Below are 115343 nucleotides of genomic sequence, written 5' to 3' on the forward strand. Positions count from 1 at the left end.
CTTTATAAGCAAAGTGAAAACACATCTTACCAATAAAAAATAGTCTTTTAAGATTAGCCTTACAATTCCGTATTTTATATAACCTGATTATAATGTAATCAGGTTATTTTTTCGATCAGTCACAAAATTGTGATTAAATAAAAAAAGTTACTTGATATCACGAAAATGTCATATAGTAAGCTATTGGTTTTTATTTTACTAAAGAGTTTATAACATGACAAATATATGGATGCACATTGGTGCTGGATCATTTCATCGCGCTCATCAAGCTTGGTATTTACACCGTTTATTAAAAGAAGTTACTGCTGATCAATGGAAAATTGCCATTGGTGGCATTCGTGATGACGTTGTGCCTCTGTTAACTGCTCTTGCTCAACAAGATAATGAGTATATTTTAGAAACCGTTACCCCTCAAGGTGTTCGTAGTTACGAAAAAATCACTTCGATTGCCAAAGTTCTGCATTGGGATGAAAAAATGACCAATCTTATTGAACAAGGGGCAAAAACAGAAACAAAGATTATCGGATTTACAGTAACCGAAGGGGGGTATTATCTTGATACCAGCCACAATTTAGATCCAAATAGCCCCGATATTCAAAACGAATTAAAAGGAAAAATCTGCACGATTTATGGTGCATTACGTGCAATTTTAAAAGAACGTATTAAACAAAATGGTAATCCTGTTACCTTATTAAGCTGTGACAATTTACGTCATAACGGGGATCGTTTCCGTCACGGGTTCCTTCAATTCCTCGAACTTTGTAAAGATCAAGAGTTGGCGGAATGGGTAAAGAAAAACACAACTTCTCCTAATGATATGGTGGATCGCATTGTTCCTCGTCCTGCTGCAGATTTAGCCCCGCGCGTTAAAAAAGAAACAGGCGTTGATGACAAAGCCCCAGTGATGGGCGAAGCATTCATCCAATGGGTTATTGAAGACAATTTTATCGATGGTCGCCCTGCTCTTGAAAAAGTTGGTGCAGAAATGGTCAAAGATGTTCAACCTTATGAAGAAGCCAAAATTCGTATTTTAAATGCCAGCCACAGCTGTATTGCTTGGGCAGGTACATTGGTTGGCTTATCTTATATTCACGAAGGCACCCAAACCCCTGAAATTAAGCAGCTGGCATGGAATTATGTCACTGAAGATGTTATTCCTTGTTTAACCCCATGCCCATTGGATCTAGAAGACTATAGAGATGTTGTTTTAGATCGCTTCAGCAACCCTAATATTCAAGATACTAACCAACGCGTTGCAGCAGATGGATTATCCAAACTTCCAGGCTTCATTACCCCAACCCTGGTTGAATGTTATGAACGTGGTGTTGAACCAAAAGCAACCGCGGTACTTCCTGCTTTATTCTATGTGTTCCTAGAAGAATGGCATAAAGGAACCATCCCATACGAATATCAAGATGGCATTTTGGATGCAAAAGCAATGCATGCAATGCTTGATGGCGCAGATCCAATTGCTCAATTTACCAGTGACAAAGCATTATTTGGCAGCCTTGCTGGAAAAGCCGAATTTGTTTCTTTGATGCGTAAAACAGTTGAAGAAATCAGAAATTGGAAAAACAACTTTAAAAAGTAAGCTTTCATAATGCTCGAAAGGCAACACTAAAGCTTGTGTTGCCTTTTTTTTGGGTCTTTTGATCGTATATTATCAACATTTGTAACTTGTAAGAGCATCTTATGAATTCTCAAAAACTCTTATTCGGCTTTATGCCTTTACCCTTAATTTGGGGTTATATTGCTATCGCTATTTTCATGGCTGGCGATGGCTTTGAAATGGCTTTCTTATCCAAATATATTACCAATATGGGCTTTTCCCAAGAACAAGCAACCTTTGTCTTTACTGTTTACGCCTTTGTTGCTGCGATCGCTGCGTGGAGCTCTGGGGTAATTGCAGAAGTCATCACGCCACAAAAAGCAATGTTAGCAGGCTTTGCCATTTGGGTTGTTTTCCATGTGTTATTCATGACTTTGGGAATAGGCATGCATAATTATCCATTAATGGTTATTTTTTACGGACTACGTGGGTTTGGGTATCCTCTCTTTATCTACTCCTTCATTATTTTGTTAATTCATAACCTGCCTCAAAATAAAATTTCTACTGCAATGGGATGGTTTTGGGCTGCTTACTCTGTGGGCTTAGGCACTATTGGCGGACTATTACCTGGATATACTAATTCCAAAATTGGCGAACATGGTACTTTGTGGTTAGCATTAATTTGGGTCGCAGTTGGTGGATTACTTGCTTTATTTGCACTTAGAAAAGTTAAAATTTCTGAAGAAAAAGCCAATTTATCTAGTTCTGAAAAAATTCATGAGCTTACGCGTGCCATAACAATTTTATTTACCAATAAATATATTTTTATGTCTGCCTTAATCCGTATCATTAATACTATTCCTTTGTTTGGTGTAGCAATCATTATGCCTTGGTTCCTAGAAGGAGACCCAAAACATAATCTTGCTGGACTAGGATTTAAAAACGAAGAATGGCAACAAATTTGGGCTCTATTCTTAACTATTACGATCTTTACCAATGTATTATGGGGAATTATGGGCGATCATATTGGTTGGTTAAGACAAGTACGCTGGATTGGATGTGTTTGCGGTGTATTTTCCTGCCTAGCATTCTATTACGTCCCCCTTTATTTTGGTCATAATTATTATGCCGCCATGATCCCCGCGGTTATGTTAGGAATTACTGTTGCTGCCTTTGTTCCAATGACCGCGGTCTTTACAGCGCTTGAACCAAATCACCAAGGGGCGGCTGTATCGATTTATAACCTCTCTGCTTCTCTTAGCCAAAGCGTTGCTGCCATTATTGCTGGTGCAGTAATTGGAATTTGGGGTATTTCTGGTGTTTTATGGACATATGCAGGCCTATATGTCTTTGCTGCGATTTTAACCTATTTCATTAAAGTCGATCAGCCTAAAATGGTAAAAACTGTTAGAAATTAGTAAAAAAAGCCTCCTTTACTGGAGGTTTTTTTATAATTAATTCATAGACCCATAACAAACGCTCACAACGTATGTCTTCACAACCAAAATATTTTTGTTCCTTACCTCTATACCAAGTAGCTGTTGCGCCACCATTAATATAAAAATCCCACTTTTCTCCATTATATATTAATTTTCCAGTAATATCACACTGGGTCTGAGAATAATGATGATAAGGGCTCATTGAATAATTAATATTTAACCTAAAAAAGCGAATAATTTGTGCTTTAGTTAATTTCCATTTTTTACATGCTTTTTCCTCACCTTTATCAGAAAAATCTTTTGTATCCATCCGAACAGGATTAATAGTAAGAATCTTTATTTGATCTGATGCAGGTAGCTTTCTTTCAAAATATACCTCATCAGATTTTGCCTTAGCATTCAATACACCCGACAGTAATGATGAAACAATTAAAATTGATTGAAATTTTTTCATTTATTACACTATTCATAATTATAAACATTTTGATATCAAAAAAATTGTCTTACCATTAAACATAGTCCTTAAATAAAATAATTATTTCAGTCATTCGTTATAAAATCTCTTGTCTTTTTAATTTTTTCCACGATAAACAAGAAGTAATGATATCAAGGAGACTATTCATGAATAAATGTGCGTTATATTTAGCTTCAATAATAACAATGTCCTGTATTTCTTTTGCCCAAGCAAAAGAGAACGATCCTCTTTTTATTAAACAAGATAAATATGACTCTTGGCTTTTATCAGAATATTATAATTCCGTATCTTTGAACACCGTAGCCCAATCATCACCAATTACAGTAGAAATCAAACCTTATGGATATTCGATTTCTATTAATGTTGCTTTGGATCCAAAAGAAAAAGACTTTCCTGCCACAATAGAATTCGATGTCGGTGATTTTACAACAGAATTAAAAAGAGTAGATCAAACCAATACATATAGTGCAACCTTAGACCCCATGCCCAGCTTAACAGTCATTAATAGTTTAAAAGAAAATAAAAATATTATTCTTTATTTGAATAATGATAAAACCGTTAATATTTCTTTAAATGGTATGAATAAAGCACTGGATACAATGGAAAATTTTGCAAAAGATCATTATATTCCATTGCCTCCACCATTCTCTTCAAAAATAGACGTGTATTCAACAATGTCTATTCCAAATATTATTCCTTTTGATTTATATCCTGTTTTCCGTCAACAAAGCTATTTCAATGATATTTGTAAAGAAAAAGATGACAAGAAGAACAAAGATCAAAATAAGCAAGATGCTTGTAAAAAAGATGAAATATTAACTAATATTTTAAAAGAAAAAGGGTTTTGTTCAAAAGAAAATATTCAACTTCCACAAAGCTTTATGCAAAACTCCAAAATATCCTATGAATGGATGGAATGTTCTAAAAAATAGAATATTTTAAGAGTGTAAAAAGTATTTTACACTCTTTTTATTAAGACCTTAGACTAACCAACCCACTTGGCAAACTGTTTTAAGTCTACGTTCCCACCGCTAAGGATAACTCCAATTTTTTTACCTTCAATTGGGACGTTGTTCTTCATTGCTGCGGCAGCCGCTAAACATCCAGTAGGTTCAACAATCATTTTCATACGTTCAGCAAAAAATGGCATCATTGACACTAATTCTTGATCTGAAACAGTCAGAATATCATCAACCAAGTTCTGAATAATTGGAAAAGTATGTTGTCCTAAATGAGTTGTTGCAGCACCATCAGCAATGGTTTTTGGCGCTGTGATGTGAATAATCTCGCCTTTACGTAAAGATTGTTGTCCATCATTTCCTGCTTCTGGCTCAACACCAAAAACTTTGATATTAGGTAATAAATATTTAGCGGCCAATAGAGACCCAGATAATAATCCACCACCACCCAAAGGCACAAACAAATAATCCAAAGCACCCACTTCTTCTATCAATTCTTTAGCTGCTGTTCCTTGCCCTGCGATAACATCAGGATGATCGTAAGGTGGTATTAATGTTAATCCATGTTCTTTGGATAATTGTTGTGCAATGATTTCTCGATCTTCAGTATAACGATCATATAAATAAATCTCTGCACCATATCCTTTGGTCGCTGCCATTTTGATTTCTGGCGCATCTTTAGGCATGATAATCAATGCTCTACTATTATGTAGTTTACTGGCGTAGGCAATGGCTTGAGCATGATTGCCAGAAGAATAGGTAATTACCCCTGCCCGACGTTGTTCTGCTGTTAAACAGGCAATTGCATTAAAAGCTCCTCTAAATTTGAAAGCTCCAACATGCTGATAATTTTCACATTTGAAATAAAATTGCGCTTTTGTTAATTCATTTGCAGTTCTTGATGTAAAAACAGGCGTTTTAATTGCTTTATCTTTTAATCGAACAGCCGCAGCTTCAACATCTTTGTAAGTTACTGAATAATTCACTGTAGCCCCTTAAAAAGGTTTAACGACAACCATAATCACGATAATAATCATTAAAATTGTTGGGATCTCGTTCATATAGCGATAAAATTTCTCAGAATGTTTATTTTGATCTTTGAAAAACTGTTTACGCCAACGTGAACAAGCACCGTGAAAGCCCAGTAAAAGCAATACAGAAATAAATTTAACAGGCCACCAAATAGAATGAAAATCAACTATTCCTGGTATACATACTAATAGAATACCAAAAAGAAGCGTAAATATCATTGCTGGATTAATGATGACACGCTGTAACTTATGCTCCATCGTTTTGAATCGTTCGCTTTCTTCTGAACCAACTTTGGCTTGACAATGATAAACAAATAATCTGGGCAGATAAAATTGCCCAGCCATCCATGCAATCATTGCAATAATATGAAACGCTTTTAACCATAAATAATAAGGAACAATTACAGCAAACATCATAAACCTTTATTTCTTTTGACTTTGAACAACTTCTTTAATGAACTCAGACGCTTCATTTAATGTTTCAACACGAATTAACCCACGATAATCTGGGGCTGGTTTCTTTAAATCTCTAAGTAAAATACAAACCATTCCAGCATCGTAAGCTGCCTTTAATCCTGTATCAGAATCCTCAACAACAATACAATCTTCTGGATTTACTTTTTCTTGCTCTGCAGCGTATAAATATAAATCGGGAAAAGGTTTAGGGCGTTCCACATCACAACCAGAATGAGTACGGTGATCTTCGAACCAATGTGTTAATTTAGATGTTTTGAATTTAATAACCATCTCTTCTTGTGAAGAATTAGAACCAATTCGATATGGAATGTCAAAATCTTTCAAAGTTTGTAGAATGGTTTCAACACCATCCATAGGATGAATATCATTATACATTGCTTCTACAATTTGATTATGTGCATGTTGCCGCCAATGTAGAGGTAAAGGCGTTGTTACATGTTTTTCAATTTCTTTTTCTATATCGACTAATTGAACACCACTAAATAATTCTCTTGCTTCTGGACCGGTGATATTCCAACCATATTTTCTGGCTTCTTTACCTAGAACTTCACCAACAACATGTTCACTTTCAACTAAAACGCCATCACAATCAAAAATAACAAGCTTTAACTTTCCATCCTTATGAACAGCTTTCGGGGCTTGTAAAATAGCTTTTTTGATATCTTCTCTCATTTTTAATCCTTTATTTCAAATTACGAACTGTGTTTACCAATTCATAAACATGCTCAACAGGTGTAGTTGGAAGAACGCCATGTCCAAGATTAAGGATATGAGGTCTGTTTTTTAATTCAACACATAAATTATGAATTTCTTGTTTCAAAATATTTTGATTATGCAATAAACACAAAGGATCGATATTCCCTTGAAAACCAATTTTCTGATCAATTGTTTTATTTAATACAGAAATATCTGCTGTTTGATCAATACCAATTGTTTGTAAACCTGTTCCATCAATATAAGATTGTAGTTTTGTTCCTGCCAATCTTGGAAAGCCAATAATAGGTATATGAGGATATTTACTTTTAACAATATTAACAATTTGACGCGTGGGTTGTACAACATACTGATCAAATAAAGTTACAGAAAGTAATCCGCCCCAACTATCAAACAATTTAACAGCTTCAGCACCAGCTTCAATTTGTCTACATAAATAATCAGCGGTTGTTTGCGTAAGCAAATCAATAATTTTTCCAAATAAAGACGGATTTTCGTACATCATTTTAAATACAGTTGAAAAATCTTTAGAACTTCCCCCTTCAACCATATAACATGCTACTGTAAAAGGTGATCCTGTGAATCCAATCAGCGTTACTGATTGTGCTGCTGCTGTTCCAATAGTGTCTGGACTATTTACAATTTTATTTAATCGTCGAATAGCCTCTAAAACAGGTTCTGTTTTTTCAATAGCATGTTGAGCATTTAACTTGTGGAAATCTTGCTCGGATTGAATAGGAGGTAAAACAGGACCTTTTCCTTCAACGAATTTTAAATCTTGTCCCAAAGCCCAAGGTAAAATTAAAATATCTGAAAATAAAATAGCAGCATCAAAAGCAAAACGTCGAATAGGTTGTAATGTAATTTCTACGGCAATATCAGGGGTTAAACATCGTGTAAGAAAGTCAGCTTGTTGTCGTAACAATCTAAATTCTGGTAAATATCTTCCTGCTTGTCGCATTAACCAAACCGGTGGAGGCCAAACAGATTGGCCATTTAAGACTGTTAATAATTTTTTGTTTGTTGACAACATTAAAAAAAACTTTCTGTTAATTTCTTTCTATTTTCAGAGTGTATCAAAAGTTTTCCATTTTTACATTCCCTTTAAAATAAAAAGAAAATTTAAAATTTATAGTGTTTGTTTATTGTTCCCTGTTAGTACTGTGGTACCCAGCTTTCAAAAAATGTACCCCATTTTTATCACAGAGTGTACAGTTTTTAATCAATTGTTTTTATTGGGTAAAATAGAGTTATCCAGATATTATCACCCTACCCCTGTGTACAACTCACTGAATTTAAAAAAGAGAGTACAATCCCCAGTACTAGGTACCCTTATGATTATAGGGTCGTACAATCCCCATGTACCTCAGTGTACCACAGGGTAAAAACAAGTTATACTTTTGAATAAAAATGCAAGAATCGATTTTATGATTTAAAATGAAAAGCCAGACTGAATCTTAAAATCAAAGGATGAAAAGATGAATATTAAAAGAATTAACTATTACAAAGCAGCCCCTCAGATGATGAAAGCAATGATGGATCTTGAAAATGCAACACATGAATCTGTTTTGCCTATTTTATTGAGAGAGTTGGTTAAGATAAGAGCGTCACAGCTAAATCATTGTGCATTTTGTTTAAATATGCATACCAAAGATGCTTTAAAAGCAGGTGAAGATATTCATCGATTAATGGCTATCAGTGTATGGAAAGAAAGCCGTTTATTTACCGATCGTGAACGTGCTGCATTATTATGGACGGAAACATTAACCTTATTATCAGAAAAAGAAGCATCAGATGAAATTTATCAGCAAGTTTCTACGCACTTTAATGACCAAGAATTAGCAGAATTAAGCGTAGTCATTGCAGTCATTAATGCTTGGAACAGGTTTGGCGTTGGTTTTGCGATGCAGCCTGAATAATGGATAATGTTTAAAATCTTATTTGGATTAAATTTCAGATAAGATTTTAAAATTGCATCACGATTAATAGTTGATTTTTTAAGTCGAACTGTTTATATGTTAATCTTATTGGGGTCATAGCTCAGTTGGGAGAGCGTCTGGATGGCATTCAGAAGGCCAGGGGTTCGATTCCCCTTGACTCCACCAAATAAACTGAAATAAATGTTTATTTATTTAAAAAGAAAAATTATTTTTTATTTTCTTCATCTAAATCCTTAATAACATCTTGTAGAGTATAAGTAGATTTTTTTTCCGATTAGGAATTCTTTTTCTCTGTCTGCAAATATTTTTTGTAATTCTCCAGGATAAAGTTCTTTTAATTTTTTTCTTGTTTCTGTCAGAGATAATATTTCTAAAACACGAGTATTTTTAATAAAACTAGTTAAATGTTCTTCTTTATATTTTTTATAAGGATACCATTTACTTATTACATCTTTGATTAATATTTTCCAAAATATTTCGCAAAAATATATTTTCATACAGTTTAACAAGATTGTTTTCTATATCTTGATTATTTATTTTTTCCTCTGGGCCAAAAGCCGCATAGACTGAGCAAGCTATAGGTAGGCCTTTTTCTTCTGTTTTTATTATTTCTTTTAAATTGGATATATGTGACGTTGCGTAACATGTGTTGCTTAGTAAAACAGTATTATTTTCAGAAGCTATATTGATTTTTAGAATTTTTTCATAAAATATTTCTGCTGCAACAATCTCACCATTTGCCATTTGAATAGCTTCTTTTGATCCATGGGCTTCTATATGAATAAAAGGGAGAACTGTTTGCATTATATTGTTAGCTCTTATAGCCTGATGTAATCTATATAAATTAACTTCTTCAAAAATTTTATCGAGTGCATTTAAAAATTTTGCGGCTGAATCACAATCAATACGTTCATAGCGGTCTTTATAAATTTTTTTATTGAGAATAATTGCGTTTATATCTTCATAACAGCGATTAAATACGCCAACATCCTCATCAGGCAAACAATTTATAAAGAAAATTTTAGTAATAATAAGATCATCTGATTTTAGAGGATACTGAAGAGTTGTTTGCATGATAATTATTGCTTTTATTTTATAAGTATATTTGAAATAAATTTATTGAACTTACAAAATATTATATATTAAAGATTATATCTTTTAATAGATTATATAGATTCTACTGAATCGAATCTACTGTAATATTTATACTCTCACTTTGCCCCTGATCGTCAGTAACGGATAGATGATACTTACCAACCAATTCTGGTTGCCAAAAGATCGGCATATTGGGTGTTGTTTGTCCGATAAATACATTATTTGCAAACCAATATAAACGTGAAGCATTTCCATCGGCATTGGCGGTTAATAGGATTGAATTCTGAGTATTTTCCTCTGATTTTGAACGCAATATATAGGTTTGATATGCATGAGGAGACTTGATATGGGGAGGACGAGTATTTTTAAATTCTTTCTTGCATGTTGGATCAGAAGGAGGATGTCGATAAGATAATCCAGCTTTGTTAAAAAGCAATTGAATTTCAGAGGGCCAAAATTCATAGATTTCTGTATGGATTTGTTTCCCTTCATAAGGGGGGCATGCAACTTTTCCTGTAAGCGTATCAATTTTAACAGGTTGGTGTAACGTGCTGACTTTGATGGGTGATACGCTTGGGATAAACCATGTATATCCTGTTTGTGGACACCAACGATTGGGCAAATCACCACTGGCAAGGCAGATTTGCACTTTCTTTAAATCTTTTGGTGGGTTCCAAGCAGCCAAATCGTGCGTTGTTGTCACAGGTCGTAATGCATCAATAATATTGAAAAATAAAGGGGCTGCTGTTTTAATACCTGTTGCGTTACTGTTGCTGGAATTATCAAAATTTCCAACCCAAACAATTAATACATAATGGCTAAATAATCCTGCTGTCCAAGCATCACGAAAGCCTGATGAGGTTCCTGTTTTCCATGCAATTGGAAAAGGCGACATAATCGCAGAAGTGGTTTCATCTGGACGTTTATTTTGGGACAATATATCCAAAACCATAAAGCGAGCTGCATCACTTAATAAAGGCTTTCCTTCTTGTATAGGATCAATAGAGAGAAACCGTAAAGGACGTAATTTTCCTCGGTGGCTTAACAAAGCATATAAAGTTGCCTCTTGTTGCATACTAATTTCTTCCCCGCCCAGTGCCAAGGATAACCCATAATATTGTTGGCTTTTAAGATGGCTAATATTGGCTGATGATAAAAAATGATAGAAATCAGGATTTTTTAGTTGTGCGTTAACCCAAACAGCGGGAATGTTTCGGCTTAAATTTAACGCAATTGTTGCCGTTAAGGGCCCTTTAAAATGTCCATCGAAATTTTCAGGCATATATCCTGAAAAACTCATAGGGATATCGTACAAAATCGTTTGAGGATGCAGAAACCCTTGATCGAACCCTAATCCATAAATAAAGGGTTTTAATGATGATCCTGGTGACCTTCTGATATTGGTGCCGTTGATTTGACCAGAAATGGCAGGATTGAAATAATTGGCTGATCCAACCAAAGCTTTGACGCTCATATCATTCGTATCAACTAATAAAGCAGCACTATTGCGAATGACAAATTGATGATTTGCGTTGATAAAATTAGAAATTTGCTGCTCTAAAACATGTTGTAGATTCAAATCTAATGTTGAATTTATCCGATGTTGTGTAGGATAAGTATGTAAAATTTGTTCTACAAAGTGCGGGGCTTCAAAAGGCAATTTTGTAGTGGGTCGAATTGGTAAAGGTAATTGCATTAAAGCAGAAAGATTTTGATCGATTGAATATGTTTCTTTCCATGCTTCATAGAGGCGAGATCTTGTATCCAATAAATGCTGGTTGGTAATAAAACAATTATCTTTTTGTTTGCATTTGATTTTTAAATTAGGCTCTTGAGGAATAATGGCTAATAAAAGTGCTTCAGGTATTGTTAATTCAGATGCGTTTTTATTAAAATATATCAGGCTTGCGGTTTGGATCCCTTCTACATTCCCACCGTAAGGCGCAAGGTTTAAATAAGCTTCTAAAATTGCATCTTTTGAATAAAAGAGTTCCAATTGTGTGGCATAGTAAATCTGTTTTGCTTTGCCCCAAGGAGTTTTGGTATTGAGGTGATATAATAACCGTGCAAGCTGCATCGTAATGGTTGATCCACCTTGCCGATGACCATGTAAAAGATAAGTAACGACAGCACCTCTGGCAATACCATAGGGGTTCGTGCCAAAATGGTGATAAAACCATTGATCTTCATGCAGCAAAACCGCATTGATTAAAGAGGGCGATATTTGGGCTAGCGGCACCCATAATCGATAACGATCATCTCTGGCTAGGGTCAGTCGTAATAATTTGCCTTGTTGGTCATACACGATCTGAGATACAGGTAATATGTCTTGTAAAGGGGGATGGGGATATAGGCGACAGCCAATAATCACCAGGATTATTAAGCTGCCTGCACAAATCCAATTTTGCCACTTTTTTATATAATGAGTGGCAGAATGTATCAGTAGACGGATCATTTAGGCGAGGTAACAGAAAGATATCCACCTGAAAGCGATCTTGCTTGAATGGTTGGGTTATACATTCCTTCACCATAAGCAGGCGGGATGATATATTTCCCAGCATTGGTTGCTTTGATCCGATAGACATATTCCTGAATATCTTTGGTTACCGATGTGTAAATTAGCACTTTATCTTCTTGCTTATTGACAAAGTCAGGGTAAAAGCCGTTACTTTCCGCAGGTTCATTTTCTGTCATCAGATCAAACCCACCAGGAAGCAAATCCGTAATGGCGATATTTGCATGTGTTTTATTATCCGTTGAACGGAATTTAAGATGAACCAAGATTTCCTGACCAATCTTAACGCTGGATACAGGATTGTTTTTTTGATCCGTATAGTCGCGAATAATTTCCATTTGATGCTGAATAGCTGTTTTCGGTGGGTTTTGATCAAAACCTCTTTGAATAACGCTATACCATGCTTTGTTGCCTGTTTTATTATCAAAAGATAAAGAATTTGTCGGTCCTTGTTGCCAGTTTAGAATTTGTATCCCATTCTTGAGTTGACTGGTTTTCAAGACAGAAGGTACTTTTTGCCCCTGTTCTGTTGAGTCCTGCAGTGCTTGGATCAAAAGGTTTTGAGTATTATCTTTCATATTGGCTGAATAAGTATCAAACGCCATCACCGTTAAGGAAGAAGACAACGTATTATAGTAACCTTGTTCAATAGTGTTCAAAATATTGGTAAAAGTATTTTTAGAGAGCGTTGGTATGATTTCTTGGAAATGTTGAGACAAAAGATAAAGGGTCGTTGCATCCTGTGCTAGATCGCCACCGTCATACCCATCAAACTCCCAACCCAGAGTGGATTGTTTAGGATCACGTTGCAGCCTTTTTAAAGGGCCAGCCATCATTTGTTGTGCAGCTTCATCTTGCTTCATCAGCTTCATTGCAGAGGCTAACCATGCAGCCGTTGAATCTTGTTTCCATTCATCTTTATAGTGATTGTTCAAATCTTTTACCAGACCAGCAATCGGGCTGGTCATGATAACGCCATGCTTGGTTAATATATAAATGGCAAACGCTTTATTACGCATCTCTGATAAAGTGCTGGTATTCCCATTAATGGCATAATCTTTTAAATAGACATATGCTTTGTCTAAAGCAGTGCTGGAAACTTGTTTGCCCTGATCTGCTGCGTTTTGTAAAAAGAATGTAACATAAGCGGTTACAAAATTATCAGCATTCGGTGTTGACCTCCATAAACCAAAAGCCCCTGCATTATTTTGCCGTTCTTGCAATACAGAAATCGTTTGATCCAACGAGCTGTTCAATGCGCTGATTTGCTTTGGATCCGTTTGAGCAAAAATAGTTTTCAAAGCTGAATTATTCTGGATGGTAAGCAATGCAAAAGCACGGCTGACTAACTGTTCAGAACAACTATGCTCATAATTAATCAGATAGGTTCCTAAACCTTGGATAACGACCATTGGCAGATTAGAAAACGAAGCGTAATGCAACGCATTATGAGGATAGACATGGCGCAAATCTGTAAAGCGTTTGGTTTGTCCTGCCCCGACGCTGTTCATATCGACTTGAGTGCGATAGGTAGATGCAGGTCGTAATAAAACATGGGCGGTGGCATTGGTTAAGGATTGATTATAGTTAAGCGAGAAATGTAAGTCCCCTGACCCAAGATTTTGGTTCAAAGCTTTGATACGGAATCTAACCGTTACAGTTTGTTTTTCGCCCAAAGATAATGTTTGGCTATTATCACCAATAACTTGAAACTGAGGGGTTGTTTTCAAACGAACCGTAACAGGAACTTTTTGATTATTAAGATTTTCTAAATTATTTGCAACTAAAACGCTGACTTCACTCTCATCGCCTGGGGTTAACGTTGTGGGTGCATTGGGTTTTAATACAAAATCATCTCTGACAATGCTTTCTTGGCTGGTGACACCAATTTGTTCATCGGAAACAGATAATGCCATAACTTTTAACGTGCCGTTAAAATAGTCTGGGGCATCATAGGTGAATTCTCTGGTGCCATCAATATCAACAATGCCTGACCAAAACACCACAGGTTTATCTTGTTTGCGCTTAAACGGGTTAACATGTTGTGCAAATGGAGATTCGTCATCCCCACCAGAAGCAGAAACAGATTTTAGTAATTGACTAAATTCAGGAAGAATTTGGTCTAGGATCTGTAAGGTTTGCACATCAAGCATTTTCTTGCTGAAGAAATAACCCAAGGGGTTAGGTAGTTGATATTTTGAAACTTGTAAAATGCCTTTATCAACCGCCCACAAAACCACACGTGTTGGTCGTTCTGACGTCACGCTGAACGTTATCTTACGATCCTTTGTGATTTTAGGAGCTGTGATGGTCAATGGATTTTGATGTTGTTCAAGATCAACAGAGAAAGGCATAACGCCATAGCTGAGTGGACTCATAAAGATTTCATCAGAAGCAGGATCACGAATAAATTGGACATTGATATATCCATTGCCATCCAGATTTTCTGGCACGGTAATATGCTGTACAGAACTGGTGGTATCCGTATGGAACCATGTATGCGCATAGACTTTATCTTTTTCAATTGTGATTAATCCGCTGCCCGCATAAGGGGCGCGAATAGCAACTTCAATTTGCTCGCCTGGCTTATAAGATTTTTTATCAAGATGAATATTAAGCTCGGCATTTCGTTCCAAAGATCGAGATAGATTACCAGCCCCAATAATAGAATAGTTAATGCTATTGAGTTCATGATTATCTTTGTCGATAATAACAAGCTTATAGTCCCCAGAGATTTTGGTATTGATGGGATAATCACTGCCATTCTTAGCAATCGTGAATGGTGTTTCACTTAAAGTCTTTTCTCTGAGTTTAGATTCATATTTATAAAGTCCAGAGGATTGTTTGACCAAAACAGATACATAGCGTTTTTCAATAAGCCTAAGTTTCAAATCAGATAATGGAATTAAGTCTGCTTGTTGATTAATGGCAATCAAATGAACGGGTTTAACAGCGCTATTGATCTTGATATTGTTGATATCGTCCGTAGAGTGATATCCAACCATATAGTCATTCGGTGAAACTATGGTTTTAGCCGTTGCCGCAACGCTGCGCCCTGAATCTGGTTCATAGACTTGCCCTAGGAATGACAAAGAATAGCTGCCATTGGCATATTTTTTCAGATTAAGATCAAACACAGCTTTGCCTTGATCGTTCGTGGTTCCTTCTTGTAGGGTATCTTCGAAACTCTCTTGCAAATGATCAGCAACGCTAAATTGATAGTCTTTCCATTGTTCGAATTGAGGAATAAAAGGCGAAACTTTAATGCTGGCTTCTACACGTCTGTTGCTGGCAGGGGTGCCAAACAGATTTTGTGCGTCGATGATTGCTTTTAATTGTTCAGGTTTTACCCATCCTTTGGAATTATTTTCTGAAAATTGAGCTGAAACACGCGTTTGTTCAGGCAGGAAATCTTTAACTTTGATGGTTGTTGATCCAATTTCTTGAGACCAGTCTTTATCTTTTGGGTCTATGGTTTGCAGGCTGATTTGCCACGTTCCATTGGGATCATTATCGCCAATGGTTTCGGTAAACTCATTAAACCCATCTGCGTCAACCCTTACAGGTCGTTCATAGCTCTTTCCTGTGGGATCTGTAATAACGATTTTTAATGGTAAGCCCGTTATCGAATTATTCCAGTCAGCAGCTTTGATGATCATACCAATATGAAAATCTTCACCTGTTCGGTAAATCCCGCGATCAGAAAATAAATAGGCAGAAATCTCTTTTTTGTGAATAGTGTTAATATCCCCACCGATATTGAACCGAGAGAAGTCAAGTTGTCTATTAGACGCATCAATTGGTAAAAAAGATAGATCATCTTCTTTGGTGACAACGTAAAGAATAGGTCGTTTATCTTTTGAATAGCCTTGTAAATTAGGAAAATGCACAATACCAGAATCATCAGTGGTTTTTGTGATTAGTTTTTCTCCATTTAATCCCATTACGGAAACATCAGCATTCGCAACAGGGTTTCCATCACTGATTGATTGGATAAAGACGTCTTGACTACCATCAAGAGATTTTTTGACGATCATTCCTAAATCAGTAATGACAATCAGGCGACTATCATTCACAGAGGAACGGTCTTCATCTTCATCAGGTCTGTCATCGTTATTATTTGCATCAGAGTTAGCGGTAGGCGTAGACCCCAGCGCAAATGTTTTTTCGTTATTAAGCCGGTTTCGTTTAAGAGTTTCTCGTTTTGCTTTTAATTCTGCTTGTTTATCATATTCAGATAAATGCAGAATAAAGACACCATGTAGTCCTTTGTGAAGATAAGAAGAAAGATCAAAGCCATCATAACGAATGTCATGAGAGGGTTTGCTGCCAAAGCTGACTTTTTGCTCATAACGATTAATAATGTGATCTTCTGTAAAGGGATAGGTAAAGTTTACTTGGTTATAATTGTCCTCATTATTGCGGAAACTGACCAAATGTTGAAGTTGATTTGGACGAAGTTGTCCGATAACCATCCGCACGCCCGTCAGATTTTGGGAAACAATAGAAACTTTATTGCTGCCATGCAGGGATAACAAAGCCCCATCAGACATAAAGTTCAATCGTCTTGGATAGTCTGGTGCACTCAGGATCATCGTTGATGGGGTGCTGAGAACATATCCCCCCGTAGATTGTATGCCTGTATTGATTTTCACCAAAATTTGTTGATTAGGATCGGTCTTAAATTTAAAACTTTGTACAGCTTGGGCACTATTTTCAGCAGGAATCAATGATAATGAAAGGGGTGTGAAATGGCTGATAGTCTGAGGCGTCAATGTTTTTGGATTCCACGCAGAATCTTCATCTTTTAACGGCGGTAAGATCCACGCGGAGATATTTCGAGCAACTTGTTCATCATTGACTGGAGAGTTGAATTCTACCTCTAAAATTTGATCCGAATTATTTTTTTCATCGGTGACAATATGTGAGCTTAAACCATCTACACGCAGAGTATATTTACTGGGAACATTAACCGACGTAACGATTTTGCTCGTAAGGGTACCATGTCCCAATTGTGATGTTGTTCCTGGATCAATTGTTAATTCCAACTGGCTGTCGTCATTTGGGATAGGAAGAGTTTCAGAAGAGATGGTCGCTGTTAAGGTTTGCTTATCATAAACAACAGTAAAAGGAATATTCTTGCTGATTTTTCTAGTTTTGTTTTTATTACCACCAAACAGAGATGAGCTTTCGATTTTAACATATGAATTTAATGATAAATGAATGTTTTTTTCAAAGCTGATCGGATCGACAAGCATATTAAAATGGATGGTGAAAACACCCTTTTTAATCATTGGATTTTGATCGTCTTGTTGAAACGCTTTGGATTGAACTGTTGCGTCAAATGCTACGGTTGTAAAGGGAACAGTGGGAATTTTATTATTGATATCTCTGGCATTTCGGACAATAACATTTGGATTAAATTCTTGAGGTTTGGTAAAATCAATTTGATAGGTTTGTCCAGCGCTCCAATCCGTTTGGGGTTGAAAGGTTAAAGAATGGTCATTAACCCAATGCCATACCCCTTTTATTTCAGGAGAAATTGGAAAGAGGTTTGGGAAATTTTTACCAACTTTGTCCAAAGGAGCCGCAGAACCTGAAAAATTAACTCTTAAAGGATAAATGGTCGGTGGTGACTTTTTATAATCTGTCAGAGATGGAGCCACCGCATAAATCTTAACCAGATTGGGGATAGGAGGAATTGGACGATTTTTATACCAATATACTCCATAAGTAAAACACCCAAACAGTGCGAGACATATGGGTACGCCATATGAAATTTTTTTCTTTCTTTGACATATGAATTGCCAACAAGAAACTGCCCATTTTGGAGGTGACCATGTAAAGTGAATTTGACCAATAATCGGTCTTAAGATAAATAAAATAAGCCTTTGTAAAATAAGGAGAATTTTAAGAGGGAATAAGCAAATAAATCGTAAAAACGGCATAAAATTCACCTTTATTTATTTTTAAATATATAATGATCACTTATTCATTAAATTGATACTATTTGCAATGATATAATATAAAACATACTTCTTTTTGAAATAACATTTGTGAATATAAATCATTTGGAAATACAGAGGCTTGATGGTTTTTGTTTAAAGCAGTTAAGTGTCTATGAGCCTGTTTTTTTACGGGCTGTTTTTTTGGTATTGCATGGATGTAATAGACTGAAGATTCTATACCTATTAGTGTAACGAGACTTCACGAAAGAAAATAATTTTTAAGGTTTCTGCTTGTTGTTATATTAGTGGTAATATGCCATTTTAATATTATTGAATAGAACTATGATAGTATTTGTGAAGTTCCTCTTTCCATGTTTTTTTAATACCAACATTTTTTTCATCAGTAACATCATCAATGAACCAGTGATTGTCTAAGTTAATTAAATTAAAATAAGTATGTTGTTGACCAGGGCGATCGGTTGTAAAGACATCATCTTTTTGAAAAGTGTCACTACCGTTTATAACAAAATCAAATGAAACTTTTACTCTTGCGGTATGTTCAGTTTCCTGAAGAATTCCGATATTTCTAACAATTAGACCATCCATTGGATCTTGGCAGTTACAGATAAAATCATAATCCATAATGCTGCCATCGCCTTGTTCAGAGGTCAATTTATCATCTTCTTTGATGACTTTGAAAAAATCAGGTGAAAAGAATTGTTCACTTTTTGAATCTGTTCGATCCAGCCCAATATCATTTGATTTGTTATCTTGTTGAGGTTGGTAAAAGGAATAAACTTGCTCGATTGTTTCAGTTGGGCTTGATTGTCCATAGGCCGTTTGCGTTTGTAAAAGAAACAGCACTCCTATTAAGGCAGTAATCCCACAATAATTTTTGGTAAGATTAAAGTAATTTATCAGCATGTTCAACAATACCTAGGATGGATGAGGTAACAAAAAAGAAGAATATATTTTGTATAATATACTCTTCCTTTATAATACTGAATTTATATACTTAATCTATATTTATTTGGTGGGTAATGTATTCATTGCATGTATTGTATCATCAAAAGATACTAATTTTCCATCCGATCCAAGTCCCATCGCAACCTTTGCGGCAACCGCAGAAGCAAAACGAGCAGATTGAGGTAAATCCCATCCTTTAATCAATCCTACAATCATGCCTGCACTAAAGCTATCCCCACATCCTGTCGTATCAACCACTTGGATATCGTAAGCAGGAAGCGTAAAGTCCTCTCCTGAATGTGGGGATACATAAACACCGTCCCCGCCCATGGTTAATACGATATTTTTGGCACCAAGTTTTTTATAAAACTGGGCGATTTTTTTTGGATCAGTTAGATGAGACATTTCGCCAGCTTCTTCAATGCTGGGAATAAAATAGTCAATATAAGGCAAGCAAGGTTCGACCAATGCAAATGTTTTTGCGCTGGCTCCAATAAGATCATAAGTCGTCGTGCGCCCTAGTTCCTTGGCTTTTTTTAATAGATTGACTGTTGGTTGCCCATCAAATGACTTTAATAGACCTGTGCCCCCAACATGAATAATGCGAGCATCCAAAACTTTGTCATATTCAGATTCATCAATATTAAAAATAGCGGATGCCCCCATTACGTGTAAAGCAGGTCTGCCACCACTCTCAGGAATAGGTAAAATGGAAGCAGAGGTTTGCGCTTTATCGGTACGTTTTATTAAAGAGCAATCGACCCCAAATCCTGTTAATTTAGAGCAAATATAATCCCCCATATCATCTTTACCAACCGTAAACACACCTTGTACAGACACGCCTAGAATTCCACAATCCATTGCTGTTGCGCCAGCAGTGCCAGCAACTGTCATGCGAATTTGATCGATAAGTTCCAACTTACCTTCGGGGGGGATTGCTTTAATAGGTCGCCCCAATATATCAACATCACATAGTCCAATAGAGCTTACATCAAAGCGTGGCATCGTGATATTCCTTTCATTATATTACTATTTGACTAATCCGCATGACCATAATTGCTGATTTTTTCAACAATAGCATCGATTTGATCGTGCGATAAAACTCTGGGCTTGCCTAATTGCAGAACCCCATGAAATTGCTTTGCAAGCGTTTCTACTTCTACCGCCAACCACAAAGCTTTGGATAAATTGGCTCCGACAGCGATGATGCCATGATGTTCTAATAAACAGGCCTTGCGCCCTTCTAAAGCTTTTAACGCCTGATGAGACAAGGCTTCTGTACCAAAAGTTTCATAAGGTGCACAGCGAATATTATCCCCTCCCGCAACGGCGATCATATAATGAATGGCTGGAATATCCAGTCCCATAATTGAGATAATAGTTGAATAAGTTGGATGAGCATGAACAACTGCATTAACCTCGGGACGTGCGTTTAGAATATCTAAGTGAAAACGCCATTCGCTGGATGGTTTCAAAGTTCCTTTGACAGAACCATCCATTTCCATACGGACAATGCTTTCAGGCTTTAACTGCTTATAGGGAACACTGGTGGGGGTAATTAATAAGTAATCTTCGTGACGGACACTGATATTTCCAGAAGTACCCTGATTAATTCCAAGACGGTTCATTTCAAGGCATGCTTCGATTATTGCACATCGCTTTTCGAGTTCAATAGGAGAAATATTTTGAGGCATTAAACAACTCTTCACTTTGATTTTTAATATCAGCAGCCCCATTAAAACAACATATACGTTATTTAAAATAGTGCATGCTTTACAGAAGAGTATCTTGAATTTTCTTAGATTAAAAATAACGTTTTTTTTACTAATATTATTTTAGAATAAATTATATCTAATAAAAATTATTATAAATGCGTATTTTAAGAAATTTATAAAACATTCCCAGAATGAAATATAGAGCAGTTTTTATCAACCACTCTATATCTATTCGTATTTATCTTGATATCGAACGAAGAATATCTGCAAAGATTGCACTTATTCCTTTGAAAGGGCCTAATATATTAATTTGATGACTGCGGTATAAAAATGTATGCGCTAAATAGGCCAGCATCCCTTTAACATGGGTGCTGTGTCCAAAAGTTCCAAAAGATCCATAACGACCAACGCTGATTAAAGATCCATAATCTTTATAAACAAATGCTGGAATATTAGAATCTTTGTTAATTAATTTTACAAAATTAGCACTTAAGTAAATAGCTTGTTGGCGTGCCACTTGTGCTGTCGGAGCCAATGGATTCTTTTGTCTGGAAGAACAATCACCAATTACAAAAATATCGTCGTGATTTAATAAGCGAAATTGTTCATCTGTCACGAATTGTGCGTTTTTGGAGCGCTCTGTATTTGCAATATCACCTTCCACGTCTATTGCTTTGATTCCTGTTGTCCAGACAACTTGATCTGCGGGTAAGGTGTCCCCAGAATCCAAAACAACATGATCTTTTGTGACTTCTGTTACACGCGTTGAAAGTAACGTTTTTACCCCAATATTATCCATTGTTTTTTGAACAGATTTACTGATATTTTTTTGGAACCCTGGTAAAACTCTGTCTCCAGATTGGATAACCGTTAAATCAATATGCTTATTAAAGTCGTGGTCTGTATATTGTGAAGCTTGTTGTAGCATTTCAGCAATTTCACCAGCAAGCTCAATCCCCGTTGCCCCAGCCCCAACAATGATGACATGATGTTTTGTATGCAAAATGGTCGATTGCATAATGTACTTTTTTAAATCATGATGGAATTCAAGCGCATAACCAACGTCATCAATCGTATAAGCGTGTTCGTTAACACCTTTGGTATTAAAATCATTGGCTTTACTGCCTAATGCAATAACAAGATAATCGTAAGAGACGCATCGTTGTGGTAAAATTTCATCATCATATTGATCAATATATGGTGCCAGAGTAATTTCTTTTGCCTCTGTATCGATTGATGATACTTCACCAGGTTGAAAGGTAAAATTATGTCGTTTGGCTTGGATCAGAAACGACATTCCTTGCTCTTGCAAAGAGGCGCTGCCTGCAGCAAACGTATGTAACATAGGTTTCCATGTATGAAATTCATTTTTGTCAATTAAACATAATTCATATCGGGAATGATCAATTTTTTTATTGATTCTGACCAGGAATTCAATTCCGGCAATTCCGCCTCCTAAAACAACAATTTTTTTCTTACTCATTGTATAAAATGCTCCATTTTTTTATAATTGTAATCGCTTTTGTAATTCTGGGTAATTAATTTTGCCTGTTGCAAATAGAGGGATTTCTTTGACAATTTTCAAATTTTTAGGAATCATGATTTTTGCAATATCATGTTCTTTACTATAGGATAATAACAGATCAAGGGCAGCATCTTGTTGTGTTGTAATTAACAATAATTGTTCGCCTTTTTTATCGTCTGTTAAATTGATCACAGCATTTGTGGCTTCTGGCCATATTTTACTGGCAATAAGTTCTACCGTCGTCATAGAAATCATTTCTCCACCAATTTTTGCAAAGCGTTTCACCCGACCAGTAATTGTCACAAATCCATCTGTATCAATATCTACAATATCCCCAGTGTCATACCATTCATCTTGCATAGGTTGAATGACACCAGGATTAGTATGTGTCATATAGCCTATCATAATATTTTGACCTTTGACTAACAATTTTCCACCTGTATGAATCCCTGAGACAGGAACAAGTTGATGGGCGATGCCTGGTAAAAATTGACCAACCGTTCCTTTACGATGGTTTATAGGGGTATTTAATGCAATAACAGGCGAACTTTCCGTAGCACCATATCCTTCAAAAATACGAACACCAAATTTGTCAGCATATAATTGATGTGTTTCGTCTTTAACTTTTTCTCCACCAGTAATGATATATCGCATGGCATAAAAATCGTAAGGATGTGCATATTTGGCCCAACCATTCAAAAAAGTATCTGTCCCAAAACAAATCGTTGCATCTGTATCATAAATTACGGATGGGATCGTTTTATAATGTAAAGGATTAGGATAATGAAAAGTTCTGACGCCAAAAAATAAAGGGAGTAATGTTGCACCAGTCAATCCAAGAGAATGGAAAATAGGCATTGCATTAAAAACATGATCTGCGCAGCTGAAGTCAATAACAGAGGCAACTTGTTGACAGTTGGTTAGGATATTATGATGGCTTAAAACAACTGCTTTTGGGTGTCCTTCTGATCCAGATGTGGATAAAATGACTGCAGGAGATTGGTGAGAAACATTCATACCAGGAAGACGCTCTGGACGAAGCAAATCTACTTGTGCTTTGACCTTGTCAGTTAATGTAAAGCTTTGGATAATATCTTCTAGATAAAGAATTTGGATATCGTGTTTAAGTTTGGCCTCTAAATCACCTAGGTTGGCTTTTTCGATAAAAAGATGACTTGAAATAATCGTTTTAATCTTTGTTGTTTGACAAATATTTAAAATATTTTCAGTCCCTGTGGATACATTGATTGGGTGTGGAACACGCGCAATCGCAGAGACCGCCATGAAGGAAATAATCGCCCCACAAGATGTAGGTAATAATAAACCAACGCACTCGCCTTCCTCTGTTTGTTTCTCAATTTTTCTGCCAAATAAAACGGCACCTAGACATATACGTTCGTAAGTAAAAGGCTCTCTTTTAATATCCTCAATAATTTCCGTTTTTTTGCCATAGATATCTTTTGCATCGATTAATGCTTGAAAAATGGTTTTTTCAGTGCTTTTCGCAGCAAAGGAAGTGTTGATCATAATTCGTTCTATTGTTTTTGCAATTTGATGTCTATTTTCTTGATGAGACATTGTTGGGTCAAGATAGTCATTGATGTTAATCGGGGGTTTAATAGTAATCGATATTCGGGGAAATAAAGATAATGGTAATTTTCCTTTCATACGTCCAAAATATCCAAATTGTAATCCATTTATGTAAATTGGCAATATCTTTGCATTGGCGTTATAAGCAACAATGCCAGCACCTTCGTAAATTTTCATCAAATTTCCTGTTTTTGTCAGGCGTCCTTCTGGAAAAATAACTAATTTTTGTTTTTTATCACGCACGGCATGAACCATATCTTTGATGGCATAAGGGGATTGTATGTCTATTTGGAATGTTTTGACGAACGCAAGAAATGGACGAGCCCACCATTTTTGTGCTGTTTTGGTATAGATTGCAAAAGCTGGCTGTTCTGGGAGGTAACAAGATAATAAGCTGGCATCTGCAAAAGAGGTATGATTGGATATAATCACGACTTTATCGCCAGCTTTTGCAAAGTTTTCCATTCCTTCAATAGTAACTTTATGAAAGATTTGAAAATATAATTTAAAGATTAATTGAAGAATTTTTGAAGTAAAAAAACGCATAATATAAACCGTTACAAATAAGTTAATGATGGAAAGAGAGATAAAGAGAGATGCAGAGGAAAAACCATAAGCACTGGCTCTGGCCCAGATAAAAGAACCAGTGACCATCATGATCGCATTGACAATATTGTTGCCTGCAATAATTCTAGCTTTGCTGTTTTTTGGAGATTTTTCTTGAATAATTGCATAAAGCGGAACGGAAAAAATCCCACAACAAATTGCCATTAAGGTTAAATCAATAAGAAGGCGATATCCTGTAAAAGAGGTAACCAAGCTAGATAAAGAATCCATTCTATGGATTGAAAAAAGTGCAAATCCAAAATCTAAACAAAAGAATGAAATCCCAAGTGCTGCGATTGGAATAAAGCGAGCAGATATCGTTCCTTTTAGTAATCGAGAACATAAAATAGATCCACCCGCAACCCCCAAAGAAAAGCAAGCAATGAATAAATTGGTTAGATAATGACCATTATGTAGGATAATTTGAGAGGATATATCGAAGATACCCGCACCCACAACAGAGCCAATTGTCCAAAACCAAGAGATACCTAGAATACATAACCAGATACTACGATTTTTGTGAGAAAGTACAATGGTTCTGTAGGTTTCTTGGATGATATTGAGGTTTAGTTTTATGTCTTTATCAGCAGGTTCAATTTTTTTAATTTTAAAGACAGAAATTAAACTTAGAATTGAGAGAATAAAGGCAGTCCCACAAACCCAATATAGTCCTCCAGGAAAAAGAATAAGGGAGCCACCAAGTAACATGCCAATCAATACAGCAATAAACGTAGAGGTTTCAATGAGGCTGTTACCAAAAAGGATTTTCTTTTTCACAACAATCTCAGGGATAATACTATATTTTAATGGACAATAGAATGCCTCTGCCGTTCCAAGTAAAAACAAGCAACCAAGTAATATTGGAACATGCTGATTTATAAATCCTATGAATGATACAGGGACTAAAATGATTTGGATAATTTTTACAGCAATCATAACGCGTTGTTTTGAAAATTTATCTGCAATCTGTCCAGCGGTAGCTGAAAAACAAGCATAGGGCAGAATAAACAATCCACCAGCAATCGCTGCAATCCCTGTGTTTTGGTAGTTCATAACGAATAAAGCCATAACGAGCATTGCATTTTTAATCATGTTTTCGTTCAACACACCACAAGATTGTGCCAAACATAAAAACCATAAAGAACGTTGAGAGGTATTGGATGTTTTTGGCATGATTGGTTGCCTTATTTCTATTTATTCAGTTGGTTCTGATTGATATTCGGCTTGGTCACGTAGAGTTTTTGATAAAGAAATAGAGGATTGAACCAAAAATAAACTAGCAAGGCCAAGGTAAGCTCTGAGCCAATTATCCATAGGCATGTAAATTACTGCGAAAGCCATGGCGACGATGGAGATGATGAAACTGACCCATGTGAATAATACCCAGCTGCTGGTTGTTGTATTTGATTGTTTTGACAATTTCGAATCCTTATTTATATATTGAACATTGTTCATTAAACACGATTCGAGATAAAACACAAGAATTATTTGAACATGGTTCAAAAATATTTATATCTTTTAATTTTTAATGTTAGAGTGCATAAAGATATAAATGAAAAGGAGGAAAGCAAATGGGCCGTAAAGGTAAAGATCCAGACGAGTTGCGCAAAAAGATTATTGATATTGCCTATACAATTATTGTTACCGAGGGTTTGCGTAAGTGTACAGTACGCGCCGTTACGAAAAGGGCGGGTTGCGCATTGGGGTCATTGGGATATTTATTTACAGGGCTAGATGATGTTATTCTTGCGGTCAATACGCGCACATTAACTGAAATGGGTCAATATATGTTTGAAAAAGCTCAAGCTGAAAAAGAAGAGCAAGTTGTTGATCGATTAACTGCTTTAGCATTGGCTTATTTTACTTATGCAAAGGATTATTTTAATCAATGGGAAGCGCTTTTTGTATTACGCTTTTCTCAAAGTGAATTACCCTCTGAATATTTACAAGTGCGTAGTCAATTGATTTTAAAAATCACTACGTTATTTTCCAAAGATATGACGGATCAAGAGAAAAATATTATGTTGGCCAGAACCATGTATGAAGCGGTGCATGGAATTGTTGTATTGGGATTAGATCACAGATTAGGTGGAACATCTCAAGATGTTGAAAATAGAATTCGCTTGTTAGTTTCCACCATGATCAAAAATTAAAAAGAGAATGATTATTGGTTGGCTTTCACTTTATTCTTAAAAGCCTCTAAAGCTGCTTGTGCAGCTTTAAACTCAGCTTGCTTCTTTTCCAATTTTGCTTGTTTTTTAGCAATTTTCTGAGTGTCACCACTTTGTTGAGCTTGTTTCAATTCATTAATAGCTTCAAAGACATCTTCTTGTTCATCATCAACGTCTTCTTGGTATTTTTCTTGAAGATAGGAGTTCGTACATTTGTTATTTATTCTATTTAGCTTATGTTCAAACTTGTCTATTTTGTTCTGATTACTGGATTGCTTGGCATAAGATATTTTTTCTTGAATATCTGCAGCTTTTTCTTTGCAGGTTTTAAAATCATAATGATCCACTGCAAGTGCAGGAATAGAAAACAGTAATAAAGTTGAAAAACAACCGACTTTAACCATTGATTTAATCATCATTCTTGCTCTCCTTGGTGATGTATTGTTTAATTAAAATAAGCGGAGAGTATGGTGTATCTATGGCGGGATTTAATTATAAATTCTCGATCAATTTTTGAATAGAATGTGCTAATTTGACCTGTTCATCCAAATCATAGTGAATGCCATCAATTTCGCTGACCGTGACGACCGAACCGATATCAAGGTAGGTTAGATCATGTTTTTGAGCGATTTTTTGATAAAAATGGTGCAGTGATTTTGACTTTTCTTCACCACCTGCAAAAATATTGCTTAAATCACTTCTATTTTCTTTGATGGGTGGAGGGCAAAGTAAAATAATTTTAGGGCAATTTCGATTTGATTTCAGATGGTACGTTTTAATCTCTGAAATTAATTGGTTAATAGAATAAGAAATATCAGCGGCAGTGACGGAAAACCGTGTTTTAAGATCATTCGTTCCCAGCATTAGAACAAAAATATCAATGGGCGTATGGCTTTCTAAACAAGGGCGTAAATATGTTAACCCATTCTTGTGTTTTCCTTCGATAGGATCATCATGAACGGTTGTGCGTCCTGGTAGACCTTCTTCAATGATATGATATTGCTTTAAGTTATTTTGTAATATACCTATCCAGCGTTCTCCTGAGGTAAAACGCTCACTTTTGTCAAAACTAGACATGGGTTTTGTGCCGTGGGTATTACTGTCCCCATAAAATAAAATTGTTTTTTTTTGCATTAGAACTTCAATAAATTAAAAATGTAAGGGTTAGTGGAAATCTTTATATTTTGTAGCAATTCGTTTTGTTTGTAGCATAAAAAGTTGGCTAGTAAACTGAACAAGATTTATTCTGTAAACCAGCCTACTGAAATCGATTATCACCAGGATTTATGTTGTATCTTAGCTGAGTTGTAATTGATTAACGGTAAACAATACCACCGTCTGTAATAATAGATTGACCAGTAATATAGTCTGAATCATCGCTACATAAAAATGAAACCAAAGCAGCTACATCATCAGGTGTTTGCGCACGCCCAAGGGCGATTGAATCAATCATTTTTTGATAAGTTTCACCTTTTGGTGCACCTGTAATTTCAGAGAAACGATTATCGATTTCGACCCACATATCTGTTCCAACAATTCCAGGACAATAGGAGTTGACAGTTATACCGGCCGAAGCATATTCTTTTGCTGCTGTTTGTGTTATTGCACGAACTGCAAATTTAGTTGCTGAATAAATTCCAAGGATCGCCATTCCATCATGCCCAGCAATAGAGGAAGCATTAATAATTTTTCCTTTTTGCTTGCGCTCTTTAAATTTTTCAGAAGCCGCTTGAATTCCCCATAAAACACCATTCACATTAATTTTAAAGATGCGATCGATATCTTCAGGCGTGACATCTGCCAATGGTTTAACAGCAGCAATTCCAGCGTTATTAATCATTACATCAAAACCACCAAGTGTTTTTTCAGTATGTGCAACGGCAGCAAAAACAGCATTTCGATCACTGATGTCGGTGACACAAATTGCGGCTTTACGTCCCAGTTGTTCGATTTCTTGGGCGACATTTTCTAATTGTTCTTTTTTAAGATCTGCAAGTCCTACATTGGCACCTTCTTTGGCTAGGCGCAAAGCAACACTGCGCCCAATACCTTGTGCAGCACCTGTGACTAAAATGACCTTATTTTGAAGTTTCATGAAATTTCTCCCTAATATATAAAATAGAATGAGCGGTTCATATCATGTCATGATATATAAAATATCGGAACTATTAACTATCTTTAACATCTTAAGTTATCTTATCAAATAAAATAACTTTTACTATAAATGATATTTAAAATTTATATCTTGTAATTTCTTAGACTAACCTATTGAAGTTAAGGTAAAAAATGCAAAATAAAGAGCTTTCAAAATATATTCATCTGATTGGATGGATCGGAACATTTACGGCTTGTTGTATGTATTTTTTTTATATTCCACAGATTTGGGATAATTTACATGGACATGTTGCGCAACCTTGGCAGCCTGCTGCTGCAATGGTGAATTGCACAATTTGGGTATGGTATGGGGCCAAGGTCAAAGATTGGCCCGTTGCAGTAGCCAATGCACCAGGAATTGTGTTTGGGTTTGTTGCTTTTGTTACCGCTTTATAATAAATTAAGGGTAATATCATTACCCTTAATTTATTATACTCTATGCAAAATCTCCTGAAAGACCCTCTAAGTTTGTATGTTGGTTTTTCATTTTCTCAAGCGAGACGTTGCATTGCTTCATTAGCATCATGGTAACAATATCTGTAAATAAAAATAAAGATTGTTCCAGTAAAGTCGACATCGGTTGAATGGAATGAGTTTCTGTCTCAGTTCCAAAAATCTGTCCTGGCACACGAACACATAAATCAGCATATTGTCCATGTTCATTTTCTGGATGTGCGGTTAACAGAACGACACGTGCACCTGCTTTTTTAGCCAGTTGAATAACGTTCAACTCAACATTAGTAACTGCGCAATGCACGATTAAAAGATCATCTTTGCCAATACAAGGGGTTGTCGTATCATAAACGACGTAACTGTCAAATCCCATATGTTTTAATCGCATTGCAAAACCACGAACGGATAATTGCATTCTGCCCATACCATAGAGTTGAATGGTTTTAGCTTGTTGGATTTCTGTAATAAGCTGCTGTATTTGTTCGGAGTTAACGGCCATTAATGTTTCAAGATTTTCTTGAATGACCGTGTGAACAAGGTCTTTGTAAGTGTTCATGATGATTCTCCGTGATATATTCAATTGGATGAGCAAGAATATGAGTTGTTTTATTTGTTTTTACTTAATTCCAACGCACGTTGGTAAACGATTTTCTTTGGCAAATGAATGGCCGTAGCAACCAATGAGGCTGCATCTTTGACAGACAGGGTTTGTAAAGCCGTTTGTAGTTGTTGATCTAAATCATCTTCGGTAATTTCATCTCGATCGGGCGGAGGTCCCAGCAAAACGGTGATTTCACCCCGAGGAGGTGTGTTGGTGAAATGTTCTATTAATTCATGCAATGTATTGCGTTGCACTTCTTCAAATTTTTTGGTCAGTTCCCGAGCGACGGCGGCAGAACGATCATTACCAAAAATAAGGGCTAAGTCTTTCAGCATGTCGACTAAACGATGGGGGGCTTCATGCCATATGAGGGTTGCTTTCAGGCCGGCCCGTTCTGCGGCTTTTAAAGTGGTAAATCCATTTTGTCTGGCTTGTGATTTAGGTGGTGGGAACCCTACAAACATATAAGGATGGGGTGGAAGACCAGAAAGGGTTAATGCCGTCAATGCTGCGTTAGCACCTGGAATAGCGGTTAATGGAATATTTGCTTCAATAATGGCTTTGGTTAATCGATAGCCAGGATCGGATAATAAAGGCGTTCCTGCGTCTGAAACAAGGGCGATTATTTTTCCTTGTTGCAACATTGAAATAATTTGTGTTGTTCGTTGTAATTCATTATGTTCATGAACACTTTCCATACGAATAGATATCCCATATGCTGCAAGAAGCTTAGCAGTAACGCGGGTATCTTCACAGAGTAAAATATCAGCCTCTTCTAACGTTTGTTTAGCTCTGAGACTGAAGTCGCTAAGATTACCAATAGGAGTAGAAATAAGAATGAATTCGCCTGACCCTTTGACTGATTCTTTAGAATTTTGTTGATCTGTTAAAGGTAAGGAAGTATCTGATAGCATAGATTTTTCTTGTTTCATAATAAAAGCAATCTCAAAAAGTATAAAAGTTCGGTTATATAAAGGAGCACAAATATTGAGTAAGAACATAAATCCTTTACAGAAAAAAGGGATTTCTAGGCAAGCAAGTATAGTGACTAAATTATTAAAAGCGAGTGTTTGTGTTCCGGTTTTAATAATAGCAGCTTGTTCTTCTGATGGGAATGGCAGTCCAAATCCTGTAATTTCTGCAAATAATAATCCTAAAAAGCAAGTTGGATTATTATTACCGCTCAGCGGTCGTAATGGTGCTTTGGGGAATAATATGATGCAAGCAGCCAAATTGGCGCTTAGCGATCCTTCTGCACCTAAACTGGATGTTTTTGATACAGAGCAAGCAGGGGGAGCTGCTGAGGCAGCACGTAAAGCTGTTGCTGCGGGTGATGGAATTATTTTAGGACCGTTAACAGCCACGAACACAACCGAAGTAGCATCTGTTACCACGGCCAGCAATGTCCCAGTCGTTGCGTATACCAGTGATGTTTCAGTTGCAGGTCCTAATGTTTGGGCGTTTGGTGTAACTCCAGAACAACAAGTATTAACGATGGTTCGTGCAGCAAAGAATGAAGGCAAAACAAAATTTGCAGCTTTGTTGCCTGAAAATCCTATGGGCAAAGCAATGGGTAATGCATTGACCAAAGCCTGTGCTGATCTAGGATTATCGCAGCCTGTTATCGTTTATCATACAGCGTCTAAAGAGGACATTACCCAACAATTAAAAACATTATCTAATTTTGATGCACGGGTTCAAGATGCTAAAATGAATCCAACGTCATCTGCTGCTGTAAAACCATCCTCAACAGGTGATAATAATGATGGTAATTTGTTGGATGAGCTAGCACCAACAGAATCAACTTCTTCAACGCCTAAAAACGATGCTAAAAATTTAGCGCTTGGAAATCCTCCATTTGATGCGTTATTGCTAGCAGATACTGGGTTACAATTACAATCTGTCATTGATGCTTTGGATGAAACCCAAGTTTCCTCTACCAAAGTCAGAATAATGGGCCCTGGATTATGGGGGGCGTTTGCGTCTAAATTAGGCAAGCTGCAAGGTGCATGGTATGCATCTCCTGATCCTCAAAAAAGAGCAACATTTGCACAGCAATACAGAGCTAAATACGGCGTTGCACCAAAGCCATTGGCTGATCTAACGTATGATACTGCTGCTTTGACCAATTCTTTGAGCAAAATTGGTGGGTATACATCGCAAAACTTAATGCGTGCAGATGGTTTTGATGGCGTGGATGGATTGTTTGTTTTACAAGCTGACGGTCATGTAAAGCGTGATTTACAAATCTTCCAAATTCAACGTTCTGGTGGTGCTAAAGTGATTTCTACACCTTCAGTCGTAAAACCTGCTATCAATTCAACAAATACGACACATAGCTAGTTATTGTAATATATAAAGTGCATAAGAAAGGGTGATTTTCTTTCTTATGCCTTATTAAATTTCCATATAACCTATTGTTAATCATAATTAATTCCTTTTAATTATATATTTTCATAGTAGATATGATAATTTTTCATCTATTTAATGGTTAATGATTTGATATATTCTTTATTAATAAATTAATTTTATTGTTAGTGAAGGTATATTATGGCACTTCAAAATTTTGAATTTTGTAATCCTACGCGGATTGTTTTTGGTCAAGAAACTATTAAAAAATTAGATGATTTAATCCCTGCAACAGCCAAAGTTTTAATTATTATCGGTGGTGGCAGCGTTCGAAAAAACAGAACGTTATCCGAAGTTGAAGCAGCATTAGGAAACCGTCAATTTGCGGTGTTTGAAGGAATAGAACCCAACCCAACATTTGAAACTTCAATGAAAGCTGTCGAGAAAATTCGTCAGGAGAATTTTGATTTTCTTCTTGGTGTTGGTGGTGGATCTGTGATGGATGCAACCAAATTTATTGCTGGGGCAGTGCATTACAAAGGAGATGCTTGGGAAATTGTAACCAATGGAGGCAGTAATATTACCAGTGTAGTGCCTTTTGGATTTGTTCCTACATTGCCAGCAACAGGATCAGAAATGAATTGTGGTGGCGTTATTTCACGTAAATCTACGAATGATAAATTACCTATTCATAATGATCTTTTATATCCTTTATTTTCTATTTTAGATCCAACTAAAACATACAGCTTACCTAAAAATCAAGTTGCAAATGGCGTTGCTGATGCGTTTGTCCATATTATGGAACAATATTTAACCTATCCTATTCATGCAGCAGTGCCTGATCGTTTTGCCGAAGGACTGTTATTGACTTTGATTGAAGAGGGGCCAAGAACCCTTAATAATCCTGAAGATTATGAAGCACGTGCAAATTTCATTTGGGCAGCAACCATGGCACTGAATGGATTGATCGGTGCTGGCGTTCCTCAAGATTGGGCGACTCACATGATCGGTCATGAATTGACGATTTTATATGGTATCGATCACGGTCGAACATTATCAATTTTGTTACCCTCTTTGATGAACGAAATGCGCAAAGATAAGCACGGCAAATTGGTTCAATATGGTCGTAGAGTTTGGGGATTGCAGGGCAATGATGAAGAAAAAATCATTGATGAAGCGATTGCGAAAACCCGTGCATTCTTTGAAAGCCTAGGCATTCAAACCTATTTGAAAGATTATGATGTGGATAGCAGTGCGGTTAATAAAGTCGTTGAACAATTAAATCGTCATCAATTAACAGCCCTTGGGGAAAAAGGTAATATATCCCCTGAAGTGGCTCGTCGTATTGTAGAGGCTAGCCTTTAATTAAAAAAACCTCTATATAAGAAATTATTATAGAGGAAAAGGAACCTGTTTATGAAGTCTATACGTCTTATTACTGGCTGTATTGGGATATTAGGAATGGCTTGCCTTGGAATAACAGGTTCCAGTAATCAAGCAGCTGCACAAGTTGTTGTATCAACTTCGTCTAATAATGGTGGTATGCAGCTTTCAGCTCAAGACCAAGCTTTGTCCAATCAAGCGCAAACATGGATTAATAAGTTAACCACGCTTGAAGCAAAGTTCCAACAAATTGCTCCAGACGGTCAGCGTAGTACAGGAACGGTATGGATAAAAAAGCCAGGTCGTATTCGGTTTGAATATAATAAGCCCAGCCAGCTTCTGTTAGTCGCGAATGATGGCAAAATGGTTTTCCACGATAGCGAAGTTGGGCAGACAACGACTATACCTTTGGATCAAAGTCCATTAGGATTATTGTTAAAACCTCAACTGAGTTTTTCTGGCGATGTGACCATAACAAATTTCACGCCACCGAATATTAATGGTTTGTTTCAAATTACCGTTGTGCGTACAGCCTCGCCATCGGATGGCAGCTTAACATTAATTTTCAATCAAAATCCGATGATGTTAAAAGCTTGGCGTGTTTTAGATGCTCAAGGGCGCACAACCATGGTTGATTTATATGATTTGCAACCAGGTGTTTCTGTTAAAAATAAGCTCTTTAAAATGGATTTTGAAGATTAATTAACTTGTTTGCGTCTAGTAAACAAAAGATATTCAAAAACTGATTCTATGATAAAGTTTAGGCTTATAGTTAACATATAGGCCTATTTTTATGAAAAATTCTCAAGCTACTATACAGGGTTTTGATCAAATATCATTACGGATAGGAGATGTTGTTTTTATTCGTATTGATAATTTTATATTTAATAGAGTAGCAAAAGCCACCTTATCATGGACAAATCATGTAGGGATTATTATTGGCTTTAAACATAATGAATATTGGGTAGCAGAAAGTACAATTCCATTCTCAAAAATCATTCCTTTATCTAAATTTATAGCCCGATCCAAAAAAGACTCTTTTGCGATTGCACGATTAAAACAGCCCTTAAGTAACACGCAAAAAATAAACATTATGCACGCTGCAAAAAAGAGAATGGGGATATTATATGACACAGGGTTTAATTTATGGTCTGGTCGTCAATTTTGCTCTCGATTTGTATATGAGGTTATTAAAGAAGCCACAAATATTGAATTGGGGGAAATTGAAAGTTTTAGAAAGTTGTTACATAAAAATCCTGAATATGGATTAGGCTTTTGGAAAATATGGTTTTTAGGATTTATTCCTTGGCAACGCTTAACAGTAACCCCAGCCAGCCAATTTAATAGCAAGGTCATTGAATTGGTTTATGATTATCGTTATCAAGAGTGAATACTGAACATTAAGATTTATGTGTTCTAATATATGTTAAAGTTTATAACGTATTGAAACAGCAAAAAGATAGTTACGAGCAAACGATTTTGGAGACATGAATAATGTATAATATAGATGATCAAGTTCAAATTCTAAATTCTTTAAAAGATGATTTGGAAAAACAACAAAAATTACCAAATGATACATTATTAAATGAATATGAAACCATATTAGAAATTAAATTTTCTGATGAGTATCGAGATTTTATTAAAAATATTGAGCATGTTTTGTATAATGGATTAGATAATTCATCCATGGATGGTATTGTTATAGATGTTAGAAATCTATTAGAGTGTACAAAAGAAGCAAGAACAATTGAGTTGCCCAGAAATTGGTTACCTATTGTTGAAGATAACGGTGATTATTATTGTGTAAGACCCGATGGTAAGGTTGCTTTTTGGTCACATAATGGCTCAACAGATGAAACTTGGGATAATATTGCCACTTGGATTCAAGATGTTTGGATCGGCGGCAATTAAATAAATAATCTGATAGCAATAAATCGACAGCTTTTATGGCAATGGATTTGTTTTTGATGAATCATGGGTATGAGCTGTAAAGATGCGATGATTTATAACATATAAAGATGATGGTATCCCTTGCCCAAGGGAAAATATCCCAAGAGCAAGCCATAGAATATTTAAAAGAATATTCTAAATTCTTATAAAAAATCCTAAATATGATTGAAAAGATTTACCATTCTTATTAAATTATATAGTTGTTTTTTGCTGAAGAATAGAGGCCTTTGCTATTCCTTTTTGTTCTAGCATAGCACCCACTTCAAATAATAAATGCTCTTGAAATGGTTTTGCCATAATTTGTAAACCAAAAGGCAAATTTCCGTCCCTAGTAATTGGAACAGATAAAATTGGGCATCCAGTAAGGCTGAGGGATTGTGTGTATATTCCAATGTTTGTGTATGCAGAAACAGATTTTCCTTCGACTGTAACAACAGGATCATCAATCTTGGGTGCGATATCTCCTGTAGTCGGTGCAATCAATAAATCATATTCTTTAAAAAGTGTATTTATATATATTTTAAACCACTGTTCTATTTTTTTTGCTTGTAGGTAGGAGGACGTTGGTAACATAGCACCTGCTATTAAACGATCTCTAGTGTCTGGGTCATATTTTAAAGGATATTTTCTCAATATTGGTAAATGTAAAGCGCCTCCTTCAGAAGCCGTCATTAGATATGAAGCGATGCGTGCTTGCTCAACATATTGTAATTCAATTTTTTTGTCGGATTGAAATAAAACCATAATATCTTGTATGACTTTTAAAATCTCAGGGTTTACATCTCTTTCAAACCATCCACCCAACTGTGCAACTTTTAAATTTGATGATAAAGCATTAACAGAAGAGTTAAATGTTCCAGCCATTACATCACAAACAATCTTTAAGTCTGTGATATTTTGGCAGAATGGACCAACAGTATCACAACTTTCTGATAATGGATAAACGCCTTGCATTGGCATCGAATTATAAGTAGGCCTAATGCCCCATACTCCGCATAAAGCTGCAGGAATACGTATAGATCCATTGGTATCAGAACCTAAGGAAAAAGGTAAAATTCCGGCCGCTACAGAAGCAGCAGATCCTCCCGAAGATCCACCTGCAAATCTTGAAGTATCGTGAGGGTTTCGTGTAATCCCATAGTAAGAATTATCTGTGATAAATCCATAAGCAAATTCATCCATATTCAATGTTGCAATAGGAATAGCCCCTGCTTCACATAGGCGCTGGATAACAGCAGCATCTTTAGATGCGGGCTTCTTATTTTTAAATACTTGCGAGCCTGAAGTTGTAATTTCTCCTTCAAGATCAAATAAGTCTTTGACGCCAAAGGGAACCCCTGCTAATGGACCAGGATCTTTACCACTAGCAATTAAACTATCAATATGATGAGCAGCTTTTAAGGCGCGTTCCTCTAAAATACGAGTGACGCTTTTAATAGAAGAGTTTGTTTTCTGAATAAGATTTAAATAATGTGTGACTATATCGTGAGCAGAATAGTGACCAGAACGAATATTCGTTGAAATTTCTTTTATTAAGCTCATATATTTGGTTCCTCTGTTTTAGGCTGGTTCAAATCACATTCTTGAATAATTTTGCTATAATCTTCTAAAAACTGCAAATTATGTTGCACGCCTTTAAATGCTTCTTGAGGAATTTTCAAATCAATCATTTTTGATAACTTATCAATGAATTCAGCGGAAAAATTATTCATTTTGAGACTCCTTTAATATTTATGACACAACATTCTTTAAAACAGAAACGACTGGTAGGTTAACTCTTTCACATTATAAACTAATAAAATTTATAAATAATATGATCAATCTTGTAACAATAGACCGCTCTTTAAACGGTTGACAAGACAATCAATCAATAACTTGTTTTCCTTAAATAGGATTATATCAAGATGATGGTATCCTTTGCTTAATGGTAAATATTCTAAGAGTAAGCTATAGAATATTTAAAAAACATTCTAAATCCTTATGAAAGACGATATATAATACCTATCTTATAAAATAAGACTTGTAATTTTGTTTATTTTCTTGGAAACCCTATCCCATGAGTTATGCAATAAAAGAAATTTTTTTAACCCTTCAAGGTGAGGGCGGACAAATTGGGCGCACCGCCGTTTTTTGTCGTTTCACAGGGTGTAATTTATGGTCAGGACAAGAAGCAGACAGAGCCAGTGCCGTTTGTCAATTTTGTGATACTGATTTTGTTGGAATGGATGGTGTGGGTGGCGGACGTTTTGCCGATGTACAAATGCTCGCTAATGCCATAGAACAATGCTGGGGACAGCGTGACCAGAAGCAACGGTTTGTCGTGTTTACTGGCGGAGAGCCTTTGTTACAATTAGATGAACAACTTATTCAGGCTTTAAAACAAAAAGATTTTTATATAGCCGTTGAAACCAATGGTACCTTACCAGTGCCAAAAGGGGTTGATTGGATTTGTGTCAGCCCAAAGGCAGGGGCAGAGTTAGTACAAACATATGGCGATGAGTTGAAATTAATTTATCCTCAGGAGGGATTAGACCCTCAAGATTTTATCGAGTTTGCTTTTACGACCTTTCGTTTACAACCCAAAGACGACCACAATAAAAAAGAGCATTTGCAAAAAGCGATTGAATTTTGTCAAAATAATCCTGTATGGCACCTTTCGCTACAAACCCATAAACTTATAGGAATTCCATAATGACGGACGATCACACTGTTTCTTTTTCCGAAAGTGCTTTGGTTTTATTTTCTGGTGGACAAGATTCTACCACTTGTTTGGCATGGGCGTTACAGAGGTTTCAAAAGGTTGAAACATTAGGGTTTCATTACGGACAACGCCATGATGTGGAAATGCAATGCCGTCATGGAATTCGTCAGAAAATTAAGGATATTAATCCTTTATGGTCTGATCGTTTAGGTGAAGATCATGTATTAAATCTATCTGGTTTTGGAGCCATTTCTGAAACCGCTTTAACGCGTGAAACTGCAATCGAATGGGATAAACAAGGGTTACCGTCGACTTTCGTTCCAGGCCGTAATTTACTCTTTTTAACTTATGCTGCGATTATCGCAGATCGTCGTCATTTACGTCATATTATTGGTGGGATGTGTGAAACGGATTATTCTGGTTATCCAGATTGCCGAGATGACACAATTAAAGCATTGCAAGTTGCTATTAATCTTGGAATGAGCAATCGTTTTGTTTTGCATACGCCATTGATGTGGGTTGATAAAGCCGAGGAATGGCGTATGGCCGAACAATTAGGTGGTCAGCCATTGATAGAGCTCATTAATAAAGATACCCATAGCTGTTATTTAGGAGATCGCTCTCACGCTCATGAATGGGGGTATGGATGTGGTGAATGCCCAGCATGTGAATTACGTCGTTCTGGATGGAAAAATTACGTGCAGCAAAAGGACAAGTAAGTGTTAGAGTTTGTTTTTACACGCCGTTTTGCAATGGCCCATCGTTTGATTCATGGATCAAGCGAGATTTGTGCGACGCCTCATGGGCATAATGAAGAGGTGCGAGTTTATTTAAAGCCAGTGGAGATCAAGCCTTTAGATGGAAAACAAAATGTTGTCGTTCCTTTTCAACAAGCGAAAACAACATGGCATCGTTTTATTGACGGTTCGGTCGATCATGCCTTTCAACTCGCTGAAAATGATCCGTTGGTTGAGTGGTTTAAACAACATGAGCCACAACGTCTTTCAAGATTACTCATTACACCAGGTGATCCTACGACAGAGTTATTGGCGTGTTTGTTGATGAGTAAACTCAATTGTTTTTTGACCGTTGAACAATCAGGTTTACATTGTGAACAAATTGAGATTATGGAAACACCAACGAATACTGTGCGTTTTACAGGAAATCCGCTGGAGTTTATTCCAAATACCCGCCCACCAGAGCAATGCTGGTGGCGACGCGCGGATATGAGTATGTCAGAATTAGAAGGTTAATATTTAACTTTAAGCAAATGTAAAACCTTTCTGATAATCTCTTTATTTATGTTAATTTCAAGTTCTCTTAATTTAAAAGATACATGTTTTTGAGATACTTTAATAGAAGCTTTTGATACACTCCAAACAAGTAACTCATGAAGAGAAAATTTTTTATAGTGTCCCTTTAATCTATATTTCCAATATAAAGATCTGAATGGGTGGTTACAACTATATCTCCAAGGTTTCTTTTGGTCTGTGTAGTGAATAATGCCTATATTTTGTAAAGCATCCTCAGCGTCTTTCATAGAATATTTATATTCAAGATCATTATATTCCAGCATTCTACTATTAATATTCCAACGTAAAGGAATAATTTTTGTTTTTTGAGAGTAAGTTATATTTAGTATATCTTGATCTTGAAGAGTGATTATTTCTTTATATTTATAATAATTTTCAAAGTAATTTATAAAGATATTGCTAAATTCTTTTCTTATTTGTGCTAGATTAAATATCATAATCCCTGCATTAAAATAATTTGTGTCTGGCAGAGATAGTCGTCTTGCTTGGAGAATGCCACCTTCGTCTAACACAGCGCCAACGCACATATTATCTAATGGTTCTTCCCACAGTTCAGCGATATTGCCATAGACAATGATATCTGAATCTAGATAAATAATTTTTTTAATGTCATCAGGCAGTAAATCTTGAATAGTTAATCGATAGTAAGTGTTTAAAGAAATATACTCTCTATTTAACGGAAGAGCATTAAATTGCTTCTTATTAATTTTAACGTAGTAAATACGAATATTTTGATTTTCAGCTTGTTTAATTATTTTTTTATTTTTATTAGAGAGCTTTTCGTCATGTAAGATATAAATGTGTATAGATTGTTGGGGATGTGTATTTTGTATCATAGAGGTAATCACAGCATCGCCATGTGCTGCATAATTATCATCGAAAGACATGCAAATATTAATCGGCTCTCTGACCAGTTTCTTGGTTGTTGGCGCCTTATGAGCTAATATTGCTCTTGAATCATATTTAGGTTTATCAAAAACACCAAAAGTAATTCCTAGAGTAGTCAATTTTAGTTTTGGGTATTGATTAGTGGCATAAATCACATAGCAATTAATTAATCTCTCCGCAATAAATCCCCATATTCTATACTGATATGCGTTATAGGATGAAATATCAATTCTTTTTTCTGCTTCAAATAATACACCGAAAAGGAAATCACAATATTCATAAAAATATTCCTTTTTCATAATAGCAATATTACCAAAAAAACAATGCTTATTACTTAAAGTATCAAGTAAAGAAAAGTAAAATTGTGGGTATTTTGCTTTAACAATGTCAATAATAATATCTAGATCTTTACTATAATGTTCTTTTGCATAAAAATCATAACCAGTCATTAAATGATGGTTGGCTCCTACAGGGTGAATACCCCATATAGGGGCAGTCACAATGTCATATTGAGAACAAAAAGATTTTATGTTTTCAGAATCCCATCCACCATTCTCTATTTCTGCTTCTGAGATTTGGTTAATGATATAAAAGTTATTGTCATCTTTTTTAAAATGTAAATATCGACGATAATGCATTAATCCATAATAGTCAGCATCTAAATTTTTCCATGCCCAGTATAAAGCTGTTAATTCACACCAGGATTTATTTTTGGCAGAGATATTATCTCCTGTATTGTCCCCAATACAATAATCCAAAGTTACTTTACTAATTTCTTTACCAACTTGAATAGGAACAAAACACTCATTTTTAACATAAGGTGCTTCTTTATGATGGCACAGTAGGATTTTAACAGAGGGTTGTTTTTGTGGTAAATTAGGAAAATTATTATGCATACGGAGTAATACCTTGGGTTAATTTTTAATTAAATATAGGTTGTATAAAACAGATTTATTAAGACAGCAATCCATTGTTATATTGTTATTTTTAAATATACATAATCATTTCCAAAAAATTGATGTTTTTTTTTCATCTATTATATTGTGGCTCACAAATTTCCGACCATTTTAGATATTGTGTGTAAATAGCTTCATACTCTTTGGCTCTTTGCAGATCAGGTGTCATTGTTTGAGCAATGGGGCTGGCCATATGTTGTTGAGCTTCTGTTACATTTTTATATAGTCCCGCGGCGACAGCGCCAAAAATAGCACCTCCAAGCGCACAGCATTGATCGGATTCAGAAATTTCGATGGGACGGTTCATTACGTCAGCACAAACTTGCATAATCACGGGTGATTTTTTGGCGATTCCACCAATGGCCATTACGGTATGAATAGGAATATCTTGTTCAATGAAACATTCCATAATGGCACGCGCCCCACAAGCTGTGGCAACGACAAGGCTTCCGAAAAGAGTAGGGGCATCACTGGCCAAAGTCATACCTGTGATTGTGCCTTTCATTCGTTGATTAGCATAAGGGGTTCTGCGTCCGTTAAACCAATCCAGAGCAATCGGCAAGTGATTTAAATCAATGTGCGTAAACCATTCTTGTGCAAGATCATTTAAAAGGGTTTTTTCTGCTTGTTCTAATTCTTGAGGATCGGAAATATGTTTTTTTAATTGTTGTAATGGCCAAGAAAGTAACCGTTGGTACCATGCAAAGATATCGCCGAAAGCGGATTGCCCCGCTTCAAAACCGATATAACCTGGAACGACACTGCCATTGACTTGACCGCAAATGCCTTTGATAAAGCGATCAGTGACCAGCTCTTTTTCTGCTGTTAGCATATCACAAGTCGATGTCCCAATCACCTTGACCAAAGAATAAGGTTTAGCAGCAGCGCCCACCGCACCAATATGGGAATCAATACCGCCACCAGCAATAACCACTTTTTCTGAGAGTCCTAATTTTTCAGCCCATTCAGCGGTTAAGGTGCCAACAGGAACCTCCGCAGTATATGTATCTGTAAATAAAGGATAGGGTAACTCCTCAACCAATGAAGGGTCAAGGTCTTTGAAAAACTCATAGGAAGGTAATCCATTCCAATGTTCATTCCATAAACATTTATGTCCTGCAGCACAACGGCTACGTTTAATATCTTGAGGTGCGGTTGTTCCAGAAAGTAACGCTGGCACCCAATCCGAACACTCGATCCATGAAGCAGCAGCTTTTTTTACAGCTTCATCTTGTTTAAAAATATGTAAGATTTTTGACCAAAACCATTCCGAAGAGTAAACACCACCACATCCTTTTAAGTATTCTGAATGCTGTGGTTGCTCGCATAGCTTATTAATCGCCTCTGCTTCTTCAATGGCGGTATGATCTTTCCATAAAATAAACATGGCATTGGGATTATCGGCAAATTCAGGTAGCAGTGCCAAGACTTGCCCTTTTTCATTGATCGGGGCTGGGGATGAACCTGTTGCATCGACACCAATTGAAATCACATGATCGGCAGCAGAACCCAGTTGTTGAACCACAGATTGAATGGCTTTAGTAAACGATTCAATAAAATCCAGAGGATGTTGTCGAAATTGATTTTTTAATGGAACACAATATTGTCCTTGTTTCCATCGGGGATAATAAACGACTTCTGTGGCAAGCTCTGTCCCTGATGAACAATCGACGGCTAGCGCACGCACAGAGTCACTACCGAAATCTAGACCAATTGAAATTGCATTTGTCATTTTATATAGGTTCCAACGTATAATGATTTAAAGTGCAGTGTATCGTTATTCATTCAAAAAAATAAGACAATGCAGCTTAATCACAAAAATGTTATCATATTGGTCGTGTAACCATCAGCCAAAAAATTAATAAAAAACACAGAAAGGTTGGCCATCCCAAAGCAAACCACCATTTAAAGTAACTCCACCCTTTTTGGGGAAATGGAATTTGTTGTTCATATGCAATTTGTGCCAACTCGGCGATATGGATTTGGAGTTGCACAACAATAATCCATAAAATAATGGACAGACTATATAAGATAATGCTCCAAACAACCCATAACGTCGAAAATGGGATATGCATTATATGGACTAAGATGATCCCAGTGACGGCTTGTATGATGGCACTGGGTAATGTCATAAACCAATCTGCTTTGACAACCCGTTGAGAGGCTAGCGCCATGTCTTTGGGATGCCTTCGGATAAAGGCATCAACCATTACAATTGCTGTGATGATTCCCGATGCAAATAGAACTGTGGCACTTAATACATGGATAAAGACAAAGAGTGAAAAGATGCTCATAGGTTCATCCAATAATAGGCTGTTTAAAAATCATTGCTGCCATTGCCAAGGCAAATCCAATCCAGCCTATACCGCTTAGTAAGCAGCCTATTTTTAAAAAAATTGGTTTTTCTTGAAAAGGCAGTGATAAACATAAATAGGCTAACAATAAACATAGCCCTCCTAAAAGGACACCTGTAATAATTGCAAAAATAATCCAAGGTTCAGTCATGGAAATAGTGCTGAAATGGCTTAGAAAGAAACCTGAAATTATCAGGATCACTAGGGCGGGCATAAATAAAATAAAACTGGCAATTACAGAAGTGATTTGAAGTTGCAAACTTTGTGTTTGTTGGCCTTGTTTTAATAATAAAATCGTATGAATAAAGATTCCAAATCCCATGCCTGTCACCATAACAGCGCATAAAACATGCAGTGTTTTTAATAGTCCGATCATTTATCGATCATTCGCTATGGATAACATAATCCCAATTAATCCAATAACAGCAATATTTTTCAGCAATGACCCGAATAGATCAAACCATAAAGCAGGTGAAACAACAGTTAATCCGACCGTATAGAGAATGACTAATGCGAGTTGGGACAACCATAATTTATTTGACCATTTTCCAAGTAAAATTTTAACTGCAAAATAAACATCTATGATTGAAAATAGATAAACCAGATAGAGTGAAAAAGGGCTGGCAGCAATAAATTGTGGCAGGATGGTGCGTAAATGTTCTGGGGTTGTCATAAAGCCTGCAATTGCCGATCCTAGCCAAATCAAGGCAAGAAATAAAGCAAGTAAAGGTCGAGCTAAAAATAATTTGCTGTGCCAACGATCCTGTACAAAAGAGGGATGCGTCTGATACACTTTATCCATAGAACGCATATTGATTCCCAAACTATTCTTTTGCTCTTCTGGAATAATAAAATCGGTATTTAGTTGGCTGACAACCGCTGTAGAAAATCCCCATAGTGGGAAATAATCGCCAATTTTCCCCATTATTTTTGCACCGATCAATGGCATAGATATGATCTTACAAGGATTGATCCCTAACCACCGTCGTGTTTTTTGTAAAATATTTGCAAAATTTAATGTTTCAGGACCAGCAATTGAAAGGGTTTGAAAATTTTGCTCAGCAGGTAAAGATGATGTGCATGCTTTTAAAGCAATTTTAGCCAAATCAAACGCCCAAAGCGGTTGGAATTTTTGCTTGCCTCCATTGGGTAACAAAGCAGCAAATGGCATAGCGCATAACCCTCTTAACGCACTACTGCCGCCATAACTGCCTGTGGAATATACAAAAGAAGCGCGCAGAATGATGCTCTCTATGTTTGATTGGCATAAAAGCTGCTCGCCCTTTAATTTTGTATCTGCATATTCACTGGTAATATTTTCTTCTAAGGATAGCGCAGAAATATGGACAATTCTGTTGATATTGGTTTGTTTACAAGCAGCGATTAATGTTTCTATTAATTGAATATGTGCATCATTTGCCAATGTTGTGCCTGGTTTGCCAAGAACACCAATGGTATTAATCACAGCATCGCAACTTTGTAATGCTTCAACAAATTGCTGAGAAGAGGAGATGCCTGCAATAATTTTAAAACATTGTGCATCAGGAAAGATCATTTTGGCACGCTCTGCATCGCGGCACCCAATAACGACTTGATGATTTTCTGCAATCAAAGTGCTGACAATATGAGATCCAATAAATCCGGTGCCGCCTAATACACAAATTTTCATCATTTTTTCCTTAGGATTACAAGTCATTGCTTGAAAGTTATAAGTATAGAGGGAAATGAGATATTTGTATATTTAGAAAATATGGGGTTAATACAGAACAAAATACTCATCAGTAAAATCTATCTTTATATGGGTAATATAGGAATAATATCCAATAGGAATCTGTTGTTGAATGAACTGAATTTTAAATTCAGATGCCGAGAGTTTTCATTTGTTGAATAGTATACTTACTTAATGATGATTGTTTAAATCGTAAGAGATCGTGATATGATACGACCATCTATTATGAAAAACTATTTATAGCATTTACTTTATAAAAATAAATGAAGCATCTCGGAATAAAGAAAGTGATTTTTAATGACTGAACCTGTAATTAGTTGCCCGCATTGTCATACAGATATTTTATTAACTGAATCACTGGCAGCTCCTTTAGTCATGGCAACTAAACAAGAATACGAACACAAGACCTCAGAATTTATGAAAAAGATCTCGGAACGAGAGCAGGTTTTACGGTCTAGAGAAAATGAGTTACAACAAACCAAACAAAATATTGCCAAAGAAATTGAGGAAAAAGTTGCTTGCTCCTTGGAGAATGAGAAAGCAAAATTAATCGAAGAGGCGAGACTCAAGTTACAAAAACAAAATGCAGACGAGTTAAATCGAAGAGCATCCGAGATTAAAGAGTTAGAAAATTTATTAAAAACAAATAATGAGAAGTTACAAGAAGCTCAACAATCACAAGCCGAATTTCTGAAAAAGCAGCGTGAGTTAGAAGACCAAAAAAGAGAATTAGAACTGACCGTTGAAAAACGTGTGCAACAAAATGTCCAAGCAATTCACGAGAAAGCTCGTAAGGAAATAGAAGATAATTTTCAGTTAAAATTTTCTGAAAAAGAACAGCAAATTGCCTCCATGCAACGCAAAATTGAAGAGCTGAAACAAAAGGCAGAACAAGGTTCTCAACAATTACAAGGCGAAGTCCAAGAGCTGCTTTTGGAACAAGCACTTCAATCTCAGTTTTATATGGATCAAATTGCGCCCGTTCCCAAAGGAGAATTCGGTGGGGATGTTTTGCAGCATGTGCTCAATCCTCATGGGGTCGATTGTGGATTAATGATTTGGGAGGCTAAACGAACCAAGCATTGGAATAATGAATGGTTAATGAAATTAAAAGACGACCAACGTGCAGCCAAAGCCGATATTGCCATTATTATCAGTCATGCGCTGCCTCAGAATGTTGAAACTTTTGAGTGTATCGAGGGCGTATGGGTTATTCATCCCAAAGTTATTCTTCCTGTAGCAACATTACTCAGAGAATCCTTGATACAAATTCATTTCGCACGTCAAAGCGCAAAAGGACAGGAGACCAAAGCGGGAATGATTTATGATTATTTGACTGGTACTCGTTTTCGCCAACGTGTTGAGGCAATTGTTGAAGCATTCATATCCATGCAAGAAGATTTAAACAAAGAAAAGAAAGTCATCACAAAACAATGGGCCAAACGAGAAGAGCAAATTAATCGTGTGATGCAATCAACGATTGGCATGTATGGTGATTTACAAGGGATCGTTGGGCAGTCCTTACAAGAGATCGAAGGGCTAGAGTTAGATTCTTTGTTATTGGAATAATATTGTGGGATAGGGGGCATTCTTCAAAAACCAAGTAATCGATTATTTTGAATGCTCTATTGCTAAGCTTGATTTGTGGTGTTTCGATAGGTCACACGACTTGTAGTAAACGGGCCTGGGTTTTGTTGAATAATTTCGATGTTATGGTCTGTAACCTTAGAAATAATCGCCACACGCCCATAAGGATTCAAAAGATACCCTTTGAAAATCAATAAATCACCAATTTGAGGCTGGACAGTGCCATTATCAAATTGCAATAACCCTCTGGCACAATTTATTTGACCAGAAGGAGTCTTCATATCAAGGAAATCTTTGGCGTTTACTTGAGCTTCTAGTATTTTATGATGATAGAATTCGTAATAATAGCGTTTAACAAATTCTACACATTGATATTTTAATCCTAGATTATATCCATCAGGAGCCAGATTGCGCCCTGTAACATTGTTCATGCCACCGTTATAATAGACTTTAACGCTATTTAATTCGTCAATCACCTCACCTACATGGTGAGAAGGATTGAAATTAACATGTGTAAATGCCCAATAGGATGAAAAACATAAGAAGCCAATTATTAAAATAATTGTAACTATGTATTTTTTCATTATAAGGCATCACAACAAGGGACTAAGACTATATCTTCGCTTCGTCTAGAATATGCTTTACATCGCCTTGCCAAACAGTTGCATAACGTTGTAACCAATATTCTGCTTGTGTAGGACCACCGTTACTGATTTCATGTAGGGGATTTAAATAAATTTGCTCATCTTGTCCCGCAGGATTTTGAATATTGCGTTTTTTTAATCCTTGCATGGATAAAGCAAGCACGCGTTTCGCAAAATGACGAAGATTTTCTTTTCCCAATAAGACAGATAATCCACTTTTAGTAACTTGAGAACGAAGCTCGATATAATCTTGCCACCTATATTCTTTAACTAAGTCCTCTGCGGCTATTAAGGTTTCTGGGTCATATAGTAATCCAGTCCAAAACGCAGACATTGCCAACATCATTTCGGGTGATCCTGCATCAGCACCACGCATTTCGATATATTGTTTTAAGCGAACATCAGGAAAAGCGGTGGTGATATGATTTTTAAAATCACCCATAGTGACTTGTTCGTTTTCAAATCCTTTGGGGGCTTTGCCGTTTAACCAATCTCGAAAAGATTCCCCTGCAACATCGATCATTTTTTCATCACGAATGACGAAATACATCGGTACGTCCAGTAGCCATTCTACATATTGTTCAAAACCGAAATTTGTTTCAAAAAAAGAGGCTGGCATTCCAGAACGATGATTGTCGGTATCTGTCCAAATATGCGCACGAGTAGATTGATATCCGCTGGGTTTTCCTTCGTAAAAAGGAGAATTCGCAAAAAGGGCGGTGGCTAGGGGTTGTAAAGCCAATGAAACACGCATTTTACGTGCCATATCTTCTTCGGAAGAAAAATCAAGATTGACTTGAACGGTACAAGTTCTGGTCATCATATCCAACCCTAAGGTGCCAACTTTGGGCATATAGGCTTTCATGATTTTATAACGTTCTTTAGGCATCCAAGGCATTTGATCGCGTGTAGCAAATGGATGAAAGCCAAGAGGAGCAAAACCAATATTCAAAGGATCAGCAGCTTGATGCACATCTTGGAAATGGGCTTCCATTTCTTGCTTGGCTTCATGCAGATTGCTGACGGGTGCGCCTGATAATTCAAACTGTCCTGCTGGTTCCAAAGAAACAGCGCCACGATCCGTATCAAATCCAATAATGTTCTCTTTGTCAAAAACGCCTTTCCACTCGGGATGGCTTTGATGCATCGAGGTCAGAATGGATTGGATACCATTGGGTTCATAAGCAGGCGGTAATAAATAGCGAGGGTCTTCTTGGTTAAGAATAAACCCAAACTTCTCATGTTCAGTACCAATCCGCCATTTATGAATGGGCTTACAGCCTTCAGCTAAATGTTCGGCTAACTGAGTGGTTGAGGTAATTGGTGTTTGATCTTGATCTAAAATACTGGACATTCACAACTATCTGTTCTGGTCAAAAGGATAACGACAGGAAACATTATTTTCTAAGCACGAACATGCTGTGCAAACAGGCTGAGCCCTGCAACAATAGCAGTTTCTGCTTTTAAAATTAAGTTACCAAGAGATAAAGGTTGCACAAAATCATAAAGAAGTAAATTTTTTATTTCATTTGGGTCAAAGCCACCTTCGGGGCCGATCAAAATACCATCATTTCCACCATAGTTTTGTGTGGTATTGGGCGAGATACGATACTCAGCACATCGTTCCACAGCAACCCATAAGGTTCTGTTTTTTTGCCAAGTAGAACAAAAATCAAATAAGGAAATAATCGGTTTTATTTCGGGAATAGTTATTCGATTACTTTGTTCGGCGGCTTCAATTGTAATGGATCGAAAGCGTTCTTCTTTAATTTTAGGTGTATTGGTGCGTAAAGTTTTTACTGGTTGAATGGTTTTTACACCCAGCTCTGTCGCCATGCGAATAGCTAAATCAGTAGCATCCCGTTTTAATGGCGCAAAAACCAAGGTTGGACCCAATGGTATGATGGGTAAACGTAGTTGTTTAACGGGTTCAATCGTACCTTTATTTTTTGCAATATGATTAATCTGACATGACCACTCACCATCTCGTTCATTAAAAAGAACAACTTGTTCAAGCGGTTTCAACCGCAAAACCGTTCCAAGATAATGTGCCGTAGCAGCAGAAATGGCATAGTCATTACCAATTGATAATGCCTCAAATTCTTGTGGATCAATATAAATACGAGGAATAAACGACATATAAGCTCAATAAAGTGATAAATTATAAAAAAGAATGAAAACAATTTTATATTACTATAAGAAGATAACCTTGTATTCTTGTTTATCTTATTTCTTATTATTTTATCAGGATATGTTGTGAATCAGTCTTCTTCACGTTCAGATATAAATTTATCTTGGGTTCGTTTTCTTCCTCAATCTTGGCAACCTTATGCGTTATTGTCGCGTATTGATCGCCCAATTGGCAGTTGGCTGCTGTTTTTACCTGGAGTATGGGGGATTGTGTTGCCTCATGGTATTCCCACAATGACACGGATTAAACTCATTATTTTATTTGCCATTGGTAGTGTCGTAATGCGTAGTGCAGGCTGTGTCGTCAATGATATTTGGGATCGAGATTTTGATCGACAAGTTGCACGTACTCAACAACGCCCGATTGCGAATGGTACTATCTCAGTCAAACAAGCGCTTTTTTTCTTATTTGTTTTGCTGATGATAGGGTTGGTGGTTTTATTGCAATTAAATCCTTTATCTTGGATATTAGGTGCTTCCTCTTTAATCTTAGTTGCTTTGTATCCTGGTGCAAAAAGAGTGACATGGTGGCCTCAGTTAGTGTTAGGATTCACCTTTGGTTTTGGTGCGCCTTTGGGGTATGCAGCAGCAACGGGATATTTGTCATGGACGCAAGCGGCTTTATATGCAGCAACTATTTTTTGGCAAATTGGGTTTGATACAATCTACGGCTATCAAGATATCGAAGACGATCAACGTGTTGGGGTTAAATCAACCGCCAGATGGGCTGGGGAAGCAGGCAAACAATTTGTTGCCATTAACTATGCGTTATGTGTTTTCTTTCTAATTGTGACAAGTATTTTAAATCACAATTCATTCCTTGCGTTACTGGTATTATTGTTACCGATTGCACATTTCGTCTGGCAGATTCAGAAATTTGACTTACATAACCCCAAAGTTTGTTTAACGCTTTTTAAATCAAACAGAGACGTAGGGATCCTTATTGCTTTGGCTCTTTTGATAGGTAACATCATTTAATGACGAATTTTTCCCAGTTTGAACATCTAATTACCCAACATACTGCACTTGAAAAAACAGATTTTGTGCCAGAAATTATGTTGTATCAAGCCAGTGAGATTACACCGATTTGGCAAGTCACAGAGGCTTGGTTAAATCATCAAAATATAGAGCCTCCTTTTTGGGCATTTGCATGGCCAGGTGGAAAAGCATTGGCACGATATATTTTGGATAATCCTAAATTAGTCAAAGACAAAAGAGTTCTGGATTTTGCAGCTGGCTGTGGCATTGCAGCGATTGCAGCGGCAAAGAGTGGTGCTGCGTATATTGAAGTGGCTGATATTGATCCATTGGCACAGAAATCTTGTGCGTTGAATGCCAAAGTAAATCACGTATTGTTGGATAAGAACTCGAATGATGTGGTTGGGCAAATTTGCTCTTGGGATATTATTTTTTGTGGTGATGTCTGTTATGAAGCCCCAATGACTCAACATATTTGGCCATGGTTAAAAAATTGTGCCAAGCAAGGGGCAACTGTATTTATTGCCGACCCAGGGCGTAGTTATTTGCCCAAAAAAGAACTGACCCCAGTTTGCACGTATGATATTCCCACGACATTAGAGTTGGAAGATTGCAAGGTGCGCAGAACAGTTTTGTATCAGTTGGTTGGTTCTTAAAAAAAGTTAGATTGTAATTGATTATCACATAAATTATTGAACAATTATGAAATAATATAAATAGAATAATATATTCACATCTAATTCTAGAACGACCTTTTTTACAGGTCGTTTTTTTATGCCTAAAATCTCTTAAAAATTACAAGATACTTAAACCAAAGACGCAATAACTGCGTCTTTTTTTGTGTCTTAACATGTTATCTCAAAAGGAAAATACAAATGACAGACGAAAAAAACGATAAAAAACCAGCAAAAGTTACTGCTAGAGCACCAAAAGACAAAGAGTTTCCAAAACTAAAAACATTATCTTACAAAGAAATGTATAATTTAGTCGGTAAATTTCTTCAAAAGGCCATCCCGATTAAAGGGGCTAAGTTAAAAATTGTAAAAGGGTTAGTGAACAGAGTTTCCCCTCCTAAACCACCTTATGTCGTTTTGCAGGTGATTGATGAAAATCAATTATCCAGCACAGAAACCCGTTATACCGATAAATATAAAATTCTATGGGCTAGGTCAGAGGTAACTATCAATATGACTTTTGTTGGAAATGGAAATATTGCTGCTCTGCAAATGGCCAAAGCCTTTACCGTCAGGTTTAATGATGCATGGGCAACCGAACAGTTTGAACAATATAGCGATATTTTATTTCCCCTCTATTGTGACGATGTGAAAATCGAGAAATTTTCGATTAATGCCGAAGATCAATATGATGATTCTTGCTCTGTGGTCAGTTATTTTGAACATCACCCAGAATTTGGTGTTTGTACTGACAGCGCCAAAGAAATCGTGATGGATATCATGAATGCGGATAGCGATACAGAAAATTAAGTTTAGTAAAGGATTCAAATATGAATGCTATACCCGAATGGCAAAGGAAATTTCAAAAGTCTTTACCTCAAGATGACGTAGAAGCATGGGATAAGAGATATAAAAAACCATCATTTCAAGAGTTATTTAAAAAACCTGCGTTTCAGGATAATTTTAAAGAGTTAGCACGGTCTGATTTTGATAGGGAAAAGGCTGGTGTGATAGGTGCGGCAGTTAGATTTGCAAAAGACACTATAAACGATGATAATGTAAGATTATCTTATCAACAAAATGTAGAGAGAGTGCTCAAAGAAGTTACAAAAATGGTCGAAGACGGTAAAATTACCTCTGAAGAAGGGGCTGCTTGGTGTAGTTATATGAGAAATGAGATCATGGAATTGCATAGAGAATACACTTCTAAATATGGTTTAGCAAAAGCAACGAAAACTAAATCGAAGGGGAGACCTCTTGACTATTTTTTCCAAAAATATTCACGGGAGAAATTTGAGAAAGATTTTGTTAATCTGTCAGATAGCCAAAAAGATGAAGTTTTTGAGGAGGTGAGAAAAGCTTCGGCTCGACCTCATGCACCCACTACGCTTAAAGTTAAACGTTTACAATTATTGGGCAGAGTAATGCTTGTTGCATCAGCAATGCTGGCTGCATATGATATTTATACTGCAGAGAATAAGTTAAAAGAGGCTTTGAAACAAGGCATTGGAATTGGTGCGGGTATTGCTGGTGGAGCATATGCGGGATTAATGGTAGATCCATTATGTGGACCTGTAGCTGAAGTATGCGCTTTGGTTACGGTGACTGTTGGTGCTTTCGTTGGAGGAGTTTACGGTTATCTTACAGCCCAGATGTTGGATGACGAGCTAGAGGAATTAACAAAATGGATAAACCCTTAACCTATATTGATTTAAAAAAAGATTTGTATAAGGTGTTATTAGGTTTTTTTCTCAATAGAGAAATTAACTATTCATATATTGTTTCTGTTGCACAAAATACCCCTACTACATGTGTAGAGCGAATGTTGTTTGAAGAGGTTGCACCAGTATATTACTTGTACTTTCGTAATATGTTATCATCAGCTTGGGTAGATTGGGATAAAGAAATATTGTGGAAAAATATTCGAGAATATCAAGAAAAATATAATGAAAAATTTTCTTTTTATAAAATGAGGCATAAATATCTGGTTTTTTATTTCAGAAAAAAATATCAATCCCAATGGATAGAGTTAAAAAAACAACTTGAAGCATTAAAATATTATAGAAAAGCAAAAAATATGGAGGGTATGGTTTTAACAGATATTGATTTATGTGAAGCCTTGTCAGATATGTTTATAGATAGTGAAACTAATTTTATTTATATTGCGCCTGTTGCAAATCGTTTTCCCATTGAACATGTTAAAAAAGTTTATTTTGAATGGGTTGCGCCTGTTTGTTACCCCAATCTTTGTTCACCTATACCGTCTATATGGATGGGATTTGATAGAGATGAATTATGGAAAGACATCCAAGAATATAAAGCTAAAAATAGCAATTTAGACTCTTTTGGAAAAAAAATGCATAAATTGTCTCTTTTTCATTTAAGAAATACGCATATTGTTAAGTATCAATGGAAAGAGTTAGAAAAATATATGAATACATATAAAAATAATAATGCCTAATCTAAAATGCTAGATCGAAACTGACCAATTTGTCCGCGATGTCTTAACCAATGATCGGCGAGGGTACATGCCATCATGGCCTCACCGACTGGCACGGCACGAATACCAACGCAAGGATCATGTCTTCCTTTGGTAATTACGTCTGTGGCGTTGCCTTCTGAATCAATAGAAGGTTGAGGAATTAAGATAGAGCTGGTTGGTTTCACCGCAAAGCGTACATTAATTGGTTGCCCTGTTGAAATCCCACCTAAAATCCCTCCAGCATGATTGGATGAAAAAGATAGCTTGCCATCATTCAGATAAATCGGATCAGCGTTTTCTTCACCACGTAAAGTCGCAGCATTAAAGCCTTCACCAATCTCAACCCCTTTAACTGCATTAATGCTCATCATTGCTTGGGCAAGATCAGAATCTAATTTGCCATAAATAGGCGCACCCAACCCAGCAGGAACCCCTTCGGCGATAATTTCAATCACAGCCCCAATCGAAGAGCCATCTTTGCGAATAGAGGTTAAATAATCTTGCCATTGAGGAACCATCTCCGCATCAGGGCAAAAGAACTCGTTATTTTTTACTTCATCCCAAGACCAACGATCACGATTAACTTTCAAATCACCAATTTGAACCAAAGCCCCACGGATTTTTATTTGATCTCCAAGAATTAACCGAGCAATTGCCCCAGCTGCCACACGCATTGCTGTTTCACGAGCAGAGGAACGCCCACCACCACGATAATCACGAATGCCATATTTCAAATCATAGGCAATATCGGCATGTCCAGGACGATAAGATTGGGCAATATTAGAGTAATCTTTGGAACGTTGATTGGTATTTTCAATCAATAAAGAAATCGGTGTTCCTGTTGTTTTTCCTTCAAAAACACCCGATAAAATCTTGACTTGGTCAGGCTCATTCCGAGTGGTCGTGAACTTAGATTGCCCAGGTCTGCGTAAATCCAACCAAGGTTGGATCATTTTCTCGGTCAAAGGGATTTGTGGGGGGCATCCATCCACAACACACCCAATCGCAGGCCCGTGGCTTTCGCCCCATGTCGTTACACGAAATAATGTTCCAAAACTATTGCACGACATGGCTCTATGCTCACTCTTTCTAGTAGTAAATTAAATTAATCTTCTGATGCCAACGCAATATCAGGCGCTGTGGGGTTTTTCATGCCCACCATATGATATCCACAATCAACATGATGAATCTCCCCTGTAACACCACGGGAAAGATCAGAAAGGAAGTAAACGCCTGCACCACCAACTTCATCAATCGTTACATTGCGTTGTAATGGTGAGTTCAATTGATTCCATTTCAAAATATAACGGAAATCACCAATGCCACTGGCAGCAAGTGTCTTAATCGGGCCGGCAGAGATTGCATTCACCCGGATATTATCAACACCCAAATCCGCAGCCATATATTGTACAGAGCTTTCCAAAGCAGCTTTGGCAATACCCATGACATTGTAATGGGGCATCACACGTTCTGCACCCAGATAGGTAAGGGTCAATAATGAACCGCCATCTTTCATCAGTTTAGAAGCTTCTTTGGCTACTGCGGTGAAAGAGAAACAAGAGATATCTAATGCGGTTAAAAAAGCTTCTCGGGGGGTATCTATATAACGACCGCGCAAATATTGTTTGTCTGCCCAACCAATCGCATGTACGACAAAGTCTAATTTGCCCCATTTTTCTTCTATATTTTTAAATGTGTTTTCAATATCTTTATCGTCACTGACATCACATTCGATCAGATAATCAGAACCTAGGCTGGCAGCCAAAGGTCGGACTCTTTTTTCTAGGGCTTCACCTTGATATGCAAAAGCAAGCTCTGCGCCTTGTAAAGCACAAGCCCGTGCAATTCCCCAGGCGATAGAATGATTATTGGCCATTCCCATAATCAATCCACGTTTACCCTGCATTAACTCCCCTTCTAATGGAAGTACAGCGTTTTCATTTGACATGACAATTCCCTAGCTTTTAGCTAACTTGATAAATGTATATATTCGCAGTTATTATAGTTAAAAAAGAGAAAAAACCGCAATTAATTTTTAATACCTGATTTATAATAGAAAGAAAAGAGGGCTCTTTTTCTTTCTATTTATTGTTTTGTAGAAGTGATATGTAAAAGATAATGATTTACCAAATCGAATAATACTAGGGCGTAAACGAATAGGCTGGTTCTTTTTAATCTTGTTTGAACTATTATAAAATATGAATACGTTTTAAATGGCGATTAACATTACCCTCTACCTTGGCTCTACCGTGCAAGACAGCATTATTGTCTATTAACATATAATCGCCAGTAGACCATTTATGTCGATACATATATGTTGGTTTATAGAGATTTTTTGTTATTTGGGACAAAAAATTATCTTTGTTAATGTTTATAGTATTTGGGGTACAAATATCACATTGAACGGGATTAACTTCTAAATTATCTTCGTTGTTTATTTCAATATATCGAATGATATCCTCTTGTTTATGGGGGTGTTTTTCTACTAATTTAACATTAACAGTTCCACCGTAATGTGCTTTTTTTTCGGTTATGTAGGTCAGATTAATTTTTTTCCATTCTTCGATTATTTTCTTGTCTGTATCATGAATAATTTTCGTTGTATCGACAAACAATGTTTCTCCACCGTTTCCATCATTCGAAGATGAGATGCATTGAAATGCATTTATTCTTGGGGTTTCTTTTGTAAAGGCACCATCCCAATGTAACTCAACACGACCTTTGGAGAATATGTGATTTTTTGGATCCTGTTCCATACGGACATTTAGCAGTGGGCCAAATTCCCACTGCATCAAAGATCCTAGCGATTTACAGAAATTGATGTATTTCGTATCCTCCATTGGTTCAAAATTTTTCAAAACTAGAATTTTATATTTATCAAGTAACTGTATTAACGTCTTTGTATCAATGTTACATAAATCTTCTAATTCATTATTTGTCACGATAGCACCAAATGGTTGTATTTCGTTGATTTCAAACATATTGATTATCTTTCGTTGAACTAAGCATGTGTATCTTTGAAATGGCTTGGACGACCATTTTCAAAGACCAGTAGAGCATTCTTTGATTCAGCTATATGACGAGGTACAAGTGTATAACCGTTCGCGTTATGTATTACGACGGAATGCCAAGGCGTTCTCCAGACATTATCAGCTTCCAATAAATAAATACCAATTTTTTCCGAAACTTTGGGCTGTGGGTGAATGCTCAAACGGATTGATTTTTCGAATTTTTGAGCCAACAGACGCGTCCAAGCATTGGAGCGTTGAATAACACGATAGGCATTGACTCGAGCCATGTTTAGTATTTGTGTTTTCGAGTATCCTTCAAACTCTTCTAACCCTGAAAAATCTTCGACTAAAAAGCGACATATACCTTTGTACATTTCTGCTGCTGGTTTTTCAGTTTTGCATCGCTCTTTGAGATCACGTAAAGGCTCACCAAATTCAATCATTAATTCTTCACGCAGAATGTCGTAATTAGATATTCCTGTATAAAAATCATCAAGATCAAAAAAATCAAATGTTTCTGGGTAATTTGAAGCGATACGATTTATCAAATCATATTTATATTCTGTGACATGTTTATCTGGTATATTTACGACTTCAGCAAATACGCGCCCATCAGAGCAGATTGTTAGTTTAGCTCCAGGTGAGTATATTTTTTGAATATTTCTACATAAACGTTCTAGTCTTTCTAATGCCAGTTCCTCACCTTTGTCAGGATATATGTCTAATGTTTTCTTGCGATTAGGAGACTTTGCAGGAAATGCTGGCAAAATCATATGAATTGGTTTTTGTTCACGTATAAAGTTATTTATCTTTTCGATGTGATGTGAGGTTTCAGCTGATTCATCAACTGATATGCTGGCCTCATCTGGTAGCAATCGTCTTCGTTCGAATATGAGTTCTAATATCTTCTCAGCAACATTGGGGAATTCATTGATTAATGCTTTGGTTGCATTTGCTGGCATTGTTAAATCCTAACAAAAGATTTACATTTTATTGTGTTGTCAAGAAAGTAAGTATCGTTGATCTGTGGTCTTAAAAAACTTCTCATTTAAACTTACTAATGCTTGATTAAATGTATTTCTTTTTTTCTAATGTTTGAATAAATTGTATGACTTTCGTAACTTTTAATAATTTATTATTAAGAACGTTACAGACATGTATCATATCTTATTAATTACGATATTTCAATAGAAATAAAAACGAAATAATTAACATTCGTGTGATATTATAAGGATATATCGTTAATATAATATTTCTGATATAAAACTAAAAATCGATTGATTATTTTTGTTCTTGTAACGTTATATAATAGAGTGCTAAAAAATATGGTAAAGAGAAGTTACAGTTACGTTATCTTTGATCTAGATGGAACATTGGTTAATACTGCGCCTGATATAGCGTTATGTGTAAATGAGTTACTTCGAAAGAGGCTTATCCCTACGCTTAATGACGAGACAGTTAGTCAATTTATTGGGGGAGGCACAGAACTGTTTATTAAAAATCTTTATTCTTTTTTATCAATACAACTTACGGATTCTCAGTTGGCGGATGAGGTAGACCAGTTCTTTCAATTATATATGAAAACACCTGTTCAAAAGTCAAATTTATACGATACGAATACCTATTCTGTCATGAAGACACTTACAGAGAAAGGAATCAAAATTGGTATTTGTACTAATAAAATAGAAGTACTTACCATAGATGTGTTAAAATATTTTAATTTATTTGATTTGTGCTCTACTGTCGTTTGTGGCGATACACTGTCTGTAAAAAAACCCAATCCTTTGCCGTTGTTGACGGCGATGGAACAAATAAATGCAAATAGCAATAATACTCTGTATGTGGGCGATACAAGAATCGATTTAGAATGTTGCCAATCAGCAAGTGTCGATTTTGTAGCTGTTCAATGGGGAATGGACAAAGAATTGTTGGCGTTACCTGTTCGGTTTTTGAAAGAAATAGAAGAGTTATTGGCTATTGTTTGTTAATTGTTCACTACTTACATTCTTCATCTCCTTAATATTTTGCAGCAGAATCAATGTTGGTAGAAAATAGTCAATATAAAAATTTCAGCATTTTAATAATAGTAATTTAACGACCTGTCTGTTCAAATAACAACATATAGAAATGGATGGTAACGCTTGGCAATTTAGGTCATATATAGAGAAGTAACGCAATAATAATGTATGGTTGTAATGTCCGTTGCTATTTAGATTGCAAATAAGTAAAAGCAACAAAATTATTGGATATTTCTAGCAGATACTGGTAATCTATAAAGGCTTATATGAGGAATATGGTAACATCGTCGTTCCTTGGATTGGAATATCTTTTAAATTTTGTATATGCAGTCCTCATCATCGATTTTTTTTAAGGAGTATCTTAATTATGCTTAACGTCAAAAAAATTCTTGTGCCTCTTCAAGGAACACCTTTAACGGATGCAACACTAGCAACTGCTTATTTGTTATCTCAAAATTATGATGCGCATTTAGCTGTTTTACATATTCGTCCCGATAAAAAAGATGTTATTCCTTTGACAGGTGAAGGGCTTTCTGGAACGATGATTGAAGAAGTCATGAGTATCGCAGAACATGAAGGAACAAAGCGATTAAAATATGTTCGTCAAAGTTTCGACGCTTTTGTTGACGAAAATAATATCAAACTTGTCAATTGGGGAACAAACCAAGTCGCAGAAACAGGAAAAACAGCCAGTTTCACTCCGCTAACAGGTAGAGAAAATGAAGTAGCAACTTACTGGTCTCGTTTATCAGATATTACCGTGGTAACTCATCCTAATTCTGGTGGACACATTTCATCTTCTGAAATGCTACACGCATTATTATTTGAAAGCGGGCGTCCTATTTTAATTGCGCCCAAAGAAAAACCTGTAAGTGTTGGAAAGCGCGTTTGTATTGCGTGGAATGGCAGTGCAGAATCCGCCGCAGCCTTACATGCAGCCCTAAGATGGATGGACACCACTGAAAAAGTCGCTATTTTGTATAGTGATGACTTTGCAGAGAGAGGCGGTAATATCCAAGATATCGAAAACTACATAAAATTTTATGGTATTGATGTAGAGCTTTGTAAAATCAAAGGTGATAGAAGTACAGGTGAGAGTATGATTGCAGCATGTAATGACTTTAATGCTGATTTACTATGTATGGGTGCCTATTCTCATCCTCGTTGGAAGCAAATTATTTTAGGCGGGGTAACAAGTTATATGCTAGAGAATTCAAGTTTGCCAGTGCTGATGAATCGTTAGTCTCTGGTGTAATCAAGACTATATTATTGTGATTTTTATAGTGAAAGGTCTATTCTACCTTTCACTATTTTTTTTTGTAGTATATGAATACTCATTAATTTATTTGTATATTGTACAGATAAGAGTATATAGTAATATTAAATAATTATTTTATCAGAATCGATTAAGGACATCATATTGTGATTTCTACGGATCAAAATACACAGAAGGAAACTCTGTTTGCACTTACAGCAAATCGTTTTGCTGATGGACGTGTTGTATGGCTTACGGCGCAAGGATATTGGAGCCTTCTACTGGAGGAAGCTCAAATATTTTCTTCTAAAGGTGATGTGGAAACGGCTCAACAGCATGCACAAAAAGATGTTTTGTCACAACATATTCTTGATCCTTATGCGGTTGAATTAAATTCCAATTTAATTCCTCAGACTACACGTGAAAAAGTAAGGGCTTTTGGTCCCAGCACGCACCCAGAATTTAATCCTAGATCTGTACAAGAAACAATGCCCAATGAATAATACTCTTAATAATCCTAATCCTTCTTTGGCCGTTGGTCGGTATAATTACGATGCTATTGACCATCAGTTTTTAAAAGAACGTATCAATCAGTTCCGATCTCAAATTGAACGCCGAATAAGCGGTGAATTGTCTGAAGATGAATTTAAGCCATTGCGGTTGATGAATGGTGTTTACTTGCAGCTTCATTCTTATATGTTGCGTGTGGCTATTCCTTATGGGATTTTGTCTTCTACGATGTTGCGAGGGTTGGCTTATGTCTCGCAATATTATGATCGTGGATATGGTCATTTTACAACCCGTCAGAATATTCAATTCCATTGGATAAAACTGGAGGAAGTGCCAGATATTTTAACGCATTTAGCATCCGTTGAAATGCATGCGTTGCAAACGAGTGGCAATTGTATTCGTAATATAACCAGTGATGAATTTGCAGGGCTAGCAGCGGATGAAATCCTTGACCCTCGTATTTACGCAGAGATTATGCGTCAATGGTCAACGTTACACCCTGAATTTACATTTCTACCGCGCAAGTTTAAAATTGCCATCAGTGGTTCATCGACTGATCGTGTGGCGGCGTGCTTTTATGACATTGGTATTTTGACACGATTAAATGAAGAGCAAAAACCCGTTTTTGAAGTTTGGGTTGGTGGCGGCTTGGGGCGTATTCCATATAAAGGAAAGGTCATTCGTGATGATTTGCCCCCAGAGCATTTGTTGGCGTATATAGAAGCAATTATTCGTGTTTATAATCTTCATGGATTGCGAAATAATTTATACAAAGCTCGTATTAAGATCCTAGTCGAAAATCTTGGAATTGAAGCGTATCGTGAGCAAGTGGAAAAAGAATTTGCAACGATGGATTTGGATCAATATCGTTTATCCGATGAACTCGTTGCCCAAATAGAAGGCAGTTTTGGTCGTCCTGTCTTAGAAAATCATCCTGGTGCTGCTGAAGTTTTAGCCAAACATCGCCAACAAGATAAAGAATTTGACCGTTGGGTTAAAAACAACACTCATCCTCATTTTCATGAGGATTATATTGCAGCAGTGGTTGCACTTAAAGAGGTTGGACAAACGCCTGGGGATGCTTCAACTGAACAAATGCACGCATTAGCAGATTTGGCGGATGAATATGCCTTTGGTGAAGTTCGAGTAACGCATTTACAAAATGTGGTACTGGGACATGTGCAAAAAGATAAGCTCTATGCGTTATGGCAAGGACTAAAAAAACATCGTTTAGCTACGGCGAATTTAGGGTTAATTACGGATATTGTTTGTTGTCCTGGTATGGATTATTGCTCGCTTGCAAATGCCCGTTCCATTCCTGTGGCAAAGCAAATTGCAGCATTGTTTGAAGACGCTGAATTACAAGAGAAAATTGGTCCTATCAATATTGGGGTTGATGGTTGTATTAATTCGTGCGCGCATCATCATATTATGAATATTGGTGTGCTTGGGGTTGATAAAAAAGGGGAAGAATTCTATCAAATTAAACTTGGTGGATCTTCTTACAAAGAAGGTGCGGCGATTGGCTCTATTCTTGGTGCCGCGGTAAAGGCAGATGAGGCTGTGAAAGCAGTTGAAAAATTGATCTATTTCTATTTAGAACAACGTCAAGAAAACGAACATTTTATTGATACTTACCGCCGTCTTGGCACAGCACCGTTTAAGGAGATTGTTTATGCCACTGCTTAAAAATGGAGAAATCATGCCTGATTCTTGGACGGTGCTAGAAGGGGACATCCCATCCCCTTTGCCTCAAGGGTCAATTATCGTTCCTTTTGGATATTTATCTGAAATTGACATCAATACAATTACTCAACCGTTAGGCGTATCATTTCCTTGCGATCAAGATATTGATGTGCTCAAACCTTATGTCGATCGGCTGGAATTAATTGTGCTTCATTTCCCAGCATTCAAAGATGGCAGAGCTTTTTCACAGGCACGAAAAATTCGAGAACAATTAAAATTTACAGGTGAATTAAGAGCAACAGGTCATATCTTATCAGATCAATATCAGTTCTTGATCCGTGTAGGGTTTACAACAGTTTCTTTGCCAGAAACAGCGAATATTAAAAGTTGGCAACAAGCAATGAATGATTTTACAGAGGCCTATCAGCCATCTGTTCTTGGTGAAAAAAGACTTTCTGGCCTTCGTTGGAAAGTTTAATATGATTTAAAAGCGATATAGAAAAAACTATATCGTTTTTTTTTGTTTTATGTTTTGAAAGAAAATAAAGTATATTGTTATCCTCTAAACATTACTAAAAATTCAAGAGGTTCTTTATGGTTGCACATAATTCTTGTTCAAAGAGAGAAGAAATAAATGCAGAATGGATCTCTAATCAAGCATATAAAATGATTAAAGATTTATATAGACATAGAAGAACTTACAACTTTGCATTACACTTTTTATAATATAGCCATGAAGACTGGTTTTGAAGTTGGTCAAATCAAACGTATTTATTATAAAGAATAGAAAATTATTCCTGCTTATCTGTGGGAAAGGTTAAAGTTTGAACATAGAAGACTGGTTGAAATAGCCTTAGAAAATATGAAGCATAAAGAAATGCTGATGAGACAAAAAATTAATGATGTGGATAACTTTGAAGTATAATAAAGTAAGTTAGCTTACAATCTATTTTTGGAAGCTATATAGAATGTCATGAATACCACTTTATATATAGTAATTTAAATTAATGATTTTTGGTTTTTTTAAAAAGAATTTTGTTCAAAATTGTATTGTTGGCGTATTACGTGCTTATTTAAAACTGGCGTTAAAAACGACACGTTGGCAGTTGGATATTGATGCAGAAGCTTATCCTTTATTGACTTGTCGGTATGGAGAACCAGCATTAGTCGTTTTATGGCATGAATATTTGACGTTGGGTTCTCGGTTATGGTGGTGGGGATTATCACAAAATCCAGAGTTACAATTTTATGTGTTAATTAGTCGTAACCGTGAGGGGCGCTTGATCTCTCAACTTATCCATCCGTGGCAAATTCAGACCGTGCAAGGCTCATCGAATAAAAGAGGACAGGATAAAGGTGGAGCCGCGGCTTTCCGTGAGTTATTGAAATTGACCAGGATGGGGCATGTGATTGCTATTACGCCAGACGGACCAAGAGGGCCAAGGCGTCAGTGTCACGAAGGTATTTTAAAGCTAGCTTTATTATCCAAGCGGAAAATTGTTCCTATGGGGGCATCTTGTCGTTCATTTCGATTAAATACATGGGACAAGCTCCTTATTCCTTTGCCGTTTGGTAAAGGGAAAATTATATGTGGCAAGCCCATGATGGTCACTCGGGATAATTATGATAGGATTGCCTTAGAAATCACTTCTGTTTTAAATGAGATTAGCAGCAAAGCGCAAAGATAATGTCATTCCACTCTCAACGCTCAATTGTAATATTGACTGCTTGGAAAGTTATAGCAACAATGTTACAGCCCTTGTTAAAACCCTATTTATGGTACCGTTGCAAAAAGGGCAAAGAGATTAAAGAGCGTTTATCTGAGCGTATGGGCGTTGTATCGTTGCCTCGTAAATCAGGCGGTATTATCCATTTTCATGCTGCCAGTGTCGGGGAAGTGATTTCAATTTTTCCGATTATTACTGAATTATATAAAATTGAACCTCGGCAAAAATTTTTGGTTACGACGGGGACGGTTACTTCGTCGCAAATTGTGCAGCAATATTTTTCAAATGATCCAGAATTATCAAAGCATGTTCAGCATCAATTCATTCCTTTGGATGTGCCGAAATGGGTTGAACGGTTTGTATCATTTTGGCAGCCATCATTAAGTATTATTGTTGAAAGTGAGCTTTGGCCCAATCTTATAGATGCTTTCAACAAACATCAGGTGCCGATTGCATTAATCAATGCACGTTTATCAGATCGCTCTTTTACAACATGGCATCGTTTTCAAAGAACAGCATTTGCCTTACTATCAAAGTTTGATTGGATTGCTGCACGTTCTTTACAGGATCAATATAATTTTGAAAAATTGGGAGTAAAAGCAACTTATTTGGGGGATATTAAGCAAATTGCGCCTAAGCTTGCTTTTGATATGCAAGAGTTAAACTGTCTTCGAGAATTATTCAAAAATAAACCGATTTGGTTAGCAGCCTCTACACATGCTACGGAAGAAATCGTTATTGCTAAGGCGCATGAAGCACTTAAAACCAAATGGCCAGAACTCATCACAATCATTGTGCCGCGTCATCCGGAACGCAGTAAAGAGATTATAGAGCAAATTGGACAGATGCCTCAACGAAGTTTAAATCAGCTGCCAGATGAGAAAGGATTATGGTTGTGCGATACATTAGGAGAGTTGGGATTATTTTATCGACTTTGTGATATTGTGTTTATTGGCAATAGTCTGGACAGCACCTCTAAAGGTGGAGGGCATAACCCATTTGAACCTGCGAAATTACATTGTGCAATGGCTTCTGGAAATCAAATACATAATTTCAAGGAGGCTTATAGGTTGTTAGAAGAAGTGGTGACAATTACACCAAATGTTGAATCTTTAGTTACTTGGGTTGATGAGATGTTACGTGATCCGCAGAAACGAGACAAATATGCACAAAACGCATTGCACATTATGGATCAACAAAGCCAGCTTGCATACGATATTGCCTCTCATTTATATTCTTTAAAAGCATAATTGTAATGAAAGCACCTTCTTTTTGGCAAATGAATCCTCCGACTTTCATGGCGAAGGCATTAACGCCTTGTTCATGGATAACCCAATGGATTACAGCGCAGCGTTTATCAAAACCAAAATGGAAAGCCTCTGTCCCTGTGATTTGTTGTGGAAATTTGACCGTTGGTGGCACTGGAAAAACAACCGTCGCTTTGGAATTAGGAAAATATTTTCAACAATATTATAATATTGCGTTTTTGACGCGAGGCTACAAACGTAAAAATAAAACAACACATCCCGTGTTAGTCGATCAAGCCCTCCATACAGTAGAAGATGTCGGCGATGAGGCATTATTACTGGCACGGCTTGCCCCAACATGGGTGGCGGCTAATCGTGCGGAATCAGCACAAGCAGCGATCCAACAGGGTGCTGAATTATTAATTATGGATGATGGATTTCAAAATCCGACTTTATATCAAGACATGCCATTATTAGTCATTGACGGAGCCACTGGGTTGGGAAATCACAAAACTTTGCCTGCAGGACCTTTACGAGAATCTTTATCTCAGGGCTTATCCCGTGCTAAAGTTTGTATTTTGATCGGTAAAGATCAAACCAATATTCGCGAAATTGTGCCCAAAGACTTACCGCTTTTCCAAGCTTTTCTGGAAATGGACCCGTCTATTCAGACATATTCTGGAAAGTCTGTTATTGCTTTTGCAGGGATCGGTCGTCCAGATAAATTTTTTGATGCGTTACAGGATAATAACTTGCATCTTGTGGAAAAGAAATCTTTCCCAGACCATCATTTTTATAGTGCTGCTGAATTAGAGCAATTAGTAAGATTAAAACATCAACATCAGATCCCTTTGGTGACGACACCAAAAGATTATGTGCGACTACCGTCTTCATTTCAAGCCCATGTTATTCCTTTGGGGGTTCATTTGAAATGGCAGGATCAACAGGCTTTGGGACAATTACAGAGGATCTTGGACGCCATGTTTGTCCAGGGCGCATAGGGATAAATTGATTAACGGACAATAAATGATCCCTTAACACACCATATAATGTATGTACTGGCTCATAGGCTTCTTCGCTGCTTAGCTGAAATGTTCCCCAATGAATACCAAGGGCTTGTTTTGCGCCACAATCCAAGAAAATATTCACCGCTTCTTCTGGATCATTATGATGGCTTTTTAATATAGCACGCGGTGCATAGGCACCAATATTAATAACAGCAACATCTAAAGAGGGAAATCGTTCTTTGATCTGTTTAAAGATCGTTCCATCACCATAGCTGGTATCGCCTGTAAAATAGGCATTATATTGGGGTGATGAGACAATGAACCCACCCCATAACGCATGGTTGCGGTCATAAATCCCACGTGCAGACCAATGATAGGCTGGCCAAAGTGTGATTTTCAATTGATGATTTAAAAATAGTTCTTCAAACCAATCCATTGTGTGAATGGTCATTTTATTTGAAATATGTTTTTTTAAGACGATATCGTTGCCCAGTGGAGTAAAGAAAACAGGATGATATTTTTTATAGAGGCGACGTAATGTACGGATATCCATATGGTCGTAATGATTATGGGTAATCAATACCGCATCAATGGGCGGAAGGTGTGAAAAAGGAACGCCAGGTGGATTGACACGTTTTTTTCCAATGAAAAATACAGGCCCTATTCTGGGCGACCAAACGGGATCGACGAGAATATTATATCCTTCAATCTGCAATAAAATACTGGCATGACCTATCATGGTCACTTTTAATTCCTTTTCCCTTTCCCTAGGATGGGCTTGAACAACTTGCGGGGTCAATCCTGTCCACGCATTGGTCATCATATGAAAATACCATTTAATGCCATCAAAGCTGTTTAAATATTTAATTTTCTCAGCTGTTGTCAGGTTATTAAAACTATTTCCATTAAAATGGTCAGTGATGGGGCCTGTATAATATTTTTGCTTCACAATATTTCCTCTATAGCCCCTTGCGCTTTTTTTATAAACATTCATACAATGTGACTGGAATCACATTTAACCATTATATCTGAAATGCCAATTTTAAATTTAAAAAAACTATCATCATATACTCATCAGTTTTTACAATATAACGAATATATTTTGGCAAAAGGATGTCTTTCTTTACTGCGTTCTTTGTCGCCAGAAAAAGCCTCTGATATAGGTGGGGCTATTTGTCGTCAAATCGGAACAAAACTGCCTGTATCCAAAGTGGCTGATAAAAATCTGCAATTGGTCATGCCTCATTTGACCCCTTTGGAAAGAAAAAGAATTATTAGTGGGGTATGGGAAAATCTTGGCAGAACCGTTGCAGAATTTCCGCATTTGGCCAATTTAAAACACAATACACCCCAAGGCGCAGGTTGGGAAGTTGTTGGTGGGGAATATTTAACCGAACAATCAAAGAAGATAGGGCCTGTTTTATTTGTTTCTGGTCATATTGGAAATTGGGAGATGTTACCTTTGGGGGTGGCAAAATATGGAACGCCTTTTTCCTCTTTTTTCAGAGCTGCTAGTAATCCCTATGTGAATGAGTTGATTTTGAATTTGCGCGATGAGGCAATGGGGCAGAAAATCCCGATGTTTGCCAAGGGGTCTAAGGGGGCAAGGCAAGCGTTAAAGCATTTATTACAAGGACACAGATTGGGCGTTTTAAGCGATCAGAAAATGAATGATGGCATTGAAGTTCAATTTTTTGGTAGGCCGGCCATGACGTCTTCTGCGGTGGCAAGTTTGGCTCTGAAATTACAATGTCCGATTATTCCTGGCTACGTACAACGTTTGGGGCCAGCACGATTACGTATCGTGGTCGAACCGCCGATTGATTATTCGGAATTTTCTGAGAATAATTTAGACAATATTCATCGTCTTACACAAGTAATTAATGATAAGCTCGAAGGATGGATTAAGCAAAATCCAGAACAATGGTTGTGGTTACACAGACGTTGGCCGAAAGAGTTGTATAAATAGAGTATTTACGGCTATTGCTTTATATCAAGAAGATTTATGAATGTTAAAATTCAGTATTATGACTTCCTTGATTCCTTTTCGAGGGAATGGAAATATGCGATCATCAAAGAGCGTTAATGGGGATATATTTTAATCCATATTACTAGAAAAATGAAAAGGCTGTGTCTTATTGCGTTAATGATTGATTTTATGGATTAAATGTTGATAAAGCCACTATTCTCTATACAATGTCTATTTATGCAATTTATTTTACGGATAGTCCTCGGCAAATAAAAAAAGTATGTAGCCGACATATGAACGTAATGAATTATATATCACAGTAAAAACTACCCAACATCCCGTCATTTATAAAAATCCTAAAATGGCTTTGCAGTATTCTTGCAATATTAATGTGTGATTTTTCACGTGAATAAGAATAGAATAACGAGACATATTTTATATAATAAGCGTAAAATTATAGAACAATTAGTTGTATTTATGTTAAAATATTATGATGTATTAAGGATGCTTTTAAATGATTAGGAAAGACAGCATATAATGGCCGAAGATATTCACACAGACCCTCATTTTGCAAAAAAATTTGTAAAGGCAAAATTAATACAAATTGCTAAAGATGCCGCAATTGCAGGTATTCCTGCAGATGTGTTTGAAGCATTAATTATTGCCATGGCTGACGAATTAGATTTTAAAGACATCGTGAAGAATTAAAAGGAGACAGTGCATGAGTACAGATCCTTATCAAATATTAGGAATTGCAAAGACAGCTAGTCAAGACGATATTCGTAAGGCTTATCGTAAATTGGCTAAGAAACATCATCCAGATTTAAATCCTGGAGATAAAAAGGCAGAAGAACAATTTAAACTCGTGAGCGTCGCACACGATTTATTGTCTGATCCAGAAAAACGCGCGCGTTTTGATCGTGGTGAAATTGATATTCACGGTCAAGAACAAGGGTTTGCAGGGGGACGTGGACGCTATCAAAACCACGGTGATGGTGCTCAAGGGTTTCGATATAGCCAACAAGGTGGGCCACAAGGCAATTTTTCAGAAGAAGATTTGCAAGATATATTCAGTATGTTCGGCGGTGGTGCTGGCAGGGGGCCATTCCAACAAGGTGGTGGCGGTTTTCGTGCGCAAAAAGGTCAGGATCGCCGTTATAATTTAGATATTGATTTCCTTGATGCTGTCAATGGAACCAAATCACGCATTACACTTCCTGGTGGAGGAGAGTTAGATGTCACTATTCCTTCTGGAATAGAAGATGGCCAAGTGTTAAGATTGCGAGGTAAAGGCGATCCTGGTTTTAATAATGCACCTGCTGGGGATGCGTTAATTACTATCCATGTCCGTTCACACGCTCAATTTAAACGTGACGGACGAAATATTCGTCTTACTTGGCCAATGGATTTAAAAACGGCTATATTAGGTGGAAAAATAACGGTCCCAACCCCTAAGGGTGAGGTCGTGTTAAATGTTCCTGAGCATTCCGACACGGGCAGTGTATTGCGCTTAAAAGGGCGGGGCTTACCAGCTAAGGGTAATCAAGAAGCAGGGGATTTATATGTTTCTTTGCAAGTAAAAATTGGCAAGGTTGATCCTGCTTTGGAAGCATTTTTAAAAGATTCATCCGATAGCGATCAAAAATAAGTAAAAAGGGAGAAGATCAGATGATGACGTTTGAAATGTTTTGTCTTAATCTTCCAGAAGTCACTTCAACAGAAATACAATTCTGGATTGCAAATGAATGGTTAAGACCGCAAGAAAAAGATGGAAGTTACTATTTCCAAGAGATTGACCAAGCCAGAGCTTACCTAATCATAGAGCTGCGTGATGATCTAGGCATTACAGAAGATGCAATGCCTATCATTTTGAATTTGTTGGATCAATTATATACAACACGTCGACAAATGAAATATTTATGCGAAGTGATTGCAACAGATCATTATCCAGAACCACGTCAAAAACTTCGTCATATGATGAAAGACGAAGTTATTGTGGATTTATAACCCTAGCGTTGATGGACGATTCAACGTCATTAACAACTCGTTTCTAACGGTTGGATCGTCTCTGAATATCCCTAACATTTTAGAGGTAATCATTGACACACCCGTATTATGAACGCCTCTTGTCGTCATGCATTGATGACTACCTTCGATAATAACGGCAACACCTCTGGGTTCTAAAACTTCTTGGATAATATTGGCAATTTCAGAAGTCATGCGTTCTTGGATTTGTAACCGTTTGGCAAATATTTCAACAATACGGGCTAGTTTTGAAATCCCTACAACGCGTGAATTTGGGAAATAAGCAACATGGGCGGTGCCAATAATCGGAACCATGTGATGTTCACAATGACTTTCAAAGCGAATATCTTTCAGCAGGACAATTTCTTTGTATCCGCCTACTTCATCAAAAGTCCGAGATAAGATTTCTCTTGGGTCTTCTTGATATCCAGCAAAAAACTCGCTGTATGAATCAATGACCCGTTTTGGTGTATCAAGAAGCCCTTCGCGTTCTGGATTGTCTCCAGCCCAGCGAATTAACGTGCGAACTGCTTCCTCTGCATCTTCACGGGTGGGTATAGGATTTTCTTTGGTATTCATTATATTTCATCTTTAATTAATAGAAAATAATTCGTGTGGATTATCAAGTGTAAAAGAGGGAATATCAATATTGATCGTTTGTTCCGTATCTTTGGAAATAATGTAATATCCTTTGATAATATTAGACGGCGTATCTAAAGTGATACAGGATGTATAATCACATGCTTCACCAACATTTAATAAGGCATCATCATCCGCAATAATGGGTGTGTTGATGGTTTTAATGTGGTTATTGCTTTGAATAATATTCCAATTTTTTTTCAAAATAGAGATTGGGTTTGGATTATGGTTCTCGATACGAACATGATACCCCCAACTATAAATGCTTCGTCGTGGAAAAGAATATTCTTCTAACCAAAAAGGATAAATCGCAATATGAATATGATGTGATTGTGCTTCAAAAACACAGGGATTTTGAAGCAAGTCCTGATATTGTCTTTTGTCAGTCTTTGTAATTGAGGAAAAAAGTAAAGGGGGAATATGATACTGCATGAAACCAAGCTTTATCTGTTTGTATTGGCTAAAGCAGCAACAGCGTCCAACCCTTGTTGCAGATCTTCGATAATGTCTTGAATATCTTCTATTCCAACAGAAAAACGGATAGAGCCATCTGTGATCCCCAGATGCAAACGTTCTGCTTCCCCTATTTTCATGTGGGTTGTTGTCGCTGGATGAGTCACGATACAGCGACTATCGCCAAGATTATTAGAAAGTAGGATTAATTCTAATGCATTCATAAACGTAAATGCAGCTTTTTTACCCCCTTTAATTTCAAACCCAATCATTGTGCTGGAAGCGGACATTTGTTTTTGCCCTAAATCATAATGAGGGTGTGATTTTAAACCAGGATATAGAACACGTGAAATATGTTCTGATTTTTCCAAGAATTCAGCACATGCCAAAGCATTTTGAGTCATTTTTTCAACACGTAAAGGCAGTGTTTCAAGTCCTTTAAACAAGACCCACGCATTAAATGGAGATAACCCAATGCCTGTGTTTCTGACAAAGGGGGTAATATGATCTTGAATAATGTTTTTATTTGCTAATACAGCACCGCCCAGAACACGTCCTTGACCATCAATATGTTTGGTGCAAGAGTAAACAACAATATCTGCCCCCCATTGCAAAGGATGTTGATATAAAGGTGTTGCAAAGACATTATCGACGATCAGCTTTCCGCCAGCTCTATGGGTTAATTCAGCAATCGCTTGAATATCTAAAATATCCAACATAGGATTGGATGGCGTTTCAATTAAAACAGCAGCTGTGGGTTTGCTGAGGGCTTGTTCCCATTGTTGAAGGTCTGTGCCATCAACGAATATGGTTTCAACACCCATTTGAGGCAACAAATTTTCAATAATCCAATAACTTGATCCAAATAAAGCACGAGAGGCAACCACACGATCGCCTGATTTAACCAAGGGGATCAAGCTGGCATAAATTGCACTCATGCCCGTAGAGGTTAATGCACAGGCTTCTGCGCCTTCTAATTCTGAGAGGCGGTTTTCCAGAGAAGTTAAATTCGGGTTATTAAAGCGGCTATATTGATAACGATCTGCTTCGCCTTTAAAAGTAAGCTCTGCCTGTTCTGCACTGTCATAAATAAAACCAGAGGTTAAGAACACTGCATCACTGGTTTCATCAAAGGAAGTTCTGTTAACCCCTCCGTGAATTAATTGTGTGGCAGGACGATAGTTTTTAGCGCGCTTCATAAAATTATTCCTTATAAATATTTTATATAAAATAGAGGAGGAAATAATAAAGATAAAATATCTTTTTAATATATATTTGTTTTGATTGATTTTGGCTAAGATGGCAAGGAAAAATATTAGACTGATGTTTTAAATAAAAGGTCATAACGATCAAAGCAAACATGGATTATATAATAATCTTATCTACTATTTAATTAGGTTGAGGATGGCATTTTTTATTTTTTTAAAAGGATAGTAAATTTTTTTTTTTGTTTTTAATACAATATTACTTGTTATCACATACCCAAAAGATTCCTATAGGTAGTGAGGCATATAGTTGTTTCTGATCTTTAGGAGGAAAGGCTTATAAAGAGGTTGAAACTGCTCTATCATTACAAATCTTTAGTGGAGATAAGAGTTAATTTTATTGCTTAGATTTGAAAGTCTATACTGCCCTATATTTTTATAGAACAGTATAGATTAATGCTCAGTAATTATTCATCTTCTGGTAACAACGCTTGCTTCAAGGCATGTTTCCAACCTTTAAGCTTACTTTTTCTTTCTTCTTCTTTCATATGAGAGATAAAGCTTTCTCCTTGCTTCCAGTGATGTTGAATCGCAGAAAGATCACTCCAAAGACCACAACCCATTCCCGCTAGATAAGCAGCACCCATCGCCGTTGTTTCTATATAAGACGGTCTTTCAACGGTAATATTCATAATGTCCGCAAGAAATTGGCAAAACCAATCATTGGCTGACATGCCACCATCCACACGAGTGGTCAGAATATCATTCCCACTATCTTTTTTCATGGCTTCGGCAAGATCATGGGTTTGATAAGCAATCGACTCAAGGGCTGCTCTGGCAATATGAGCTGCTGTTGCCCCAAAGGTTAATCCCGAAATAATGGCACGCGCATCAGGTGCCCAATGTGGCGCGCCCAAACCAACAAAAGCAGGAACCATGTAAATCTGATGATTATCTTCAACTTGCGTTGCCATATCTTGCGTTTGTGAGGCATGAGTAATTAACCCTAAACCGTCACGTAGCCATTTAATAGCAGCACCCGCAACAAAGATAGATCCTTCTAGGGCATAGGTTGGTTTTCCATTCAAACGATATGCCGTTGTGGTCAGCATACGGTTCTGAGAGATAACCATTTTATCCCCTGTATTGAGCAACATGAAACAACCCGTACCATATGTTGCTTTTGTCATCCCAGTATCAAAACAGGCTTGTCCAATCAAAGCCGCTTGTTGATCGCCAGCCATACCCATAATAGGAATAGCATGTCCAAATAAATTAGGATCTGTCACACCAAATAGAGTGCTGTTATCTTTTACTTCGGGTAACAAGGTCTCTGGAATATTAAAAATCTTTAAAAGTTCTGGATCCCAAGATTGTGTCTTAATATTAAATAACAGCGTACGGCTGGCGTTTGTGGCATCGGTTGCATGAACTTTACCACCTGTTAACCGCCACAATAAAAAGCTATCCACCGTACCAAAAGCCAATTCTCCACGTTCAGCAGCGCTTCTTGCTTCAGCTACATTATCTAGTAACCATGCCAGCTTACTTGCAGAAAAATAAGGATCAAGCAATAATCCTGTTTTTTCATGGATTGTTTTTTCCAGACCTGCGGCTTTTAATTTTTGGCAATAGGCTGATGTACGTCGATCTTGCCACACAATTGCATTGTAAATAGGTTTTCCCGTGGCTTTGTCCCATAACACAACAGTTTCACGTTGATTGGTAATGCCTATCGCTGCAATCGAGGCAAGATTTCCCTCTAATTTCGCCTCGGAAATTGCTGTTTTAATGGTATAAATGGCATCATTCCAAATATCTTCTGGGTTATGTTCTACCCATCCTAGTTCAGGATAATGCTGTGCAAATTCTCTGCGGCTTGTTGAAATATCTTCGCCTTTTTGATTGAAAACAATACAGCGTGTAGAAGTCGTTCCTTGATCCAAGGCAATGATATATTGATCTTTAGACATTGGTTTTTATATCCATTTCATTCTTAAATGGTTTGTGTTTACACAATTGGACGAGGCAAAAAAGGTCTGATGAGTAATTGATACGCACCACCACCAATAATTCCCCCAATTAACGGACCACAAACAGGTACCCACCAATAATTAGGAAGCCCTGGAAAAGCCGAAGGTCCCCAACCCGCCAGATAAATAAAAATCCGTGGGCCGAGATCACGAGCTGGATTAATCGCCCATCCTTCAAGATAGCCCGCAGAAGCACCAATTGCTGCAACGACAAGGCCAATCATAAAAGCACCACTATTGGCCTGAGGGGCAACTGTATTATAACTTTCTGTAATTGCAAAAATGCTGAATACTAAAAATGCAGTCAGTAAAATCTCGTCATAAAAAGCGTGAATAGGGGTAATAGCCAACCCTGGCGAAGTAACAAATACCCCAGCACCACCGCCCAACAGACGCGTAATGTGGTGCACTTCGTTATAATGATTAATGACGGGGGAGTATAAGCAATAAACGAGCACAGCCCCACAAATGCCACCAACTATTTGTGCCATACAATAGGCTGGGACTTTCTTCCACGAGAACCCTCGGTATAAAGCTAATGCCAACGTTACTGCTGGATTAGCATGGGTTCCGCTGACGCTTCCTGTTGCATAAATTGCAAAAGTAACAGACAGCCCCCATGCGATGGCAACTCCCCAATATGCATTTTGATAAGGGCTGGGATCGTATAAAATAAGCATCGCAGCAGCCGAACAACCGATAAAGATAATAATAGCAACGGCGATTGCTTCTGATATAAGTTCGCCAATAAATTTTTTAGTAGGAGACATCAAGCAAATACTTTCTAAAATCATCAAAATTTATTGGAGTTTTTCCGCTAAATATTTTTGTAAATTTTGGATTTCATCTTGCGAGAAATATAACCCTAACTTTGTTCTCCTCCACAAGATATCTTCTGCTGTTATAGCCCACTCTTTTTCAATTAAATAATCAACTTCTCGTTGGCTTAATCCATGACCAAAATCGGTGCCGAGATCTTCTTTACTATTGGCTTTGTTTAACACTTCAAACACATCTGTTCCATAGGCATGTGCCATGCGTTTTGTGGTAATTTCATCCAAGAAAGGAATATTTTTGCGCAAATTATTATAAAATAATTTAAAATCACCATTGGTAATATGACCTCCAGGCAAAGCCTCAGATCCTGTCCATGAACCACGACTATATTGGAAAAACGGCGCTAATTGTTCCATACTATGTTCAGCTAATCGTCTGTATGTTGTGATTTTTCCACCAAATATCGATAATAGAGGTGTTTTTCCTACATTTTGATTTAAATCCAAGTGATAATCACGCGTCACAGCGGATGCATTGCTTGCAGCATCATCGTATAATGGTCTGACCCCAGAATAATCCCATATGACATCTTTTGGAGTGATGTTTTTGGTAAAATAATTATTGATTGAATCACACAAATATTGTGTCTCATCTTGATCAATTTTTGGTAAAGCATCAGGGGATTGATCCCAAGATAAATCAGTGGTTCCAATCAATGTAAATTCTTCATGGTAAGGAATAGCAAATACAATGCGTTTATCTGCATTTTGTAAAATATAGGCTTGTGGGCCATCGAAAAGCTTTTTCACTACAATATGGCTGCCTTTGACCAAACGCACATTCATTGAGCTTTTAACTTGTAGATCTTGTAAAACTTCTGCAACCCAAGGACCTGCTGCATTTACAATTGCTTTCGCTTGAACAGTTGTTTGATCTTTGGTTTTGTTATCTTGAATAATTGCTTCCCAAACATCGTCTTTACGTTCTGCTTTTAGTAAAGTGGTTTGTGTGCGAATATCTGCGCCCTTATCGCGTGCGCCTTTGGCGTTTAAGACAACCAATCGGCTATCATCAACAGCACAGTCCGAGTAAGTAAAGCCTTTTTTAATATCGTTTCGTAATGGTTGGCCGTAAGGAGATTTTTGCATTGCAATTTGTTGTGCATTTGGCAATTTAGGGTGGCAAGCAAGATGGTCATACAGAAATAACCCTGCACGAATCATCCATGCTGGGCGAACCGCATTACGATGAGGAAGAACAAATTTCAGAGGATGGATAATATGTGGTGCAAGGTTTAATAAACGTTCGCGCTCTTGTAATGCTTCTCTGACCAATCTGAATTCATAATATTCTAAATAGCGTAAGCCACCATGAATTAATTTAGTGCTGGCAGAGGATGTATGTTGAGCAAGGTCGTCCTTTTCAACCAATAATATTTTTAACCCTCGACCTGCGGCATCTCTGGCTATACCAGTTCCATTAACACCGCCACCAATAATCAATAGGTCATAAACCGCTTGAGTAGACATTGATCTCTCCTAAATTATCTAATGGTTTACCGAATAAATAAGACTATTCATTTAGATAATACTATTTGTATGTTGTAAATATTTTTATATATTGAAGTCTGATCGATTATAAAGCCTATATATAACAATTTTGTTATTTTTTAAGGTCTTACAGAAGTATTAAGATCTTTATTAAATAATTATGATTTAAATAGAGAAAATATATGCTTTTAAAAGATAAAACGGTTATTATTACAGGGGCTTCTCGGGGTATAGGAAGAGCAGCTGCGTTTGAATGTGCAAAACAAGGTGCGAATATTGTGATTGGTCACAGTGGTCGCCCATCAGGGAGCCAAGCAGCACAAAGCCTAATTGCTGAGATTAAAAATATAGGCCGTCATGCCATAGATGTTGGCTCGGACGCTGCTAATCTAGATACAGGTGAGCTTTTGGTTCATGAAGCGGTCAAGGCGTTTGGACAGGTTGATGTATTTGTCAATAATGCGGGAATATGTCCGTTTCACTCGTTTTTGGATATGCCAAGAGAAACTTATCTGGAAACAGTTAATACCAATCTTAATGGGGCGTATTTTGCTGTACAAGCAGCAGCTAATCAAATGAAAAGCAAGGGCGGGGTGGGTCTATTATCGCCGTAAGCTCTATTAGTGCTTTGGTGGGTGGTGAGTTTCAAACACATTATACACCCACAAAGGCAGGGCTTCTATCTTTGATGCAATCATGTGCCGTGGCATTGGGGAAATATAATATTCGTTGCAATGCGGTGCTGCCTGGAACGATTGCTACAGATATTAATAAAGAGGATTTGGCCGATCCTGAGAAATTAGCTTATATGAGCAGCCGTACTTGTTTGGGACGCTTGGGCGAACCAGAAGATTTGGCTGGGCCCATCGTGTTTTTAGCCTCTGACATGTCAAGATATGTGACCGGTGCCTCTTTGTTGGTCGATGGTGGATTGTTCGTTAATTTACAATAATTATTAATCTTCAATGAGATGTCTGATTATATTTATGGTCGTATCACGTGAAGGTGTATTGTTTTTGTCCTAAATAATTTATAGAATTTTATTTCTATATTTATGCTTTTCTATATTTTTTTAGAAAAGTATTTTCAAAAATTGTTTGTCGAGGAGTAAAAACAATGACTGGGAATATTATTGGGCATTTCATTAATGGTGAAACTGTAAAAGATTCAGCACAAACGCAAGATGTATATAATCCTTCTACGGGGGAAGTAAGCAAGCAAGTATCTTTGGCTTCCAAAGCAACAGTAGAGCAAGCCATTACTGCGGCACAAAAAGCGTTTCCTGGATGGAGAAATACACCTCCTTTAAAACGTGCCAGAATTATGTTTCGTTTTAAAGAGTTACTTGAACAAAATGCAGATAAAATTACCAAATTAATAGGTGAAGAACATGGAAAAATCCTACATGATGCGAGAGGAGAACTGCAACGAGGAATCGAAGTCGTTGAATATGCTTGTGGTGCCCCTGAATTATTAAAAGGCGAATATACAAAAAATGTGGGCACCAATATTGACGCATGGAGCGATTTCCAACCCTTAGGTGTGGTTGCTGGCATTACGCCTTTTAATTTTCCAGCCATGGTGCCTTTATGGATGTTTCCAATGGCGATTGTCTGTGGAAATACATTTGTTTTAAAACCCTCAGAAAGAGACCCCAGCTCTACTTTATATATTGCTGAGCTTTTACATGAAGCAGGACTGCCAAAAGGGGTGATGAATGTGGTCAATGGTGGTAAAGAAGCCGTCGATACTCTGTTGCATGATCCGATAGTTCAAGCGATCAGTTTTGTTGGCTCCACACCGATTGCTGAATATATTTATAAAACAGCTGCGGCGAATGGTAAACGTTGTCAAGCATTAGGCGGCGCAAAAAACCATGCGATTATTATGCCAGATGCTGACTTAGATAATGTGGTAAGCTCTTTGTTAGGGGCTGCATTTGGTTCTTCTGGTGAACGTTGTATGGCGTTATCGGTTGCGGTAACAATTGGCGATGAAATGGCTGATAAGCTTATTCAAGAATTAACCCAAGCCATGAAGAAATTAAAGCTTGGTGCATATTCTGAAATGAGTAATGATTTTGGCCCAGTTATCACGAAACAGCATAAGGATAAAATTATTGGTCATATTACCAGTGCTGAACAGCAAGGTGCAAAAATTATTGTTGATGGTCGTCAGACTCAAGTAAGTGGGTATGAGAACGGATTTTACGTCGGCGCAACATTAATCGATCATGTTAAGCCGGATATGGATAGTTATAAAGCAGAAATCTTTGGCCCTGTTTTGCAAGTTATTCGTGTGAACACCATGGAAGAAGCCATGAAATTAATTAATGACCATGAATATGGCAATGGTACTTGTATTTATACCAGAGATGGTGAAGCAGCGCGTTATTTCTGTGATAATATCTTGGTAGGAATGGTTGGGGTAAATATTCCACTTCCTGTGCCTGTTGCGTATCATAGTTTTGGTGGCTGGAAACGTTCTTTGTTCGGTGATCTACATATTTACGGGCCTGATGGAGTGCGCTTTTATACCAGACGTAAAACAGTGACCCAACGTTGGCCATCTTCGGGGGTAAGGGAAGGTAGCCAATTCTCCATGCCAACACTATAATAGAATTATAAAAAAAGCCTTACATTAGTTTTGTAAGGCTTTTTATTAAAGTTAATGGGTATCTTGACTGGGTTTAATAACTGGAGGGGTTTTCAATGGAATCGCGAGAAGTAAATAATTAGGCTCACGTAAATCTTTTCCTTGATGAAATCCTGCTAGCCTTTCCCACTGTCCAGCCACAACATAAACGATATCACCTTGGACAGCAATGCCGTCTGGCCAATCAATTCTTGGGTCTCTGGCGATTAAATCCATGTGGCCATCAGGCCAACGCCTCCAGATACTATTATGTTCACCATTGGTTGTATAAATTCGATCTTGAGGATCGTTGGCCAATCCATCAGCAAATCCTTTCTCGCCTAAATCTTTGACATTTTTTTCAAGCGTTCCCTCGCTGGCTTGAAAGTCAGAGAGAATGGCGGTGGGGATAGAATATAAGCGCCGACTGGTTAGTGGGGCATAATAAAGCGTTTTTGAGTCATGACTGAGTGTAATCCCATCTGCCCCACCTACGGGGAAAGAAGGATGTTGTGGGTCGTACAACCTTGGTTTTCCCGCTAAGTAAGCAACAAATCCTTTTTCAGGTTGGGTTGATATATGATTAGCAAGCACTCTGCGTTGTTTTCCAGTGGCAAGATCGACAATAACAAGAGCTGGAGACGTGCCAAAAGAAGAATCTGTGATATAAGCCGTTCCTTTTTCCCCATGGGTTAAGTCAACACGTAAATCATTCAGATGGCTATCTTGTAAAAGTGTTGGTGCATGAATAGGAATGGACGCAATGACTTTATGAGTATGAATATCAAAACCAACAACTTTCGCTGCACCATCAGGAATTCCTTTGATTCCTGCACGTTTACCATCATCAATAACCCATAAATTATTTTGGCTATCTAATGCAATCCCGTGAACTGAAATTAATCGATCTTTCAAAGAGAGATCAGAGGGCAGACTCATTTGATTATTGGGAAAAGGTACCCTCTGTCCATCAATAATTTCTGCTAAGGTAGCATCTTTATGATTTTGTGCATGTCGAGGAAAACTAACAAATATTCGCTTATCGGGGGTTACTGCAATTCCTGAAGGGCCTGGATCTGTAAATTGATCCAGAACCTCTATGCTTCCTGCAGGAATAGCAGAAGGATCACCAGTGTCCCCTAAAGGAGCTGCATAACAGAAAGGACTGCTTTGCAAAAGCATAAATAAAGTAGCGGTTAATAATGTTTTTTTCATAGCAGCTTGCCCGATAGAAGTAAGATTCAGTTAGGTTTAAAAGCGCATTTTAGAATATTGATATGTTAATAAAAGGCGTAAATTTATGCTTTATTGATCTTGGCGTAAAACACTGCCCGCAAGATATAAACTCCCACAAATCAAGATACGTATAGCAGAAGACCTACTTTGTTTATTAAGAGTTGAGAGAGCCTCTTTAACTGTTCCACCTGATATCGCATAGTTATCAGATGCTTTGATAATTTCAGAGATTGGCATGGCCAAATGCTGGTCTGGTTCGACAACGGCTTGAATAGAGGCACTCAAAGGGATTAAAGGAGCCAAATATTCACGAACGTTCTTATTGTCTTTCATTCCAATAATCAAATGCAATGGTTTATCTTGCCATTTATCCTGAATTAATTGTGCCAGTATTTTTCCAGCATCTGGATTGTGACCACCATCTAACCAAATCTCGCTGTCATGAGAAACGAGTTCGGTTAATTTGCCATGAAGTTGCTGTAATCTGGCAGGCCATACTGCTTTGGCGATGCCTTGATAAGCTTGGACAGAGATAGGAAGATTGCTATTTCTGAGCGCAGCAATCGCTAATCCAGCGTTACGAAATTGATGTTGTCCTAAAAGGCTGGGTAATGGCAGTTCCAAACATCCTTTTGCATCTTTATAGATTAGTTGGTTTGCCGTTGGTGTAACACTCCATTCTTGATCTTTAATAAAATAAGGAGCGTTCAAGGAAATAGCAGTTTCTTTGATAACAGTTAATGCTTCGGGGGCTTGCTGATCGACAATAATAGGAATATTTTCCTTGATAATACCAGCTTTCTCGGTGGCAATCTTAGCCAAATTATCCCCTAAGAAAGCCTCATGGTCCATGGAAACAGAGGTAATCACGCTAATCATTGGCGTGATAATATTGGTTGCATCAAAACGTCCACCTAAACCAACTTCAATAATTGCTAAATCAGCAGGATGTTTGGCAAATAAGACAAAAGCAGCAGCGGTTAATACTTCAAAAACAGTAATCGGTTGTTGTTGATTGACGCGTTCGATTTCAATTAACGTTTCAGATAGTTCTTCTTCGCTGACCAACTGTCCTGCAATACGAAAACGCTCTGTCACATCAACAAGGTGAGGAGACGTGGAAACATGAACCTTTAATCCAGCTTCCTCTCCTATAGCTCTTAGAAAAGCACACGTGCTGCCTTTCCCATTGGTTCCAGCAACGTGGATAATAGGGGGCATATGACGTTCAGGATTTCCAAGATTATTGAGTAATCTGACCAATCGATCCAAGGAAAGATCAATGAGAGCAGGATATAATTTATTCAGACGTTCCAAAATTTCACCAGAGCGTCCTGAAAATTCTGTAAGAATAGGAGAAGAAGTAGAAGACATATTATGCAACTTTTTCAGAAGGCTGAGCGGTATTGGATAATAATCTTAGTATTTTAGCTAACGTAGGGCGCAGCTCTTTTCTGCTGGCGACAATATCAACCATTCCATGTTCTAATAAATATTCTGACCGTTGGAAGCCTTCTGGTAATTTTTCATGTACTGTATTTTCAATGACGCGAGGACCAGCAAAGCCAATCAAAGCATTGGGTTCTGCAATATGAATATCACCTAGCATTGCAAAAGAGGCAGTTACCCCACCCGTAGTCGGATCGGTAAAGACGACAATATATGGAATTCCCGCTTCTTTGAGCATTTCCACAGCAATAACCGTACGAGGCATTTGCATCAAACTGAGCATTCCCTCTTGCATTCTTGCCCCACCAGAAGCGGTATACACAATCAAGGGGGTTTGCTGTGCTAAGGCCAAGCGTGCAGCTGCAATAAAACCTTCACCAAACGCAGCGCCCATTGTGCCAGCCATAAATTCAAAAGCCATCACAGCAACAACCGCCTTTTGACCTTCGATGGTTCCATGCGCAACGACAATGGATTCATCAAGCTGTGACTTAGTTTTATTTTCTTTTAAACGGTCTGCATATTTCTTTTTGTCTTTGAACTGCAACGGATCAACAGGTGCTTTGGGAAGATCAAGACGTGTGTAAGAATTAGGATCGAACGTCCAGTCGAACCGTTGTGTCACCGAAGCACGCATATGGTGATTACAATGAGGACAAATATTTAGATTTTTTTCTAAATCTTTGATTAACAGCATTTGACCACAAGAATCACAGTTTTTCCAGACATTATCTGGAACTTCTTTTTTTAAAAACCCTTGGATTTTAGGTCGAACAAATTCGGTAAGCCAGCTCATAAGATAAACCTTTAAGTTTAATAAAATGTTTCAAATAGGATATTGGTTATTTCTGAACGCTATGTGTGCCTTGGGCAAGTAATCTGGCATGCTCAATCACTTTCGTAACAGTATCTTTTGTTGGTTGATTCTTTTCATCCAAAGTAGAGGTCAGCGTTTTTAACAAAGCAGAGCCAACGACAGCAGCATCGGCAATTTTTACTGCATTTGCTGCATGTTCAGGCGTGGATAATCCAAAGCCGATAGCAACCGGTAAATCAGAGGCTTCTCTAATCATTGGAATAGCTTTTTGCAAGCTATCGTTACTGGCTGTGCTTGTGCCTGTAATTCCTGTTATGCTAACGTAATAAATAAACCCAGAGGCTTCTTTTAATACCAATTTTAAACGATCAGGAGACGTTGTTGGGGCGACTAAGTAAATAATATCGATTTGATGCTTGATAGCATAGGGTTTGATATTCTCTATTTCTTCTGGGGGCATATCAACAATAATTAACCCATCAACTCCGGCTTTTTCTGCATCTTGGCAGAATTTTTCATAACCATAATATTCAACAGGATTGGTATATCCCATTAGAATAATGGGGGTATGTTGATTATCATTTCTAAATTCTGAGACCAGTTGCAATGTTTTCTGCATAGTCGCACCCGCTTGCAAAGCACGAATTGCAGCCGCTTGCACTGTGGGACCATCAGCCATAGGGTCACTGAATGGCATCCCAACTTCAATTAGATCGGCTCCAGCCTCTGGTAAAGCGTTTAAAATCTCTAAAGAGGTTTGATAATTGGGATCATTTGCCTCTAGATAAGGAATAAAAGCGCCACGTTTTTGTTGTTTTAACGCGGCAAAACAGTCTGCAATACGGCTCACAATTCCACCTTTAAATATTTAGCAACACTATCAATATCTTTATCACCGCGTCCAGAAAGATTAATAATGATAATATCTTCTTTTGACATGGATGGGGCTATTTTTAATGCATGAGCAATAGCATGGGAACTTTCTAGTGCTGGGATAATCCCTTCTTTGGTTGTGCATAGTTGAAATGCGTTGATGGCCTCATTATCGTTAATGGCTACATATTCAACGCGCTTAATATCATTTAACCATGAATGTTCTGGTCCAACACCAGGATAATCTAAGCCAGCACTGATGCTATAAGGTTCAATGATTTGCCCATCTTCATTTTGTAGCAAATAGGTACGATTCCCATGCAATACGCCAGGAGATCCACGTTCAATGGAGGCAGCTGTTTCACCGCTATCCAAGCCCATTCCACCAGCTTCTACACCAATGAGTTCGACATTACTATCGTCAAGGAAGGGATGAAAAATACCAATTGCATTCGATCCGCCACCAATGGCTGCAATAATTTTATTAGGCAATCTTCCTTCAGCTTCTAAAATTTGTGCTTTGGTCTCATTACCGATCACACATTGGAAATCGCGTACCATGGCAGGGTAGGGATGAGGACCTGCAACTGTTCCCATGAGATAATAGCTATTATGGACATTGGTAACCCAGTCGCGCATTCCCTCATTAATAGCATCTTTTAATGTACCATTTCCTGAGGTCACAGAGACCACTTTGGCGCCGAGTAATTTCATACGAAAGACATTGGGTTTTTGACGCTCAATATCAACAGCACCCATATAAATAACACATTCCATGTTAAATAATGCACAGACAGTTGCAGTGGCAACGCCATGTTGACCAGCACCCGTTTCAGCAATAATACGGGTTTTTCCCATACGACGTGCCAGTAAAATCTGACCCATCACATTATTAATTTTATGTGCGCCAGTATGGTTCAAATCTTCACGCTTTAAGTAAATCTTTGCACCTTGACCAGCATCGGTTAATCTTTGCGCAAGCCATAACGGGCTGGGTCTTCCGACATAATGTTTCAGATAGTAATCAAGTTCCTTTTGAAATGTCGGATCCTTTTGAATATCAGCATATGCTTGCTGTAATTCAAGGATCAAAGGAATTAATGTTTCTGAAACAAAAATACCACCAAAAATGCCAAAGCGACCATGATCGTCAGGTCCTTGGCGCAAGCTATTTAAAGGCAGGTCAGATTCACGCCTCACGTTTTTCTCCTCAAAGATAACTTAATAATTTGTAAGGTTTTTAAAATTTAATTCTATAATATACCATTAATCATAAAGTTAGTCTAAATTATATGAATAGCAAGGTTAAATGAGTTGAAAAAAACTTTGTTAATTAGGTGTGAAATCGCTTAATAAAAAGCGCTTGACACGTAAAAAAAATAAAAGTATTTTTTAGCAATAGTTTAGATATTTATATCTAGCATCCCCTCCTCGTATGGAATTATGTATTTTTATTTATAATCGTTTGTTTAAATTAAAAATCGCTGTTCATTCAATTTGGATATTTATGGGTTTGAACGATATTTCCTTTTTCATTCATGATTTTTTCTATAATTAGAGCTATCAATGCAACTTGCCGACCTTAAGGCTCAATCTCCAGCAGAACTTCTTGCATATGCAGAGAGTTTAGAAATTGAGAATGCATCTTCGCTGCGCAAGCAGGATATGATGTTTGCAATCCTCAAAAAATTTGCAGATAATAATCAAGCAATTTATGGGGAAGGCACATTAGAAATCCTTCCTGATGGTTTTGGGTATTTACGTTCTCCCGAATCCAATTATTTGCCAGGACCTGATGATATCTATGTATCTCCTGCACAGTTAAGACGATTTAGCTTAAGGACTGGGGATACAATTTCAGGCGAAATTCGCGCACCTAAAGAAGGTGAACGATATTTCTCTTTGTTAAAAGTGGATTCTATTAATTTCCAAGATCCAGAAGCCGTCCGTCATCGGATTAACTTTGATGATTTAACGCCGTTATTTCCAAATGAGCGTTTGAAAATGGAAATTCCGTCTTTGATGGAAGGCAAAAATCCCAGCAAAGATTTTACGCATCGTGTAATTGATTTGGTGACACCGATTGGTAAGGGACAACGTGCTTTGGTCGTTGCTCCTCCCAGAACAGGTAAAACGGTCATGTTGCAAAATATTGCAACTGCGATTGCGACCAATCATCCAGAAGCAGTATTGATCGTTTTATTGATCGATGAGCGTCCAGAAGAAGTCACAGATATGATTCGTTCCGTGAAGGGTGAAGTGGTTTCTTCGACATTCGATGAGCCAGCCAATCGTCATGTTCAAGTCGCTGAAATGGTATTGGAAAAAGCCAAGCGCTTGGTTGAGCATAAACGTGATGTAGTGATTTTATTAGATTCGATCACTCGTTTAGCCCGTGCTTATAACACGGTCGTTCCATCATCTGGTAAAGTATTAACAGGTGGTGTGGATGCAAATGCCTTACAACGTCCAAAACGGTTCTTTGGTGCGGCTCGTAATATTGAAGAGGGCGGTTCCTTAACCATTATTGCAACAGCATTGATCGATACGGGTAGCCGTATGGACGAAGTGATCTTTGAAGAGTTTAAAGGCACAGGTAATGCTGAGTTAATCTTGGACCGTAAATTGGCTGATAAACGTACATTCCCTGCGATTGATATTACCAAGAGTGGTACTCGTAAGGAAGAATTACTTGTGGATCGTGCTAGCCTTTCGAAAATCTGGGTATTACGCCGTATTTTGGCACCAATGGGAACCATGGATGCGATGGACTTCTTGCTTGATAAATTAAAATACAGCAAGAATAACCAAGATTTCTTTGATGCGATGAATACGTAATCTTGAACAAATAAGTTAAAAGCCAGCTTTTTTCATTAAAAGCTGGCTTTTTTTATTTGAAAAGCTGTTCCATATTCAATAAATATTCTTTTGTTTCAATACCTTCTCCGCCTGAATATCCTCCAAGTCCATTTTTACCGATTACTCTGTGACAGGGAATAATCAGAGGAATAGGGTTGGCTCCATTGGCACCTCCAATAGAACGAGGGCTGCCCCCTACTATCTTTACAAGCTCTTGATAAGAGCAGGTTTCTCCATAAGGAATATCTTTTAAAGCCTGCCAAACTTTGAGTTGATAGTTGGTACCAAAAGGGCGAACAGGTAACTCAAACTGCTTTAACTGACCATCAAAATAAGCATTAAATTGTTTCTTAGCTTCGATTAATAAGGGCGTTTCTTCCTGAAGACTTCCCCAGCCCCAATCAACAGAAACGATAAATCCATCATCTTCGGCAATGCTGAGTTCCCCTACAGGGGAGTGAAATGATATTTGTGACATATAGAATTAACTTTATTTGTTATAGATTGTTCAGAATATTATATTGTATGAAGAATAAAAAGAAAGAATGATTTATGATGTTTTCATTCTTTATAGGTAAGAAGTTAATGCTTCTTTGAATTTGCTTTTAATGTATGACAGGCATCTTCATTATCGTGTAAACAGACGACAATAAAATAGTCATTTGCTGTTTTTGAGTCTTTTTTCATACCTAGCCCTTGTTGATACATTTTACCAAGAAGATACATTGCTTGCAAATTATCACAACATTTATATTTAAATGCTGTTTCTAAAATGGTTTTTGCTCTTCGATAATCCTTTGGCACATATTGCCCATTTATATAGAGTTGTGCCAACATAATTCCAGGAATGCCTTGAGAGTAAATGGCCGTTTCTTCGTAATATCTTAATAAGCGAATATATTCTTGTAATTGTTGAATGCCATTTTGAATTTCATCACGAGAGCGGTGTAGCTTGATTGCAATGACACCTGATAATCCATGAATGGTTTGATATAGAGGTTGATCTACTAATCCATGTTCACACCTCATCATAGGTAAACCTTTTTCTGCATCCTGTTTTGCGTATTCGTTACATAGTTTTGCATCATGATGTAATTTTTCTTCAAAACTATCCAGCAAGATTTGTGTTTTTATATAGTCATCTGAATTTTGGGCATGAGTGATATTAAACGTTATCATTTTAAAAAACCACCGATTGCTATGTTGATGCAACACTTTGACAAGATAAAAACTGGCTTTATTCTGATCCTTTGGAACATCTTTTCCTTGTGCATAAAGAATAGCCAAAGCAAGCAGGGCTTGTTCATTATTTTTTGCAGCTGCGACTTCTAACAATGGTAATGTTTGATGAATGTTGTTATTTCTTAAAGGTATTTCTGATAAGTTTGGTAACGTCTGCGCATCATTCTCTTGATGAGTTGTCTCAGTTGAAAATTCTTTAAGTTTTTGAATTAATGAAGTTTTTATGTCTGGATCTTGATCTTTGTTTGCGCGATAATACCATAATTGAGCAAAGCCATAACTATAGAGCTCTGAGCCTTCTTTATAATAGTTTTTGGCTATGATGGTTTTTGCTTCTGTGCTACCAAGATTTGCTGCTTTTATTAAAAATTTGAGACCTAACTGTTCTTTACGAAAGACATTTTGCCCATCTATTAATTGTTGTCCATATTGAATCAGTAAATTTGAATTACGTGTTCTTTGTGCGTTGTCTATAAGGATATCTGTATTTTTCTTTTGCGTCTCTCCTTTTTTATACCATGCGAGGGCGGTTTCATAATTTTGTGGAACTATTTTGCCTACTGTATAGATTTTACCTAGATACTCTACACCACAATGATTGTTATTTTGATAGGCTTTTTTTTGCCCATTCAATGGCTTTGGCATATCCTACTTTATTTTGTTGGTCGTTGTACAATGTGATGATTTCACATTGTGCTGGTTTATAGTCAGTATTGGCTAAGGACAAGAGAATATTCATCCCTTGATGATGATCCTCTTTGACATGGTCATAGCCTCTGTAAATCATGCTTCCAAGTTCAAATTGCGCATCTTTATGGCCTTGTTGAGCTGCTTTTTCATACCAAGATTTTGCTTTGACAAGATCGGTGCCCAGTTTCTTTTGATATAACTGACCCATATTATATTCAGCGTTCGCATCACCAGTATTCGCTATTTTCAATCCAAGCTCAATGGCTCTTGCTTTGGTATCATACTTGTTATCAGAACTGCTATGAGAGGCAAGTATATTCGTGATTTCTATCATCTCGGGTATATCAGCATGTTCGGCGGCACGATCAAGCCATTTCATGGCCTTGTTTTTATTATTAAGCTCGTCATTCTTAGAATCAGAATGCTTATCAAAGTAATGTTTTCCCAATTCTATTTGCGCATAAACATTATTTTTTGAAGCCAGTTTTTTCGTGATCTTCAGTGCCTTTTTTCTGGTTTCTTCATGGTCTTCTAAAATATTTACAGCGTCCATTTGCTGTTTGGGCGTACCATTTTTTATAGCATCATTTAGTAATTGAATGGCTTTCTTATCGTTATTATCAAAATAGATGTCGGCTAGTTTAATTTTTGCATTGATAACGCCTTGGTTTGCTTGTTGTTGTAACAATGGAATATCGATATCATCACGACAATATTCTGCAACAACATTGGATGGTGTGGCAGCAACTAAACTTGCGGTAATCAGTAAAATAGATTTTAATTTCATTCAGGATCTCTGGGTGTAACGCACTTTGATTATTTCGATCGATAATAGTATTTATATTCATATATTCCTAGGTCTATATGAGGCTGATGGTGTCTAAGAAAATGATGATGTTTTATATCTAGACCAAGATTTTTGGTCGGATTTATTGATACCAATAGGTTGTGATGATATTCAATAATTGCCAAAAGATTTGGTTTTCAAATAAATTCATGTTCGTAAATCTCATATTTTCGAAAGAACTATTTCTTTATTTCTTGTTTAATTGAGAAAAATATATAAATACTCTGGATTAGCGTCTTCTTTTTGGTGTAAAAGAAGTCAATATTGTCTATCAAAAGACGGTTACAATTTTTATCATGATTGTATAAAGTTAAGCCAACATCCATGAATATATTCACTTCTTCTCACTCTACAATTTTTGCTTTAGCAACAGCTTCTGGCCGTGCTGCGGTTGCGATTATGCGCATTAGTGGCCCTCAAACATTATCTATTTTGGAGAAGCTGTGCAACAGTGTGCCAAAAGTCAGGCAAGCCTCTGTTCGACAATTATGGAGAAGGGGTGATCAAGATGAGTTATTAGATCAAGCTTTGGTTATTTGGTTTAAGGGGTCAAACAGTTATACGGGTGAAGATAGTGCAGAGTTGCATTTACATGCAGGCCCAGCCGTTATCGATGCGGTTGCTGATGCATTGGTTTATTATGGCGCACGGCCTGCACAGGCGGGCGAGTTCAGTAAACGAGCTTTCTTGAATGGTAAAGTTGATTTGCTACAGGCAGAAGGTATTTCCGATCTTGTAGAGGCTGAAACACAAGCTCAACGTCGCCAGGCACTGGAACAGACAGAAGGTAGTTTGAGTATTGTCTATCAAGGATGGGCTCAAAAACTTCGTGAAGTTTTGGCATTTCAGGAGGCACTCATTGATTTTCCTGATGAAGATTTGCCCGAGGAAGTTGAAGAGAATTTAAAGAATACGATCAATAATTTACATCAAGAAATGAAGAATCATTTAAATGATGCTGGTCGTGGTGAGCGTTTGCGTCGTGGGTTGGTGTTTGCGATATTAGGGGCTCCTAACGCAGGTAAATCAAGTTTGTTAAACCTATTAGCAGATCGTGATGCTGCGATTGTAACGGAACAAGCAGGAACCACTCGCGATGCGATTGAGGTTCGTGTTGTTCTAGGTGACGTTCCTGTAACATTGGTTGATACTGCTGGGTTGCGCGAAACAGAAGACTTGATTGAAGCAGAGGGAATTAAGCGTGCACAGAAAATTGGTCGTGAGGCAGATTGTGTGTTATGTCTAACCGATGCTTCTGTTGATGTGTCTGAACCAGAAGTTGAATGCGATTTTTGGATCAGAACAAAAAAAGATCTTAATGTTTCACGTGAAACATTGGAACGAAATAATAACAAAAAACTGTATATTAGCGTTAAAACAGGTGAAGGCATTGACTATTTAAAACAAGTTCTTGCAGAAAAAGCAAAGTTTTTAACGGCAAGGCAGGGGCCACCCCCTTTGACAAGGGTGCGCCATCGTTTGGGGATAGAAGAATGTGTTCAACATTTAGAGGAAGCTCAACGATTGGACTGGCCAGAATTACGAGGGGAAGAATTGCGCCTCGCGATGCAAAGTTTGGGTAGATTAACAGGCACGATTGGTGTAGAGGATTTGTTGGATACAATTTTCAGTCAATTCTGTATCGGTAAATAAGTGTTGGTTGATAAAGCAATGAAAATGAGCAAAAGATAATGGTTAATGAAAAATACGATGTTATTGTTGTAGGTGGTGGTCATGCTGGCAGCGAAGCCGCGGCTGCTTCTGCACGTATGGGCGCAAAAACATTATTGTTAACGCATTATCAACATACGGTTGGGACGATGTCTTGCAATCCTGCAATTGGTGGAATTGGTAAAGGGCATTTGGTGCGTGAAATTGATGCGATGGATGGCATCATGGCGCAAGCAGCTGATCGAGCTGGTATTCATTTTAAACTTTTAAATCGCTCTAAAGGCCCGGCAGTCCATGGTCCACGCGCTCAAGCCGATCGTATTTTGTATCGCCAAGCAATACAGGATCTGTTGGCAGCTACGCCTAACTTAACAATTGTGGAGGGGGCTGTTGCTGACTTGCGCGTTGGGCAAGGAAACTGTATTCAAGGGGTTGTTTGTGAAGATGGACGTGAATTTGTTTCTGGTGCTGTTGTATTAACGACGGGAACCTTTTTACGAGGTATGATTCATATTGGTGAGAAGAGCAGTCCTGCAGGGCGTGTTGGTGAAGATCCAGCAACATTGTTGGGTGCACGTCTAGAGGCGCTTGGACTTAGAATGGGACGTTTGAAAACAGGAACGCCACCTCGTTTATTAAGAACCAGTATTGATATGGAAAGTCTGGCTGAAGATAAAGGTGATGAACAACCAGAATTCTTTAGTCGTTTTACGTTCAAAGCATATAATCCAATGGTGTCATGTCGTATTACGGCAACTACACCTGAAACACACCAAATCATTCAAGATAATATTCATCGTTCAGCCATGTATGGTGGATCCATTACGGGAAAAGGGCCTCGATATTGTCCGTCGATTGAGGATAAAATTGTGCGTTTTGCTGGGCGTGATCGTCATCAATTATTCTTGGAACCAGAAGCATTGCCTCATCATGAAGGTGGAGATTTGATTTACCCAAATGGGATTTCAACAAGTTTAGCAGAAGAAATCCAAGAAAGAATGGTACATTCTATTCCTGGGTTAGAAAAGGCCGTGATTGTACGTCCTGGTTATGCTGTGGAGTATGATTTTATTGACCCACGTTCATTGAATCCTACGTTAGAATTGCCCCAATATGCAGGCCTGTTTTTAGCTGGACAAATTAACGGAACGACAGGTTATGAAGAGGCTGCAGCGCAAGGGTTGTTGGCTGGATTAAATGCAGCATTACATGCAAGTGGATCAGATAAAATTACCATTGATCGTAGTCAAGGCTATATTGGGGTGATGATCGATGATTTAACTACGCAAGGGGTGACGGAACCTTATCGTATGTTTACTTCACGTGCGGAATATCGGTTGACGTTGCGTGCAGATAATGCGGATGTGCGACTAACGCCATTAGGTGAAAAGCTAGGGTGCGTCGGTACAGAACGTTTGGCATTATATCGTCAAGATCAAAATTATATCCAACAAGCAGTCGAGCGGGCGAGGGAAGAGAAGTTCTTACCTAAAACTCTATTGGAACAAGGGTTGACAATCTCCTCTGATGGACGTTGGCGTTCTTTCTTCGAGGTGCTTTCATTGATGCCTTCACAGGAATCGATATCTCAATTAGCCCCTTGGTTTGTCGAGCTCCCTAAAAATATTCAAGAATATGTACGAACAGAAGCACGATATGATGGGTATTTAGTAAGGCAAGCACGTGAAATACGGCAATTAGATCAAGAAGCAAAAATTACGTTCCCTGTAGATTTAGACTACAAGCAAATCGGTGGATTAAGTCGTGAAATGCAGGAACGTTTAGAGGCTGTAAGGCCTGTTAGCTTCAGCGCAGCACAGCGTATACCTGGGGTAACGCCTTCGGCTTTGATGGCGATTTTGGCACATATTCGCAGCTTGGATGGGGTATCAAAGCATGCAGTTAAAGAATGAAGATGCTAATTTATTAGAAAATGTTTCACGTGAAACAAAAGAAAAACTAGAGCTTTATGTTTCTTTGTTACAGCAATGGAATACCAAGATAAATCTTGTCTCAAAACAAACGATCGATCAAATATGGGATCGTCATATTTTGGACAGTTTGCAATTGGCAAGTTTTATTGATCCATCCGTTGGGTCGATTGCTGATTTTGGCTCTGGTGGAGGGTTTCCTGGGTTGGTGTTGGCGATTGTGACAGGAATACCAATAACGCTTATTGAATCTGATATGCGTAAGACTGTTTTCTTACGAGAAGTTGCCAGACAAACGCAAGCAAACGTTAATATTTTATGTAAACGTATTGAACAAGTAGATATTCCTTCTGTGGATGTGATTACAGCAAGAGCCTTGGCTTCTTTAGAGATTTTACTATCATTTTCTGAAAATAGAGTTAAAGAAAATGGATATTGTTTGTTCCTAAAAGGTCGGCAAGTCGATGATGAAATCGCAGAAGCACAGCAAAATTGGGAATTTGACTATTTGAAAATTCCTAGCAAGACCAGCTCCGATGGGGTTATAGTAAAAATCAATCAATTTAGACATATTGTGTAAGAAGTATGACCGAGAAAAATAAAAAACAAAAGACACCTCATATCTTGGCAATCGCCAATCAAAAAGGAGGGGTTGGGAAAACGACAACAGCAATTAATCTGGCAACAGCATTGGCAGAAAAGAAAAAGGTTTTATTGATTGATTTAGACTCTCAGGGGAATAGTTCCACAGCATTAGGCGTTGATTATAATGATCGTGCTCTTGGAACCTATAATTTGTTGATTGATGGGGCTGTCAGTGAAGGAATGATTAAACAAGGAGTTGTTCCTAATTTATCATTAATTACGGCTGATGGAAATTTGGCTGGTGCAGAGTTAGAATTGATTGATGTTGAAAAGCGGGAATTTCGGTTAAAGAATGCGTTGACGACTTTGCCTCAACATTATGATTACATTTTAATTGATTGCCCACCTAGTTTAGGCATGTTGACATTAAATGCTTTGGTTGCTGCAAATGGATTGATTGTGCCATTGCAATGTGAGTTTTTGGCATTGGAGGGGATCAGTCATCTTGTTAAAACGGTAACAAGAGTGCAAAAATCTTTAAACCCTGAATTAGATATCAGAGCCATTGTTTTAACAATGTATGATAAACGTAATAAGCTCTCTGAACTGGTTGCTGAAGATACCAAAGCATTCTTTGGTGAAAAAGTTTGTAAAACGGTAATTCCTAGAAATATTCGTATTTCAGAAGCTCAAAGTTATGGTAAACCCATTATGCTATATGATCGTAGATCTGCAGGGGCTGTGGCTTATATGAGCCTTGCCAAAGAGCTGACACGTCGTTTTCAATAGGGTAAAAAGGTAGATCGTTATGGCTGGTAAAAAAGGGCAAGAGAAGGCACGTTTGGGAAGAGGCTTAGCTGCTTTATTAGGAAATGCGGTAGAAGAAACTGTACAGCGTTCTCAAAAAAATAGCGCAGATTTATCCAATGCGCCAATATCTTTGTTGAATGTGCCAATTGAATTTGTTGAGCCTGGTCCTTTTCAACCTCGTCAGGTCATGATGCCAGAAGCATTGCAAGAACTAGCAGATTCAATCAAGCATCATGGAATTTTACAACCCTTATTAGTGCGCGAGAAACCAGGGTCTCAAGGGCATTACCAGATTATTGCAGGTGAACGTCGTTGGCGTGCAGCGCAGCTTGCAACTATTCATGAGGTTCCGGTTCGTGTTTGTCAGCTTAGTGACAGTGACGCGATGGCTGCGGCTTTGGTTGAGAATTTGCAGCGTGCAGATTTAAATATCGTTGAGGAAGCTGAAGGTTTTTCTAGGCTATTAGAAGAATTTGAACTGACACAAGATGAGTTGGCTTCGGCTGTCGGAAAATCGCGTCCTCATATCGCAAATACTATTCGTTTATTACAGTTGCCACAGGAAGTTCGTCAGTTTTTGAAAGAGGGAAAATTGACAGCCGGGCATGCGAGAGCGTTATTAATGCATCCCGATCCTGTAGCTGCTGCAAAAGAAGTGATACAACGTGGACTAACTGTACGTCAAACCGAAGAGTTGGTAAAGCGCGATCAAGAAAAAAAACCAAGAACGCACAAGGAAATAGAGCCTTTGGACGCAGAAATCAAACTGCTTGAAAAAGATTTGCGCAGCAAATTAGGATTGAATATTCAAATCAAATTTGATGGTAAAGGTGGCTCCGTGCAAATTTATTATAAATCTTTGGAACAATTTGATGAGTTATTGGGATTGTTAAAAAAATAAAGAACTACATTTTTTTTTTGAGATTATTTTTTTGCTCTGTTTGTTTAATAAATTGTGACCTTTAATATGTCGAAGAAATTATTAGGTGTTTCGAGATGAGGGGTAATTTTGTATGCAAAAATAGCCTTATGAGACTATGTTAATCTCTTAAAAATACCGTGGCTATGCAACTTATCCGGTAATGGGATATGATATATCAGTAAAATGTCTGGTTTTGGTCAATCTAGGATGTTCGTTGATACAGCGATTAATATTGTGTTTTTTTAGGTCGATAATTTGAGTTGTGGATATATAAAATATTTGCAACTTTGTAAAAATAATACTGTTTTCTCTATAAACCGCATAAATAATTAATAGAAATTTACGGAATTACTGAGATTTAAAACTTGTATTTTAAATGAGGCTTTGATATTGATAATGGCAATTCTTAGATGGGTGCATAGCTCAGTTGGTAGAGCAGCTGACTCTTAATCAGCGGGCCCAAGGTTCGAACCCTTGTGCACCCACCAAGCTTAGACAGATATAGCTATTATCATATAGCAGCATTTTTATTTTTTCTTATTAGCATAAAAAATGCTTGTAAAATAATTAAAATAAAAGCAGCAATAACTGTTGCAGGACCAATGCCACCCAATTCCCAGTAATGAATAGAGACATAAAGCATAGGTAAGAAGATTAAGACATCAATCCCTTTGGCATAAATGGCTCCACTTGTGTTGCCTGTCGTAATTAAAATAGGTTCCAATGACATTCCCCAGGTTAAAATGAGCTCTGCTCCTGCTAGCCAATATAACAGGGTAAGGGTCTCAGGGGGCGGGTCCTTGTGCAAGAGTAAATGCATAATGGGCACGGCAATGTAGGGCAGAACTAAAAGAACAAGAGAGGTAAAAACGCCTGCTGATATTGTAATTTGTGATGCCATTTTATAGAGATGAGAAGGTTTATTGCTCTGCCAAGAACGCACCATTTCTGGGTATAAAGTGGATTGTAATAAGACAATTGGCTTTGCCATGGCTTCTGCGATTTTATTGGCAATATTATAATATCCAGCAGCAATGGGGCCCAAAATCCCGCCAATAACGAGCGTTGTAACTTGTTTAAATGCCAAAGAAAACGTCATATTTAAATTAGTGTTCCAAGCAAATCTCCATATTCCAGGTAAATCTTTTGTTAACCCGTGATTGATTCCTTTTAAAAAGTTTTTTAATAATCCATGTAGATGTAATTGGTATAATGCAAAAGCAAGAAAAGTGGTCAGGTTGATAATTGCTGCCAACATCCATATTCCTACGGCATCTGCCAGTCCACCCCCGATTAAAATCAAGCAAACCATTCCTAAGACGCGAATAAAATTAGCGACAGTCCCTTGTATCGCGATAAGGTCATATCTATTCAGCAGTCTTAAAATTCCATTGGAAGTGGCACTGGTTGTGAAAATAACGCTGCAACTGTAAAAAATGCCTAAGTAACGCCATTCAGCGGGCCATCCTAAATAAGAACTGCAATAAATAGCGCATAATAAACCAACAATAAGCGCAAAGACGCCACTACAAATATCTAGGAAAAATGAAAATCGTAATACGCGTTGTAATAAAGGAATATCCTTGTTTTTATAGGATTTAAATCCATAATGTAATACGGTTTGCCAAGACTGAAACTCGGCCAAATCGCCAATGGTTTGGGAAAAAGAATGTATTAAAATAAGAAAGCCATAGCCTTTATCCCCTAATAGATGGGTGGTTAAAGAAATTTGTAATAGACCAAGGGGGACATTAACAGCTTTACCGCTTAATAGTTTTAAAAGATTACGCCCTGAACGTCTTAAACTACCCGTATTAGAAGGGGGAGTGGTTGTATGAAACACTATATATTCCCCAATGGTTGATAATTTTAATCATTGTAAAGTTTCTTGTAGATTTCGTTATCTTAAACTTATCAGGCTTACTTCATATAATTTAAATGAAATAAGATCTTTATTGTTCAAAACATAGGATATTCATTGATTGTTAATCCACGCCAATGATTTTGGTTATTTTCTAAAACGGTTAGAGATAGGTTTACAATAGAAAGTGACAATGCAGAATCTACGGGAATCTTTAAACTATGGGCAATGGCGGCTCTAATTGCACCCCCATGAGAGATGATAATGACGTCTTGCCCTTGATGTGTTTGGGTAAGTTGTTCTAACCTTTTTCCAACGCGTTTTGTTACATCATACATTGTTTCACCATTGGGAGGTATTTCTTTAGCGCAAAAAGGCCAAAAAGGATGAGGAGGATATTGATAATATTGATTAGCTACCCCATGGGCTTTTCCCTGCCAATCTCCGAGATGTTGTTCTATGAAAGAATCGTCTATTTGAATAGGACATTGCCCATAACCAGCGTTTTGGATTAGCTTGGCAGTATCTTGTGTTCGGGAAAGCGACGTTGTGAACCAAGATGTTGATTGGGGTAGCCTGTTCGCTAAATGTTGATAAATATGGAGCTGCTGCTTTATGTGATCTGGGCATAATAAGACATCCATAGTGCCATAAAGATATTCTCTGTCTTTTTGATTAACAATAGCGTGGCGGACAAACCAAAAACGTGTTGTGTTTTGTAATAACGTAGGGTTATCTAAAAATTGATACGTATTTTTTGTCATTTTAATTTGATGAAATCCCAGAATAGATGAAGATGCTTAGCTTTATTTAAGATACCTTATTATCAAGGAAAGTAAATTACTTGATATTATGTATAGACAAGGCTAAAAAAGAACAAAGTTTTGACTTTAAAGTTTTTTAAAGGTGTATTTTAGTTATGCAAATCCTTGTTACGGGCGGTTGTGGTTTTATTGGTTCTGCTGTGGTTCGTCATTTGATTCATAATACCAAACATTCAGTGGTCAATGTTGATGTATTAACTTATTCAGCTTCTCTTGAAACAGTTGCTGAAATTGAGCAAGACGATCGGTATCATTTTTGTCAGGTGAATATCACGGATGCCGTGGCACTAACAAAAGTTTTTGAAGAATTTAAGCCAGATGCAGTGATGCATCTAGCTGCAGAATCTCATGTTGATCGGTCGATTGATGGTCCTGGGGTGTTTGTTGAAACAAATGTTGTTGGTACGTATACTTTGTTGAACGTGGCGTATGAATATTGGAAAAATTTGACTGAAGATCAGAAAAAGAATTTCCGTTTTCATCACATTTCAACCGATGAGGTTTTTGGTCATCTTGAAATCAATGACCCACCATTCACAGAAACAACCCCCTATGATCCCCGTAGTCCATATTCTGCATCAAAAGCAGCTTCAGATCACTTAGTGCGTGCTTGGTTTCATACTTATGGATTACCAACGTTCGTTACAAATACGACAAACAACTATGGTGTTTGGCATTTCCCAGAAAAGTTAGTCCCTTTGATTATTATTAATGCTTTAGAGGGCAAAGACTTACCTGTTTATGGTAAGGGCGATAATATCCGTGACTGGTTATTTGTTGAAGATCATGCCGAAGCATTAGTAAAAGCAGTTGAGATTGGTGAGCCAGGTGAAACTTATGCAATTGGTGCAAAACAACCTAGAACTAATTTAGATGTTGTAAGAGCAATTTGCTCTATTTTAGATGAGTTAAGACCAGATTCAAATGGCAAATACGAACGGTTAATCAAATTCGTAGGCGATCGTCCTGGCCATGATTTCCGTTATGAAATTGATCCTTCTCATGCTGAAAAATCCTTAGATTGGAAAGCAAAGCACAATTTTGAAACTGGGATTCGTAAGACGGTTCAATGGTATTTAGATAACCAAGAATGGTGGCAATCTATTCGTGATAAGCGGTATAGTGGTCAACGCTTAGGTATGAAATAAGGAAGCCAAGATGCAAGAAAAACCAATGAAGGGGATTGTACTAGCGGGGGGATCTGGAACCCGTTTACATCCATTAACCTTGGCATCTAGTAAACAATTATTGCCTGTTTATGATAAGCCTATGATCTATTATCCGTTGTCGACGTTAATGTTAGCGGGCATTCGGGATATTATGATTATATCAACCCCACAAGATACCCCTCAATTTAAAAGGCTATTGGGCGATGGATCTGATTGGGGCGTAAATTTTGAATATTGCGTTCAGCCCAAGCCCGATGGATTAGCGCAGGCCTTTGTTCTTGGTAAAGATTGGTTGGACGGTGCACCGTGTGCGTTGGTTCTTGGGGATAATTTAATATTCGCAGATCATCTAAGTATCCTTTTACAGCAAGCTGCACAACGTCAGAATGGTGCAACGGTATTTGCGTATCAAGTACGTGATCCCGAGCGTTATGGTGTTGTTTCTTTTGACGAAGATGGTAGAGCACAACAAATTATTGAAAAACCAATTGATCCACCATCAAACTGGGCTGTAACAGGATTATATTTCTATGATTCTAAAGTGACAGAGTATGCTAAAGAAGTAAAACTTTCTCCCCGTGGAGAGTATGAAATTACTGATCTCAATAAAATGTATCTTGATAATCAAGAGCTGCGCGTTGAACGGCTAGGGCGTGGGTGTGCATGGCTGGATGCAGGCATGCCAGACAGTTTGATGCAAGCAGGGACTTTTGTACAAACAATTCAGTCTCGTCAAGGAATGTTAGTTGGCTCACCAGAAGAAGTGGCTTTTCGTCGTGGATTTATTGATGCTGACCAATTGCGTGTATTGGCTAAAAGAGTACACAAAACTGAATTAGGTCGTATGTTATTTGAATTAGCAAATGATGTTCATCATAAAGATAATAAACAATTGTAAAGAGATAGACGCATGAAGATAGAATTTTTAGCTATTCCTGAGGTTGCTCTTATTACGCCTCCTCGTTTTCAAGATAATCGTGGTTTTTTTTCTGAAACCTATAATGCAGAACGGTTAAAAGAAGCAGGAATCCATTTGCCTTTTGTACAAGATAATCAAAGTCTTTCTACTCAAAGAGGTGTCGTTCGTGGGTTGCATTGTCAATTAGAACCTCATGCACAAGGAAAGCTTGTTCGTTGTACTCAAGGTTCTATTTGGGATGTGGCGATTGATGCTCGTACGGGGTCTCCAACTTATGGTAAATGGGTTGGCGCAGAGCTCTCTGCAGATAATTGGTCACAATTATGGATTCCACCTGGGTTTTTACATGGTTTTTGTACGTTAACAGATAACGTAATGGTACAATATAAATGCACAGGTTTATATGACAAAGCCAGTGAACGTGCAGTTCGTTGGGATTGTAAAGATCTTGCGATTGATTGGCCGATTAAGCCAGAAGAAGCAATCTTGTCTGATAAAGATGCACAAAATCCAGGGTTTGCCGAAGCAAAGGGCTGGTTTTCATATTCAAAATAGGGGAATATTAATGACAATTCTTGTCATCGGCGGAAAGAATGGACAATTAGCGGAATCATTTAAACTTTTAAATGATGATCGTTTAGTGTTTGTTGGTCGTCCAGAATTTGATTTTACACAACCTGATACATTAAAGAGCGTTTTTCAAGGCGATCAGAAGCCCGAATTGATTATTAATACAGCAGCTTGGACTGCGGTTGATGCTGCTGAAACCAACCAAGAAGATGCTTATTTGGTCAATCGTGATGGCCCTGCACAATTAGCAAAATTATGTGCTGTTTATGATGTGCCATTGATTCACGTTTCAACAGATTATGTTTTTTCCGGTGATAAAGGTTCGCCTTATACAGAAACGGATCCTGTTTCTCCTGAAACTGTTTATGGTGCAAGTAAAGCCGAGGGCGAGCAAGCTATTTTGGCTGCTCAACCTAATAGCGTGATTTTAAGAACAGCTTGGGTTTACTCTGCTCATAATAAAAACTTTGTTCTCACAATGATTAATGCTGGTGCGAAAAATCCTGCACTAAAAGTTGTTGGTGATCAACATGGTAACCCAACTTGTTCCGATGATTTGGCTTGGGCAATTATGCAAATTGCTGATCGTTATTTAAAAGAAGGTTGGAATTCAGAGTGGAACGGTATTTACCATGCTGTTGGTACTGGGGATGCGACTTGGTATGAGTTGGCTACAGAAGCACTGCAACAAGCAGCTCTATATGGTCAGAAAATGCCAGAAGTATCAGCGATTAAAACAGAAGATTGGCCAACCCCTGCAAAACGTCCACAAGATTCTCGTTTAAATACAGATAAATTATATCAAATATTTAATGTACGTTTGCCCAAATGGCAGGATAGTGTGGCAAAAGTTGTGAAAACAGTTTTTAGTGCTTGATTTTCCTAAGATATATTTAGATGAAAAGCCCTGAGACAATCAGGGCTTTTTTATTGGGTTATCCATTATTTCAGCATATGTGCTGACGTAAATATCATTTGTTAGCTTATAAAATAGTTTTTCTTAGATGATGAATTATTACGAATGTTGTAGCTGTATATGTCTCACCAATAGTTACAGAAAACGATATAGATTTGGATATTTATCTTTGATCTTTATTAATGTGTTCAAGTAGATAAACTTGAACTATCTGAGTTTATGAACAGGCTCTTTTTATAGTGATATGTCTTTTCGAGTTATTCATAAGATATCCAATTGCTGTAATTCAGAAATCATATGTTTTGGAGGCTCAGCAATTGCAGAGAGGGGAGGGGATAAAGGTAAGGAAATCTCACGACTAAAGAGATGTAAATAACGTTCTTGATCGCCCTTAGAATTATAAATTGTATCCCCAATAATAGGATGCCCTAGGATAGCGCAGTGTGCTCTGGCTTGATGAGTGCGTCCTGTTAAAAGCTTTAATTCAAGGCAACTTATATGACCATTTGACCCCAATAATTTCCATTGAGTCGAAGTAGACTGTCCTTTGGGGTTCGCTTGCATTGACCATTGTTTATTTTTGGTGATTTTTAAAAGTGGTGTATCAATTTTTCCGTAATTTTCTTGCGGTTTTCCTTGTACGATTGCCCAATATATTTTTGTGACTTGTTTGGTGTCGAAACAATGTTGTGCATCGATTAGGGCTTGTTTACGTAAAGCAATAACCAAGCATCCCGCAGTATCTTGATCTAGCCGATGAACTAACCAAGGGCCATCTTTCCGCTTTGACATCATCGGGAAGAAATCTTCAACAGATTGTTGCGTGGTATGCTTGTTATTATAAACAGGCATACCTGCAGGCTTATTGATAATAATATAGTAATTATTTTGAAACAAAATAGGGAAAGGAAGCACCATGTGATGATCTTATTCGTTTGGCAGTTTATTGATTAAAATTTCTCTTTTCCCAACATGATTTGCGGGACTTACGATGCGTTCTTTTTCCATTTGTTCGATAATCTTCGCAGCACGATTATAGCCTATGGATAAATGGCGTTGAATGAAAGAAGTGGAAGCTTTTCCTTCTTTTACAACTAAAGCAATGGCTTGATTATATAGTTCATCATCATTATTATTCCCTCCAGAACGCCCAGTGTTATTATTTTCCTCGACAGGTTCAGCGGTTACATCTTCAACGTAAATAGGTTCGCCTTGTTGACGTAGATGATGAACTACTTTATCGACCTCGTCATCGGAAACAAAAGGACCATGCACACGTTGAATACGCCCACCGGCTTGCATGAATAGCATATCCCCTTGGCCTAACAACTGTTCTGAACCTTGCTCACCCAAAATAGTTCTACTGTCGAATTTACTAATCACTTGAAAGGAGATCCGTGTCGGAAAATTGGCTTTGATAGTGCCCGTAATCACGTCAACAGAAGGTCGTTGCGTTGCCATAATCACATGAATACCAGCAGCACGCGCCATTTGAGCCAAACGTTGCACGGCGGCTTCGATATCTTTACCTGCAACCATCATCAGATCAGCCATTTCATCAATGACTACAACAATATAAGGGAAATGCTCTAGTGGAATTTGCTGTTCTTCAAAAGTAGGTCTGCCTGTTTCTGTGTCAAATCCAGTTTGTACACGACGTGTCATAACCTTGCTTTGGTTACGTGCATTGGTAATCCGTTGATTATAACCATCAATATTTCGCACACCAAGCTGAGACATCAGGCGATAACGACGTTCCATTTCTCTGACCGCCCATTTCAGTGCAGATAATGCTTTGTGAGGGTCGGTAACGACTGGTGTTAAAAGATGTGGAATCCCTTCATAAACAGATAATTCAAGCATTTTGGGGTCAATTAAAATTAATCGACATTCATCAGGGGATAAACGATAGAGTAAGGATAAAATCATCGAGTTTACCCCAACTGATTTACCTGACCCTGTTGTTCCTGCAATTAGAAGATGCGGCATTTTGGCTAGGTTCGTATAAATGGGTTCACCGAAAATATTTTTACCCAAAGCCAAACAAAGTTTAGCTGTATGCCTGCGCCATGCTTCGGTTGTAAGCATTTCAGAGAAATATACCATTTCTCTGGTGCTGTTTGGCACTTCAATTCCAATAATATTACGTCCAGGAACCGTTGCAATGCGCACAGATATGACGGATAAAGAGCGTGCAATATCATCGGACAAGCCAATTACTCTGGCTGAACGAATACCTGGTGCGGGTTCAAGTTCATATAAGGTAACAACTGGACCACATAAGATTTCACCAATTGTTCCTTTGACGCCATAATCATCCAGAATTGTTTCCAACATGCGCGCATTGGCTTGTAAAATTTGCTCGCTAGGTCTGTTATTATTTCCCGCAGGATTTTCTCTTAATAACGAAACTGGTGGGAATGACCATGAATTTTCATTTGTATAAGGATCTTGTTGCTTATAAGGATCAGCAGCTTGCAGAGTTTCTTTGATTGGCGCAATATGTTCGTTTACGATATGTTCTTTAATTGGGGTTAGGCGTTCTTTGATTGGTTTGTTAAAGAGTGAGAAAATATCTTTTACTTTTGGTGGTGCGGCCGTCTCAGTTTCTTCATATACAGTGTTTTCTTCTTGATAAACTTCATTGCTAGTTTCAATAGATGGTGATGTCGGAGCAGCAGAAGTTATTTGTGCTGGAGCAGAAGAGTAAGGGGCGTGTTTGGTGTTTTTTTCTTGCACATCTTGGGGATTAAAAATAGGGGTATTATCAGGTGCCATTTCACTTGCTACTTGCTTTTTAGGTGCAGGAGCAGAGTAGGGTGTATGGGTTGTTGCTCTGATTGATTCTTGATAAGAGGGAGGGGTATAATCTTGTTCAAATACAGTGTTTGGGTCAGATTTAAAAGGTGTTTTATCGTATGAACGCACGGGTGCTGAATATGCACTGTTTGTATATTGATCTGTCTCAGTAGTAGTTTTTTTTCTTTTGAAAATTAGATAAGTGATAATACTAAAAATACGTTTAAAAAACCTGATGATTTTTTGCCATTCTTGTTTTGACAACCCCATTGATAAAGGGATTAATAACGCGCATAAAATCAGCCCTAGTGACCAGATTAAGATCTTACCAGACAGTCCCAGAGCGTCGAACGCTGCTGTGAAAGAGGTTTGAGCAATGACAAATCCCACTGATCCACCAATTCCAGATTCACTGGGCCATTCAGGAGAATAATTATTTGAAACAAAAAGTGGTATAGCAGCGATGACAGCAGCACAAACAGGTAAAGCAAACAGCATCGCAATAATGCGTAGAATAAATCCATGTAAATGTTGGTGTTTGATAATACGCCATCCCCACGCCATAAAAACTATAACGGGAAAAAAGCTGGCAATTCCAACCCATTGAATTAACATATCAGATAAATACGCTCCAACATACCCAAGTAAATTAGTAGGGGACTGAGTCGATGAAGTGTTAAAAGAAGGATCGGCGGGATTATAACTGATTAATGCGACAATCAATAGCAAGGCGAATACCCAAAGAATCCAGCCACTAAGCTGCACAACTCTTTTTCCAAATGCAGACTGTAATTCAGAAGAAATAATTTTTTCTGTTTTGTTATGGCCGATCACAATGATTATCCGTTTGTTTGTAAGATGGTAAAAAAGATTCTTTAAGAAGAGTAGTTCACTCTATCATATTGCTATATTTCCAGAATTTCAAATATGCGGCTCCTATTTTTCGTTCATTTAATAAGGTTACTGATTGATCCATCAGTAATGGTTCATCAATAGCTGTTTCTGTAATAATTAACGCATCTTTTGATATATATTGATTTCTTCTTAGATGTTCGAATGCAATAGGAATTAATTTTTGATGATAAGGAGGATCAAAGAAAATAAGATTACATAAATAATTGCTAGGTGGAGATGTTAACACATCTTTATATAGGATACTCTGCGAATTTGCACGGCAAAGTTGAATGTTTTTTTCTAAAACTTGCCTTGTTTGCGTATTTTTTTCAAAAAAAATTGCTTTTTGTGCGCCGCGAGAGAGTGCTTCGAGTCCCAAAGCACCCGTGCCAGCAAAGGCATCCAGAATAATTGCATCTTCTATAAAAGATTTTCCTGCCCAAGGGGCATGCAACAAGATATCGAACAAGGTTTGTCTTGCACGGTCTGATGTTGGACGTGTTTCTTTGCCCGTTGGGGTGTATAAATGGGTGCCTTTATAATGTCCTGCAATAATACGCATACTAACTTACTTTTTTTTGGATTCTGCGGGGTTCCAACCCAGTTGTTCTTTGATAACTTTCAAGGTTACTTCGTCTAAACTTCCTTTGGGTAAAGTGCCCAGTTGGAATGGGCCGTATGCAATGCGGATCAGTCGATTGACTTGCAAGTTAATATGTTGCATGACCCGTCTAATTTCGCGGTTACGTCCTTCTTGTAGGGAAACCGTTAGCCATGTGTTATTCCCTTTTTGAGAATCAACTTTGACGTCAATAGGGGCATAATGAATGCCTTCAACGGTGATCCCTTTTTTCAGTTTGTTAAAATCGTCTTGATTAATGGTGCCAAAAACGCGAACGCGATAGCGTCTTGTCCATTGGCTGCTGGGCATCTCTAGTTTTCTGGCCAAAGCACCATCATTGGTTAATAGTAGTAAACCTTCACTATTTAAATCCAAACGACCCACACTGACTACTCGAGGCATTGTTTCAGGCAGGGCTTCGAAAACGGTTTTACGACCCTCTGGATCTTTGTGTGTGGTGATTAAACCAACGGGTTTATGATACCGCCATAAACGCGTACGGTCTGGTGGAGAAATGACTTGTCCGTCAACGCGGATAATATCGTTTTCTTGGACAAAGGTTGCAGGTTGAGTAACAGGTTCATTATTTAGTGAAATTTTACCTGCTTCGATCATGGCTTCTGCTTCACGGCGAGAGGCAACGCCTGCTCTTGCCAACCATTTGGCAATACGTTCTCCCTTAACAGCAGATGGAGAATCAGAATTATTATTTGTGTTGTGCATAGAGTTTCGCCTTGGCAATTAAAGCAGAGAAAATTTTTCGATCAGGATATTCTATTCCAAATTCGGGATGCCACTGTACACCAACAAAGAAATCTCGTGAAGGATCTTCAATCGCTTCAATCAGATTATCTTCGGCAACCGCAGAGACAATACCTCGTCCAGTAGATTTAATCCCTTGATGATGGGAGGAGTTAACAGCCCATTGCGGTCTTTGGCTTAAAGTTGATAAAATTGTATTGGGTCGAATGATAACACTATGGCTGCCTTGATGAGGGGGTAAGTCTTGCTCATGGGGTAAAGCATCAGGAAGATCATCTGGAAGATGTTGATAAAGCTCGCCGCCTAAATATACAGCCATTAATTGTGCGCCACCGCAGATTCCTAAAATGGGAATATTTCTTTCCCATGCTGCTTTTACAAGTGTTAATTCGAACGCAGTGCGTGCTTCATTGAATTGGACGCTTGGATGTATATCTGAGCTGCCATATAAAGAGGGATGAATATCAAAATTCCCTCCACTGATAATCAACCCATCAATTTTATTTATTAAAATATCGATATTTTTATGGTTAAGCGGTGGAAGTCCTATTGGGATTCCGCCGGCTTCGATGGTTATTGTTGTATAGTTTTTACGCAAAGCAACCCAAGGATAAGCAGAATATCCATTGGCTGAACCATTTAGCGCGTCAAGGGTAATACCTATGATGGGAGGGGATAGGTTTGTCATTAATAGAATAATCTATACTTAGAGAATGTGGATGAATAATTTCTTTTTTAAAAAGAAGTGTTATGTTTGTCAAAGTCTCTTTGTACATTATAAAAATTAAATTAATTTATACAAAATATATTTGGTTAATTCTGCTTCATTAAGGACAATAAGATTGCATAAAAAAGATCGCTCTTTTTGGAAGATGGATGTTGCATTGCATCTGGCAAAACGTGCTTTTGATGCAGGTGAAGTTCCCGTGGGTGCTTTGATATTATCACCAGAACGGTATATTGTTGCCCAAGCCTTTAATCAAATGGAACAACTCCAAAATCCGACGGCACATGCAGAATTATTGGCATTAGCGCAAGCCTGTAAAAAATTAAATCAAAAACGGTTAGTTGGATATACATTAGTCGTGAATTTAGAACCTTGCCCCATGTGTGCAGCAGCAGCGATGCATTATCGCGTAGATCGTATCGTTTTCGGGGCGTATGATTCGAAAGGTGGCGGAACAGAACATGGTGCTTGTGTTTTCTCTCATCGGCAATCTTTACATCGACCAGAGATTATTGGCGGGGTCAGAGAGCAAGAAAGTCAGAATTTAATAAAAAAATTTTTTCAAAAAGTAAGAACAACCTCTTGTCAATTTTTGCCATAATTACCAATCATAATATGTCTTAACTATTCATGATGATGAATTTTAAAATTAGGTGTTCAATGATTAATCGTTTAAATAAAGACAAAATGGTCAAACTATTTTCTCAACTTACCCCTTATATACGTCAAGGGGTAATGGTCTCTCTATTGATGGGGAGTTCCATATCATTGGTTGGAATGCCTTCAGCTTACGCTGCTGAAGGATCAAAGTTATTGAATGAACATAGCGGGGCGATAAAACCCGTTACATCTGCGCAAAATCTGCCTAATTTTGTAAGCTTGGTAAAACAAGTTAAGCCAGCGGTGGTGTCTATTACGACCAAAATGACCGTTGGTGGTGACGATCAAATGATTGATGGTTTTCCCGATAATGAGGGTTTTTCTGGCAGAGGTGGATTCTCGTCTCCTTTTCCTTTTCCGATGTTCCCTCAGCAAATGCCTAAACAGGTTGTAGAAGCGCGAGGATCTGGGTTTATTATTTCCCCTGATGGATATGTGGTGACCAACAACCATGTTGTCAAAGGAGCAAAGAAAATCACTGTTTCCCTTGAGGACGGTGCTAAATATCAAGCCAAAGTAATTGGCCTGGATCCAAAAACAGATCTAGCGTTGCTGAAGATTCAATCTGATAAGCCTTTTTCATTTATACAACTAGGGGATTCTAATGGGGTCGAACCAGGAGAATGGGTGGTGGCTGTTGGCGACCCATATGGTTTAGGCGGGACGGTAACGGCTGGTATTGTTTCAGCACGCGGGCGAGATATTGGTGATAGCCCCTATGATTCGTTTATTCAAATTGACGCACCAATTAATCGTGGAAATTCTGGAGGGCCATTATTTTCCCAAGACGGTAAAGTAATCGGTGTGAATACTGCTATTTTATCCCCATCAGGGGGGTCTATTGGCATTGGTTTTGCTATTCCTTCGAATACAGTAAAAACGATTATCACCCAACTTGAAAAAACTGGACATGTAACCAGAGGTTATATTGGTGTTGCAGCGCAATCTGTGACGTCTTCTATGGTCAAAGCATTAAAACTGCCTGAACCTGAACATGGTATTGCCCCTCAAGGCGCATTGATTGCGTCGATTTCTCCAGACAGTCCTGCTGAAAAAGGAGGGTTGAATGTTGGGGATGTTGTGCTTACACTAGATGGAAAAACAGTTCAAAATCCTCGTGAATTAGCAGTTAAAGTAGCTGGTATTACCCCTGGAACAGAGGCTAAACTGGTTGTTTTACGTGATGGTGTCAAAAAAGAGCTTTCTATCAAAGTTGCTAATTTAAATGATGGTAAAGAAGATAATAAAGAAGTCGTTAAGAAACCAAGTAATATTGGAGTGGCATTATCACCATTAACGCCTGACATCAGACAACAAATTGGTGTTGATGAAAGCATCAAAGGGGTTGTGATTAGTGGCATTAAAAGCAATTCCCCAGCAGATCGTGCAGGTTTACAGCCAGGAGACGTGATCGTTTCCGTTGATAATCATCCCGTTAACAATCCAAATGCTGCGACAGATGCGATTACGAATGTTCTGAAAAAAGATTCGAATGTTTTATTGAGAATCTTAAGAGGTAATCAGTCTTTATTTGTTTCGATTAGCACGAATGATGCTGAATAAATTCGTCGATTAAAATATATTAAAGAGTTAAAAAAACCAGGCAATATGACCTGGTTTTTTTATGGATTTTGCCAAAGCAAAAGAATTTGACAGTTTTATAAAGCTGAATTAAAAATATTATAAAGAAGATTAGGAGATGATATCCTCCTTGTAAACTGCCGCATTTTGCGGATGATGATATCTACGTCAAGCCGGTTTTGTACGGGGCGCGTAGATCTGTACCTATCTGGCAATGTTATTTGTATGAAGGATAGGATATGTTTAATTCAATTATCATGATTAGTGTCGGTGGGGCACTAGGGTGCTTGTTGCGCTGGTGGTTAGGGTTATCCCTTAACGCTTTGTTTCCGTGTATGCCATTGGGAACTTTTGCAGCAAATTGTATCGCAGGATATTTAATTGGCGTTGCAATGGCTGTCTTTTTGTTGATTCCATCATTGGCACCGTGGCGATTATTCATTATTACAGGCTTTCTGGGCGGTCTTTCAACATTTTCGAGCTTTTCTGCAGAAGTCGTAATGTCCATGCAAGAGGGACGCTTTTTTTGGGCAGGAACTGAAATCGTGACTCATGTTGTCTGTTCAGTTGCTTTGACAATATTGGGGATGATGACAGTTCATTTTTTCTTTAACAATCTATAAGAAAAAGAATTTTAGTAACTTTTTGATTTAAATGAAATATTTGGCTGTAATTGTAAGGTTTTTACAGATATAGATAACTATACGTTGTTCTATTGAAGTATTAATAGGCAATATTCACCCATATTCAATTAAAATTTGGGTTAATTTTTATTTATAAAATTGATTTGATTTTGAAACGATGAAGTGGTATCTACCCTTCCGACAACATTTTCAAAAGACCGCTTTTGTAAAATGTTTATCATTTTTGCTATTATTTTTAATCAATATTAGGATATAATCATGTTAAAAGAATTAACAAGTGCAGAAATCTCTGAAGTATCTGGAGGTTGTTTTATTTTCTGTCGTCCACGTCCTTCTAAATGCAGTCCATACCCAAAACCTTCCTATCCTTCGCAAAAACCTCAGTACCCACAACAGCCTTCATATCCACAATACCCTTCATATCCACAGCAGCCTTCCTACCCTTATGGACGTCGTTTCTCGAGATAAGCCTGTTGTAAAATGGGGGATTGCTTATGTAATTCCCCCTAGTCAGTGGTAATTACAAAAAAGCATTACTTATCTGTGAATATTTTCCTATATTAACCTTATTATTTAGTTCTATGTTCAACTAATAAGTAGTAACAAATCATTCTTTATAGACATGTCCAAATATGACAATATGATCTTTTTTATGAGAAGGATCATTCGAGATGTCAAGAAAGTTGTTTACATGGATAATAGGTCTCCAGATAGTGATAGGCAATATTTATGCTTTTGCTCAAACCGTTAAAATAAAACCTCCATTTGATGAATCTGTGTGGCGTATAGAGACTTTGTATAATCAACCAAAAACCATTCAAACCTATCAAGGGGAAAGGAATTATGCGTCTATTTCTTTCAACCCTTATACACATCGGGTAACAGGTCGTGGTTTATGCAATAAATTTATGGGAAAATTTGAAAAACACAATGATAAAGTAACCATTCGTGACGTGATTACGACCCATGAAACGTGTCTATCTGAGGATGTAAATACACAAGATGATCGCCTTTTTAATTATTTAAAATCCGTTCAATCTTATTCTATTCATGGAAAAATATTAAGATTAAAGGATGCTCAAAATCATTCCTTGATTATCGCACGTTGGGCTAAATAATAGTTAATTTGAATTGAAAGATATAGGTGAATAAATGATCATCCAAACCGATGAAATTCTTGATTTAAATACGCCAACAGGCTTGATGCGTTGTCATATTTTTCGCCCTGTTGCCGGAGGAAAATATTCTATCGTTATTTTTTATTCCGAGATTTATCAGGTTACTCAGCCTATTCGTCGTTTGGCTGCCTATATTGCGGGGCAAGGATATATCGTGATTGTGCCAGAGGTATATCATGAATACGAACCTTTGGGGACGGTATTGGAATACGATAAAGATGGTACGGATCGTGGCAATTGTTTGAAATTTGAAAAGCCTATTTCTGCCTATGATTCAGATGCGCATACAGTGATCGAATGGGCAAAAAAATACGAGCACGGAAATGGTAAGGTCGGCACGATGGGCGTTTGTCTTGGTGGGCATTTGGCATTACGCGCTGCATTACATTCTGATGTTTGGGCAGCAGCGTGTTTCTATCCAACGAATGTCCACGATTCAACTTTGGGGCAAGGGCAGAATGATGATACGATCCATCGTTTAGCAGAGTTGAAAGGCGAGGCTATGTTTGTCTTTGGCAGACAAGATCCTCATGTGCCTTTTGCAGGTCGTATCCAAATTCAGCAAGCATTACAACAAGCAGGGGCTAACTATGAATGGCATGAATTTAATGCGCAACATGCTTTCTTGCGTGATGAAGGGCCACGATACGATGCGGCTTTATTTCAAACTTGTATAGAATTAGTTATTCGTTTATTTGGACGGAATTTATAGTTTACTTACAATATGTTATGACATAAAAATGAAACATATTATCTCATCTATTAAGGAAAAACTATATGTTTCATTTAAAACGACGATTTGCACTAGCACCTCATCACAAGGAAAAAACAATACAAGATTTTAAGGTAGAAACAGTAAGATTACAGCAAAAATCATTAATTAAAGACGATCCTATTGAAACGTTCAAAGCGTTTTCTTTGTGCTTTTATTGACTACAGTAGTTTGTTCAGCATTCTCTGAAATGCATTCTTCGTTATCTGTTATAATGCGTTTATTCTCTGTTGAATATTTTATTTTAAATTGTGTGCTTTAAACTTTTGTAACTTTTTTTAAATGCTTTATTTCGGGAAAATGGGTTTTAAAGCAACTAGATAAATTTCATATTTATATTCAAATGATAATTGTTGTTATCAGCTTTACGGTTATTGCAATATTGGCGATAGGTTTGATGGTTTTTTATGGGTATTTGCTAAAGATTTTTATTGATGAAGCGATCAATTATCAATTGATTACGCTTTTTTTCACATTGATAACAAACCGTTGATATTTTGTGATTAGCATTAGAACTCGCGATGAATTCTAATGCTCTTGTATTACTTATTTAGTTTCTTCAGTATTTTCTTTGACATAAGCCTCGACAGGGCCACTCAATTTCATGGTCATTGGTGTGCCATCACGTTTTACAGTGTTACTAACAGTTACTCTAACCCACTGTTCGCTGATGCAATATTCCAAAATATTGTCTTTTTCAACGCCTTTGAAACGAATACCGACCCCACGGTTCAGCAGTTCTTCGTTATAAAAAGGGCTGTTTGGATCAGCAGACAGGCGATCTGGAAGCGTATCAGTCATGTGAAGTTCCTTTGGTTGTAATTTTTAATAAAGTGCTTTTATCTATTACAAAAAAATATTGAAACATGACAAGGAAAATTGTCCGTACGTTGGTTATTTATAGATAATAAAACAAAATAAAGTTGCCTGTGAGGACATTTTATAGTTGAATTTGGCAAATATATATTATATATATAATTTCAGAGCAGATGTTTCATCTGTCTACTTTGTTCTTTGAATTATTAAAATGAATAGATCTTTAAAATTAAGCTTGATTTGTGCCTTTCGGGGCGCTGGTTCTGCCAGATTTTACTAGCCATATGATTAATTTGATAGGTTGTTTGTAACAATTGTCTATTAGGTAACGTGCTTTGAAAACAGGACACGAGATATAAACAAGCTACAGTATTATGGCAAGGGTAAGAAAAACTTTTTGAGATGTAAGGTGAGTAACTGGGCATCAACAGAATTTCTTTTCAGCTTAATTGCTATGCAAGGGGGCAATATTGCCTGGTTAGAAGGGAATATCACTATTCCCCCCAAGTAAAAAGGAAGATTTAAATGTCTTTTAATAAATTAAAGCAAGCGGTAAAGAAATTACAACGCGCGCTTGAGGAACATGGTGGTTCTCTTGATGCCCAAATAAGATTGGCTTTTGAAATTGAAATACAGGAATTGTTACTAGAGATTGATGAACAAAATGAAAGGAGGAAGCAAGAATTACAAGCAATGTATTTGAAACTATTAGCGGGACTATTATCCGCTTTACCAGTTCTCAAACAGTTGTTGGATATGTTTTATCATCATTTTTAAGGTAGTTTCATGTTTCAATACTCAAGAGTGAGCTTGTTTAAAAGTTGCTCACCCTATTCTAATTTTTAATTTGATTGGATTTTATTATGAATGTAGCTCATGCGATAAAAATATGTAGAGCTGCTAAAAAACTTTCTATTGAAGCACTTTCTAACGAATCAGGTCTTTCAAAGTCATATATCTCAAAGCTTGAAAATGGCAAGCGTAAGCCTTCTATGGAAGCGATTGAAAAAATATCAGAAACATTAGGGATACCTGTAGTAGTCTTATTGATGTTAGCTGCTGAAAAAGGTGAGATTTCTACGTTAAGTCCCGATCTTGTATCTGAATTACAAAAATCAGTATTGGATGTTTTAGGAAGTTAATTTGATGCAATATCTGTCTTATACAAAAGAAAATAGAATTCAAAATATCTCTTCATTATGTTTGGCATTAAAGATTAAGCAAGACGATTTATTAGAAATTGCAAATAATGTGCAGAATTATTATAAGCCACCATATTTTATCGAAAAGAAAAATGGTGGGCAGCGCTGTATTATTGATACAGTTGATCCTTTGAAACCATTATTAAAGTCAATTAATAAAGTGTTTTTTAAGAATGTTTACTTTCCTGACTATTTAACAGGCTCTATTTCAGGAAGGGATTATATTTCAAATGTTAAGATTCATCGTAATTCGAAAAATATTATCACAGAGGATATAACTTCGTTTTTTGATAATATTACAGAAAGTCATGTATATGATATTTGGAGACGTTTCTTTAGATTTTCTGATTCAGTTGCACAAATATTAACCCAATTAACGACTAAAGATGGAAAGATACATCAAGGTGTTCCGACAAGTTCTTATCTTGCAAATCTCTCATTATGGCGACATGAGCAACATTTTGTTAACGATCTGAAAAAGAAGGGATTTGTTTATAGTCGATATGTTGATGATATGACGATATCATCCTCTAATGTGATTAGTAGAGAAGATAAAACATGGGTTATTTCACATTTGATTGGTATGTTGTCTGCTAATACGTTACGTATAAAACGGTCTAAACATGCGGTTTTAACAAGTAATAAGCC

110 protein-coding genes, 2 tRNA genes, 1 pseudogene and 1 riboswitch (2 of these 114 running past the window's edge) are annotated in these 115343 nt (G+C 37.3%); of the genes and pseudogenes, 57 read left to right on the forward strand and 56 right to left on the reverse strand.

The window, feature by feature from the left end; all coding sequences use genetic code 11:
* From hdeA to PQG54_RS05590, 3 genes are all read left to right on the forward strand, one after another.
* A protein-coding gene (gene hdeA, locus PQG54_RS05580) for an acid-activated periplasmic chaperone HdeA (protein WP_271789763.1) crosses the window boundary here: on the forward strand, positions 1-43 show its 3' end. Its footprint begins 293 nt before the window's first position; the window shows 43 of its 336 coding nt (coding positions 294-336); its start codon lies beyond the left edge, outside the window; the stop codon is at positions 41-43.
* A 171-nt stretch (positions 44-214) separates the two neighbouring features.
* Entirely contained in the window at positions 215-1591 is a 1377-nt protein-coding gene (dalD, locus tag PQG54_RS05585) for a D-arabinitol 4-dehydrogenase (protein ID WP_271789762.1), read from the forward strand.
* A 101-nt stretch (positions 1592-1692) separates the two neighbouring features.
* Complete coding sequence (locus tag PQG54_RS05590) at positions 1693-2967, forward strand: MFS transporter (RefSeq protein ID WP_271789761.1); 1275 nt, start codon at positions 1693-1695, stop codon at positions 2965-2967.
* Here the strand turns inward: PQG54_RS05590 and PQG54_RS05595 are convergent.
* Positions 2957-3442, reverse strand: coding sequence for a hypothetical protein (locus PQG54_RS05595; RefSeq protein WP_271789760.1), 486 nt, complete (start codon positions 3440-3442; stop codon positions 2957-2959). The two genes, PQG54_RS05590 and PQG54_RS05595, sit on opposite strands and share 11 nt — an antisense overlap.
* 167 nt (positions 3443-3609) lie before the next feature.
* Here PQG54_RS05595 and PQG54_RS05600 point away from each other — a divergent pair, with 167 nt between their 5' ends.
* Positions 3610-4395: a hypothetical protein gene (locus PQG54_RS05600; protein WP_271789759.1), complete on the forward strand. Its 786-nt coding sequence runs from the start codon at positions 3610-3612 to the stop codon at positions 4393-4395.
* A 53-nt stretch (positions 4396-4448) separates the two neighbouring features.
* On the opposite strand, the gene PQG54_RS05605 is transcribed toward PQG54_RS05600, so the two are convergent.
* Genes PQG54_RS05605 through hemE form a run of 4 tightly spaced genes read right to left on the reverse strand, consistent with a single transcriptional unit; the run spans position 4449 to position 7677 of the window.
* Positions 4449-5408: a threo-3-hydroxy-L-aspartate ammonia-lyase gene (locus PQG54_RS05605; protein ID WP_271789758.1), complete on the reverse strand. Its 960-nt coding sequence runs from the start codon at positions 5406-5408 to the stop codon at positions 4449-4451.
* Between the two features lie 9 nt (positions 5409-5417).
* Positions 5418-5870, reverse strand: coding sequence for a protoporphyrinogen oxidase HemJ (gene hemJ, locus PQG54_RS05610; RefSeq protein WP_271789757.1), 453 nt, complete (start codon positions 5868-5870; stop codon positions 5418-5420).
* Between the two features lie 6 nt (positions 5871-5876).
* Positions 5877-6602: an HAD family hydrolase gene (locus PQG54_RS05615; protein ID WP_271789756.1), complete on the reverse strand. Its 726-nt coding sequence runs from the start codon at positions 6600-6602 to the stop codon at positions 5877-5879.
* Between the two features lie 10 nt (positions 6603-6612).
* Complete coding sequence (gene hemE, locus PQG54_RS05620; RefSeq protein WP_271789755.1) at positions 6613-7677, reverse strand: uroporphyrinogen decarboxylase; 1065 nt, start codon at positions 7675-7677, stop codon at positions 6613-6615.
* Positions 7678-8122: 445 nt separating this feature from the next.
* On the opposite strand from hemE, the gene PQG54_RS05625 reads away from it, so the two are divergent.
* Together PQG54_RS05625 and PQG54_RS05630 are read left to right on the forward strand one after the other, a co-directional pair.
* Positions 8123-8563, forward strand: a complete 441-nt coding sequence (locus PQG54_RS05625; protein ID WP_271789754.1) for a carboxymuconolactone decarboxylase family protein — start codon at positions 8123-8125, stop codon at positions 8561-8563.
* Positions 8564-8673: 110 nt separating this feature from the next.
* A tRNA-Ala gene (locus PQG54_RS05630) sits at positions 8674-8749 on the forward strand.
* Between the two features lie 273 nt (positions 8750-9022).
* On the opposite strand, the gene PQG54_RS05635 is transcribed toward PQG54_RS05630, so the two are convergent.
* From PQG54_RS05635 to PQG54_RS05675, 9 genes are all read right to left on the reverse strand, one after another.
* Positions 9023-9658 (reverse strand): hypothetical protein, encoded by a 636-nt coding sequence (locus tag PQG54_RS05635; protein ID WP_271789753.1) that lies wholly within the window; start codon positions 9656-9658, stop codon positions 9023-9025.
* Between the two features lie 103 nt (positions 9659-9761).
* A complete protein-coding gene (gene pbpC / locus PQG54_RS05640) occupies positions 9762-12134 on the reverse strand; it encodes a penicillin-binding protein 1C (RefSeq protein ID WP_271789752.1) in 2373 nt (790 codons plus the stop codon).
* Entirely contained in the window at positions 12131-18142 is a 6012-nt protein-coding gene (locus PQG54_RS05645) for an alpha-2-macroglobulin (RefSeq protein WP_271789751.1), read from the reverse strand. The genes pbpC and PQG54_RS05645 overlap by 4 nt, the downstream gene beginning before the upstream one ends.
* Before the next feature lie 327 nt (positions 18143-18469).
* Positions 18470-19066: a hypothetical protein gene (locus PQG54_RS05650; protein WP_271789750.1), complete on the reverse strand. Its 597-nt coding sequence runs from the start codon at positions 19064-19066 to the stop codon at positions 18470-18472.
* Between the two features lie 102 nt (positions 19067-19168).
* Positions 19169-20113 carry a carbohydrate kinase family protein gene (locus tag PQG54_RS05655; RefSeq protein ID WP_271789749.1) on the reverse strand — a complete coding sequence of 315 codons (945 nt, stop codon included), beginning with the start codon at positions 20111-20113 and terminating at the stop codon, positions 19169-19171.
* 32 nt (positions 20114-20145) lie between these two features.
* Positions 20146-20802 (reverse strand): class II aldolase/adducin family protein, encoded by a 657-nt coding sequence (locus PQG54_RS05660; protein ID WP_271789748.1) that lies wholly within the window; start codon positions 20800-20802, stop codon positions 20146-20148.
* A 259-nt stretch (positions 20803-21061) separates the two neighbouring features.
* Positions 21062-22306: an NAD(P)/FAD-dependent oxidoreductase gene (locus PQG54_RS05665; protein ID WP_271789747.1), complete on the reverse strand. Its 1245-nt coding sequence runs from the start codon at positions 22304-22306 to the stop codon at positions 21062-21064.
* 21 nt (positions 22307-22327) lie between these two features.
* On the reverse strand, positions 22328-25717 hold the full coding sequence (locus PQG54_RS05670; protein ID WP_271789746.1) for an MFS transporter: 3390 nt from the start codon (positions 25715-25717) through the stop codon (positions 22328-22330).
* Between the two features lie 21 nt (positions 25718-25738).
* Positions 25739-25963 carry a YiaA/YiaB family inner membrane protein gene (locus tag PQG54_RS05675; protein WP_271789745.1) on the reverse strand — a complete coding sequence of 75 codons (225 nt, stop codon included), beginning with the start codon at positions 25961-25963 and terminating at the stop codon, positions 25739-25741.
* A gap of 152 nt (positions 25964-26115) precedes the next feature.
* Between PQG54_RS05675 and PQG54_RS05680 the strand changes: the two genes are divergently transcribed.
* Complete coding sequence (locus PQG54_RS05680; RefSeq protein ID WP_271789744.1) at positions 26116-26697, forward strand: TetR/AcrR family transcriptional regulator; 582 nt, start codon at positions 26116-26118, stop codon at positions 26695-26697.
* 11 nt (positions 26698-26708) lie between these two features.
* On the opposite strand, the gene PQG54_RS05685 is transcribed toward PQG54_RS05680, so the two are convergent.
* From PQG54_RS05685 to PQG54_RS05695, 3 genes are all read right to left on the reverse strand, one after another.
* Complete coding sequence (locus PQG54_RS05685) at positions 26709-27134, reverse strand: DUF1090 domain-containing protein (RefSeq protein ID WP_271789743.1); 426 nt, start codon at positions 27132-27134, stop codon at positions 26709-26711.
* Positions 27135-27207: 73 nt separating this feature from the next.
* Positions 27208-27849, reverse strand: a complete 642-nt coding sequence (locus tag PQG54_RS05690) for an SGNH/GDSL hydrolase family protein (protein WP_271789742.1) — start codon at positions 27847-27849, stop codon at positions 27208-27210.
* A 181-nt stretch (positions 27850-28030) separates the two neighbouring features.
* Positions 28031-28810: an acetoin reductase gene (locus tag PQG54_RS05695; RefSeq protein ID WP_271789741.1), complete on the reverse strand. Its 780-nt coding sequence runs from the start codon at positions 28808-28810 to the stop codon at positions 28031-28033.
* A 191-nt stretch (positions 28811-29001) separates the two neighbouring features.
* On the opposite strand from PQG54_RS05695, the gene PQG54_RS05700 reads away from it, so the two are divergent.
* Positions 29002-29265: a hypothetical protein gene (locus PQG54_RS05700; protein WP_271789740.1), complete on the forward strand. Its 264-nt coding sequence runs from the start codon at positions 29002-29004 to the stop codon at positions 29263-29265.
* A 40-nt stretch (positions 29266-29305) separates the two neighbouring features.
* Here PQG54_RS05700 and PQG54_RS05705 read toward each other — a convergent pair whose 3' ends face one another.
* Together PQG54_RS05705 and rsmI are read right to left on the reverse strand one after the other, a co-directional pair.
* Positions 29306-29878, reverse strand: coding sequence for an SIS domain-containing protein (locus PQG54_RS05705; RefSeq protein ID WP_271789739.1), 573 nt, complete (start codon positions 29876-29878; stop codon positions 29306-29308).
* Between the two features lie 50 nt (positions 29879-29928).
* Complete coding sequence (gene rsmI / locus PQG54_RS05710; protein ID WP_271789738.1) at positions 29929-30855, reverse strand: 16S rRNA (cytidine(1402)-2'-O)-methyltransferase; 927 nt, start codon at positions 30853-30855, stop codon at positions 29929-29931.
* A 55-nt stretch (positions 30856-30910) separates the two neighbouring features.
* Here rsmI and PQG54_RS05715 point away from each other — a divergent pair, with 55 nt between their 5' ends.
* The 5 genes from PQG54_RS05715 (at position 30911) to PQG54_RS05735 (ending at position 35566) form a co-directional block, all read left to right on the forward strand.
* Positions 30911-32266: a penicillin-binding protein activator gene (locus tag PQG54_RS05715; protein ID WP_271789737.1), complete on the forward strand. Its 1356-nt coding sequence runs from the start codon at positions 30911-30913 to the stop codon at positions 32264-32266.
* Positions 32267-32473: 207 nt separating this feature from the next.
* Positions 32474-33637: an iron-containing alcohol dehydrogenase gene (locus PQG54_RS05720; protein WP_271789736.1), complete on the forward strand. Its 1164-nt coding sequence runs from the start codon at positions 32474-32476 to the stop codon at positions 33635-33637.
* 51 nt (positions 33638-33688) lie between these two features.
* Complete coding sequence (locus PQG54_RS05725; protein ID WP_271789735.1) at positions 33689-34357, forward strand: LolA family protein; 669 nt, start codon at positions 33689-33691, stop codon at positions 34355-34357.
* Between the two features lie 91 nt (positions 34358-34448).
* Positions 34449-35045, forward strand: a complete 597-nt coding sequence (locus tag PQG54_RS05730) for a YebB family permuted papain-like enzyme (protein ID WP_271789734.1) — start codon at positions 34449-34451, stop codon at positions 35043-35045.
* Positions 35046-35149: 104 nt separating this feature from the next.
* Entirely contained in the window at positions 35150-35566 is a 417-nt protein-coding gene (locus PQG54_RS05735; protein ID WP_271789733.1) for an SMI1/KNR4 family protein, read from the forward strand.
* 231 nt (positions 35567-35797) lie between these two features.
* Here the strand turns inward: PQG54_RS05735 and PQG54_RS05740 are convergent, their stop codons facing one another.
* Positions 35798-37147, reverse strand: a complete 1350-nt coding sequence (locus PQG54_RS05740; RefSeq protein WP_271789732.1) for an AtzE family amidohydrolase — start codon at positions 37145-37147, stop codon at positions 35798-35800.
* The gene (locus PQG54_RS05745; protein WP_271789731.1) at positions 37144-37317 is read right to left on the reverse strand and encodes a DUF4089 domain-containing protein; all 174 of its coding nucleotides are present in this window, start codon (positions 37315-37317) and stop codon (positions 37144-37146) included. The genes PQG54_RS05740 and PQG54_RS05745 overlap by 4 nt, the downstream gene beginning before the upstream one ends.
* Before the next feature lie 344 nt (positions 37318-37661).
* Here PQG54_RS05745 and queE point away from each other — a divergent pair, with 344 nt between their 5' ends.
* The 3 genes from queE to PQG54_RS05760 are packed head-to-tail and all read left to right on the forward strand — an operon-like array spanning position 37662 to position 39559.
* Positions 37662-38297: a 7-carboxy-7-deazaguanine synthase gene (gene queE, locus PQG54_RS05750; protein ID WP_271789730.1), complete on the forward strand. Its 636-nt coding sequence runs from the start codon at positions 37662-37664 to the stop codon at positions 38295-38297.
* Positions 38297-39025: a 7-cyano-7-deazaguanine synthase QueC gene (gene queC, locus PQG54_RS05755; RefSeq protein ID WP_271789729.1), complete on the forward strand. Its 729-nt coding sequence runs from the start codon at positions 38297-38299 to the stop codon at positions 39023-39025. Before queE ends, queC begins: the two co-directional genes overlap by 1 nt.
* Positions 39026-39559, forward strand: coding sequence for a 6-pyruvoyl trahydropterin synthase family protein (locus PQG54_RS05760; protein ID WP_271789728.1), 534 nt, complete (start codon positions 39026-39028; stop codon positions 39557-39559). It begins immediately after the preceding gene.
* Here PQG54_RS05760 and PQG54_RS05765 read toward each other — a convergent pair.
* The 5 genes from PQG54_RS05765 to PQG54_RS05785 form a co-directional block, all read right to left on the reverse strand.
* The gene (locus tag PQG54_RS05765) at positions 39556-41403 is read right to left on the reverse strand and encodes a DUF4422 domain-containing protein (protein WP_271789727.1); all 1848 of its coding nucleotides are present in this window, start codon (positions 41401-41403) and stop codon (positions 39556-39558) included. The genes PQG54_RS05760 and PQG54_RS05765 overlap by 4 nt on opposite strands.
* Before the next feature lie 133 nt (positions 41404-41536).
* A complete protein-coding gene (locus PQG54_RS05770; RefSeq protein WP_271789726.1) occupies positions 41537-43195 on the reverse strand; it encodes a ribulokinase in 1659 nt (552 codons plus the stop codon).
* Positions 43196-43289: 94 nt separating this feature from the next.
* Positions 43290-43757, reverse strand: coding sequence for a DUF2269 family protein (locus PQG54_RS05775; protein ID WP_271789725.1), 468 nt, complete (start codon positions 43755-43757; stop codon positions 43290-43292).
* Between the two features lie 4 nt (positions 43758-43761).
* Positions 43762-44193 carry a DUF2269 family protein gene (locus tag PQG54_RS05780; protein ID WP_271789724.1) on the reverse strand — a complete coding sequence of 144 codons (432 nt, stop codon included), beginning with the start codon at positions 44191-44193 and terminating at the stop codon, positions 43762-43764.
* The gene (locus PQG54_RS05785) at positions 44194-45489 is read right to left on the reverse strand and encodes an SDR family oxidoreductase (protein WP_271789723.1); all 1296 of its coding nucleotides are present in this window, start codon (positions 45487-45489) and stop codon (positions 44194-44196) included. It abuts the gene before it with no gap.
* A 354-nt stretch (positions 45490-45843) separates the two neighbouring features.
* On the opposite strand from PQG54_RS05785, the gene PQG54_RS05790 reads away from it, so the two are divergent.
* Complete coding sequence (locus tag PQG54_RS05790) at positions 45844-47115, forward strand: DUF2130 domain-containing protein (RefSeq protein WP_271789722.1); 1272 nt, start codon at positions 45844-45846, stop codon at positions 47113-47115.
* A gap of 62 nt (positions 47116-47177) precedes the next feature.
* Here PQG54_RS05790 and PQG54_RS05795 read toward each other — a convergent pair whose 3' ends face one another.
* From PQG54_RS05795 to PQG54_RS05805, 3 genes are read right to left on the reverse strand one after another with little or no spacing between them, the layout of a single operon-like run.
* Entirely contained in the window at positions 47178-47717 is a 540-nt protein-coding gene (locus tag PQG54_RS05795) for a CHAP domain-containing protein (RefSeq protein WP_271789721.1), read from the reverse strand.
* Positions 47718-47745: 28 nt separating this feature from the next.
* Positions 47746-49131 carry a glutamate--cysteine ligase gene (locus PQG54_RS05800; protein WP_271789720.1) on the reverse strand — a complete coding sequence of 462 codons (1386 nt, stop codon included), beginning with the start codon at positions 49129-49131 and terminating at the stop codon, positions 47746-47748.
* Between the two features lie 50 nt (positions 49132-49181).
* Positions 49182-49916 (reverse strand): RsmE family RNA methyltransferase, encoded by a 735-nt coding sequence (locus PQG54_RS05805; protein WP_271789719.1) that lies wholly within the window; start codon positions 49914-49916, stop codon positions 49182-49184.
* Between the two features lie 117 nt (positions 49917-50033).
* Here PQG54_RS05805 and ubiA point away from each other — a divergent pair, with 117 nt between their 5' ends.
* The 5 genes from ubiA to PQG54_RS05830 all read left to right on the forward strand — a co-directional run bounded on the left by ubiA (position 50034) and on the right by PQG54_RS05830 (position 54080).
* Entirely contained in the window at positions 50034-50945 is a 912-nt protein-coding gene (gene ubiA, locus PQG54_RS05810; protein ID WP_271789718.1) for a 4-hydroxybenzoate octaprenyltransferase, read from the forward strand.
* Entirely contained in the window at positions 50945-51601 is a 657-nt protein-coding gene (locus PQG54_RS05815) for a class I SAM-dependent methyltransferase (protein WP_271789717.1), read from the forward strand. The genes ubiA and PQG54_RS05815 overlap by 1 nt, the downstream gene beginning before the upstream one ends.
* A 219-nt stretch (positions 51602-51820) precedes the next feature.
* Positions 51821-52429, forward strand: a complete 609-nt coding sequence (locus PQG54_RS05820) for a phage neck terminator protein (RefSeq protein WP_271789716.1) — start codon at positions 51821-51823, stop codon at positions 52427-52429.
* A gap of 20 nt (positions 52430-52449) precedes the next feature.
* Positions 52450-53319, forward strand: a complete 870-nt coding sequence (locus PQG54_RS05825) for a hypothetical protein (protein WP_271789715.1) — start codon at positions 52450-52452, stop codon at positions 53317-53319.
* Complete coding sequence (locus PQG54_RS05830) at positions 53304-54080, forward strand: DUF7079 family protein (protein WP_271789714.1); 777 nt, start codon at positions 53304-53306, stop codon at positions 54078-54080. The genes PQG54_RS05825 and PQG54_RS05830 overlap by 16 nt, the downstream gene beginning before the upstream one ends.
* Here PQG54_RS05830 and aroC read toward each other — a convergent pair.
* The 4 genes from aroC to PQG54_RS05850 all read right to left on the reverse strand — a co-directional run bounded on the left by aroC (position 54077) and on the right by PQG54_RS05850 (position 58074).
* Positions 54077-55171 (reverse strand): chorismate synthase, encoded by a 1095-nt coding sequence (gene aroC / locus PQG54_RS05835; RefSeq protein ID WP_271789713.1) that lies wholly within the window; start codon positions 55169-55171, stop codon positions 54077-54079. The genes PQG54_RS05830 and aroC overlap by 4 nt on opposite strands.
* A 35-nt stretch (positions 55172-55206) precedes the next feature.
* Entirely contained in the window at positions 55207-56049 is an 843-nt protein-coding gene (gene fabI, locus PQG54_RS05840; RefSeq protein ID WP_271789712.1) for an enoyl-ACP reductase FabI, read from the reverse strand.
* 241 nt (positions 56050-56290) lie between these two features.
* Complete coding sequence (locus PQG54_RS05845; RefSeq protein ID WP_271789711.1) at positions 56291-57082, reverse strand: TauD/TfdA family dioxygenase; 792 nt, start codon at positions 57080-57082, stop codon at positions 56291-56293.
* A 20-nt stretch (positions 57083-57102) separates the two neighbouring features.
* A complete protein-coding gene (locus PQG54_RS05850; protein ID WP_271789710.1) occupies positions 57103-58074 on the reverse strand; it encodes an isocyanide synthase family protein in 972 nt (323 codons plus the stop codon).
* A gap of 363 nt (positions 58075-58437) precedes the next feature.
* Here PQG54_RS05850 and PQG54_RS05855 point away from each other — a divergent pair.
* The 8 genes and pseudogenes from PQG54_RS05855 to lpxK form a co-directional block, all read left to right on the forward strand.
* Positions 58438-59022, forward strand: a pseudogene (locus PQG54_RS05855) (HAD family hydrolase); the annotation flags it as partial.
* A 475-nt stretch (positions 59023-59497) separates the two neighbouring features.
* Positions 59498-60373: a universal stress protein gene (locus tag PQG54_RS05860; protein ID WP_271789708.1), complete on the forward strand. Its 876-nt coding sequence runs from the start codon at positions 59498-59500 to the stop codon at positions 60371-60373.
* 179 nt (positions 60374-60552) lie between these two features.
* Positions 60553-60888, forward strand: a complete 336-nt coding sequence (locus tag PQG54_RS05865; RefSeq protein ID WP_271789707.1) for a DUF2849 domain-containing protein — start codon at positions 60553-60555, stop codon at positions 60886-60888.
* Positions 60881-62584, forward strand: a complete 1704-nt coding sequence (locus PQG54_RS05870; RefSeq protein ID WP_271789706.1) for a nitrite/sulfite reductase — start codon at positions 60881-60883, stop codon at positions 62582-62584. The genes PQG54_RS05865 and PQG54_RS05870 overlap by 8 nt, the downstream gene beginning before the upstream one ends.
* Positions 62571-63059: a DUF934 domain-containing protein gene (locus PQG54_RS05875; RefSeq protein ID WP_271789705.1), complete on the forward strand. Its 489-nt coding sequence runs from the start codon at positions 62571-62573 to the stop codon at positions 63057-63059. The genes PQG54_RS05870 and PQG54_RS05875 overlap by 14 nt, the downstream gene beginning before the upstream one ends.
* 529 nt (positions 63060-63588) lie before the next feature.
* Complete coding sequence (locus PQG54_RS05880; protein WP_271789704.1) at positions 63589-64269, forward strand: lysophospholipid acyltransferase family protein; 681 nt, start codon at positions 63589-63591, stop codon at positions 64267-64269.
* Positions 64269-65558 carry a 3-deoxy-D-manno-octulosonic acid transferase gene (locus PQG54_RS05885; protein WP_271789703.1) on the forward strand — a complete coding sequence of 430 codons (1290 nt, stop codon included), beginning with the start codon at positions 64269-64271 and terminating at the stop codon, positions 65556-65558. The genes PQG54_RS05880 and PQG54_RS05885 overlap by 1 nt, the downstream gene beginning before the upstream one ends.
* Before the next feature lie 5 nt (positions 65559-65563).
* Positions 65564-66556 (forward strand): tetraacyldisaccharide 4'-kinase, encoded by a 993-nt coding sequence (gene lpxK, locus PQG54_RS05890; protein WP_271789702.1) that lies wholly within the window; start codon positions 65564-65566, stop codon positions 66554-66556.
* Here lpxK and PQG54_RS05895 read toward each other — a convergent pair.
* Positions 66462-67511, reverse strand: a complete 1050-nt coding sequence (locus tag PQG54_RS05895; RefSeq protein ID WP_271789701.1) for an MBL fold metallo-hydrolase — start codon at positions 67509-67511, stop codon at positions 66462-66464. The genes lpxK and PQG54_RS05895 overlap by 95 nt on opposite strands.
* Before the next feature lie 84 nt (positions 67512-67595).
* Between PQG54_RS05895 and PQG54_RS05900 the strand changes: the two genes are divergently transcribed.
* From PQG54_RS05900 to PQG54_RS05915, 4 genes are all read left to right on the forward strand, one after another.
* Positions 67596-68531: a lysophospholipid acyltransferase family protein gene (locus tag PQG54_RS05900; protein ID WP_271789700.1), complete on the forward strand. Its 936-nt coding sequence runs from the start codon at positions 67596-67598 to the stop codon at positions 68529-68531.
* 537 nt (positions 68532-69068) lie between these two features.
* A complete protein-coding gene (locus tag PQG54_RS05905) occupies positions 69069-69239 on the forward strand; it encodes a hypothetical protein (protein ID WP_271789699.1) in 171 nt (56 codons plus the stop codon).
* A 13-nt stretch (positions 69240-69252) separates the two neighbouring features.
* Entirely contained in the window at positions 69253-70179 is a 927-nt protein-coding gene (locus tag PQG54_RS05910; protein WP_271789698.1) for a J domain-containing protein, read from the forward strand.
* 20 nt (positions 70180-70199) lie between these two features.
* Complete coding sequence (locus PQG54_RS05915) at positions 70200-70538, forward strand: chaperone modulator CbpM (RefSeq protein WP_271789697.1); 339 nt, start codon at positions 70200-70202, stop codon at positions 70536-70538.
* On the opposite strand, the gene folE is transcribed toward PQG54_RS05915, so the two are convergent.
* From folE to glpD, 6 genes are all read right to left on the reverse strand, one after another.
* On the reverse strand, positions 70533-71135 hold the full coding sequence (gene folE, locus PQG54_RS05920; protein ID WP_271789696.1) for a GTP cyclohydrolase I FolE: 603 nt from the start codon (positions 71133-71135) through the stop codon (positions 70533-70535). The genes PQG54_RS05915 and folE overlap by 6 nt on opposite strands.
* 12 nt (positions 71136-71147) lie before the next feature.
* Positions 71148-71627, reverse strand: a complete 480-nt coding sequence (locus PQG54_RS05925; protein ID WP_271789695.1) for an ApaG domain-containing protein — start codon at positions 71625-71627, stop codon at positions 71148-71150.
* A gap of 11 nt (positions 71628-71638) precedes the next feature.
* Positions 71639-72847, reverse strand: a complete 1209-nt coding sequence (gene metZ / locus PQG54_RS05930) for an O-succinylhomoserine sulfhydrylase (protein WP_271789694.1) — start codon at positions 72845-72847, stop codon at positions 71639-71641.
* Positions 72848-73320: 473 nt separating this feature from the next.
* Positions 73321-74826 carry a glycerol kinase GlpK gene (gene glpK, locus PQG54_RS05935; RefSeq protein ID WP_271789693.1) on the reverse strand — a complete coding sequence of 502 codons (1506 nt, stop codon included), beginning with the start codon at positions 74824-74826 and terminating at the stop codon, positions 73321-73323.
* 38 nt (positions 74827-74864) lie between these two features.
* Positions 74865-75656, reverse strand: coding sequence for an MIP/aquaporin family protein (locus PQG54_RS05940; RefSeq protein WP_271789692.1), 792 nt, complete (start codon positions 75654-75656; stop codon positions 74865-74867).
* Positions 75657-75686: 30 nt separating this feature from the next.
* Positions 75687-77192, reverse strand: a complete 1506-nt coding sequence (gene glpD / locus PQG54_RS05945) for a glycerol-3-phosphate dehydrogenase (RefSeq protein ID WP_271789691.1) — start codon at positions 77190-77192, stop codon at positions 75687-75689.
* Between the two features lie 203 nt (positions 77193-77395).
* Between glpD and PQG54_RS05950 the strand changes: the two genes are divergently transcribed.
* The 3 genes from PQG54_RS05950 (at position 77396) to PQG54_RS05960 (ending at position 79829) form a co-directional block, all read left to right on the forward strand.
* On the forward strand, positions 77396-77827 hold the full coding sequence (locus PQG54_RS05950) for an SDR family NAD(P)-dependent oxidoreductase (RefSeq protein WP_271789690.1): 432 nt from the start codon (positions 77396-77398) through the stop codon (positions 77825-77827).
* Positions 77828-77844: 17 nt separating this feature from the next.
* A complete protein-coding gene (locus tag PQG54_RS05955) occupies positions 77845-78165 on the forward strand; it encodes an SDR family NAD(P)-dependent oxidoreductase (protein ID WP_271789689.1) in 321 nt (106 codons plus the stop codon).
* Positions 78166-78329: 164 nt separating this feature from the next.
* Entirely contained in the window at positions 78330-79829 is a 1500-nt protein-coding gene (locus PQG54_RS05960; RefSeq protein WP_271789688.1) for a CoA-acylating methylmalonate-semialdehyde dehydrogenase, read from the forward strand.
* Positions 79830-79880: 51 nt separating this feature from the next.
* Here the strand turns inward: PQG54_RS05960 and PQG54_RS05965 are convergent, their stop codons facing one another.
* From PQG54_RS05965 to trpB, 5 genes are all read right to left on the reverse strand, one after another.
* Positions 79881-81062, reverse strand: a complete 1182-nt coding sequence (locus PQG54_RS05965; protein ID WP_271789687.1) for an L-dopachrome tautomerase-related protein — start codon at positions 81060-81062, stop codon at positions 79881-79883.
* Between the two features lie 90 nt (positions 81063-81152).
* On the reverse strand, positions 81153-82457 hold the full coding sequence (locus PQG54_RS05970; RefSeq protein ID WP_271789686.1) for a bifunctional folylpolyglutamate synthase/dihydrofolate synthase: 1305 nt from the start codon (positions 82455-82457) through the stop codon (positions 81153-81155).
* A gap of 1 nt (position 82458) precedes the next feature.
* On the reverse strand, positions 82459-83328 hold the full coding sequence (gene accD, locus PQG54_RS05975; RefSeq protein WP_271789685.1) for an acetyl-CoA carboxylase, carboxyltransferase subunit beta: 870 nt from the start codon (positions 83326-83328) through the stop codon (positions 82459-82461).
* Positions 83329-83374: 46 nt separating this feature from the next.
* Positions 83375-84199, reverse strand: a complete 825-nt coding sequence (gene trpA, locus PQG54_RS05980; RefSeq protein ID WP_271789684.1) for a tryptophan synthase subunit alpha — start codon at positions 84197-84199, stop codon at positions 83375-83377.
* Positions 84196-85422, reverse strand: coding sequence for a tryptophan synthase subunit beta (gene trpB / locus PQG54_RS05985; protein ID WP_271789683.1), 1227 nt, complete (start codon positions 85420-85422; stop codon positions 84196-84198). The genes trpA and trpB overlap by 4 nt, the downstream gene beginning before the upstream one ends.
* A 366-nt stretch (positions 85423-85788) precedes the next feature.
* Between trpB and rho the strand changes: the two genes are divergently transcribed.
* Positions 85789-87060, forward strand: a complete 1272-nt coding sequence (gene rho, locus PQG54_RS05990) for a transcription termination factor Rho (RefSeq protein ID WP_271789682.1) — start codon at positions 85789-85791, stop codon at positions 87058-87060.
* Between the two features lie 52 nt (positions 87061-87112).
* Here rho and PQG54_RS05995 read toward each other — a convergent pair whose 3' ends face one another.
* From PQG54_RS05995 to PQG54_RS06005, 3 genes are all read right to left on the reverse strand, one after another.
* Complete coding sequence (locus tag PQG54_RS05995) at positions 87113-87559, reverse strand: methylated-DNA--[protein]-cysteine S-methyltransferase (RefSeq protein ID WP_271789681.1); 447 nt, start codon at positions 87557-87559, stop codon at positions 87113-87115.
* Positions 87560-87663: 104 nt separating this feature from the next.
* Positions 87664-88968 carry a tetratricopeptide repeat protein gene (locus PQG54_RS06000; protein ID WP_271789680.1) on the reverse strand — a complete coding sequence of 435 codons (1305 nt, stop codon included), beginning with the start codon at positions 88966-88968 and terminating at the stop codon, positions 87664-87666.
* Positions 88925-89800, reverse strand: a complete 876-nt coding sequence (locus PQG54_RS06005; RefSeq protein WP_271789679.1) for a tetratricopeptide repeat protein — start codon at positions 89798-89800, stop codon at positions 88925-88927. The genes PQG54_RS06000 and PQG54_RS06005 overlap by 44 nt, the downstream gene beginning before the upstream one ends.
* Before the next feature lie 384 nt (positions 89801-90184).
* On the opposite strand from PQG54_RS06005, the gene mnmE reads away from it, so the two are divergent.
* The 6 genes from mnmE (at position 90185) to PQG54_RS06035 (ending at position 96267) form a co-directional block, all read left to right on the forward strand.
* A complete protein-coding gene (gene mnmE, locus PQG54_RS06010) occupies positions 90185-91513 on the forward strand; it encodes a tRNA uridine-5-carboxymethylaminomethyl(34) synthesis GTPase MnmE (protein WP_271789678.1) in 1329 nt (442 codons plus the stop codon).
* A 38-nt stretch (positions 91514-91551) separates the two neighbouring features.
* Positions 91552-93444 carry a tRNA uridine-5-carboxymethylaminomethyl(34) synthesis enzyme MnmG gene (gene mnmG / locus PQG54_RS06015; RefSeq protein WP_271789677.1) on the forward strand — a complete coding sequence of 631 codons (1893 nt, stop codon included), beginning with the start codon at positions 91552-91554 and terminating at the stop codon, positions 93442-93444.
* Positions 93428-94042: a 16S rRNA (guanine(527)-N(7))-methyltransferase RsmG gene (gene rsmG, locus PQG54_RS06020; protein ID WP_271789676.1), complete on the forward strand. Its 615-nt coding sequence runs from the start codon at positions 93428-93430 to the stop codon at positions 94040-94042. The genes mnmG and rsmG overlap by 17 nt, the downstream gene beginning before the upstream one ends.
* 5 nt (positions 94043-94047) lie before the next feature.
* Positions 94048-94836 (forward strand): ParA family protein, encoded by a 789-nt coding sequence (locus tag PQG54_RS06025; RefSeq protein WP_271789675.1) that lies wholly within the window; start codon positions 94048-94050, stop codon positions 94834-94836.
* A gap of 19 nt (positions 94837-94855) precedes the next feature.
* Entirely contained in the window at positions 94856-95758 is a 903-nt protein-coding gene (locus tag PQG54_RS06030; RefSeq protein ID WP_271789674.1) for a ParB/RepB/Spo0J family partition protein, read from the forward strand.
* Positions 95759-96191: 433 nt separating this feature from the next.
* Positions 96192-96267 (forward strand) — tRNA-Lys (locus tag PQG54_RS06035).
* Positions 96268-96290: 23 nt separating this feature from the next.
* On the opposite strand, the gene PQG54_RS06040 is transcribed toward PQG54_RS06035, so the two are convergent.
* Together PQG54_RS06040 and PQG54_RS06045 are read right to left on the reverse strand one after the other, a co-directional pair.
* Positions 96291-97622 (reverse strand): lipopolysaccharide biosynthesis protein, encoded by a 1332-nt coding sequence (locus tag PQG54_RS06040; RefSeq protein WP_271789673.1) that lies wholly within the window; start codon positions 97620-97622, stop codon positions 96291-96293.
* A gap of 116 nt (positions 97623-97738) precedes the next feature.
* Entirely contained in the window at positions 97739-98404 is a 666-nt protein-coding gene (locus tag PQG54_RS06045; RefSeq protein WP_271789672.1) for a histidine phosphatase family protein, read from the reverse strand.
* A gap of 155 nt (positions 98405-98559) precedes the next feature.
* Here PQG54_RS06045 and rfbB point away from each other — a divergent pair, with 155 nt between their 5' ends.
* From rfbB to rfbD, 4 genes are read left to right on the forward strand one after another with little or no spacing between them, the layout of a single operon-like run.
* The gene (gene rfbB / locus PQG54_RS06050; RefSeq protein WP_271789671.1) at positions 98560-99612 is read left to right on the forward strand and encodes a dTDP-glucose 4,6-dehydratase; all 1053 of its coding nucleotides are present in this window, start codon (positions 98560-98562) and stop codon (positions 99610-99612) included.
* Between the two features lie 10 nt (positions 99613-99622).
* Entirely contained in the window at positions 99623-100531 is a 909-nt protein-coding gene (gene rfbA / locus PQG54_RS06055) for a glucose-1-phosphate thymidylyltransferase RfbA (RefSeq protein WP_271789670.1), read from the forward strand.
* Positions 100532-100543: 12 nt separating this feature from the next.
* On the forward strand, positions 100544-101107 hold the full coding sequence (rfbC, locus tag PQG54_RS06060) for a dTDP-4-dehydrorhamnose 3,5-epimerase (RefSeq protein WP_271789669.1): 564 nt from the start codon (positions 100544-100546) through the stop codon (positions 101105-101107).
* 10 nt (positions 101108-101117) lie between these two features.
* Positions 101118-101999 carry a dTDP-4-dehydrorhamnose reductase gene (gene rfbD, locus PQG54_RS06065; RefSeq protein ID WP_271789668.1) on the forward strand — a complete coding sequence of 294 codons (882 nt, stop codon included), beginning with the start codon at positions 101118-101120 and terminating at the stop codon, positions 101997-101999.
* A gap of 300 nt (positions 102000-102299) precedes the next feature.
* On the opposite strand, the gene PQG54_RS06070 is transcribed toward rfbD, so the two are convergent.
* Genes PQG54_RS06070 through PQG54_RS06090 form a run of 5 tightly spaced genes read right to left on the reverse strand, consistent with a single transcriptional unit; the run spans position 102300 to position 107803 of the window.
* Positions 102300-102956: an RluA family pseudouridine synthase gene (locus PQG54_RS06070; protein ID WP_271789667.1), complete on the reverse strand. Its 657-nt coding sequence runs from the start codon at positions 102954-102956 to the stop codon at positions 102300-102302.
* A 9-nt stretch (positions 102957-102965) separates the two neighbouring features.
* Positions 102966-105671, reverse strand: coding sequence for a DNA translocase FtsK (locus tag PQG54_RS06075; protein ID WP_271789666.1), 2706 nt, complete (start codon positions 105669-105671; stop codon positions 102966-102968).
* Between the two features lie 55 nt (positions 105672-105726).
* Complete coding sequence (gene rsmD / locus PQG54_RS06080) at positions 105727-106293, reverse strand: 16S rRNA (guanine(966)-N(2))-methyltransferase RsmD (RefSeq protein ID WP_271789665.1); 567 nt, start codon at positions 106291-106293, stop codon at positions 105727-105729.
* Positions 106294-106299: 6 nt separating this feature from the next.
* Positions 106300-107076 carry a pseudouridine synthase gene (locus tag PQG54_RS06085; protein ID WP_271789664.1) on the reverse strand — a complete coding sequence of 259 codons (777 nt, stop codon included), beginning with the start codon at positions 107074-107076 and terminating at the stop codon, positions 106300-106302.
* On the reverse strand, positions 107060-107803 hold the full coding sequence (locus PQG54_RS06090) for a gamma-glutamyl-gamma-aminobutyrate hydrolase family protein (protein ID WP_271789663.1): 744 nt from the start codon (positions 107801-107803) through the stop codon (positions 107060-107062). Before PQG54_RS06090 ends, PQG54_RS06085 begins: the two co-directional genes overlap by 17 nt.
* A gap of 154 nt (positions 107804-107957) precedes the next feature.
* Between PQG54_RS06090 and PQG54_RS06095 the strand changes: the two genes are divergently transcribed.
* The 6 genes from PQG54_RS06095 (at position 107958) to PQG54_RS06120 (ending at position 112838) form a co-directional block, all read left to right on the forward strand.
* Positions 107958-108443 (forward strand): nucleoside deaminase, encoded by a 486-nt coding sequence (locus PQG54_RS06095; protein ID WP_271789662.1) that lies wholly within the window; start codon positions 107958-107960, stop codon positions 108441-108443.
* 59 nt (positions 108444-108502) lie between these two features.
* Positions 108503-110065 carry a DegQ family serine endoprotease gene (locus PQG54_RS06100; RefSeq protein ID WP_271789661.1) on the forward strand — a complete coding sequence of 521 codons (1563 nt, stop codon included), beginning with the start codon at positions 108503-108505 and terminating at the stop codon, positions 110063-110065.
* A gap of 123 nt (positions 110066-110188) precedes the next feature.
* Positions 110189-110256, forward strand: a riboswitch (Fluoride riboswitch).
* 66 nt (positions 110257-110322) lie between these two features.
* Positions 110323-110706, forward strand: a complete 384-nt coding sequence (gene crcB, locus PQG54_RS06105) for a fluoride efflux transporter CrcB (RefSeq protein WP_271789660.1) — start codon at positions 110323-110325, stop codon at positions 110704-110706.
* Positions 110707-111440: 734 nt separating this feature from the next.
* A complete protein-coding gene (locus tag PQG54_RS06110) occupies positions 111441-111845 on the forward strand; it encodes an META domain-containing protein (RefSeq protein ID WP_271789659.1) in 405 nt (134 codons plus the stop codon).
* Between the two features lie 34 nt (positions 111846-111879).
* A complete protein-coding gene (locus PQG54_RS06115; protein ID WP_271789658.1) occupies positions 111880-112617 on the forward strand; it encodes a dienelactone hydrolase family protein in 738 nt (245 codons plus the stop codon).
* A gap of 65 nt (positions 112618-112682) precedes the next feature.
* A complete protein-coding gene (locus PQG54_RS06120; protein WP_271789657.1) occupies positions 112683-112838 on the forward strand; it encodes a hypothetical protein in 156 nt (51 codons plus the stop codon).
* A gap of 385 nt (positions 112839-113223) precedes the next feature.
* Here the strand turns inward: PQG54_RS06120 and PQG54_RS06125 are convergent, their stop codons facing one another.
* Complete coding sequence (locus tag PQG54_RS06125) at positions 113224-113478, reverse strand: DUF3297 family protein (RefSeq protein ID WP_271789656.1); 255 nt, start codon at positions 113476-113478, stop codon at positions 113224-113226.
* Positions 113479-114018: 540 nt separating this feature from the next.
* Here PQG54_RS06125 and PQG54_RS06130 point away from each other — a divergent pair.
* The 3 genes from PQG54_RS06130 to PQG54_RS06140 all read left to right on the forward strand — a co-directional run.
* Positions 114019-114270, forward strand: coding sequence for a hypothetical protein (locus tag PQG54_RS06130; RefSeq protein ID WP_271789655.1), 252 nt, complete (start codon positions 114019-114021; stop codon positions 114268-114270).
* 86 nt (positions 114271-114356) lie between these two features.
* Positions 114357-114635, forward strand: coding sequence for a helix-turn-helix domain-containing protein (locus tag PQG54_RS06135; RefSeq protein ID WP_271789654.1), 279 nt, complete (start codon positions 114357-114359; stop codon positions 114633-114635).
* Positions 114636-114639: 4 nt separating this feature from the next.
* Positions 114640-115343, forward strand: partial view of a reverse transcriptase family protein gene (locus tag PQG54_RS06140; RefSeq protein ID WP_271789653.1) — the 5' portion only. It continues 238 nt past the right edge of the window; the window shows 704 of its 942 coding nt (coding positions 1-704); it begins with the start codon at positions 114640-114642; the stop codon falls past the right edge of the window.

It is taken from the genome of Commensalibacter communis, from assembly GCF_947179015.1.
Taxonomy (GTDB): Bacteria; Pseudomonadota; Alphaproteobacteria; order Acetobacterales; family Acetobacteraceae; genus Commensalibacter; species Commensalibacter communis.

What these genes read in the sequence shown, in the direction of transcription:
- dalD (WP_271789762.1), top strand. Translation starts at nt 215, where the DNA reads ATGACAAATATATGGATGCACATTGGTGCTGGATCATTTCATCGCGCT.
- PQG54_RS05590 (WP_271789761.1), top strand. Translation starts at nt 1,693, where the DNA reads ATGAATTCTCAAAAACTCTTATTCGGCTTTATGCCTTTACCCTTAATT.
- PQG54_RS05595 (WP_271789760.1), bottom strand. Translation starts at nt 3,442, where the DNA reads ATGAAAAAATTTCAATCAATTTTAATTGTTTCATCATTACTGTCGGGT.
- PQG54_RS05600 (WP_271789759.1), top strand. Translation starts at nt 3,610, where the DNA reads ATGAATAAATGTGCGTTATATTTAGCTTCAATAATAACAATGTCCTGT.
- hemJ (WP_271789757.1), bottom strand. Translation starts at nt 5,870, where the DNA reads ATGATGTTTGCTGTAATTGTTCCTTATTATTTATGGTTAAAAGCGTTT.
- PQG54_RS05615 (WP_271789756.1), bottom strand. Translation starts at nt 6,602, where the DNA reads ATGAGAGAAGATATCAAAAAAGCTATTTTACAAGCCCCGAAAGCTGTT.
- hemE (WP_271789755.1), bottom strand. Translation starts at nt 7,677, where the DNA reads ATGTTGTCAACAAACAAAAAATTATTAACAGTCTTAAATGGCCAATCT.
- PQG54_RS05625 (WP_271789754.1), top strand. Translation starts at nt 8,123, where the DNA reads ATGAATATTAAAAGAATTAACTATTACAAAGCAGCCCCTCAGATGATG.
- PQG54_RS05635 (WP_271789753.1), bottom strand. Translation starts at nt 9,658, where the DNA reads ATGCAAACAACTCTTCAGTATCCTCTAAAATCAGATGATCTTATTATT.
- pbpC (WP_271789752.1), bottom strand. Translation starts at nt 12,134, where the DNA reads ATGATCCGTCTACTGATACATTCTGCCACTCATTATATAAAAAAGTGG.
- PQG54_RS05645 (WP_271789751.1), bottom strand. Translation starts at nt 18,142, where the DNA reads ATGCCGTTTTTACGATTTATTTGCTTATTCCCTCTTAAAATTCTCCTT.
- PQG54_RS05650 (WP_271789750.1), bottom strand. Translation starts at nt 19,066, where the DNA reads ATGCTGATAAATTACTTTAATCTTACCAAAAATTATTGTGGGATTACT.
- PQG54_RS05655 (WP_271789749.1), bottom strand. Translation starts at nt 20,113, where the DNA reads ATGCCACGCTTTGATGTAAGCTCTATTGGACTATGTGATGTTGATATA.
- PQG54_RS05660 (WP_271789748.1), bottom strand. Translation starts at nt 20,802, where the DNA reads ATGCCTCAAAATATTTCTCCTATTGAACTCGAAAAGCGATGTGCAATA.
- PQG54_RS05665 (WP_271789747.1), bottom strand. Translation starts at nt 22,306, where the DNA reads ATGAGTAAGAAAAAAATTGTTGTTTTAGGAGGCGGAATTGCCGGAATT.
- PQG54_RS05670 (WP_271789746.1), bottom strand. Translation starts at nt 25,717, where the DNA reads ATGCCAAAAACATCCAATACCTCTCAACGTTCTTTATGGTTTTTATGT.
- PQG54_RS05680 (WP_271789744.1), top strand. Translation starts at nt 26,116, where the DNA reads ATGGGCCGTAAAGGTAAAGATCCAGACGAGTTGCGCAAAAAGATTATT.
- PQG54_RS05685 (WP_271789743.1), bottom strand. Translation starts at nt 27,134, where the DNA reads ATGATGATTAAATCAATGGTTAAAGTCGGTTGTTTTTCAACTTTATTA.
- PQG54_RS05690 (WP_271789742.1), bottom strand. Translation starts at nt 27,849, where the DNA reads ATGCAAAAAAAAACAATTTTATTTTATGGGGACAGTAATACCCACGGC.
- PQG54_RS05695 (WP_271789741.1), bottom strand. Translation starts at nt 28,810, where the DNA reads ATGAAACTTCAAAATAAGGTCATTTTAGTCACAGGTGCTGCACAAGGT.
- PQG54_RS05700 (WP_271789740.1), top strand. Translation starts at nt 29,002, where the DNA reads ATGCAAAATAAAGAGCTTTCAAAATATATTCATCTGATTGGATGGATC.
- PQG54_RS05705 (WP_271789739.1), bottom strand. Translation starts at nt 29,878, where the DNA reads ATGAACACTTACAAAGACCTTGTTCACACGGTCATTCAAGAAAATCTT.
- rsmI (WP_271789738.1), bottom strand. Translation starts at nt 30,855, where the DNA reads ATGAAACAAGAAAAATCTATGCTATCAGATACTTCCTTACCTTTAACA.
- PQG54_RS05720 (WP_271789736.1), top strand. Translation starts at nt 32,474, where the DNA reads ATGGCACTTCAAAATTTTGAATTTTGTAATCCTACGCGGATTGTTTTT.
- PQG54_RS05725 (WP_271789735.1), top strand. Translation starts at nt 33,689, where the DNA reads ATGAAGTCTATACGTCTTATTACTGGCTGTATTGGGATATTAGGAATG.
- PQG54_RS05730 (WP_271789734.1), top strand. Translation starts at nt 34,449, where the DNA reads ATGAAAAATTCTCAAGCTACTATACAGGGTTTTGATCAAATATCATTA.
- PQG54_RS05735 (WP_271789733.1), top strand. Translation starts at nt 35,150, where the DNA reads ATGTATAATATAGATGATCAAGTTCAAATTCTAAATTCTTTAAAAGAT.
- PQG54_RS05740 (WP_271789732.1), bottom strand. Translation starts at nt 37,147, where the DNA reads ATGAGCTTAATAAAAGAAATTTCAACGAATATTCGTTCTGGTCACTAT.
- PQG54_RS05745 (WP_271789731.1), bottom strand. Translation starts at nt 37,317, where the DNA reads ATGAATAATTTTTCCGCTGAATTCATTGATAAGTTATCAAAAATGATT.
- queE (WP_271789730.1), top strand. Translation starts at nt 37,662, where the DNA reads ATGAGTTATGCAATAAAAGAAATTTTTTTAACCCTTCAAGGTGAGGGC.
- queC (WP_271789729.1), top strand. Translation starts at nt 38,297, where the DNA reads ATGACGGACGATCACACTGTTTCTTTTTCCGAAAGTGCTTTGGTTTTA.
- PQG54_RS05765 (WP_271789727.1), bottom strand. Translation starts at nt 41,403, where the DNA reads ATGCATAATAATTTTCCTAATTTACCACAAAAACAACCCTCTGTTAAA.
- PQG54_RS05770 (WP_271789726.1), bottom strand. Translation starts at nt 43,195, where the DNA reads ATGACAAATGCAATTTCAATTGGTCTAGATTTCGGTAGTGACTCTGTG.
- PQG54_RS05775 (WP_271789725.1), bottom strand. Translation starts at nt 43,757, where the DNA reads ATGAGCATCTTTTCACTCTTTGTCTTTATCCATGTATTAAGTGCCACA.
- PQG54_RS05780 (WP_271789724.1), bottom strand. Translation starts at nt 44,193, where the DNA reads ATGATCGGACTATTAAAAACACTGCATGTTTTATGCGCTGTTATGGTG.
- PQG54_RS05785 (WP_271789723.1), bottom strand. Translation starts at nt 45,489, where the DNA reads ATGATGAAAATTTGTGTATTAGGCGGCACCGGATTTATTGGATCTCAT.
- PQG54_RS05790 (WP_271789722.1), top strand. Translation starts at nt 45,844, where the DNA reads ATGACTGAACCTGTAATTAGTTGCCCGCATTGTCATACAGATATTTTA.
- PQG54_RS05795 (WP_271789721.1), bottom strand. Translation starts at nt 47,717, where the DNA reads ATGAAAAAATACATAGTTACAATTATTTTAATAATTGGCTTCTTATGT.
- PQG54_RS05800 (WP_271789720.1), bottom strand. Translation starts at nt 49,131, where the DNA reads ATGTCCAGTATTTTAGATCAAGATCAAACACCAATTACCTCAACCACT.
- PQG54_RS05805 (WP_271789719.1), bottom strand. Translation starts at nt 49,916, where the DNA reads ATGTCGTTTATTCCTCGTATTTATATTGATCCACAAGAATTTGAGGCA.
- PQG54_RS05815 (WP_271789717.1), top strand. Translation starts at nt 50,945, where the DNA reads ATGACGAATTTTTCCCAGTTTGAACATCTAATTACCCAACATACTGCA.
- PQG54_RS05820 (WP_271789716.1), top strand. Translation starts at nt 51,821, where the DNA reads ATGACAGACGAAAAAAACGATAAAAAACCAGCAAAAGTTACTGCTAGA.
- PQG54_RS05825 (WP_271789715.1), top strand. Translation starts at nt 52,450, where the DNA reads ATGAATGCTATACCCGAATGGCAAAGGAAATTTCAAAAGTCTTTACCT.
- PQG54_RS05830 (WP_271789714.1), top strand. Translation starts at nt 53,304, where the DNA reads ATGGATAAACCCTTAACCTATATTGATTTAAAAAAAGATTTGTATAAG.
- aroC (WP_271789713.1), bottom strand. Translation starts at nt 55,171, where the DNA reads ATGTCGTGCAATAGTTTTGGAACATTATTTCGTGTAACGACATGGGGC.
- fabI (WP_271789712.1), bottom strand. Translation starts at nt 56,049, where the DNA reads ATGTCAAATGAAAACGCTGTACTTCCATTAGAAGGGGAGTTAATGCAG.
- PQG54_RS05845 (WP_271789711.1), bottom strand. Translation starts at nt 57,082, where the DNA reads ATGTTTGAAATCAACGAAATACAACCATTTGGTGCTATCGTGACAAAT.
- PQG54_RS05850 (WP_271789710.1), bottom strand. Translation starts at nt 58,074, where the DNA reads ATGCCAGCAAATGCAACCAAAGCATTAATCAATGAATTCCCCAATGTT.
- PQG54_RS05860 (WP_271789708.1), top strand. Translation starts at nt 59,498, where the DNA reads ATGCTTAACGTCAAAAAAATTCTTGTGCCTCTTCAAGGAACACCTTTA.
- PQG54_RS05870 (WP_271789706.1), top strand. Translation starts at nt 60,881, where the DNA reads ATGAATAATACTCTTAATAATCCTAATCCTTCTTTGGCCGTTGGTCGG.
- PQG54_RS05875 (WP_271789705.1), top strand. Translation starts at nt 62,571, where the DNA reads ATGCCACTGCTTAAAAATGGAGAAATCATGCCTGATTCTTGGACGGTG.
- PQG54_RS05880 (WP_271789704.1), top strand. Translation starts at nt 63,589, where the DNA reads ATGATTTTTGGTTTTTTTAAAAAGAATTTTGTTCAAAATTGTATTGTT.
- PQG54_RS05885 (WP_271789703.1), top strand. Translation starts at nt 64,269, where the DNA reads ATGTCATTCCACTCTCAACGCTCAATTGTAATATTGACTGCTTGGAAA.
- lpxK (WP_271789702.1), top strand. Translation starts at nt 65,564, where the DNA reads ATGAAAGCACCTTCTTTTTGGCAAATGAATCCTCCGACTTTCATGGCG.
- PQG54_RS05900 (WP_271789700.1), top strand. Translation starts at nt 67,596, where the DNA reads ATGCCAATTTTAAATTTAAAAAAACTATCATCATATACTCATCAGTTT.
- PQG54_RS05905 (WP_271789699.1), top strand. Translation starts at nt 69,069, where the DNA reads ATGGCCGAAGATATTCACACAGACCCTCATTTTGCAAAAAAATTTGTA.
- PQG54_RS05910 (WP_271789698.1), top strand. Translation starts at nt 69,253, where the DNA reads ATGAGTACAGATCCTTATCAAATATTAGGAATTGCAAAGACAGCTAGT.
- PQG54_RS05915 (WP_271789697.1), top strand. Translation starts at nt 70,200, where the DNA reads ATGATGACGTTTGAAATGTTTTGTCTTAATCTTCCAGAAGTCACTTCA.
- folE (WP_271789696.1), bottom strand. Translation starts at nt 71,135, where the DNA reads ATGAATACCAAAGAAAATCCTATACCCACCCGTGAAGATGCAGAGGAA.
- PQG54_RS05925 (WP_271789695.1), bottom strand. Translation starts at nt 71,627, where the DNA reads ATGCAGTATCATATTCCCCCTTTACTTTTTTCCTCAATTACAAAGACT.
- metZ (WP_271789694.1), bottom strand. Translation starts at nt 72,847, where the DNA reads ATGAAGCGCGCTAAAAACTATCGTCCTGCCACACAATTAATTCACGGA.
- glpK (WP_271789693.1), bottom strand. Translation starts at nt 74,826, where the DNA reads ATGTCTAAAGATCAATATATCATTGCCTTGGATCAAGGAACGACTTCT.
- PQG54_RS05940 (WP_271789692.1), bottom strand. Translation starts at nt 75,656, where the DNA reads ATGTCTCCTACTAAAAAATTTATTGGCGAACTTATATCAGAAGCAATC.
- glpD (WP_271789691.1), bottom strand. Translation starts at nt 77,192, where the DNA reads ATGTCTACTCAAGCGGTTTATGACCTATTGATTATTGGTGGCGGTGTT.
- PQG54_RS05950 (WP_271789690.1), top strand. Translation starts at nt 77,396, where the DNA reads ATGCTTTTAAAAGATAAAACGGTTATTATTACAGGGGCTTCTCGGGGT.
- PQG54_RS05960 (WP_271789688.1), top strand. Translation starts at nt 78,330, where the DNA reads ATGACTGGGAATATTATTGGGCATTTCATTAATGGTGAAACTGTAAAA.
- PQG54_RS05965 (WP_271789687.1), bottom strand. Translation starts at nt 81,062, where the DNA reads ATGAAAAAAACATTATTAACCGCTACTTTATTTATGCTTTTGCAAAGC.
- PQG54_RS05970 (WP_271789686.1), bottom strand. Translation starts at nt 82,457, where the DNA reads ATGTCTTCTACTTCTTCTCCTATTCTTACAGAATTTTCAGGACGCTCT.
- accD (WP_271789685.1), bottom strand. Translation starts at nt 83,328, where the DNA reads ATGAGCTGGCTTACCGAATTTGTTCGACCTAAAATCCAAGGGTTTTTA.
- rho (WP_271789682.1), top strand. Translation starts at nt 85,789, where the DNA reads ATGCAACTTGCCGACCTTAAGGCTCAATCTCCAGCAGAACTTCTTGCA.
- PQG54_RS05995 (WP_271789681.1), bottom strand. Translation starts at nt 87,559, where the DNA reads ATGTCACAAATATCATTTCACTCCCCTGTAGGGGAACTCAGCATTGCC.
- PQG54_RS06000 (WP_271789680.1), bottom strand. Translation starts at nt 88,968, where the DNA reads ATGCCAAAGCCATTGAATGGGCAAAAAAAAGCCTATCAAAATAACAAT.
- PQG54_RS06005 (WP_271789679.1), bottom strand. Translation starts at nt 89,800, where the DNA reads ATGAAATTAAAATCTATTTTACTGATTACCGCAAGTTTAGTTGCTGCC.
- mnmE (WP_271789678.1), top strand. Translation starts at nt 90,185, where the DNA reads ATGAATATATTCACTTCTTCTCACTCTACAATTTTTGCTTTAGCAACA.
- mnmG (WP_271789677.1), top strand. Translation starts at nt 91,552, where the DNA reads ATGGTTAATGAAAAATACGATGTTATTGTTGTAGGTGGTGGTCATGCT.
- rsmG (WP_271789676.1), top strand. Translation starts at nt 93,428, where the DNA reads ATGCAGTTAAAGAATGAAGATGCTAATTTATTAGAAAATGTTTCACGT.
- PQG54_RS06025 (WP_271789675.1), top strand. Translation starts at nt 94,048, where the DNA reads ATGACCGAGAAAAATAAAAAACAAAAGACACCTCATATCTTGGCAATC.
- PQG54_RS06030 (WP_271789674.1), top strand. Translation starts at nt 94,856, where the DNA reads ATGGCTGGTAAAAAAGGGCAAGAGAAGGCACGTTTGGGAAGAGGCTTA.
- PQG54_RS06045 (WP_271789672.1), bottom strand. Translation starts at nt 98,404, where the DNA reads ATGACAAAAAATACGTATCAATTTTTAGATAACCCTACGTTATTACAA.
- rfbB (WP_271789671.1), top strand. Translation starts at nt 98,560, where the DNA reads ATGCAAATCCTTGTTACGGGCGGTTGTGGTTTTATTGGTTCTGCTGTG.
- rfbA (WP_271789670.1), top strand. Translation starts at nt 99,623, where the DNA reads ATGCAAGAAAAACCAATGAAGGGGATTGTACTAGCGGGGGGATCTGGA.
- rfbC (WP_271789669.1), top strand. Translation starts at nt 100,544, where the DNA reads ATGAAGATAGAATTTTTAGCTATTCCTGAGGTTGCTCTTATTACGCCT.
- rfbD (WP_271789668.1), top strand. Translation starts at nt 101,118, where the DNA reads ATGACAATTCTTGTCATCGGCGGAAAGAATGGACAATTAGCGGAATCA.
- PQG54_RS06070 (WP_271789667.1), bottom strand. Translation starts at nt 102,956, where the DNA reads ATGGTGCTTCCTTTCCCTATTTTGTTTCAAAATAATTACTATATTATT.
- rsmD (WP_271789665.1), bottom strand. Translation starts at nt 106,293, where the DNA reads ATGCGTATTATTGCAGGACATTATAAAGGCACCCATTTATACACCCCA.
- PQG54_RS06085 (WP_271789664.1), bottom strand. Translation starts at nt 107,076, where the DNA reads ATGCACAACACAAATAATAATTCTGATTCTCCATCTGCTGTTAAGGGA.
- PQG54_RS06090 (WP_271789663.1), bottom strand. Translation starts at nt 107,803, where the DNA reads ATGACAAACCTATCCCCTCCCATCATAGGTATTACCCTTGACGCGCTA.
- PQG54_RS06100 (WP_271789661.1), top strand. Translation starts at nt 108,503, where the DNA reads ATGATTAATCGTTTAAATAAAGACAAAATGGTCAAACTATTTTCTCAA.
- crcB (WP_271789660.1), top strand. Translation starts at nt 110,323, where the DNA reads ATGTTTAATTCAATTATCATGATTAGTGTCGGTGGGGCACTAGGGTGC.
- PQG54_RS06115 (WP_271789658.1), top strand. Translation starts at nt 111,880, where the DNA reads ATGATCATCCAAACCGATGAAATTCTTGATTTAAATACGCCAACAGGC.
- PQG54_RS06120 (WP_271789657.1), top strand. Translation starts at nt 112,683, where the DNA reads ATGTTTCATTTAAAACGACGATTTGCACTAGCACCTCATCACAAGGAA.
- PQG54_RS06125 (WP_271789656.1), bottom strand. Translation starts at nt 113,478, where the DNA reads ATGACTGATACGCTTCCAGATCGCCTGTCTGCTGATCCAAACAGCCCT.
- PQG54_RS06130 (WP_271789655.1), top strand. Translation starts at nt 114,019, where the DNA reads ATGTCTTTTAATAAATTAAAGCAAGCGGTAAAGAAATTACAACGCGCG.
- PQG54_RS06135 (WP_271789654.1), top strand. Translation starts at nt 114,357, where the DNA reads ATGAATGTAGCTCATGCGATAAAAATATGTAGAGCTGCTAAAAAACTT.